Source organism: Pseudomonas sp. Lb2C2 (assembly GCF_052112205.1).
GTDB lineage: Bacteria > Pseudomonadota > Gammaproteobacteria > Pseudomonadales > Pseudomonadaceae > Aquipseudomonas > Aquipseudomonas kilonensis.
Genome location: NZ_JAUTYW010000001.1, coordinates 57,672 through 172,419, shown reverse-complemented (window position 1 = coordinate 172,419; position 114,748 = coordinate 57,672). Strand labels below are relative to the sequence as shown.

The 114,748-nt window shown below is 61.7% G+C and carries 97 protein-coding genes and 1 pseudogene (1 of these 98 running past the window's edge); 45 read left to right on the top strand and 53 right to left on the bottom strand.

What is annotated here, in order from left to right; translation table 11 throughout:
* From Q7F16_RS00730 to gspG, 10 genes are all read right to left on the bottom strand, one after another.
* Positions 1-288, bottom strand: the start of a protein-coding gene (locus Q7F16_RS00730; RefSeq protein WP_409555402.1) for a filamentous haemagglutinin family protein. The gene continues 12,279 nt to the left of window position 1, outside the view; 288 of the gene's 12,567 nt are visible here — the first part of the coding sequence; it begins with the start codon at positions 286-288; its stop codon lies off the left edge, out of view.
* A 212-nt stretch (positions 289-500) separates the two neighbouring features.
* Complete coding sequence (locus Q7F16_RS00725; protein WP_409555401.1) at positions 501-1,670, bottom strand: substrate-binding domain-containing protein; 1,170 nt, start codon at positions 1,668-1,670, stop codon at positions 501-503.
* Between the two features lie 155 nt (positions 1,671-1,825).
* Positions 1,826-3,007 carry a substrate-binding domain-containing protein gene (locus tag Q7F16_RS00720; protein ID WP_409555400.1) on the bottom strand — a complete coding sequence of 394 codons (1,182 nt, stop codon included), beginning with the start codon at positions 3,005-3,007 and terminating at the stop codon, positions 1,826-1,828.
* Positions 3,008-3,527: 520 nt separating this feature from the next.
* Positions 3,528-4,739 carry a type II secretion system inner membrane protein GspF gene (gene gspF / locus Q7F16_RS00715; RefSeq protein WP_409555399.1) on the bottom strand — a complete coding sequence of 404 codons (1,212 nt, stop codon included), beginning with the start codon at positions 4,737-4,739 and terminating at the stop codon, positions 3,528-3,530.
* The gene (gspE, locus tag Q7F16_RS00710; RefSeq protein ID WP_409555398.1) at positions 4,739-6,157 is read right to left on the bottom strand and encodes a type II secretion system ATPase GspE; all 1,419 of its coding nucleotides are present in this window, start codon (positions 6,155-6,157) and stop codon (positions 4,739-4,741) included. Before gspE ends, gspF begins: the two co-directional genes overlap by 1 nt.
* Positions 6,158-6,296: 139 nt before the next feature.
* Positions 6,297-8,657 carry a type II secretion system secretin GspD gene (gene gspD / locus Q7F16_RS00705; protein ID WP_409555397.1) on the bottom strand — a complete coding sequence of 787 codons (2,361 nt, stop codon included), beginning with the start codon at positions 8,655-8,657 and terminating at the stop codon, positions 6,297-6,299.
* Positions 8,654-9,220, bottom strand: a complete 567-nt coding sequence (gene gspM, locus Q7F16_RS00700) for a type II secretion system protein GspM (RefSeq protein ID WP_046062733.1) — start codon at positions 9,218-9,220, stop codon at positions 8,654-8,656. The genes gspD and gspM overlap by 4 nt, the downstream gene beginning before the upstream one ends.
* Positions 9,213-10,385 carry a type II secretion system protein GspL gene (gene gspL / locus Q7F16_RS00695; protein ID WP_409555396.1) on the bottom strand — a complete coding sequence of 391 codons (1,173 nt, stop codon included), beginning with the start codon at positions 10,383-10,385 and terminating at the stop codon, positions 9,213-9,215. Before gspL ends, gspM begins: the two co-directional genes overlap by 8 nt.
* Positions 10,382-11,368 carry a type II secretion system minor pseudopilin GspK gene (gene gspK, locus Q7F16_RS00690; RefSeq protein WP_409555395.1) on the bottom strand — a complete coding sequence of 329 codons (987 nt, stop codon included), beginning with the start codon at positions 11,366-11,368 and terminating at the stop codon, positions 10,382-10,384. Before gspK ends, gspL begins: the two co-directional genes overlap by 4 nt.
* 8 nt (positions 11,369-11,376) lie before the next feature.
* Positions 11,377-11,826 (bottom strand): type II secretion system major pseudopilin GspG, encoded by a 450-nt coding sequence (gene gspG, locus Q7F16_RS00685; protein ID WP_046062736.1) that lies wholly within the window; start codon positions 11,824-11,826, stop codon positions 11,377-11,379.
* Positions 11,827-11,974: 148 nt separating this feature from the next.
* Between gspG and gspI the strand changes: the two genes are divergently transcribed.
* A complete protein-coding gene (gene gspI, locus Q7F16_RS00680; protein ID WP_046062737.1) occupies positions 11,975-12,349 on the top strand; it encodes a type II secretion system minor pseudopilin GspI in 375 nt (124 codons plus the stop codon).
* Between the two features lie 116 nt (positions 12,350-12,465).
* Here the strand turns inward: gspI and Q7F16_RS00675 are convergent, their stop codons facing one another.
* Positions 12,466-12,909, bottom strand: a complete 444-nt coding sequence (locus Q7F16_RS00675; RefSeq protein WP_079305563.1) for a general secretion pathway protein GspC — start codon at positions 12,907-12,909, stop codon at positions 12,466-12,468.
* Between the two features lie 117 nt (positions 12,910-13,026).
* Between Q7F16_RS00675 and gspH the strand changes: the two genes are divergently transcribed.
* Together gspH and Q7F16_RS00665 are read left to right on the top strand one after the other, a co-directional pair.
* Positions 13,027-13,479 (top strand): type II secretion system minor pseudopilin GspH, encoded by a 453-nt coding sequence (gene gspH / locus Q7F16_RS00670; protein WP_046062739.1) that lies wholly within the window; start codon positions 13,027-13,029, stop codon positions 13,477-13,479.
* Positions 13,476-14,087 carry a type II secretion system protein GspJ gene (locus Q7F16_RS00665; protein WP_409555394.1) on the top strand — a complete coding sequence of 204 codons (612 nt, stop codon included), beginning with the start codon at positions 13,476-13,478 and terminating at the stop codon, positions 14,085-14,087. Before gspH ends, Q7F16_RS00665 begins: the two co-directional genes overlap by 4 nt.
* A gap of 234 nt (positions 14,088-14,321) precedes the next feature.
* Here Q7F16_RS00665 and Q7F16_RS00660 read toward each other — a convergent pair whose 3' ends face one another.
* The 3 genes from Q7F16_RS00660 to Q7F16_RS00650 are packed head-to-tail and all read right to left on the bottom strand — an operon-like array spanning position 14,322 to position 16,475.
* Complete coding sequence (locus tag Q7F16_RS00660) at positions 14,322-15,263, bottom strand: FecR family protein (RefSeq protein ID WP_409555610.1); 942 nt, start codon at positions 15,261-15,263, stop codon at positions 14,322-14,324.
* Between the two features lie 37 nt (positions 15,264-15,300).
* Entirely contained in the window at positions 15,301-15,846 is a 546-nt protein-coding gene (locus Q7F16_RS00655) for a sigma-70 family RNA polymerase sigma factor (protein WP_079305559.1), read from the bottom strand.
* Positions 15,843-16,475 carry a secretin and TonB N-terminal domain-containing protein gene (locus tag Q7F16_RS00650; protein ID WP_046062742.1) on the bottom strand — a complete coding sequence of 211 codons (633 nt, stop codon included), beginning with the start codon at positions 16,473-16,475 and terminating at the stop codon, positions 15,843-15,845. Before Q7F16_RS00650 ends, Q7F16_RS00655 begins: the two co-directional genes overlap by 4 nt.
* A 204-nt stretch (positions 16,476-16,679) precedes the next feature.
* Between Q7F16_RS00650 and Q7F16_RS00645 the strand changes: the two genes are divergently transcribed.
* Complete coding sequence (locus Q7F16_RS00645; protein ID WP_079305555.1) at positions 16,680-17,021, top strand: hypothetical protein; 342 nt, start codon at positions 16,680-16,682, stop codon at positions 17,019-17,021.
* A gap of 126 nt (positions 17,022-17,147) precedes the next feature.
* Here Q7F16_RS00645 and Q7F16_RS00640 read toward each other — a convergent pair whose 3' ends face one another.
* The gene (locus tag Q7F16_RS00640) at positions 17,148-17,588 is read right to left on the bottom strand and encodes a carboxymuconolactone decarboxylase family protein (RefSeq protein ID WP_003202631.1); all 441 of its coding nucleotides are present in this window, start codon (positions 17,586-17,588) and stop codon (positions 17,148-17,150) included.
* Positions 17,589-17,782: 194 nt separating this feature from the next.
* Here Q7F16_RS00640 and pdxR point away from each other — a divergent pair, with 194 nt between their 5' ends.
* The 3 genes from pdxR (at position 17,783) to Q7F16_RS00625 (ending at position 20,225) form a co-directional block, all read left to right on the top strand.
* Positions 17,783-19,216, top strand: a complete 1,434-nt coding sequence (pdxR, locus tag Q7F16_RS00635; RefSeq protein WP_024618596.1) for a MocR-like pyridoxine biosynthesis transcription factor PdxR — start codon at positions 17,783-17,785, stop codon at positions 19,214-19,216.
* A gap of 120 nt (positions 19,217-19,336) precedes the next feature.
* On the top strand, positions 19,337-19,630 hold the full coding sequence (locus tag Q7F16_RS00630) for an antibiotic biosynthesis monooxygenase family protein (protein WP_409555393.1): 294 nt from the start codon (positions 19,337-19,339) through the stop codon (positions 19,628-19,630).
* A gap of 190 nt (positions 19,631-19,820) precedes the next feature.
* Positions 19,821-20,225 carry a cupin domain-containing protein gene (locus tag Q7F16_RS00625; protein ID WP_409555392.1) on the top strand — a complete coding sequence of 135 codons (405 nt, stop codon included), beginning with the start codon at positions 19,821-19,823 and terminating at the stop codon, positions 20,223-20,225.
* Between the two features lie 198 nt (positions 20,226-20,423).
* On the opposite strand, the gene Q7F16_RS00620 is transcribed toward Q7F16_RS00625, so the two are convergent.
* The gene (locus tag Q7F16_RS00620; RefSeq protein WP_046062746.1) at positions 20,424-25,292 is read right to left on the bottom strand and encodes an NAD-glutamate dehydrogenase; all 4,869 of its coding nucleotides are present in this window, start codon (positions 25,290-25,292) and stop codon (positions 20,424-20,426) included.
* Between the two features lie 426 nt (positions 25,293-25,718).
* Between Q7F16_RS00620 and Q7F16_RS00615 the strand changes: the two genes are divergently transcribed.
* On the top strand, positions 25,719-26,072 hold the full coding sequence (locus Q7F16_RS00615; RefSeq protein WP_409555391.1) for a hypothetical protein: 354 nt from the start codon (positions 25,719-25,721) through the stop codon (positions 26,070-26,072).
* A 206-nt stretch (positions 26,073-26,278) separates the two neighbouring features.
* On the opposite strand, the gene Q7F16_RS00610 is transcribed toward Q7F16_RS00615, so the two are convergent.
* Positions 26,279-28,432: a WG repeat-containing protein gene (locus tag Q7F16_RS00610; protein WP_409555390.1), complete on the bottom strand. Its 2,154-nt coding sequence runs from the start codon at positions 28,430-28,432 to the stop codon at positions 26,279-26,281.
* Between the two features lie 255 nt (positions 28,433-28,687).
* Between Q7F16_RS00610 and Q7F16_RS00605 the strand changes: the two genes are divergently transcribed.
* From Q7F16_RS00605 to Q7F16_RS00575, 7 genes are all read left to right on the top strand, one after another.
* Positions 28,688-29,713, top strand: a complete 1,026-nt coding sequence (locus Q7F16_RS00605) for a LacI family DNA-binding transcriptional regulator (protein WP_014339088.1) — start codon at positions 28,688-28,690, stop codon at positions 29,711-29,713.
* 152 nt (positions 29,714-29,865) lie between these two features.
* Positions 29,866-30,648: a sugar phosphate isomerase/epimerase family protein gene (locus tag Q7F16_RS00600; RefSeq protein ID WP_046062750.1), complete on the top strand. Its 783-nt coding sequence runs from the start codon at positions 29,866-29,868 to the stop codon at positions 30,646-30,648.
* Positions 30,641-31,621: a sugar kinase gene (locus Q7F16_RS00595; RefSeq protein ID WP_046062751.1), complete on the top strand. Its 981-nt coding sequence runs from the start codon at positions 30,641-30,643 to the stop codon at positions 31,619-31,621. Before Q7F16_RS00600 ends, Q7F16_RS00595 begins: the two co-directional genes overlap by 8 nt.
* Before the next feature lie 86 nt (positions 31,622-31,707).
* Positions 31,708-33,006 carry an MFS transporter gene (locus Q7F16_RS00590; protein WP_046062752.1) on the top strand — a complete coding sequence of 433 codons (1,299 nt, stop codon included), beginning with the start codon at positions 31,708-31,710 and terminating at the stop codon, positions 33,004-33,006.
* A gap of 15 nt (positions 33,007-33,021) precedes the next feature.
* Positions 33,022-33,999, top strand: a complete 978-nt coding sequence (locus Q7F16_RS00585) for a 2-hydroxyacid dehydrogenase (RefSeq protein WP_046062753.1) — start codon at positions 33,022-33,024, stop codon at positions 33,997-33,999.
* Positions 34,000-34,574: 575 nt separating this feature from the next.
* A complete protein-coding gene (locus tag Q7F16_RS00580) occupies positions 34,575-35,747 on the top strand; it encodes a YcaO-like family protein (RefSeq protein ID WP_235399587.1) in 1,173 nt (390 codons plus the stop codon).
* 33 nt (positions 35,748-35,780) lie between these two features.
* Positions 35,781-37,496 (top strand): ATP-binding cassette domain-containing protein, encoded by a 1,716-nt coding sequence (locus Q7F16_RS00575; protein ID WP_046062754.1) that lies wholly within the window; start codon positions 35,781-35,783, stop codon positions 37,494-37,496.
* A gap of 909 nt (positions 37,497-38,405) precedes the next feature.
* Here Q7F16_RS00575 and Q7F16_RS00570 read toward each other — a convergent pair.
* Positions 38,406-38,774, bottom strand: a complete 369-nt coding sequence (locus tag Q7F16_RS00570) for a DUF6124 family protein (protein ID WP_079305541.1) — start codon at positions 38,772-38,774, stop codon at positions 38,406-38,408.
* Positions 38,775-39,359: 585 nt separating this feature from the next.
* On the opposite strand from Q7F16_RS00570, the gene Q7F16_RS00565 reads away from it, so the two are divergent.
* The 9 genes from Q7F16_RS00565 (at position 39,360) to Q7F16_RS00525 (ending at position 51,925) form a co-directional block, all read left to right on the top strand.
* Complete coding sequence (locus Q7F16_RS00565; protein ID WP_003202654.1) at positions 39,360-40,319, top strand: AAA family ATPase; 960 nt, start codon at positions 39,360-39,362, stop codon at positions 40,317-40,319.
* Positions 40,320-40,328: 9 nt separating this feature from the next.
* Positions 40,329-41,273, top strand: coding sequence for a DUF58 domain-containing protein (locus Q7F16_RS00560; RefSeq protein ID WP_014339082.1), 945 nt, complete (start codon positions 40,329-40,331; stop codon positions 41,271-41,273).
* Positions 41,270-41,764, top strand: a complete 495-nt coding sequence (locus tag Q7F16_RS00555; RefSeq protein ID WP_046062756.1) for a DUF4381 domain-containing protein — start codon at positions 41,270-41,272, stop codon at positions 41,762-41,764. The genes Q7F16_RS00560 and Q7F16_RS00555 overlap by 4 nt, the downstream gene beginning before the upstream one ends.
* On the top strand, positions 41,757-42,836 hold the full coding sequence (locus tag Q7F16_RS00550; RefSeq protein WP_046062757.1) for a vWA domain-containing protein: 1,080 nt from the start codon (positions 41,757-41,759) through the stop codon (positions 42,834-42,836). Before Q7F16_RS00555 ends, Q7F16_RS00550 begins: the two co-directional genes overlap by 8 nt.
* On the top strand, positions 42,833-44,569 hold the full coding sequence (locus tag Q7F16_RS00545) for a tetratricopeptide repeat protein (RefSeq protein WP_046062758.1): 1,737 nt from the start codon (positions 42,833-42,835) through the stop codon (positions 44,567-44,569). Before Q7F16_RS00550 ends, Q7F16_RS00545 begins: the two co-directional genes overlap by 4 nt.
* A complete protein-coding gene (locus Q7F16_RS00540) occupies positions 44,566-46,203 on the top strand; it encodes a BatD family protein (protein WP_079305537.1) in 1,638 nt (545 codons plus the stop codon). The genes Q7F16_RS00545 and Q7F16_RS00540 overlap by 4 nt, the downstream gene beginning before the upstream one ends.
* Before the next feature lie 240 nt (positions 46,204-46,443).
* On the top strand, positions 46,444-47,688 hold the full coding sequence (locus Q7F16_RS00535) for an exonuclease SbcCD subunit D C-terminal domain-containing protein (RefSeq protein WP_409555389.1): 1,245 nt from the start codon (positions 46,444-46,446) through the stop codon (positions 47,686-47,688).
* Entirely contained in the window at positions 47,685-51,326 is a 3,642-nt protein-coding gene (locus Q7F16_RS00530; protein ID WP_409555388.1) for an AAA family ATPase, read from the top strand. Before Q7F16_RS00535 ends, Q7F16_RS00530 begins: the two co-directional genes overlap by 4 nt.
* Complete coding sequence (locus Q7F16_RS00525) at positions 51,323-51,925, top strand: glutathione S-transferase (protein WP_046062762.1); 603 nt, start codon at positions 51,323-51,325, stop codon at positions 51,923-51,925. The genes Q7F16_RS00530 and Q7F16_RS00525 overlap by 4 nt, the downstream gene beginning before the upstream one ends.
* A 170-nt stretch (positions 51,926-52,095) precedes the next feature.
* Here Q7F16_RS00525 and Q7F16_RS00520 read toward each other — a convergent pair whose 3' ends face one another.
* The 7 genes from Q7F16_RS00520 to Q7F16_RS00490 all read right to left on the bottom strand — a co-directional run bounded on the left by Q7F16_RS00520 (position 52,096) and on the right by Q7F16_RS00490 (position 58,543).
* A complete protein-coding gene (locus Q7F16_RS00520; RefSeq protein ID WP_003180680.1) occupies positions 52,096-52,221 on the bottom strand; it encodes a hypothetical protein in 126 nt (41 codons plus the stop codon).
* Positions 52,222-52,395: 174 nt separating this feature from the next.
* Entirely contained in the window at positions 52,396-52,575 is a 180-nt protein-coding gene (locus tag Q7F16_RS00515; protein WP_018611529.1) for a hypothetical protein, read from the bottom strand.
* Positions 52,576-52,731: 156 nt separating this feature from the next.
* Complete coding sequence (locus tag Q7F16_RS00510; protein ID WP_409555387.1) at positions 52,732-53,907, bottom strand: lactonase family protein; 1,176 nt, start codon at positions 53,905-53,907, stop codon at positions 52,732-52,734.
* Positions 53,894-54,193, bottom strand: a complete 300-nt coding sequence (locus Q7F16_RS00505; RefSeq protein WP_409555386.1) for a DUF5629 family protein — start codon at positions 54,191-54,193, stop codon at positions 53,894-53,896. Before Q7F16_RS00505 ends, Q7F16_RS00510 begins: the two co-directional genes overlap by 14 nt.
* A gap of 238 nt (positions 54,194-54,431) precedes the next feature.
* Complete coding sequence (locus Q7F16_RS00500; RefSeq protein ID WP_409555385.1) at positions 54,432-56,012, bottom strand: aldehyde dehydrogenase (NADP(+)); 1,581 nt, start codon at positions 56,010-56,012, stop codon at positions 54,432-54,434.
* Between the two features lie 12 nt (positions 56,013-56,024).
* A complete protein-coding gene (araD1, locus tag Q7F16_RS00495) occupies positions 56,025-57,017 on the bottom strand; it encodes an AraD1 family protein (protein ID WP_079305527.1) in 993 nt (330 codons plus the stop codon).
* A 203-nt stretch (positions 57,018-57,220) separates the two neighbouring features.
* Positions 57,221-58,543 (bottom strand): MFS transporter, encoded by a 1,323-nt coding sequence (locus Q7F16_RS00490; protein WP_046062765.1) that lies wholly within the window; start codon positions 58,541-58,543, stop codon positions 57,221-57,223.
* 193 nt (positions 58,544-58,736) lie between these two features.
* On the opposite strand from Q7F16_RS00490, the gene Q7F16_RS00485 reads away from it, so the two are divergent.
* From Q7F16_RS00485 to Q7F16_RS00470, 4 genes are all read left to right on the top strand, one after another.
* Positions 58,737-60,473, top strand: coding sequence for an IlvD/Edd family dehydratase (locus Q7F16_RS00485; protein ID WP_014339057.1), 1,737 nt, complete (start codon positions 58,737-58,739; stop codon positions 60,471-60,473).
* A gap of 240 nt (positions 60,474-60,713) precedes the next feature.
* The gene (locus tag Q7F16_RS00480) at positions 60,714-61,433 is read left to right on the top strand and encodes a FadR/GntR family transcriptional regulator (protein ID WP_003202686.1); all 720 of its coding nucleotides are present in this window, start codon (positions 60,714-60,716) and stop codon (positions 61,431-61,433) included.
* 219 nt (positions 61,434-61,652) lie between these two features.
* On the top strand, positions 61,653-64,961 hold the full coding sequence (locus Q7F16_RS00475; RefSeq protein WP_409555384.1) for a dermonecrotic toxin domain-containing protein: 3,309 nt from the start codon (positions 61,653-61,655) through the stop codon (positions 64,959-64,961).
* Entirely contained in the window at positions 64,958-66,328 is a 1,371-nt protein-coding gene (locus tag Q7F16_RS00470; protein WP_409555383.1) for a hypothetical protein, read from the top strand. The genes Q7F16_RS00475 and Q7F16_RS00470 overlap by 4 nt, the downstream gene beginning before the upstream one ends.
* A gap of 327 nt (positions 66,329-66,655) precedes the next feature.
* Here the strand turns inward: Q7F16_RS00470 and Q7F16_RS00465 are convergent, their stop codons facing one another.
* The 8 genes from Q7F16_RS00465 to Q7F16_RS00430 form a co-directional block, all read right to left on the bottom strand.
* Entirely contained in the window at positions 66,656-69,031 is a 2,376-nt protein-coding gene (locus Q7F16_RS00465; RefSeq protein ID WP_409555382.1) for an efflux RND transporter permease subunit, read from the bottom strand.
* A gap of 43 nt (positions 69,032-69,074) precedes the next feature.
* Positions 69,075-70,127: a WD40/YVTN/BNR-like repeat-containing protein gene (locus Q7F16_RS00460; RefSeq protein ID WP_409555381.1), complete on the bottom strand. Its 1,053-nt coding sequence runs from the start codon at positions 70,125-70,127 to the stop codon at positions 69,075-69,077.
* Positions 70,128-70,484: 357 nt separating this feature from the next.
* Positions 70,485-73,142, bottom strand: a complete 2,658-nt coding sequence (pepN, locus tag Q7F16_RS00455; RefSeq protein WP_409555380.1) for an aminopeptidase N — start codon at positions 73,140-73,142, stop codon at positions 70,485-70,487.
* 13 nt (positions 73,143-73,155) lie between these two features.
* On the bottom strand, positions 73,156-73,986 hold the full coding sequence (locus Q7F16_RS00450) for a DUF2797 domain-containing protein (RefSeq protein ID WP_046062769.1): 831 nt from the start codon (positions 73,984-73,986) through the stop codon (positions 73,156-73,158).
* Complete coding sequence (locus Q7F16_RS00445) at positions 73,983-74,243, bottom strand: YeaC family protein (protein WP_046062770.1); 261 nt, start codon at positions 74,241-74,243, stop codon at positions 73,983-73,985. The genes Q7F16_RS00450 and Q7F16_RS00445 overlap by 4 nt, the downstream gene beginning before the upstream one ends.
* A 45-nt stretch (positions 74,244-74,288) precedes the next feature.
* Positions 74,289-75,161 (bottom strand): rhomboid family intramembrane serine protease, encoded by an 873-nt coding sequence (locus Q7F16_RS00440; protein ID WP_409555379.1) that lies wholly within the window; start codon positions 75,159-75,161, stop codon positions 74,289-74,291.
* Positions 75,158-76,132 carry a metallophosphoesterase gene (locus tag Q7F16_RS00435; RefSeq protein ID WP_172436021.1) on the bottom strand — a complete coding sequence of 325 codons (975 nt, stop codon included), beginning with the start codon at positions 76,130-76,132 and terminating at the stop codon, positions 75,158-75,160. Before Q7F16_RS00435 ends, Q7F16_RS00440 begins: the two co-directional genes overlap by 4 nt.
* A complete protein-coding gene (locus tag Q7F16_RS00430) occupies positions 76,129-77,019 on the bottom strand; it encodes an NAD(+) kinase (RefSeq protein WP_003202709.1) in 891 nt (296 codons plus the stop codon). The genes Q7F16_RS00435 and Q7F16_RS00430 overlap by 4 nt, the downstream gene beginning before the upstream one ends.
* A 105-nt stretch (positions 77,020-77,124) precedes the next feature.
* Between Q7F16_RS00430 and Q7F16_RS00425 the strand changes: the two genes are divergently transcribed.
* Positions 77,125-78,093: a DUF1853 family protein gene (locus tag Q7F16_RS00425; RefSeq protein ID WP_409555378.1), complete on the top strand. Its 969-nt coding sequence runs from the start codon at positions 77,125-77,127 to the stop codon at positions 78,091-78,093.
* A 121-nt stretch (positions 78,094-78,214) separates the two neighbouring features.
* Here Q7F16_RS00425 and Q7F16_RS00420 read toward each other — a convergent pair whose 3' ends face one another.
* Entirely contained in the window at positions 78,215-79,498 is a 1,284-nt protein-coding gene (locus tag Q7F16_RS00420) for an arsenic transporter (RefSeq protein WP_046062773.1), read from the bottom strand.
* A gap of 325 nt (positions 79,499-79,823) precedes the next feature.
* The gene (locus Q7F16_RS00415) at positions 79,824-80,381 is read right to left on the bottom strand and encodes an NADPH-dependent FMN reductase (protein WP_041476018.1); all 558 of its coding nucleotides are present in this window, start codon (positions 80,379-80,381) and stop codon (positions 79,824-79,826) included.
* A 185-nt stretch (positions 80,382-80,566) separates the two neighbouring features.
* Here Q7F16_RS00415 and Q7F16_RS00410 point away from each other — a divergent pair, with 185 nt between their 5' ends.
* Together Q7F16_RS00410 and Q7F16_RS00405 are read left to right on the top strand one after the other, a co-directional pair.
* Positions 80,567-80,800 (top strand): hypothetical protein, encoded by a 234-nt coding sequence (locus Q7F16_RS00410; protein ID WP_014339045.1) that lies wholly within the window; start codon positions 80,567-80,569, stop codon positions 80,798-80,800.
* An 87-nt stretch (positions 80,801-80,887) separates the two neighbouring features.
* Positions 80,888-81,781, top strand: a complete 894-nt coding sequence (locus Q7F16_RS00405) for a LysR family transcriptional regulator (protein WP_046062774.1) — start codon at positions 80,888-80,890, stop codon at positions 81,779-81,781.
* Here Q7F16_RS00405 and Q7F16_RS00400 read toward each other — a convergent pair.
* The 4 genes from Q7F16_RS00400 to Q7F16_RS00385 all read right to left on the bottom strand — a co-directional run bounded on the left by Q7F16_RS00400 (position 81,747) and on the right by Q7F16_RS00385 (position 84,855).
* Positions 81,747-82,361, bottom strand: a complete 615-nt coding sequence (locus tag Q7F16_RS00400) for a GNAT family N-acetyltransferase (protein ID WP_046062775.1) — start codon at positions 82,359-82,361, stop codon at positions 81,747-81,749. The genes Q7F16_RS00405 and Q7F16_RS00400 overlap by 35 nt on opposite strands.
* Positions 82,362-82,554: 193 nt before the next feature.
* Positions 82,555-83,316: a DNA polymerase III subunit epsilon gene (dnaQ, locus tag Q7F16_RS00395; RefSeq protein WP_409555377.1), complete on the bottom strand. Its 762-nt coding sequence runs from the start codon at positions 83,314-83,316 to the stop codon at positions 82,555-82,557.
* A 239-nt stretch (positions 83,317-83,555) separates the two neighbouring features.
* Positions 83,556-84,008 (bottom strand): ribonuclease HI, encoded by a 453-nt coding sequence (gene rnhA, locus Q7F16_RS00390; RefSeq protein WP_003180633.1) that lies wholly within the window; start codon positions 84,006-84,008, stop codon positions 83,556-83,558.
* Between the two features lie 88 nt (positions 84,009-84,096).
* Positions 84,097-84,855 (bottom strand): class I SAM-dependent methyltransferase, encoded by a 759-nt coding sequence (locus Q7F16_RS00385; protein ID WP_046062777.1) that lies wholly within the window; start codon positions 84,853-84,855, stop codon positions 84,097-84,099.
* Positions 84,856-84,920: 65 nt separating this feature from the next.
* On the opposite strand from Q7F16_RS00385, the gene gloB reads away from it, so the two are divergent.
* The 8 genes from gloB (at position 84,921) to fabI (ending at position 95,722) form a co-directional block, all read left to right on the top strand.
* Positions 84,921-85,688: a hydroxyacylglutathione hydrolase gene (gloB, locus tag Q7F16_RS00380; RefSeq protein WP_046062778.1), complete on the top strand. Its 768-nt coding sequence runs from the start codon at positions 84,921-84,923 to the stop codon at positions 85,686-85,688.
* A gap of 99 nt (positions 85,689-85,787) precedes the next feature.
* Positions 85,788-87,236, top strand: coding sequence for a transglycosylase SLT domain-containing protein (locus Q7F16_RS00375; RefSeq protein WP_046062779.1), 1,449 nt, complete (start codon positions 85,788-85,790; stop codon positions 87,234-87,236).
* 278 nt (positions 87,237-87,514) lie between these two features.
* Positions 87,515-89,347 carry an extracellular solute-binding protein gene (locus Q7F16_RS00370; protein WP_046062780.1) on the top strand — a complete coding sequence of 611 codons (1,833 nt, stop codon included), beginning with the start codon at positions 87,515-87,517 and terminating at the stop codon, positions 89,345-89,347.
* A complete protein-coding gene (locus tag Q7F16_RS00365) occupies positions 89,344-91,197 on the top strand; it encodes an extracellular solute-binding protein (protein ID WP_014339036.1) in 1,854 nt (617 codons plus the stop codon). Before Q7F16_RS00370 ends, Q7F16_RS00365 begins: the two co-directional genes overlap by 4 nt.
* A gap of 4 nt (positions 91,198-91,201) precedes the next feature.
* A complete protein-coding gene (locus Q7F16_RS00360; RefSeq protein ID WP_014339035.1) occupies positions 91,202-92,275 on the top strand; it encodes a microcin C ABC transporter permease YejB in 1,074 nt (357 codons plus the stop codon).
* A gap of 1 nt (position 92,276) precedes the next feature.
* Positions 92,277-93,296 carry an ABC transporter permease gene (locus Q7F16_RS00355; RefSeq protein WP_014339034.1) on the top strand — a complete coding sequence of 340 codons (1,020 nt, stop codon included), beginning with the start codon at positions 92,277-92,279 and terminating at the stop codon, positions 93,294-93,296.
* 1 nt (position 93,297) lies between these two features.
* A complete protein-coding gene (locus Q7F16_RS00350) occupies positions 93,298-94,908 on the top strand; it encodes an ABC transporter ATP-binding protein (RefSeq protein WP_014339033.1) in 1,611 nt (536 codons plus the stop codon).
* Positions 94,909-94,927: 19 nt separating this feature from the next.
* The gene (gene fabI / locus Q7F16_RS00345) at positions 94,928-95,722 is read left to right on the top strand and encodes an enoyl-ACP reductase FabI (protein ID WP_014339032.1); all 795 of its coding nucleotides are present in this window, start codon (positions 94,928-94,930) and stop codon (positions 95,720-95,722) included.
* Positions 95,723-95,988: 266 nt separating this feature from the next.
* On the opposite strand, the gene Q7F16_RS00340 is transcribed toward fabI, so the two are convergent.
* From Q7F16_RS00340 to Q7F16_RS00325, 4 genes are all read right to left on the bottom strand, one after another.
* Positions 95,989-97,245, bottom strand: a complete 1,257-nt coding sequence (locus tag Q7F16_RS00340) for an MFS transporter (protein WP_046062900.1) — start codon at positions 97,243-97,245, stop codon at positions 95,989-95,991.
* 263 nt (positions 97,246-97,508) lie between these two features.
* On the bottom strand, positions 97,509-98,762 hold the full coding sequence (locus tag Q7F16_RS00335; protein WP_409555376.1) for an OprD family porin: 1,254 nt from the start codon (positions 98,760-98,762) through the stop codon (positions 97,509-97,511).
* Positions 98,763-98,857: 95 nt separating this feature from the next.
* Positions 98,858-100,162, bottom strand: a complete 1,305-nt coding sequence (locus Q7F16_RS00330) for a CitMHS family transporter (protein WP_018600453.1) — start codon at positions 100,160-100,162, stop codon at positions 98,858-98,860.
* A 56-nt stretch (positions 100,163-100,218) separates the two neighbouring features.
* Positions 100,219-101,301, bottom strand: coding sequence for a 4-oxalomesaconate tautomerase (locus tag Q7F16_RS00325; protein WP_046062784.1), 1,083 nt, complete (start codon positions 101,299-101,301; stop codon positions 100,219-100,221).
* Between the two features lie 169 nt (positions 101,302-101,470).
* On the opposite strand from Q7F16_RS00325, the gene Q7F16_RS00320 reads away from it, so the two are divergent.
* Positions 101,471-102,361: a LysR family transcriptional regulator gene (locus Q7F16_RS00320; RefSeq protein ID WP_003200706.1), complete on the top strand. Its 891-nt coding sequence runs from the start codon at positions 101,471-101,473 to the stop codon at positions 102,359-102,361.
* Here Q7F16_RS00320 and Q7F16_RS00315 read toward each other — a convergent pair.
* Complete coding sequence (locus Q7F16_RS00315) at positions 102,286-103,572, bottom strand: MFS transporter (RefSeq protein ID WP_409555375.1); 1,287 nt, start codon at positions 103,570-103,572, stop codon at positions 102,286-102,288. The two genes, Q7F16_RS00320 and Q7F16_RS00315, sit on opposite strands and share 76 nt — an antisense overlap.
* Positions 103,573-103,697: 125 nt before the next feature.
* On the opposite strand from Q7F16_RS00315, the gene Q7F16_RS00310 reads away from it, so the two are divergent.
* Entirely contained in the window at positions 103,698-104,156 is a 459-nt protein-coding gene (locus Q7F16_RS00310; protein WP_046062786.1) for a winged helix-turn-helix transcriptional regulator, read from the top strand.
* 12 nt (positions 104,157-104,168) lie between these two features.
* Here the strand turns inward: Q7F16_RS00310 and Q7F16_RS00305 are convergent, their stop codons facing one another.
* Complete coding sequence (locus Q7F16_RS00305; RefSeq protein WP_046062787.1) at positions 104,169-105,044, bottom strand: LysR family transcriptional regulator; 876 nt, start codon at positions 105,042-105,044, stop codon at positions 104,169-104,171.
* 142 nt (positions 105,045-105,186) lie between these two features.
* On the opposite strand from Q7F16_RS00305, the gene Q7F16_RS00300 reads away from it, so the two are divergent.
* Positions 105,187-106,056: an NmrA family NAD(P)-binding protein gene (locus Q7F16_RS00300; RefSeq protein ID WP_409555374.1), complete on the top strand. Its 870-nt coding sequence runs from the start codon at positions 105,187-105,189 to the stop codon at positions 106,054-106,056.
* 109 nt (positions 106,057-106,165) lie between these two features.
* Here Q7F16_RS00300 and Q7F16_RS00295 read toward each other — a convergent pair.
* The 3 genes and pseudogenes from Q7F16_RS00295 to Q7F16_RS00285 all read right to left on the bottom strand — a co-directional run.
* A pseudogene (locus tag Q7F16_RS00295) lies at positions 106,166-106,384 on the bottom strand (LysE family translocator); the annotation flags it as partial.
* Positions 106,385-106,551: 167 nt separating this feature from the next.
* Complete coding sequence (locus Q7F16_RS00290; protein ID WP_409555373.1) at positions 106,552-106,821, bottom strand: YceK/YidQ family lipoprotein; 270 nt, start codon at positions 106,819-106,821, stop codon at positions 106,552-106,554.
* Between the two features lie 55 nt (positions 106,822-106,876).
* Positions 106,877-107,005, bottom strand: coding sequence for a hypothetical protein (locus Q7F16_RS00285; RefSeq protein WP_264084030.1), 129 nt, complete (start codon positions 107,003-107,005; stop codon positions 106,877-106,879).
* Between the two features lie 27 nt (positions 107,006-107,032).
* On the opposite strand from Q7F16_RS00285, the gene Q7F16_RS00280 reads away from it, so the two are divergent.
* Positions 107,033-107,674 (top strand): LysE family translocator, encoded by a 642-nt coding sequence (locus Q7F16_RS00280; protein ID WP_046062789.1) that lies wholly within the window; start codon positions 107,033-107,035, stop codon positions 107,672-107,674.
* Positions 107,675-107,792: 118 nt separating this feature from the next.
* Here the strand turns inward: Q7F16_RS00280 and Q7F16_RS00275 are convergent, their stop codons facing one another.
* The 3 genes from Q7F16_RS00275 to Q7F16_RS00265 form a co-directional block, all read right to left on the bottom strand.
* Entirely contained in the window at positions 107,793-108,581 is a 789-nt protein-coding gene (locus tag Q7F16_RS00275) for a creatininase (protein WP_014339023.1), read from the bottom strand.
* Between the two features lie 85 nt (positions 108,582-108,666).
* Positions 108,667-109,218, bottom strand: coding sequence for a VOC family protein (locus tag Q7F16_RS00270; protein WP_041476369.1), 552 nt, complete (start codon positions 109,216-109,218; stop codon positions 108,667-108,669).
* A 38-nt stretch (positions 109,219-109,256) separates the two neighbouring features.
* Positions 109,257-110,687: a purine-cytosine permease family protein gene (locus Q7F16_RS00265; RefSeq protein ID WP_409555372.1), complete on the bottom strand. Its 1,431-nt coding sequence runs from the start codon at positions 110,685-110,687 to the stop codon at positions 109,257-109,259.
* A 333-nt stretch (positions 110,688-111,020) separates the two neighbouring features.
* Here Q7F16_RS00265 and Q7F16_RS00260 point away from each other — a divergent pair, with 333 nt between their 5' ends.
* Positions 111,021-111,689, top strand: coding sequence for an FMN-dependent NADH-azoreductase (locus Q7F16_RS00260; RefSeq protein ID WP_014339020.1), 669 nt, complete (start codon positions 111,021-111,023; stop codon positions 111,687-111,689).
* Positions 111,690-111,726: 37 nt separating this feature from the next.
* Positions 111,727-113,082 (top strand): amidase family protein, encoded by a 1,356-nt coding sequence (locus Q7F16_RS00255; protein WP_409555371.1) that lies wholly within the window; start codon positions 111,727-111,729, stop codon positions 113,080-113,082.
* On the opposite strand, the gene Q7F16_RS00250 is transcribed toward Q7F16_RS00255, so the two are convergent.
* Together Q7F16_RS00250 and Q7F16_RS00245 are read right to left on the bottom strand one after the other, a co-directional pair.
* The gene (locus Q7F16_RS00250) at positions 113,072-114,013 is read right to left on the bottom strand and encodes a LysR substrate-binding domain-containing protein (RefSeq protein WP_041476013.1); all 942 of its coding nucleotides are present in this window, start codon (positions 114,011-114,013) and stop codon (positions 113,072-113,074) included. The two genes, Q7F16_RS00255 and Q7F16_RS00250, sit on opposite strands and share 11 nt — an antisense overlap.
* Before the next feature lie 82 nt (positions 114,014-114,095).
* Positions 114,096-114,710, bottom strand: coding sequence for a DUF1989 domain-containing protein (locus Q7F16_RS00245; RefSeq protein WP_204127733.1), 615 nt, complete (start codon positions 114,708-114,710; stop codon positions 114,096-114,098).
* Between the last annotated feature and the right edge of the window lie 38 nt (positions 114,711-114,748).

The following is a 114,748-nucleotide window of genomic DNA, read 5'->3' as shown; positions in this document are numbered from 1 at the left end:
GGTGTTATTCAGGTTGGTCAGCGAACGCTGCAACTGCGCATTGGCCCTTTGCTGCTGCGCCAGGGGCGGCGGCATGCCTGGCTGCGCCGTCGTGGGCCGCCCCGCGCCACCGGCCTGGGACGCGCCCTTGGCGGCAAACCAGGCCGAACTGAACGCCGTCGCTGCGTGAGCATTGCCGGCCATCATCAGCAGGGCAATGGCCTGGGCCAGCGGCTTGAGCCGCAACATCGACGACTCGCCATCGCGACGTGGAGCATTCAGGTTCGTCTGGGGTTTGCAGCGCAGCATCCTACTCATCCTTTCGGGTTCGCTCTAAGGGGGCGCAACGCAGTGCAATCAAGCTGCCAGCGTTGGTTATAGGGGATAGGCGGTTACAGCCGCTCGGGACCGAACGGATGTCATGAAAATTTCATGTAGCTGTGTCGGTACGGGTGTTGGGCAAAGATCAGCAACGACTTGCGCCATTGCTGATCGACGGTGTGGGTTGCTCCAACATGGCTTTACAGCGGACGACCTATGCCATTGCATACGTTAGGGTTACCGATGCTTAAGGTGTTGGCAGCCGTCAGGAAAGAGGTGCGAATTGCGGTTTTCCAGGCGGCTGGTAACGGCACCAGACGGTTGGCGGTGATAGCCGCGTCGTTATTGACGGTAAGGAAAGCGTTGTAGTGACGGGTAAAGAAGTTACGCACTTGCGTGGATTGGGTAGCGTCGGCATAGCACTGGCTGAAGATCAGGTTGGTGAAGCCAAGAATGGGGTAGCCGGTGGTTGGGAAAGGCACCACGCTCGGGTCATTTGGGTTGGAAGTCGCGGCGAATACCGGCACCCAGACGTTTGGATTCGAGCGATTAGCGGTGGGAGGAACAGCGACTGCAGCTATCGCTGCCGAAATATTCGCTGGCGCAGGAGACACACCGGCAACCCGGGCCACCTTTGTGGCGTCATCCAGGCCAGCCAAGGTCGATGCTGCATACGCCGGGCTCATATAAGTGATAGCACCTTGAGTCGCGTTCACTGCATACATGGCTCCTTCACTATGAACGGCCGATAGAGCACCGGCCGGCGGCCCACCGCTGTAACTGGAGGCAAAGTTGGTGGTGACGGAGAAGGTGCCTGTTTCCGCGCACTTGGCGTTCAAGAAGCGGGTGAACAGCTCCGTGGTTCCGCTGCTCTCGGCACGGTAAACCACAGTGATTGGACCGGTACGGCCAGAGCCGGTGATCTGGTTCCAATCGGTCAGACGACCGGAGAATACACCGCACAACTGGTTGACACTCAAGTCGATGCCAGCCGTGCCGGCCTTGTTGAACGGAATGGCGATTGAAGTGGCAGCCGAAGGCACCTGGATCAATGGACCCCAGGCCGCGCCATGAGCGAAGGCGTAAGTGTCCAACTCGATGAGTCTGAGCTTTGAGTCACTGGCGACCCAATGCACGCTCTTGGTGGTAATGCCACCCACGAGCTTGCTGTAATCGTTATTCAGAAAAGCGATCTTGCCCGCACCGCTGCCCACACCGATGTAGGGAGCGAAACCGGCGGTCAACACTCCGGCTGTCTGGTAAAGCGGCTGAGGCAAGGTAGTGCCACCGCCATTGATATCCGCCATTGCCAACGGCGCGCATAGGCCGCTGCACAACAATGCAACCGTTCGGGAAAGATGCTTGAACATGACAAGACTCCTGTCTTGAAATGCTGCGCCCTATCCGAATCGTTCGGGCTGTAGCGCAGCTGAAGGGGGCGAAACGACCACCATTAACTACGAGGAAATCAGCAACGGCTTGCGCCGTTGCTGATGGGTATTGCGTGTCGCTCAGGTGTGGTGTGTTACAGCGGACGACCGATACCGTTGCAGACGTTTGTGTTACCGATGCTTTGCGCGCTGGAAGTAGTCAGGAAGCTGCCACGGATGGCGGATTTCCAGGCACCTGGCAGTGGCACAAAGCGGTTAGCGGTGATAGCTGCGTCGTTGCTGCTGGCCGCAGTGGCGTTGTAGTGACGGGTGAAGAAGTCACGCACCTGCGTGGATTGGGTAGCGTCGGCATAGCACTGGCTGAAGATCACGTTGGTGAAGCCCAGGATTGGATAGCCGGTGGTTGGGTAGGCCACGACGCTCGGATCGTTAGGGTTGGTGGTTGCGGCGAACACCGGCACCCAGGCGTTCGGGTTGGCGCGGTTGACGGCGGCGGGTACTGGAACAGCAGCGATGGCGGTCGAAACGTTGGCTGGGGCTGGGGAAACACCGGCAACGCGAGCGACCTTGGTGGCGTCATCCAGACCCGCCAGGGTGGTTGCAGCGTAATCCGGGCTCATGTAGGTGATACGCCCCTGAGCAGCGTTCACAGCGGTCATCACAGCCTGGCTGCCAGTGGCGGCAACGGCACCGGATGGCAGACCGCCGCTGAAGCTGGAGGCGAAGTTGGTGGTGATTGCGAACTTGGCGCTGTTAGGTTCAGCGCACTTGGCGTTCAGGAAACGAGTGAACAGCTCAGTGGTACCGCTGCTCTCAGCACGATAAACCACGGTAATTGCGCCGGTACGGCCCGAACCGGTGATCTGGCTCCAGTCGTTCAGACGGCCGGAGAACACGCCACACAACTGATCAACGCTCAAGTTGACGTTCGCAGTGCCGGTCTTGTTGAAGGGAATGGCAACTGAAGTGGCGACCGAAGGCACCTGGATCAACGGACCCCAGGCGGTACCATGGTTGGCAACGTAGCCATCCAATTCAGCCTGGCTGAGCTTCGAGTCGCTACCGGCCCAGTGCACTTTCTTGCCGCTGGTGTCGCCAGGCACCAACTTGGTGTAGTCGTTGTTCAGGAAAGCCAGTTTGCCGTTACCGCTGCCCACACCGATGTAAGGGGCAAAACCGGTGGTGAGTACACCAGCAGTCTGGTACAGCGGCTGAGGCAAGGTAGCACCACCGCCATTGACATCAGCCATGGCGGCCTGAGCGGCGCAGAGGCCGGCGAGGGTCAGGGATACCGCGAGAACGTTGCGCTTAAACATGAAGAATCTCCTTTCATCGTGTTCGTACGTAGGTTGGGTGACGCGTGCTTGCCGTCATGGCGCTCGGTCCTGTGCCGATGGCGATGGGGTGAGGCCATGGGTTAGAAATTCGCAGTTTCCGGTGACAGATAAAGGAAAAAACCTCGGGAGCTGAGGGCTGTTTTTCGAGTTTTTCCTCGGGTGTTCGAGGGCTCTGGGTTGGGGTTTCGAGCGGGTTTCACGGCCGTACCATGTGGGGGCGCGGTGGAGAGGACGGCGGGTGGTTGCCGGGCGCGGAAAAATGACAGAACGAGGAACCCGAGTTTGATGCTGGCAAGGCTCGGGAGGTGTCTCAAGCTTTGAAAAAAATTCCGCTAGATCAGCTTTTTTTGTGGCGAGGGCGCTTGCTCCCGCTGGGTTGCGAAGCGACCCCAAACAGGTCGAACGCGATCCATCTGATGCACCGGGGTGTCAGGTTTTGGGGCTGCTGCGCAGCCCAGCGGGAGCAAGCTCCCTCGCCACTTTTTTTTGCGAGGAGGGTTTATTGAACCAACTGATTGATCTCGATGATCGGCAACAGCACCGCCATGACAATGACCAACACCACGCCACCCATGACCACGATCATCAACGGCTCCAGCAGCGCGGTCATGCCCATGGCGCGGCGTTCGATGTCTCGGGACAGGGTTTGCGCGGCGCGTTCGAGCATCGGCGGCAGGCAGCCGGTTTTCTCGCCGCTGGCGATCAGGTGGATCAGCACCGGCGGGAAGACTTTTTCCACCCGCAGCGCCGCCGCCAGGTTGACCCCTTCGCGAACCTTGGCCGTGGCCTCGCTGACGCTCTGGCTCAGGCGGTCGTTGGACAAGGTTTGGCGCGCGGCCTCGAGGGCTCGCAGCAACGGCACCCCGGCTCCACCGAGAATTGCCAGGGTCGAGGCAAACCGTGCGGTGTTGAGGCCCAGTACAAAACGCCCGATCAGCGGCAGGCGCAACACCCGCGCGTGCCAGTTCAACCGTGCCGCCGGTTTGCGCAAGTACATGCGCCAACTCCAGAACCCACCGGCCAGTACGCCAAAACACAACCAGCCCCAGGCACGAATGAAATCACTGGCGGTGAGCATCGCCACGGTCAGCGCGGGTAGGTCTTGCCGGGCCTGGGAGAACGCGCTGACCACCTGCGGCACGACATAGCTGAGCAGGAAAATCACGATGGCGATCGACACCAACCCCACCACCCCGGGGTAGATGAACGCCGTGAGGATCTTGCCCCGCAGGTTGTTGCGCTCCTCGATGTAGTCGGCCAAGCGTTCCATGACCTGGGCCAGGTCGCCGGACTCTTCACCGGCGGCAATCAACGCCCGATAGATTTCCGGAAAGTCCCGTGGCCGCGCCGCCAGGGCTTCGGCCAGGCGCATGCCGCTGCGCACATCGGCGCGCACCGCGCTCAGGGTCTGGGCGATGTGCTTGCGCTCGGCCTGTTCCACCGTGGCGCTCAACGCGGCTTCCAACGGCAGGCTTGCGCCCAGCAGGCTCGCCAGTTGCCGGGTGGCCCAGGCCAGGTCGTTGTCCGAAAGCTTGGCGCTGAACAAGCCACCGCCGTTGGCTGGCGGCGTATTGCGCTCAACCTGCACCTGCAATGCCGTCAGCCCACGGCTGCGCAACAGGTTGAAGGCCGCCCCCTGGCTGTCGGCTTCCAAGTGTCCGGATTCGATCTTGCCCTGGGCGTCGGCGGCCTCGAAACGATAGCGATTCATCAGACGTCCCGTGTTACGCGCAGGATTTCTTCAGGGGCCGTGGTGCCACTGCGCACCCAGCGCTCGCCGTCCTCGCGCATGCTGAACATCCCCGCTCGGCGAGCGGCGGCGCGCAATGCCTGCTCCCCTGCCCCCTGGTGGATCAGCGTGCGGATGTCATCGTCGATGCAGAACAATTCATGGATGCCGGTGCGGCCGCTGTAGCCGGTCTGGTTACAGCTCGGGCAGCCCACCGGGCGCCAGGTGCCGGGCGTGGCCGGATCAGGCTGTTTGCACTGCGGGCACAACCTGCGCACCAGTCGCTGGGCGAGCACGCCGAGCATCGATGAGGCCAGCAGGAACGGCTCGACGCCCATGTCGATCAAGCGGTTGATGGCTGACACCGCGTCGTTGGTGTGCAGCGTCGCCAGCACCAAGTGACCGGTGAGGGAGGCCTGCACGGCGATTTGCGCAGTCTCCAGGTCACGGATTTCGCCGATCATGATGATGTCCGGGTCCTGGCGCAGGATCGCCCGCAGGGCCAGGGCGAAGGTCATGTCGATCTTGGCGTTGACCTGGATCTGGCTGATGCCTGGCAGGTCGTATTCCACCGGGTCTTCCACGGTGAGGATGTTATGCACGCTGGCGTCCAGCCGGGCCAGGGCGGCGTAGAGACTGGTGGTCTTGCCGCTGCCCGTGGGGCCGGTGACCAGGACGATGCCGTGGGGCTGGCGAATCAAGTGATCGAGCTTGCCCAGCACGTCAGTGTCCATCCCCAACGTTTCCAGTTGCAGGCGTCCGGCCTGCTTGTCCAGCAACCGCATCACCACCCGTTCGCCGTGGCCGGTGGGCACCGTCGAGACGCGAATATCGATCGGTCGCCCGGCGACGCGCAGGGCGATGCGGCCGTCCTGGGGCAGGCGTTTTTCGGCGATGTCGAGCTGGGCCATGATCTTGATCCGTGACACCAGCGCACCGTGCAGGGCCTTGCGCGGCGAAACCACATCGCGCAGGGTGCCGTCGACGCGGTAGCGCACCACCGAATGGCTCTCGTAGGGTTCGATGTGGATGTCGCTGGCCTCGTCCCGTGCGGCCTGGGTCAGCAAGGCGTTGATCATGCGAATCACCGGCGCACCGTCCTGGGTGTCCAGCAGGTCGGTGATCTCGGGGATGTCCTGCATCAACCGGTCGAGGTCGACTTCGTTTTCCGCCGCGCCCACGACCGCCGCGGCGCTGCCGGTGTCGGCATAGGCACTGTTGAGCAGCCCGTCGAGTTCCTCGTCGCGCACCCGCTCCAGCCGTACCTCGCCAAACTGGCGGCGCACTTCACTGATGGACCAGCCCGGCGTGGACGGACACACCATCAGCACCGCGCCCTCTTCGGACTGGCGCAGCACCAGGCGTTGGGCCTTGGCCCAGGCGTATGGGAGGGTGTTCATGTTGACACCCCAGGCCCACGAAACACACAAGCCTCTTGTGGGAGCGAGCCTGCTCGCGATAGCGGTGTGACAGCTTGCATGGATATCGATCGGGTCGCCGTCATCGCGAGCAGGCTCGCTCCCACAGGATGGGTGTTCATCAAGGAGTGCCCCCCTCGATAGGCACCGCCTTGATCACCGCCCTGGGTGTCTGCAAGCTCACCGGCGCAGCGCCCGGGATCGCCCGGGCCGAGGCCGGCAGTTGCGGGGCTTGCATGTCTGGCAGGGCCCAACTGCGTTCCGGTTGCAACAGGCCCTGGGCGCGGCGCATGAAGTCGTAGCGGTTGAGGGTGATGCCGCGGCCCGCCGCCGTGTCGCGGATGATGTAGGGCCGCAGGAACACCATCAGGTTGGTCTTGGTGATCTGCCGCCGTTCGTTGCGAAACAGCGCGCCGATCCCCGGAATGGTCGACAACCATGGCACCGCGTCATTGCTCTGGCTGTAGCCATCCTGCAGCAACCCACCCAGAACCATGATCTGCCCGTCGTCGAGCAGGATGCTGGTGTCGATGGCGCGCTTGTTGGTGACGATGCCGGTGGTGCTCGAAGCGCGATTGTCGACGCTGCTGACCTCCTGATAGATGTCGAGCTTGACCGTCCCGCCTTCGGAAATCTGCGGCCGGACATTGAGCTTCAAACCCACCTCCTCGCGGGTCACGGTCTGGAACGGGTTGTTGCTGGTACCACCGCCGCCGGTGACGTAGCTACCGCTGACAAAGGGAATGGTCTGGCCGACAAAAATGCTCGCCGCTTCGTTGTCCAGGGTCAGCAGGTTCGGCGTCGACAGTACATTGGTGCCACCCTTGCTCTTCAAGGCCCGGGCCAGGACCTTGAGGTCGAGGATCTTGCCAATACCGGGAATGTCCACAGTGCCGTTGACCAGGCCAAGGTTCAGGCCTTGAGGCAATACATCGATGCTGGTCTTGCCATTGAGGTTGAGCCCTGTGCCGCCAAGATTGACCCCGCCGATCACGCCGCTGCCTCCGAGGTTGCCGGTCTGCCATTGCACACCGAACTCGCTGGCGTCGTCCTCGCCGACCTCGACGATCAGGCTCTCGATCACCACCTGGGCCCGACGCTGGTCCAGCAGGTCGATGACTTCCCGCAGGTTGCGGTACAGCGGGTCCGGCGCGGAGATCAGCAAGGTGTTGGTGGTGGCGTCGGCCTGGATGGTCACGCCACCAGCGCTGAAGGCAGTGCTCTGTTCGTTTTTCGTCGAAGCGGAAGTCGTGCCGTTGCTGCCCTGGGCGTAGCCATTGCCGCTGGTCGAAGCACTGCCGCTGGTGGTGCTGCTGGTGCCATCGCCACTGCTGCTCTGCCCGCTCTGGCCGTTGGTGCTGGCGCCCATGCCACTGAGCACCGAGCGCGAATTGTCGCTGCCCTCGCCTTCGCTTTCCCCGGTGAGCAAGCCGCGCAGGGCCTGGGCCAGTTTGCCGGCCTGGGCGTTGCGCAGGTACACCACATGCAAGTTGCTCGGGTTGTTCTGGGCGTTGTCGAGCTTGTAGATCAGATTGCGCGCCAGCTCCGTGCGCTCGGGGCTGCCGGCGCGAATGATGATGGAATTGGAGCGCGGGTCGCCGATCACGTTGATCTTCTGGGTCTGGTCGCCGCCCTGGGTTTCCAGCAGGTCAGCGACCATCTGCGCGATATCGACCGCGATGCCGTTGTGGATCGGCACCACGTCGGTGTCGATGGCGCTGGGGGTGTCGATGCCTTCGATGAGCTGCGCCACCCGCGACAGGTTTTCGGCGTAATCGGTGACGACAATGGTGTTGTTGCCCGGGTAGGCATTGATCGGATTGTTCGGCGATACGATCGGGCGCAGCACCGGGATCAGGTTCACCGCGTTCTCATATTGCAGGCGAAAGGTGCGGGTCAGCATGCCGTTGCCGGCCGGTTTGTCGGCGCTGTAGATCGGCCCCCCAAGCAGCTTGGCATCGGCCTCCGGCACCACCTGGGCCACGCCGCCGACGTCCACCACGCTGAAGCCTTGCATGCGCAACGCGGCCAGCAGCATGTCGTAGGCTTGGTGGGCTGGGACCTGGCCTTCGGATACCAGCGTCAGGTTGCCCTTGACCCGCGGGTCCACCAGAAACTGTTGGCCGGTGGAACGGGACAAGGCCCGCACCACCGCCTGGATATCCGCTTCGACGAAATTCAGCGTCACCGGTTGATCGCCCAAGGGCGTGCGCGCCGGCACATTGCTGCGCGGCTCACGGGCACGGGTGGTGAGGTCGACCTGATGCCGCACCGCGGGCTTATGTTCACGCAGGTCCTGGGCCCGTTGGCGATCGAGCAATGCATCGCCGCTGCGCTGGGTGCTTCCCAACGGAATGCCCAGCTCGCTGTCCACCAGCAACGGTGGCTGCGACGCCGGTGGCGTGCTGTTGCACGCGCTCAACGCCAGCACCAACAGCGGTGCAGCCTTGCGCCAATGACGTGGGTATCTGGCCCCTTTCATGAAGCTTCCTTAGCGCTTTGCGCCTGATCCATGCGAACGGTTCCGGACAGTGTGCCGGCGCTGTTGTCGAGGTTGTCGGGATTGGCAAGGGCGGTGCGCTGCAAACGAGCCTCGATCACTTCCAGGGAGAGTTGCCGTGGGTTACCCAGCAGCCAGCCGATCACTGCCTCTGCAGGGGCCTGGTCGAACGTGAGCTGCCAAGTGGTGGGGCGTTCGGCGCCGGGCGTTTGCAACTGGTAATGTTGGCTCAAGCCGCTAGCGTCCAGGCTCTGGCGCAAGGCGGCTTCGAGGGGCTGGCCTTGTGCAGGCCCAGCGATGTCACGCAACAGCACTTCAAGGGCTTCAGTCTGTGAACGCAGCTTCGGGGTTTCGGCTTGCCAGTAGGCGATGGTCTTGAGCGGCGGCTGGATCAGCGCGAGCCAGACCATACAGCCGCCCAACACCAGCGCAGCCAGGGCCACGGCAGCTTGCTCACGCACCGCCAACCCCTGCCAGAACGTGCGTAAACGCGTGCGAAAGGCTTGCCAGCGCACCCACGCCAGTGCCAGGGATTGCTTATTCATCATCGGCGTCCGGGGTTTCGTCGGGGCTGCCCTGGCCGGCCGGGGCGACACGCAGGGTCCAGCCCTGATCGATGGCGGCGACGTCAATGCCGGCCTGGGCCAGGGGGATTTTCCAAGCCTCTTCGGCGGAGGGTTTCTGCGCCTCGGCCACGACACTCAGGCGCAACTCACCGTTCTCGAACACCAGCGCCTGCACATTGCCGCTCATGAACGGCATGGCGCTGCCCGCCTGCTGCACCAGGCTGGCAAAGCGTTGCGCCGGGTCGGTCGCCGTACCGCTCTGGCGCGCAGCGATTTGCTGACGCGCCTGTTGCAGCGGGTTGAGGATCACCGGCAACTCGGGAAACGCCTGCTTCACCCGCTGGCTCATCTGCGCCTTGAGCCGTTGACCCTGGGCCGCTTCGCGGGCGGCGTAGAGGTTCAGCCCGATCACCCACACCGCCAGCGCTGTCGCACAGATCGCCGCCGCCCGGCCCCAACCGCCGCGCTCGGCCGCGTTGCGTGCAAGGCCGGCATGCAGCCCCCAACCTGGCGCAGCACCCATCCAGCGTTGGGTTTCGGCCAAGGTGCTTATCGAAGGTTGCGGCGGCGCCTCGCCCACCCAGTGCAACCCGGGCCCTGTTTCCAGCAACCACTCGTCCAGCGCCTCCTCCTGCAACGGTTGCACTACGGCGTGCTGCAGGCCGTGGCGCACCAGCAGATGGTCGTCCTCGATGCAGGCCACCGGCCCCGACAACACCGGCAAGGCGTAGGCCGCCGGGTAGAGGCCGCGCAGCTTCATGCCGGCCTGGTGCACAAGCCGGCCCAGGTTGGCGAGGGATTCACGGTCCAGCCAGGCGATCTGCACCTGCCCGTCAAGGTCGCGCGGGCTGTGGGCCACCTGCATGTGTTCGCTGGCACCGAGCATCAGGGCCTGGGCCGCGCATGTCACCGCTGCAGTAATCTTGGCCGCTGGCAACAACGGCAACTCCAGGCGGGTCAGCAAACTGTCGCGGGGATGAAGGAAGCATTCCACCGAAATATTCTTACCGCCTTGGCCCAATGCCCGCAGGCTGCTGCGGCCTTGCTCGCGAACCTGGCCCTGGCGATCCAGCCAGGCAAATGCCACCTCACTGTCGAGATCCAGCCTGCCCAGCGGCGCCAGGGCGATGCGCAAGCGCGTCATACGCCCACCCTTGACCAAATCACCTGGGGCAAGCGGTCCTCGGTGCGTTGCAGCAACGCCTCCAGTTCGACCCGCCGCTGTCCGCTGCGTGCCTGGCCTCGCAGGCGGAACCAGTCGCTGGTGATGCCAACCTTGACGCTGGCGGTGTCCAGCTCCGGCATGCGCAGGCGATTGACGAAATCCCCACGATTGATAAACCAATGACCACCGTCACGCTCCCTGACCAGTGCCTCGGCCCGCTGCAGCGACAGCCCCGGCACATAGGCGGCCAGCACCGGGGCGCTGGCGGTGTTGCCATTGAGCCAGGTATTGGTCGGCAGGATCGTCACGTATGGCGCCAGTGTTTGCAGCAACCGCGCATTGACGCCTTTGACGCTGCGCAGGTCTTGCAAGGTGCGCAGCATCGGGCGTGTCGGGGCCAGCGGCGTGTTGTCGGCCTGTGGCGAGGTTTCGCGGCCGCTGTCGAAGGTATTGGCCTTTGGCGCCTGGTCCACCCGCTGCGGGTTCAACAGGCGCGGATAGGCCTCGACCACCCTTTCGACGATGCGCGTACGGACCGTCGCGGCCACGCCCAACTGCTGGCACAAGCGTTCGAAGGCGCGCAGTTGTTCTTCATCTACACGCTCATTGGCGACAAGGTTGCGCAGGTTGAACTTGCCTTGCTCGTCTTCCAGCTGGCCTTCGAACGGCGTGTCGACCTGGTCCGAACCCGGCATCACGATGGGTTTGGCCCAGGGTTGGCCGAAGCGCGTCAGCGGATCACGTTGGCGGGCCTCCCAGAGCAACTGGCGACTCAGTTGCAGGCCACCCTGCAACCGCGCCGAGCCCTGGACGCGCAACTGCTCGGCCTCCAGGCTGCGGGTGAACAGGGTCTGGCGGGTCAGCATGCCGCCGGCGATGACTGCCACCACGGCGGCGATCAGCAAGGCACTGATCACCGCCATGCCGCGCTGCTTCGCCGCGAGGGGCGAATCCGTCTGCATCACGGCCCTTACAACTGCCAGGAGCCAATGTCGGCATTCACGCCGTCGCCGTCAGGCTGACCGTCGGCCCCCAGGGAAAAGATATCGACTTCGCCGTTGGCACCGGGGTTGAGGTAGTTATAAGGACGGCCCCATGGGTCGTTGGGCAGGCGCTCCAGGTAAGAGCGCCAGGTGCTGTTTTTCGCATCGGCCGGCTTTTCCACCAGCACCTTGAGACCCTGGTTCATGCTCGGGTAACTGCCGTGGTCCAGGCGATACAGCTTAAGGGCTTGCATCAGGCCGCCAATGTCCTGTTTCGCCGCCGTTGCCCGCGCCTGGTCAGGGCGGTCGAGGACCTTGGGCACCACCATCGCCGCCAGGATGCCAAGGATCACCACCACGACCATGATTTCGATCAGGGTGAAACCGCGCTGCCCGCGAGGGCCTTGGGAACGGGCGTTGTAACGGGCGATCTGCATCTCGACGGTCCTTCGCTGGATTCGATTCGAGGCGCAGTGTTGCAAGAAAATATGTCAGTGATATTGAAATTGCTCAGGAGCTTGCGTCGTCAATTGGTCATGAACGGCGGCTAGCCTTGAAGGCTGCCCTCGCCGCCGAGCCCGCACCATGTCACGCCCTGCGCCGCAAGCCGGCTTCACCCTGATCGAAGTACTGGTGGCCCTGGCGATCATCGCCGTGGCCATGTCGGCCGCCGTGCGCGTGGCTGCGGTGATGACCCAGAGCAACGGCCTGCTGCGCGACAAATCCATCGCCCTGCTGGCCGCCCGCAGTCAGTTGGCGCAGTTGCATCTGGAAGGCCGTTTTACCCAGGGCTCGAAAGTGTTCGAATGCGACCAGGGACGACTGTTGCTGCGTTGCGAACAGACCCTGCGCCCGGCGGAGAACGGTCGGTTGCTGCGGGTTGAACTGAGCGTGTCGGATCGCAGTCGCGAAGCACCGCCGTTGGCTCGGCTGGAGACGTTGGTCAGCCGGGAAAAATAAAGGCAGACACAACCCCCTGTGGCGAGGGAGCTTGCTCCCGCTGGGTCGCGAAGCGGCCCCAACATCTTGCGGTTGCTGCGCAACCGAGCGGGAGCAAGCTCCCTCGCCACAGGGGTTCAGCGCTGATTTTCGGTGTGTGTCAGGGACGGCAAACTCACCGAATCCGGCAACCGAGCCAGGACCAGTCGGGTCTGCTCGCTGCCACGTTCGATGACCACCGCCTGCGCCTCGATCGCCACCAGCCGTACCCCTTGGGCCACCCGCTCACCCACCAGGAAACTGCGCGGCGGTCCGTCGTTGAGGCTGAGGATCGCCACGGGCGCGCGGGTGCCGGCCATCACGCCGCTGACCTTGATGTCCACCGCTGCCGGCTGGTTGGAGAACCATTGCAGCGCCGGGTTATCGGAACGCTCGGCCATGCGTTGCGGGGCGACGTTCGGCGTGCGGGACTCGGCCGACGTGAGCAGCAGCGAAGACCAGGTCGCCACCCCGGCCAACGCCGCCAACAAGCCCACGGCCTGGACGATTTGCGCCGGGGACACACGCTCGATGAACGCCATGGCCTGAATCTCCTTTTTTTGGTTCCAGCGTCCAGCGTACGCGTCAATTCTCTCCGTTTTATTTCACATCCTTATCATCTTCACCGTGCAGGATGGCTTTCACGCAAAGGAGCGCGCATGAACCTCGGCAAGCAACGCGGTTTCACCCTGATCGAATTGATGGTGGTGCTGGTGATCATCGGCATTGCCAGCGCCGCCGTGAGCCTGAGCATCAAGCCGGATCCGTTGAAGTTGCTGCGCCAGGACGGCGAGCGGCTGGTGCAACTGTTGCAACTGGCCCAGACCGAGGCCCGCACCGACGGGCGACCGATTACCTGGCGCTGGGACGCCAAGGGTTTTGGCTTCAGTCGTCGCGCCGATCAAGGCACCGGACTGGATCGTTTCAAGGACGACCCGCAATTGCACCCGCGTCGTTGGCAGAGCCCGTCGATGGAGGTTCGCGTGGAACCCAGGCAGCGGATCGTGCTCAATGCCGAATGGCTCGGCGAGCCCTTGCAGATCCGCTTGTCGGACGGCCTGAACAGTCTCACGGTGCAACGCAGTGCCGCCGGGCGGGTGCAACTTCAATGAGCGCCCGGCAGACAGGCTTCACCTTGCTGGAAGTGATGGTGGCGATCCTGCTGATGGCGGTGGTCAGCCTGATCGCCTGGCGCGGGCTGGACAGCGTGACCCGTGCCGACAGCCACTTGCAGGCCAGTACCGAACAGACCGAAGCCTTGTTGCGGGTATTGAACCAACTGGAGCGCGACGTGGCCCTGCGCGCCAGCATCGAGCTGAGTGAGCCGGTCAAACCCGGCGTCGACGACGAGCCCTCGACCGCCCCGCCGGCCCTCACCGTGCGCAGCACCGAAGGCCGAGGGTTCCGCCTGGATGTGATTCGCGTGGCGGCGACCCAGGAGGGCGAGTTGCAACGGGTGCGCTGGTGGCTCAAGGGCGACACGCTTTACCGCGCCCAAGGCCAGGCCCGCAGTCGCTACCCACTGCCCGCACCCGGCCCGGGCGTGGCGGTGCTCAGTGAGGTCAGCGACGCCGGACTGCGGTTCTGGGACAAGGAAAAAGGCTGGCGCAAGCTCAGCGGCAACCGCCAGGAAAACCCGATGGGCATCGAAATCAGCTTGACCCGCCAGACGCCTCAGGGCGTAGAGAAATATCGACAGGTGCTGGGGCCATTGGAATAGCCCCCCCAGATTATTGGGTGACCTTCATGGTTTGGCACAGCACAGGTCCCATTGTGGGAGCGAGCTTGCTCGCGATGGCGGTGTATCAGTCAAGTTCAATGTCGCTGACCCATCGCTATCGCGAGCAAGCTCGCTCCCACAGGGATATTGGGTGAACTCTAGATTTGGGCCAAGCACCGGGCCTTTGTGGGAGCGAGCCTGCTCGCGATGAGGCCCGCCCAGGCGCCACTGGCCTCAGCTCAGCACCACCACCCCACCCGGCAATTCAGTGCATTTGGCACCATAGGCATCGCGGATCAACAGTGCCACGCCCGCCAGTTGGTCGAGGCGAAACCGCGCCTGGACCTTGCGCTGCCCCAGTTCGCGGTTGAGCAGCAGCAACATGCCAGGCCGATAGCGGTTTATCTCATCGATGACGCTGGCCAGGGTCGCGTCGTTGAACACCAGGACCTGCTCACGCCAGGCAATCGCTGCCGACACATCGGCACGCTTGGGAGCGTCCACCCGGCCAGGGTCGTACGTCAGTTGCATGCCCGGCTCCAGGCGGAACCGCTGGCCTTGCACCTCGACCTGCACCACGCCCTCCAGGCAAGTCGCGCAGACGCTGTGGTCGGTGTAGCGGATGTTGAAGCGTGCCCGGGCAGCGCTGATCCAGCCGGCGCCGGCCTGGATGCTGACCACCTGGGCACTGCGCCCCTGCACTTCAATCTCGCCGCTGAGCAATTCCAGTCCTTGTCCGCCATCGGCCAGCGCGCGGCGACTGAGGCGGGTCTGGGTATTGAGTTCCAGGCTGACGCCCTCGGCCAGTTCCACTCGGCGCTGTTCGCCGACATCGGTGACGTAGTCGGCTCCCAGCCCGGAAACACCACCGGGCACCGTGGCGCGGATCAACAGGAACGCCGCCGACGCCGCGATGGCGCCACCCAGCAACGCCCGACGGCCGAAATGCCGGGGCGCCTGCACCGCTGCGGCGGCAGGTTGCAGCCCCTGCCACAGCGCCTTGGCCTGTTCGAAGGCCCGGGCATGTTCGGGGCTTTGCCCGCACCACAGGCGCAAGGCCCGGGCATCGGCCACGGTGGCGCGCCCCGAGGTCAGCAGGATCAGCCAGTCTCGGGCCTCGCTGGCCAATCGGGCCTGGGACGTGGCGTCAGGGGAAGCGATGCTGAAGATGTTCAAGCGCACACACACTCACGAAAGGGTCGGGTCTCTACTCTCAAGACGGTTTTCCCGCGCCGGGACCGAACCGCTGAATGACTTTTCTTTCCAGGCGCTGGGCGCAGTGCCCCAACGCAGCCTTGATTTCCTTCTCCACCATGCGCGTGGAAATACCGAAGCGTTGGGAGATTTCCAGGTGCGGCGCTTCCTCCAGGCGTGCGGCGATGAAAATCCTGCGACGGCGCGCCGGCAGTTCGTACAAGGCCTTGAGCAGGGTCTGCAGCTCCTTCTGCCCACCCACCACCCGCGCCGGATCCAGCGCTTCATCCGAGACCTGCAGCAATTCCTCGATTTCATCGCCGGTGAGCAGGCGCGCATCGGCCTGTCGGCGGTCGGCGGCGATGTTCAGGGCCATGCGATACAAATAAGCGTTGGGCTGGGCAATCTCCTGGGTATCGACCATGCGATCGACCCGAAGGTAGGTTTCATGCAACACATCGTTGGCCAGCTCCTCAGAGCCCAGGCGTCTGCGCAGGCGCACCTTGAAATCCTCATACGAGGTGAGGAACAACTTCACCAACGGGCTGCGACCGGAGTCTTTCATCGCCCGGACACCCCTTCCCCTGCTATGCATTCCATGCTTCTTCCTGATGAGTCGGGTAACAAAAGCAGGGTCACCGGCTGGCGCAACGAGCTGGGCGCCGGGCGGTCGATCCTGAGGTTTTGCAAACTGTTGACCAAGGCCTTGTCCCGCATCAGGTCGCCCGTGGAACTGACCAGGCGGCTGTGCTGGACCACGCCGTCCCGGCCGATCCACACTTGCAGCACCGCCCGGAAACTGCCTGGGCGGGTCAACGGTGAACGACACAAATTGCGTTGGATGACCGTCTGGATCGCTGCCGCGTAGTTGCTGTCACTCAAGCCTGGGGTGACGCCGGGAGGCAGCGGCACCTCGCGGACCTGCACCGGCTGCAACGTGAATGCATCCTCCCGGGCATAGTGCGCCGCCAGCCCGGTGCCGCTGAGCAACACCCTCAACCCTTCGGAAGGTGTGAATTGCCCCTGGACACCCAGCGTATGGCGCTGGCTCGACAACTGGTGGTCCACCAGCACCGCCATGCCCGTCGCCCGGCTGAACTGCTCCAGCGCCGTGGTCAGTTCCTGGGGCGCGATGTCCAGGTCCACCAGGCCGACCGCCTGGATCGGCCCGGCCAGCAGACACAGCACCACCATCAGCCACCGCAAGGGCGCCCTGGTCAATCCACGCCCGCGTCCGCCCCCGGCTCTGCCCTGCTGCACGACTGACGTATCCGTTGAAAACCGTCATCCTGAGGGGTGTTTATGAATGTCGTATGACATCTGATACAAATCCTCCGGGCCGCACTAGACTGGTGCCCAGACAACGAACCGTCGGGTGTGACGGGCAGGAGGTCGGTGATGAAACAGTGGACGAAAATGATGGCAGGCCTCGGGCTGCTCATGGCCCTGCCTTGGGCCCAGGGTGAAGAAGCCCCGGCGTGTATCGAGGTGACGGTCGGTGGCTACAAGACCCCCGACTACAACTGCCTGAGCCGGCAGATGGGCAACGACCCGCAGGCTGCAACAGCTGCGCAACGGGCCCAGGACGCCATGAATGTGCCGGTCAACGAACGCGCACCGAACAGCATCGGCCTGGCAACCCCGGCGGCCACAGGTGTGCGCATGGGCAATACGTTTGGCACTTCGGTCAAGCCCCAGCGGCCGCCGGTTCCGACCAGCAATTCGCCGCTGCCCAAGTGAACGACACTGCTTTTGTGGCGAGGGAGCTTGCTCCCGCTGGGCTGCGAAGCGGCCCCAGGATTTTGCGGTCGCTGCGCAACCGAGCGGGAGCAAGCTCCCTCGCCACAAAGGACTAGACCCAAGCGATCAGCCACCCGGACTCTGGCGAAAACTCACCGCCAGCCGATTCCAACTGTTAATGGTGCTGATCGCCAGGGTCAGGTCCACCAGTTCCTCCTCGCTGAAGCAGGCCCGGGCCTGGGCATAGACGTCGTCCGGCACCTGGCTCTCAGCCAACAGCGTCACCGCCTCGGTCCAGGCCAGGGCGGCGCGTTCGCGGGCCGTGAAAAAGCCGCTGTCGCGCCACACCGCCACCGCGTAGAGCCGTCGCTCGGTCTCGCCCTGGCGTCGCGCCTCCACCGAATGCATGTCAGTGCAGAAGGCGCAGCCATTGAGTTGTGAAGCGCGGATCTTGATCAGGTGCAGCAACGCCGGTTCGATACTCAGGCGACTGGTCAGGGCTTCCAGGCCGATCATGGCTTTCATCGCCCCAGGCGATGCAGTGTAGTAATCCAGACGCGGGCTCATGGCGGGCTCCGTGGCGTTCGAGACCTTCACGGTAGGCCCAGGGACCGCTCAATGACAGGTCCAATTCGGCGAAAAACCCGGAGGCAAGTCCAATGGGCGGGATTTTCCCCACGCAACTTCTATGCAGTCGCACAATGCGGGTAATCTTGCGCCTTTGACGCTGGCCGCCAACAATCGCCCAGGAGCTTGCGGGTATGGAACTTCATGTTGTCATCAACGGCCGCAAGGACCTGTCGAGCCAGTTGTATCAACAATTGCGCAGCGCCATCGAAAGCGGTCGCCTGGCGGCCGGCACGCAACTGCCGCCCAGCCGCCTGCTGGCCGAACAACTGGGGGTCTCGCGCAAGACCGTCTCCGACACCTACGCCCAACTGACCTACGAAAACCTGCTCACCGGTATCATCGGCAAAGGCACCTACGTCAACGCGCGGCCGGCCAGGATCGTACGCAAGCAGAGCCACCGCGAGCTGGCCGGCGCCGACGTCGTCGAAGCCTGGCGCACCATGCCCGACCTGATGCGCCATCCCACCCTAGAAGGTGCGTTGCGCTACGACTTCATCGGCGGCGCCACGGGCAAGGGCCAGTTTCCACTGGACGACTGGCGGCGCTGCACGGCCCACGCACTGCGCCAGATCGCCAGTGCCAAGGGCTTCTACAGCCAGCCCGAAGGCCTGCCGTCGCTGCGCAATGCCATTGCCCGGCACATTGCGTTTTCCCGCGGGGTCAATTGCCAGGATGAAGACGTGGTGGTGTGCAACGGCGCGCAGCAGGCCCTGGACCTGATCTCGCGGGTGTTGACCCGTCCCGGCAGCCTGGTGGCCATGGAAGACCCGGGCTATCCGCCGGCGCGGTTGCTGTTCGGCTCCCAGGGCGCCACGGTGGCCGGGGTGCCAGTGGACGAGCAAGGCATGCGGGTCGACCTGATCCCCGACGGCACGCGGTTGATTTATGTGACGCCCTCCCACCAGTTCCCCTTGGGCATGCCCATGAGCCAGGCCCGCCGCGAGGCCCTGCTGGCGCGAGCCTATGAGCTGGGGGCGATCATCATCGAAGACGACTACGACAGCGAATTCCGCTACGAAGGCCGGCCCGCCGATTCGTTGCAGAGCCTGGATGAGCGCGGGATCGTGGCGTACGTCGGCACCTTCTCCAAGACCTTGTTGCCGGAACTGCGGCTCGGCTATGCGATCCTGCCGCCAGCGATTCTTGAAGCGGTGATCCTGGCCAAGCGCCTCACCGACCAGCACACCTCCACCCTGCCCCAGTGGGCGCTGGCGAAGTTCATCGCCGAGGGTTGCCTGCTCAAGCACATCCGCCGCTGCCACACCTTGTATGCCGGCCGCCGCGAGCGAATCCTGGCCCGCATGGCCGGGGACTTGTCGCCCTGGTTCGAGGCCGTGCCCACCACCGCGGGTTTTCATATGGCGGTGTTGTGCAAGGTCCCCATGGACCTGGCGCTGGTGATCGAGCTGGCGAAAAAAGCCGAAGTCGGGCTCTACAGCCTCGATGGCTTTTTCAACGAGGCACCGGTGCGGCCGGGCCTGTTCTTTGGTTTCGGCGCGATCGAAACCCTGGACATCGACATCGCCCTGGACCGCTTGCGCGACATCCTCCAGCAAGTGGCCTGAGGGATTGGACTGGGCATTTATCCGCCCATTGGCTGTTTGAGCCTTGCTCCGACGGGCCTATCCTGCACGGGTGTCATTGAGTGAACACCCCCGTCCGACTTGATTCAGGAGCCTGAAACAATGTCTCGCCAAGTGATCAATACCGTCCAGGTGCAAGCCGCCGCCGGTCGCTCGGAAGAGCTGGGCCGGCAATTGCAGCAAATCGTCGAGACCCTGCGTGCCCAGCCGGGCTGCGATGCCTACCTGGTCGACCGTTGCCCGGACGATGGCGACCGCTGGAGCGTCAGTGCCCGCTGGCAGTCGGAAGCGGCCATGCAAGCCCACTTCAACTGCCCGGAGGTGCGAGGCTTCATCAGCCTGATCGACAACCGCCTGGCGCGCAGCGTGGATTTCAATAGTTTTCCGATTGTCTGAGCCCGCAGCTCTATTCCTGCCAAGCTCCCTCTCCACAAAAGCCCCATCAGCCAATGGCTGCATCGGGCCAGCCAATTGGTCTACCCACCTTCCGAAAGATTGGACGTTTGTTTGCCCCACCGTGGGGCTTAGGGTGAATCCATCGCCGCGACAGCGCGAAATCACTCGAAACCACACAGGCCATACCTTCATGAAAACACTCTGTCTGATCGCCGCCCTCAGCCTGCTGCCCATGACCCAGGCCTACGCCCACGAAGCCGCGCCTTCGGAAAAGGTCACGGTGCTGCAGGAGCAATTGCTGAAAAACGTTCCAGGTAAAAAAACCATGATGCTTTCCGTCGACTATGCCCCCGGCCAAGCGTCCATTGCCCATAAACATGAGGGCACAGCGATGGCCTACGTGCTGGAAGGCGCCATCACTTCCCAGGTCAAGGGTGAGCCGGCGAAGACTTACAAGGCTGGGGAGTTCTGGTATGAAGCGGCAGGTTCCGAGCACCAGGTGTCGAAAAACGCCAGCGCGAGCCAATCGGCGAAACTGCTGGTGTTCATGGTGATGGGTGAGGATGAGGCGGTGTTGATACCGCTGAAGAACTAACTTAACCGCACTTCATTTCTCTGTGGGAGCGAGCCTGCTCGCGATAGCGGTGGGTCAGCTACATTGAACTTGGCTGATACACCGCTATCGCGAGCAGGCTCGCTCCCACAGGAACTCTCTGTTGCTCATGAACTAGATTCCAAAAGACAAAAAAAGCCCCGCATCTCTCAATGCGGGGCTTTTTCATTCAACGCCGGATCAGTTGGCCGTCACGACCGCCTGACCACTCAACGCCAGGTCCAGCAATTCGCGGTTGGCGACCGCGTACATGGCGTAGTCGGTGCCGCTGGCGGCACGGATGTCCACCAGCATGGCGCGCCAGCGCTCGACCATTTCGTGATGCTGCTCAAGCCACATCGCCAGGCGGGTTTCCACGTCCTGGGTCGCGTCGCCGTCCTGCAGGACCGAGATGGTGATCGCCCGTTGCTGCCAGTCGATATCATCGCGGAACGCTTCACGGGCCAGTGCCTGCCAGTTGTTTTCCACCGGCAGTGCGCTGATCTGTTGCAGGTACCAGGTGATGTCCAGGGCGCTGCCCACGGCGAAGTAAGCCTTGGCCACATCGGCGGCGTTCTGGCCAGTGACGTCGGACGCCTCGATGATCGGCAACAAGGTGTACAGGTGCGTGGTGCCGGCAACCATGCGCGCCAGCAGCTCCGGCACACCGGCGGCCACATAGGCCTGGTAGCGGGTCTGCCAGCCTTCGCGGGTCGGACCTTCCAGCAGTTCGTCGAGCTTGAGGCCCAACGCGGCCAGGTGCGGACCGAAGTGCGCGACGTCACGGGCAGCGTTCTGCTCGTTGCGGCGGCTGCGCAGGAACCAGCGCGTGGCGCGACGACCCAGGCGCATCAACTCGTCCATCAGCTCCAGTTGCACGTCGGCCGAGACCTGGTGGTCCAGGGCTTCGATCTGACGGAACCAGTGCGGGAGGTGGAAGATATCCCGAACAATGACATACGCACCCGCAACGTTAGCCGGGCTCATGCCCGTAGACTCCTTGAGCCGCTGAACGAAGGTGATGCCCATGTGGTTGACCAGGTCGTTGGCGATCTGGGTGCTGACGATCTCGCGCTTGAGGCGATGGCGACGCATGGCCTCGGAGAACTGGTTCACCAGCGTCGGCGGGAAAGCCGTCTCCATGTCACGGGTCAGGTAATCGTCGTCCGGTACCAGGGAGTTGAGCAGCGCTTCCTTGAGGTCGATCTTGCTGTAGGAGATCAGCACCGACAGTTCGGCACGGGTCAGGCCATGGCCCGCCGCGACGCGCTCGTTGATCGCCTCTTCAGACGGCAGGAACTCGATGGCGCGATCCAGCTTGCCGCGGCCTTCCAGATCGTTCATCAGACGCTTGTATTCGGCGATCCGCACGAAGGCACGGCGCGCCGCCAGGGACAGGGCCTGGGTCTGCTTGTAGTTGTTGCCCAACACCAGGCCACCGACTTCGTCGGTCATGCTCGCCAGCAACTGGTTGCGTTGCTTGTCGGTCATGTCGCCGGCCTGCACCACTTCGTTGAGCAGGATCTTGATGTTCACTTCGTGGTCGGAGCAGTCCACGCCACCCGCGTTGTCGATGAAGTCGGTGTTGGAACCGCCGCCATTGAGGCCGAACTCGACGCGACCCAGTTGGGTCATGCCCAGGTTGCCGCCCTCGCCCACGACCTTGCAGCGCAGTTCGTTGCCGTTCACGCGCAGTGCATCGTTGGCCTTGTCGCCGACATCGGCGTGGCTTTCAGTGCTGGCCTTGACGTAAGTGCCGATACCGCCGTTCCACAACAGGTCCACCGGTGCCTTGAGCAAGGCATTGAGCAGCTCGGTCGGGGTCAGCTTGTCAGCCTTGATGTCGAAGCGTTCTTTCATCTGTGGCGAGATGGCGATGCTCTTCGCGCTGCGCGAGAAGATACCGCCGCCTTCGGACATGATGCTGGTGTCGTAGTCGCTCCAGGCCGAACGCGGCAGGTCGAACAGGCGCTTGCGCTCGGCAAAGCTGCTGGCCGGCTCCGGGTTCGGGTCGATGAAGATGTGCAGGTGGTTGAAGGCCGCGACCAGTTGCAGCTTGTCGGACATCAACAAGCCGTTGCCGAACACGTCGCCGGCCATGTCGCCGACGCCCACCACAGTGATGCTGTCTTGCTGGACATTGATGCCGCGCTCGCGGAAGTGGCGCTGCACGCCGACCCACGCGCCCTTGGCGGTGATGCCCATTTTCTTGTGGTCGTAGCCAGCCGAACCGCCGGAGGCGAACGCATCGCCCAGCCAGAAGCCATAGTCGATGGCGATGCCGTTGGCGATGTCGGAGAAGGTCGCAGTGCCCTTGTCCGCCGCCACCACCAGGTACGGGTCATCGTCGTCATGACGCACGACGTTGGCCGGCGGTACCAGCGCGCCGTCCTTCAGGTTGTCGGTGATGTCCAACAGGCCCGAGATGAAGATGCGGTAGCAGGCGATGCCCTCGGCCGCGATCTCGTCCCGGCTGCCGCCCAATGGCAGGCGACGAGGCAGGAAACCACCCTTGGCGCCCACCGGCACGATCACCGAGTTCTTCACTTGCTGGGCTTTTACCAGGCCCAGCACTTCGGTGCGGTAGTCTTCTTCACGGTCGGACCAGCGCAGGCCGCCGCGGGCAACGTTGCCGAAGCGCAGGTGCACGCCTTCGACCCGTGGCGAGTAGACGAATATCTCGAACTTGGGCACCGGTTTCGGCAGTTCCGGGATCAGGTGCGGGTTGAACTTGAAGCTGAAGTAGGACTTGTTCTGGCCGTTGGCGTCGGTCTGGTAGAAGTTGGTCCGCAGGGTGGCCTTGATCAGGTCCAGGTAGCGACGCAGGATGCGGTCTTCGTTGAGCACCTGGACGTCGTCCAGGGCCGAGAGAATCGCTTGCTCCAGGCGCAGCTGCTTGTCTTCCAGGTCATCGCCACTGAGTTTGCGCGCCAGGTAGAAGCGGGTCTTGAACAACCGGGTCAGCTCGCGAGCGATGTCGGTGTGGTTGTTCAGGGTGCTGGCGATGTAACCCAGGTCGAAGCCCAGGCGGATCTGCTTCAGGTAACGGGCGTAGGCACGCAGCAGCGCCACGTCGCGCCATGGCAGGCCGGCGGTCAGCACCAGGCGGTTGAACGCATCGTTCTCGGCATCGCCACGCACGATGTGGACGAAGGCGTCCTGCAAGGTGTCGTTGAGTTGCTGGATATCCAGGTCCAGGCCTTCGGCGGCGGTGAACGCGAAATCATGAATCCAGAACTCGCGGCCGTTGGTGTGGCGCAGGCGGTACGGGAACTCGCCCAGCACACGCAGACCGAGGTTTTCCAGGATCGGCAGCACGTCGGACAACGCCAGCGGCGTGTCGGCGTGATACAGCTTGCAGTGCAGCTCACGCTGGCCGGAGACCTGGCCCAGCGGCTGGTAGAAGCTCATGACCAGCGGGTTCTTTTCGTTCAGGCTCAGCAGGTGTTGCATGTCGACCACGGCCGAGTGCGCGGCAAAACGCTCGCGGTAGCCGGCCGGGAAGCCTTTCGGGAAATCCGACAGCACGTTGGTGCCCTGGGCTTCGCCGAAGCTTTCGACCACCAGGCTGGCGTAGTCGTCCTTCCAGCTGCGGCAGGCCTGCACGACTTCTTTTTCCAGCAAGACCGGATCGATGTCGAGACGGTTCTTCGGGTCCACTCGCAGGATCAACTGCACGCGGGCCAACACGGATTCGGAGAAGAAGGTCCAGAACTCGCAGTCCGAGGCCTTCAGGCGATCCATCAGCACCTGCTGGATCTTCTGGCGCACTTCGGTGGAGTAGATGTCGCGTGGCACGTAGGCCAGGCAGTAGCAGAAACGACCATACGGGTCTTTGCGCAGGAACACGCGGATCTTGTTGCGTTCCTGGATCTGCACGATGGACATGACGGTGCTGAACAGCTCGTCCACCGGGGTCTGGAACAAGTCGTCACGGGGCAGCACTTCGACCACCTGGGCCAGTTCCTTGCCCAGGTGCGCCTTGGCCTGGAAGCCCGAGCGACGCTCGATTTCCGCGACCTTGCGGCGGATGTACGGGATGACCCGCACGCTCTCGCCATACACCGAAGAGGTGTACAGGCCCATGAAGCGGCATTCCTTGATGACCTTGCCGTCGGCGTCGATTTCACGGATCGACACGTAGTCCGGGTAGGCCGGACGGTGTACGCGGCTCGGGTGCGCGGCCTTGGCGAACGACAGCGGCGTCGGTTCGCGCAGGTAATTGACGGCGTAGTCTTCGATGCGCAGGTCTTCGGCGGTCAGGCCGGCGCGCAGCAATTTGGTCAGGCCGAGGAACGAATCAGGGTTGTATTCGATGTGGCCGCCATCGGCCTCATCGCGAACCACGAATTCTTCGTAGCCCAGGAAGGTGAAGTGGTTACCCACCAGCCATTCCAGGAAGCTCTTGATCTCGCTCTTTTCATCAGCGTCGATGGCGTAGGCGCTGCTGTCCAGGCTGTCGAGGATTTCCTGGACCTTGGCTTTCATCGGTTCGAAGTCAGCCACGGCCACGCGCACTTCGCCCAGCACTTGCTCAAGTTCCTTGCTCAGGACATTGAGTTCGGCGGCGTTGGCGCAGCGGTCGATCTCCAGGTACATCAACGACTCTTGCAGGATGTCGTCGCCCTGGGTGCCTTTTGGCAGGATTTCCAGCAACTCGCCCTTGCTGCCGCGACGCACGCTCAGCACGGTGGTTTGCAGGGTATGGATGCTGTAGCCGCGACGGTTCAGCTCGGTACGGACCGAATCCACCAGGAACGGCAGGTCGTGGTGCAGCACTTCCACGGCCGTGTGGGTCGACTGCCAGCCGTGGCGTTCGTAATCGGGGTTGTAGACGCGCACCTGCGGTTGCGTGTGATCGAAGCGCTCAAGCAGGCGCCAGGCAGACAGGGTGCAGCCGGCCAGGTCGGACAACCGGCGTTGGGTAAGTTCATCGAGGGAAATGATGCCGAAAAATTGTTCAGCGAACAGCGCCACTTGTGGCAGTGCCTGTTCACTGATGTGCTGCGCCAGTGCCGCCTGCAGTTGGTGCTGGAAGTCGGCTTTGCTGGCTGCGGTGAAGAACGCCATCTGTGGTACTCCGCTTGGGCTTGTTATTGATTGAAGCGTCGCGTGCAACCCCTGCGGGGCTGTCGGCCATCCCGTTCCTGATTCTCGGGCAGAGGAAACAGGATGACAGGTGGGTGAAGCTGGACAGGACCGGCAGGTCACATCCTTTTCCATGTAATTTCATGTCATGGACACCTGCAAAAACCACCCAGGGGTGGCCTTTGCAGGTGCACATCCGTTGCGCAGCTTAACGAGTGCGACAATGTGCCTGCTTGCAGCGCTGCGACATATTCGGTCATCGGCAAGCTAAACAGCCGTTGCGCACCGAACAACCCTAGCAGGCTGGGGACCAAACGGCACCCCAAGGCGGTAAACCTGCAGAAAATCCTTCAGGCTGGCAGAATCCACTTTTTGCCCAGCACATGCATCCGGCCAGGAGCCATCACCATGCTAATGACTACCGCCCTTCTGATCGCCAACCCGTGCGACGACGAAGAAGACAACATGGCCATGCTCTGCTGCCACAGCGCCCAGGGCGAAATGTTCCTGATGACGCGCTACCCCGACGAAGACGAACTGGAAATCGCCCTCGATGGCGAGCCTTCGACGCTGGACGGCGTGAAGGTCACGCTCAGCCCTACCCGCTTGCTGATTGAAATTGCCCCGGCGGATGCCGATGCACTGAATGGCGACGACGTGCTGGAAATCATCCACGACACCGATGCGGCGGACCTGGCGGAAGTGGAACTGACGTTGCAGAACATCCTCAAGGGGACGGGTACCTATATAAGCCAGCTCTGAGATCCGGACACGAACACGTTCCTGTGGCATCAGCCACCCCTGATCCAAAGGCACCCCGTGGCGAGGGAGCTTGCTCCCGCTGGGTTGCGCAGCAACCCCAAAACCAGGCGCTGCGATGTGATGGGCAAGCTGCATAGGCCGCCTTGCGACTGCTGCGCAGTCGAGCGGGAGCAAGCTCCCTCGCCACGGGTTCAGCGTAGTTGCCGCTATTGCTCTTTCTTCACAAGATTGCCATCGGCGTCATAGACCAGGTACTCGTCATCGTTATTCGGATCCCTCACGTAGTAACGGGCCTCATTGCCGTTATCCGGCACCTTCATGCTGGTGTAGGAGCCCAGTTCCTTGATCACCTTGTTGTTCTGACTGATCAAGACCAGCCCGGAACCACCACCGGCCCGGATGGCCGCGGCGTAACGGGTCTGGAACGCGTTGATCTGGTTGTAATCCAGCGGCACCTGCAACCTGCCCGCCAGGTCGATGGCGCCATAGCTGCCATCGCGTCCGACCACCGCCATGCCGTTGGAGAACGGCGTCACTTCGTCATACGGCAATTTGATGGCTAGCCGCGCGCCCTGGCGATCGATAAAAGCGAATTTCCGGCTTTTAGTGTCCTGCACCAGCAGTGGTTGCTGGCCCACAAACCGGCCTATCGCGTTGTCACCCTGCAGGTTGATCCGTTTACCGTCCAGGTCGAAAACGTCCTGACGACTCCGGTCGGCAGAGCTGGCGTAGAGCAAACCCTCACTGTGCTCGATGCCTGAGAACTGCGCCGGCAGGATTTCCTTGCCGCCCAGGGTATAGGCGCCGTAGAGGCCTTCCATGACATCGGTTCGTTTGCCGAGACGGGCGATGAATACGTTGCCAGTCACGGTGGGGTTGACGAATTTCATCGGCAATACGAAACGATGCCCCTTGGCATCGTAGAGCCCATAAGGTCCGTTGGTTTCCCGCTCCACCAACAGCAGGCCATTGCTCAACGCCTCGGCGATATTTTCGAACGGCAGGTCCACGAGCTTGTTGCTACCGGCAGGAAAATAGGCGAGCTGGCTGCGCAACGGCTGCCAGTCCGAGTCCGGGTCGCTGGACTTTTCCGGGGAAAACAACGTGTAGGTATCGGCCATCTGGCTATCTTGTACCTGCACCCAACGGGGTTTGATCAACCACTGGCCGGCCTGGTCGATGAAGCCGTAGCGCTCGGCCCTCCGGTCCAGGGCGATGTAGCGCGCTTGGGCTGCCAGGACGTTGTCGACCTGGGTGAACTCCACGGAGTTGTCTTCCATCGGATCGAGCACATGGATGACGATGCGTTGCGGGGTGGCCTCGAATTGGTAGTCGACCTCGGTGTTTTGCAACGGCCCCGCCTGAGCGGCCAGCGCCTCGGTCAAGCGCTCCAATTGCTGTTGCACCGCCTGGCCGGTCTTGAGCTGCTTGAGATCGTCCTTGGTCTGCAGCAGCGCCTTGTAATAATCATGCAACGCCGCGATATCGCCTTCGGAGGGGAACGCGCGGGAGTTGTTGCCGTTGCTGTAGAGCGCCTTGCCCGCGTCGTCCAGCCCCTGCACCACGAAAGTCGACATCTTTGGCGTACTCAGGCGCACAGAGGCGCTGGCGTCACCCAGGGCGGTGAGCTGGAAGGACTGGCCGTCGTCCAGGGTCACCTTCGGATGATCCTTGTCCAGGACCACTTTCCTGAACGCCGGATAGCTGCGGTAAGCGACCGTCAGGCCGAGACTCGCCAGAGGTTTGTTCACCGTAAGTGCGAAGGCGTCATGGGACGCGATCATGTCGTCGGGCTCGACCTTGGGCGGCGCCTTGAGCTCGGCGAAGGTTTTCTCGCTGCCATCGCGAAACCGCAGGCGCTGCGGCAGGTACTGCTCTGCCGCCGGCTCATCCGGCGTCGCTGCACGCTTCCAGAGCGGATCAAGATTGCTGGTGTCGAGCCTCACTTCGGAACCGTCGGCGAATAGCCTCTGGGCAAAACGCAGGCCCTGGATCGACGCCAGTTCAGCCTTCAGTTGTGCGCTGGTGAACGGCACAAACAGCGGCTCGTATTGCAACGGCTGCTCCTGGGCAGGCTCGGTCGTCTCAATACTCAGGCTCAATTGCGCGTCACTGAGCAGTTCCAGGGACCTGAGGGTTTCACCGGTGTCTTGAATCAAGTAATTGAGGCGTTTCTCCACCTCGGGCAACGCCAGCGTGCCGATGTCTTCCATGCCCCCTTCGTTCAGTTGCTCGGCGGCGAAACCTTCATCCACCGGCGCGCCGCTGTGGCGAAACAGGGCGTAGGACGCACCGCCCACCACCAACAAGGTCACACTCAGTATCGACAGCAATCTCAAACGAGGCTGGGTAAAGTTCATGGAGGCTTCGGTCGTCAAAGGGCTGAGGAAAGGCAGGCAGCTAACCACACGGTCTTGCGCGCTGCAAATCGCCTGGAGGGGCCGGTTCTGTTACTTCGGCCTGCAGACCTGCCTGGATCGTCGCCATTGTCCGCCTGAAGTGAACCACCGTCGGTCGTACCTCTGACACGTCGCCCTTGACGTCCGATTGGGTTCTGGTGTTTCCTGAAACCGGTTTCAGAACCGCTAATAAATCCAATAAGCAGGTTTCAATCCGTGAATTCTTTCTCCGCCGCCCAGCGCAGCCGCGTGACCATGCTTGACGTCGCCGAACGCGCCGGGGTCTCCAAGGCCAGTGTCTCGCGCTTCATTGGCGAAGACCGCGCCCTGCTCTCCGAGGCCATTGCCCGGCGTATCGAGCAAGCCATCAGCGAGCTGGGCTACCGGCCGAACCAGATGGCCCGCGGCCTCAAGCGCGGGCGCACACGCCTGATCGGCATGCTGGTGGCCGATATCCGCAACCCTTATTCGATTGCCGTGATGCATGGCGTGGAAACCGCCTGTCGTCGCCATGGCTACAGCCTGGTGGTGTGCAACACCGACCGTGATGACGAGCAGGAGCGCCAGCACCTGGCGCTGTTGCGCGCCTACAACATCGAAGGGTTGATCGTGAACACCCTGGGTCATCACCGCGACGAACTGTTTGAACTGCGCAGCGAAATGCCCTTGGTGCTGGTGGATCGCAAGGTCGATCAACTCGACAGCGACCTGGTCGGGCTGGACAACCCAAAGGCCGTCGAGATGGCCCTCGATCACCTCGAACAACGGGGCTACCGCGATCTGTTGCTGGTGACTGAACCGTTCGACGGCACCAGTTCACGAATCGAACGGGTCGAGAGTTTCAAGGCTGGCATCATGCGACGCCCTGCCCTGACCGGCGCCGTGTTGGAAACCTGCGACCAATTGAGCGCGCGCATCAAGGCTTTCCTGGCCCAACCGGGGCAAGGCCCCAAGGCGCTGTTCTGTGCCAATGGCATTGCCGCGCTGGCCGCCACGACGGTGTTGCGCGAGCTCGGTTGTCACTTGTTCGACGACGTGGGCCTGATTGCCCTCGACGACCTGGATTGGTACCCCTTGGTGGGCAGTGGCATCACCGCCCTGGCCCAACCGACGGCCGAGATCGGCGCCAGTGCGTTCGAATGTCTGCTCAAGCGTTTGCGCGGGGACAGCGGGCCGGTGCGGACCCTGGATTTTGCGGCGCGGTTGATTGAGCGTGGGTCGACACGTGGGGTTTCTCGATGATCGGGCCGACCTTATCGCGAGCAAGCTCGCTCCCACAATGGATCTGCATCGTACTCGAAATCCCTGTGGGAGCGAGCTTGCTCGCGATGAGGCCCTGAAGCACACCACTTTTTTTGCACAAAACTGAAACCGGTTTCAGAGGTATAAAAACAATGCACAACCCTCCCGTCTCCATCAGTCTTTCCAGCTACGGCGCCGACCTGGTACGGCAACAAGGCCAAGGCAGTTTCATCGATCTGCTGGCAGCCGCCGGCGCCTCGCGCATTGAATGGCGCGAAGAATTGCTCACCACCGAACAGCCCGCCGAGCTGGCCGCTCGCGCTCGCGCCCAGGGGCTGCAAAGTATTTTCTCGTCGCCACTGGAGCTGTGGCTCGTCGGGCAGTCCAGGCCTAACCCGGCCCTGGCGCTGACCCTGCAACGGTCCGAGGCATTCGGCTCGGCATGGCTGAAAGTCTCCCTCGGGCATTTCACCGACTCCCATGATCTGTCGGCGCTGGCGGATGTGCTCGGCGCAAGCCTGGTGCAGTTGCTGGTGGAAAACGACCAGACCTTGCAAGGCGGACGGATCGAACCGTTGCAACGTTTCTTCACCGCAGCAGAAGCGCACGCATTACCCGTCGGCATGACCTTCGACATCGGCAACTGGCAATGGCAGGACCAATCGGCCGCCGTCGCCGCCCGGCAGCTCGGACGGTATGTGGCTTACGTGCATTGCAAAGCAGTGGCCCAGCGCGCCGACGGCAAACTGGTCGCCGTGCCTCCGGCCATGACCGACCTGCACCTGTGGGAGCAACTGCTCAAGCACATGCCCGTCGGTGTGATGCGCGCCGCCGAATACCCGCTACAAGGCGAAGACTTGCTGCAATTGACCACTGAACATGTCGCCACGCTGTCCCGTCTCGGACAATCGCGCCGGGAGCCTGCCCATGCCTGAGTTCGATGTGTTGTCGTTCGGCGAAACCATGGCGATGCTGGTGGCTGACCAGCGCGGTGACCTGGCCAGCGTCGACCGGTTCCACAAGCGCATCGCCGGGGCCGACAGCAACGTGGCCATCGGCCTGTCGCGGCTGGGCGTCAAGGTGGCGTGGCTGAGCCGGGTCGGCGCCGACTCCCTGGGACGCTTCGTCGTGCAGACGCTGGAAAACGAAGGCCTGGATTGTCGTCACGTGGCTGTCGATCCAACGCACCCCACCGGATTTCAGTTCAAGTCCCGTACCGACGATGGCAGCGACCCGCAAGTCGAGTATTTCCGTCGTGGCTCGGCGGCCAGTCATCTGTCGATCGATTCCATCGCGCCAGCGCTGCTTGAAGCCCGTCACTTGCATGCCACCGGCATCGTCCCGGCGCTGTCGGTCACGGCCCGTGAGATGTCTTTTGAATTGATGAGCCGTATGCGCGAGGCCGGCCGCAGCCTGTCGTTCGACCCCAACCTGAGGCCAAGCCTGTGGACCAGCGAGTCGACGATGATTACGCAAATCAATCGCCTCGCAGCCCTCGCCCACTGGGTCCTGCCAGGGCTCGGCGAAGGTCGCTTGCTGACCGGTTTCGACGACCCGGCCGACATCGCCGCGTTCTACCTGGACCAAGGCGCCGAAATCGTCGTGATCAAGCTCGGCGCGGACGGCGCCTATTACCGCACGCATCTGGACCAGGGCGTTATCGCCGGCATGCCGGTGGCCCGGGTGGTGGACACCGTGGGCGCCGGCGATGGCTTCGCCGTCGGCCTGATCAGTGCGTTGCTCGAAGGCCGCGCCATCACCGAAGCCGTGCAGCGCGCCAACTGGATCGGCAGCCGCGCAGTGCAGAGCCGTGGGGACATGGAAGGGTTGCCGACCCGCCTTGAGTTATTGGCTGAATTTGAAACCGCCCATCGCGAGCAAGCTCGCTCCCACAGGGGATCGAGTTAACCCCTGTGGGAGCGAGCTTGCTCGCGATAGAGCCACCACAAAACGCACCTGCTGCAACAAAAACAACAAGCTCAGGAGTCAACGACATGCAAACGCTCAACCTCGCCACCCGCCGCTGGTGGTACATCATGCCCATCGTGTTCATCACCTACAGCCTGGCCTACCTGGACCGGGCCAACTATGGATTTGCCGCCGCCTCGGGCATGGCCGAAGACCTGATGATCACTCCGGGGCTCTCATCTCTGCTCGGCGCACTGTTCTTCCTCGGCTACTTTTTCTTCCAGGTACCGGGGGCGATCTACGCGCAAAAGCACAGCGTGAAGAAACTGATCTTCGTCAGCCTGATCCTCTGGGGCTCGCTGGCCACCCTGACGGGCGTGGTCTCCAATGCCTACTGGTTGATCGTGATCCGCTTCATGCTCGGGGTGGTCGAGGCCGCCGTGATGCCGGCGATGCTGGTGTACCTGTGCCACTGGTTCACCCGGGCCGAACGCTCGCGTGCCAATACCTTCCTGATCCTTGGCAACCCGGTGACCATGCTCTGGATGTCGGTGGTGTCGGGTTACCTGGTGCAGCAGTTCGACTGGCGCTGGATGTTCATCATCGAAGGCCTGCCGGCGGTGCTCTGGGCCTTTGTCTGGTGGCGCCTGGCCGATGATCGCCCGGCCCAGGCCAAGTGGCTCAGCGACCAGGAGAAACACGATCTGGAAAGCGCCTTGGCGGCCGAACAGGTCGGCATCAAGGCAGTGAAGAACTACGCCGAGGCCTTTCGCTCGCCCAAGGTAATCATCCTGGCGCTGCAGTTTTTCTGCTGGAGCATCGGGGTCTACGGGTTCGTGCTGTGGTTGCCGTCGATCCTCAAGGCCGGCCTGCAGATGAACATGGTCGAGGCCGGGTGGTTATCGTCCTTGCCTTACCTGGCGGCGGTGATCGGCATGCTGGTGGTGTCCTGGGCGTCGGACAAGGCGCAGAAGCGCAAGCGTTTTGTCTGGCCGCCTCTGCTGATCGCCTCCGTCGCGTTCTACGCCTCCTACCTGCTGGGGGCCGAGCATTTCTGGTGGTCCTATGGTTTGCTGGTGGTCGCCGGCGCTTGCATGTACGCCCCGTACGGTCCGTTCTTTGCCATCGTTCCGGAAATCCTCCCAGCCAACGTCGCCGGCGGCGCCATGGCGTTGATCAACAGCATGGGCGCGCTGGGGTCGTTCGGCGGCTCGTACCTGGTGGGCTACCTCAACGGCACCACCGGCTCCCCCGGCATGTCCTTCCTGCTGATGAGCGGCGCGTTGCTGCTGTCGGTGGTACTGACCCTCGCCCTCAAGCCCGGCGCCAGCGACCGGGAAGTCTCCAATACCGCGACGCCACACCCGGCGCCCGCCCGTTCCTGAATCGAGGCCCATCCCATGAAAAAACACGTGGTGTTGTACAAAGCGCTGTCCCCTCAATTGATGGCCCGTCTGCAAAACCAGGCCCACGTCACGCTCATCGAGCGCCTCGACGCCCAGGGCCTGGCGCAACTGCGCGATGCCCTCCCCGCCGCCCACGGCCTGCTCGGCGCCAGCCTCAAGCTGGATGCGGCACTGCTGGACCTGGCGCCGAACCTACAAGCCATCGCCAGCGTCTCGGTGGGGGTCGACAACTACGACATCGACTACCTGACCGAACGCCGGATCCTGCTCAGCAACACCCCGGACGTGCTGACCGAAACCACCGCCGACACTGGGTTCGCCCTGATCCTGGCGACCGCCCGACGCGTGGTGGAACTGGCCAACCTGGTTCGCGCAGGCGGATGGCAACAGAGCATCGGCCCGCGGCATTTCGGCACCGACGTCCATGGCAAGACCCTGGGCATCATCGGCATGGGCCGCATTGGCGAAGCCTTGGCCCAGCGCGGGCACTTCGGCTTCGGCATGCCGGTGCTCTACCACAGCCAATCGCCCAAGCCCGCGGTCGAGCAGCGGTTCGGCGCGCGCTATTGCAGCCTCGACACACTGTTGCAGCAGGCGGACTTCATTTGCCTGACCCTGCCTTTGACCGCTGAGACCCAAGGACTGATCGATGCACAAGCGTTCGCGCAGATGCGTCCCGAGAGCATCTTCATCAATATCTCCCGGGGAAAAGTGGTGGATGAAGCCGCACTGATCGACGCCCTGCGCAACAAGCAGATCCGAGGCGCGGGGCTGGATGTGTTCGAGCGCGAACCCTTGAGTGCGGATTCGCCGCTATTGCAGATGGACAACGTGGTCGCGACGCCGCACATGGGCTCGGCCACCTACGAGACACGGGAAGCGATGGCGCGTTGTGCCGTGGACAATTTGCTGATTGCATTGGCGGGGGAGCGGCCGGTGAATCTGGTGAATGCGGGGGCGTGGGTAGGCTGACCTATTGCCACCTTCGAATATGCCATCGCAAGCAGGGTCGCGATGGCAACGGTGTTCATCTAGATGTGCATGCAACACAGCCTTTCCGAGCACGCCCGCCTTAGAACACCGCTGTAACCTTGCCAGATTACCCTTTTGTTCCTTTCCTAAAATAATATAAACATCCCAAACGACGAAAACAGTAGAGAGAAACCACACTTTCAACAGAGCAGCTACATTCCTACACCCCCCTCCTACTCAACGGCAAGAACGAACCTACGTCAGCCTCGGAAGTCGCGCAATAGCCTTCACCTCACCCCAATGTTATTAATTAATCACTTGCGAACAAACGCAAGTTGGACGCTCGCGTCGCGACGCCCATTAACTACATTGGAGTAAATCGACATGGGTAGGAAACGCTCTGAAATAAATCATACCTTTTTTGGCCTGCCGCAGGCATTAGGCCTTTCTAAAGACCTCCTCGCAACGGAAGCCGATTTTTTTGCGTCGCTGACCAATTAAGCCAGTGACCGATTAAATATCGGCGAACAGATGCCGAAAGGATCTCCTTTCGGCATCCTTTAACGGAGATCCATATGTCAGAACGAGAACTATCACCCACCGAAGCGCTATTCAATATCATGTCTACGCTCCACACACTGGACCTCAGTGCAGTAACACGGTATACGACACCATCCAAGCTAGTAGCGACGGCCGAATTATTTGATGGCAACGACAACCTCGTTGAATCGGGGGCTGGCAAGGGACCAGACTCACTAATAGGCGCACTGGCAGAAAGCATTGAACACTTCAGCACGTTCCAGCCTCTTGCTGATGCTCCCATACGATACCGCTCCGACAAGATAGCTACTCAAAAAGCAGTTACAGAAGATGGGATTTTTACCAGCCTGCCTTACACCGAAAAATTAATCGAATGTTTCAGGCTTACCTCGCTCAATAACAATGAAGAGCTATTCGCTCCGTGCGTCCTTCTACGCCCTGAAACGACGCAAAACATCCACGAAGATTCGAATTCTGCACTGCGCTTTTTATCTCGCTACTCATCAAACTCAGGAATTGCTTTTGGCTGCACAGAGAACGAAGCACTGTTACATGGTGCCCACGAAACAATCGAAAGGCATATCCTCTCTCTTTTCTACATGGCTGTCTGTGGCCTCGGTCCGGCAATGGAACTATACACACCTTCTGCGGCGTTGCTTCGAACAGCGCTGAGGAGCCACCCCGCTGCCTTGGCGTCAGCGAACAGACTGCAAGTGATCATTATCAAGGATGTGCTGTCAGTTTACTTTGCAGTGGCTTTTCCCAAAGCGGGCCCTGGAGCTCACCATCTTTCACCCATTGGCTCCGGATGCTCGCTTGAGATCCATACTGCAATCCAAAGGGCAGTTACTGAACAATTCCAGTCCGAGGACTTATACGATGCCGCTGAAGAATCTATAGATAGAGAAACTTTTGATCTACTATCTAAATCAAGACGCCTGAAACACTTGATTGACTTCGCACCCGTCACAACAGCGACACTTCCTACAATTGACGCCCCTGCACATATCAACTCCACGACAGTTTCCGCACAACTGGAAAAACTGCAAAAAAACCTATCAAACACAGGAATGAAAATATTCCGCCGAACCGTAGCCCGCTTTTCAAGCAACAGCATCGTCACTCAAATTTATATTCCAGGACTTGAGCGATTCAATATCATTAGAAACGGTCGTTTGGTGGTACCACAGTACGTGTTACGCGGTTGAATTATCGAACACAAAGCAACCAGGAGCGAGTACATGCATAGCATCCGGGCAATGATAAAAAACGCCTATAAAAAACACACCAAACTTCTAGCAATGACGATAGTCACAATCATCGCACTCAAGCTCATCACACTTGCCCCTCCACTGTTACTCGGAACCATCATCGACACCCTGCAAGGCGACAGAAACCCAGCATCCAGCACCCTGCTCGCACTGACGACAGGCCTGATTGTCGCGGGATGCATTCATGCCATCATCACTCCTCTGCAGCTCCATGCGCTGTCCAAGCTGGTACAGAGTATTATCATGAAGGCTTCCATTGAGTGGATCACCGAACTCATAGGCAAAGAGTTTTCGTTATTCAACTCTTGGAGAATCGGCCATTTCATAAAATCGGTCGAGCGCGGAATTACTGCGCACGAACAACTACTCACTTTCATTGTGACCATCGCACTTCCCGTACTCTTGGAATTCATAATTGTTGGGGCTGCTTTTATTTACATAGGGGACAGTGAAATTTTTTTGAGCATGACGGCGTTCGGAATTATCTATCTGGCTGTTACCCATCAAATTATCAAATGGCGGAGAAGGCACATTGATGCAGTCAATGAGCAGGAAGATGAGTTAAGTGCCCACCTCTACAACACCCTCAACGCGGGAAAAACCATAAAACTGGAAAGTGCCATACCCACTGCCCTGCACCCGTTGAACGCGGCGTTCGGACGTTATGCCGACGCTGCTGTGACTACGGCATCCTCTGGCGGCCTGCTGAGCGCCGCCAAGATACTGTTCGTAAGCCTTTCCACTGGGGGATTGCTCTATTGGGGCGTCCTGGACCAGCTTTCGGGGCATCCCAGTATCAGTGTCGGGCAGCTGGTTGCCATTTTTTCAATCGCGGGGAGTTATCTGCTCAGTATTTCAACCTTGACTGAAGGGTATCGTGTTCTTGATCAGTTCCTTGCAGACCAGCGTCAATTTCAGGGTCTGCTATCACTTCCGGATTTCGATCGCAGCAATCGGCTGGCCTGGGTTGATTTCCAGCGGTCCTCAGTTCTGGAACTCGGCCCCTGCGAAGTCGCAGGAACGGGACCGCTTCGCCTGTCGATCAAGCGCCCCCTGGCATTTGCTCAAGGGCAGTCAGTGGCCGTTACGGGGCCTAGCGGCGCAGGCAAAACCACTTTTCTGGAAGTCCTCGCCGGGCTTAATGCCTCAGAGCGAGACCAACTGAGTATCGACTCGGTACCGGTCTCACTTTTGTCCGGTCAAGCTCACTTGGACGCCTTGAGATATTGCCCCCAACAACCGCGGTTTCTGGAAGGCTCTTTTGAACAATCGGTTCTGTTCGGAGGCTGCGCATCGCCGATTTTGTCTAGAGCCATACGGCAATTGGAACTGGATGAGATCGTGACAACACGGCAGGTCAGCGAAAATGCATCGAATATCTCCGGAGGCGAAGCCAAACGCCTATCACTGCTGCGCCTGATCAACAAGCCCGGGAAATTCAATATGTTCGACGAGCCAAGCGCATCCATCGAACCTAGGCTGACCACGCCTCTTTGGGACCTGTTATTCGACGTTTTTGCCGGGCAGGGGTTGATATGTGTCACCCATGACGTTGACCACCTGCATCGGTTTGACCGGGTCATTGTGATGCATGACGGGGCAATCGTAGACGATGGTCCGTGGCGGGAGCTGGTCGACAGGCCAGCAGTCAAGCTTCTGGTGGATGAGATTCGGACGCAGAACTAGCGAAATATAGTGCTGGATCTGCTGCCGTCATCGTCGGATCGCCGCCGGAGCAGGCTCGCTCCCAAGGTTTTGCCGTTTGCCCAGAATTTAAGGAATGACACAAGTCCCTTGTGGCGAGGGAGCCCCCGCCGCGTCTTCGACGCCGCGCTGTCGCGCAGCAAACAATTATTCGGCCTAAGATAGGAGCTTTCGCCACCGTGTAACCTGCGCCTTGGAGTCTATTTAGAAGATCAGATACCTGAGTTTTTGGGTAGGAGCTTGCTCGCGAAGTCAGTCTGACAGCTGGCCAGGATTATGGCCGAGTACATATCCATTGCTGCGGTAACGGCGGCTTAGGGTTCCGCCCTGACGGCGGCTCACTTTTGAAAAGCGCAAAAGTAAGCAAAACGCTATATGCCCCACCACTCGGCACCTCGCTTAGGCTCGGTGTGCCCGAACGCAGGCATTGCTCCGTGGGCCGCCGCGAAGGGCCATCCATGGCCCAGCGCGGCTATCCCGGCATCCATGCCGGGATGCCCACTCCACAATGCCTGCGTTCGGCCATCGTGGTTAACGGGGCGCCGAGATCAACGTCCGTCGCGAGGCGGCCTCATAGCCGACCTGGCTCTTCCGGTCGTACTCCGGTCCAATTGTGGGAGCGAGCCTGCTCGCGAAGGCGGTCTGATAGTTGGCCATAGATTCTGGGCAACCACATTTTCAGTGGAAATTGAACCTTCTCGCTACCGTGCAGCCTTGACCTAGAATTTGTTATAGAAAATCAAATGCTTGCGTTTTGTTTGATAGGAGCTTGCTCCCGTTCGGCTGCGTAGCAGTCGCAGGCCCGGCGGGCGCGGTGTGTATGGGGAACCGCGCCGGCTCGGTTTGGGGCTGCTGCGCAGCCCAGCGGGAGCAAGCTCCCTCGCCACGGGGTTATGTCGGCTGACGGGTTTCGATGTTGTCCAGTGCACGGTTCGCCAGCAGGCTGCCCAGTTCGATCAGTTGCTGAATGCCCAGGAGGAAATGCCGGCGTGAACCGTCCAGGTCGAAAGCCAGGTCATTGGCCATGGCATTGGCTGAAGCCAGGGTTTCGCTGAGGTAGGCAAGCAAGCTTTCGGTGTCGATGTCTTTGTTGACGGTGAAGAGTTGGCCGGGGGCAGGTTCTGCTTCGGGTTTGTCCGGTTTGGGGTTTAGGTAATGGTCGAGGACTCGGTCGGTGACTTCGTCGTGTTTTTGGGACTTGGTTTTTGGGCGCGGTGAGGACGAATCGGTGTTCGGTGGGTTGGGGGTTACTTTGAACATAGATGAAACTCCAGATTAGAAAATTGGAGCCATCTCTCTCGCTACCAAACGAAGGGGAGGTGGCCATACGAAGGTTGGTAGACCGGTTACCTGGCAACCCGGCGCGTCCAAGGACGCCCTGCGCATGACCACCATAAAACAGAGGACGAAAAGCCCCCTATATCAGGCTGCACCTGCGCCAGAAAACCGGGCTACCAAACCCGATCGCTGATTCATCAGCGACCCGGAAACGATAGAACCTGCCTCCCAAGCGCACAAGCCGGCGGATTCTGGCGCAGTCGTAGGCAATGGCGCAAGACCACGTAGCCTGTTCCAGAGCACTCCTACGTCCGGATAAACACCCCTTCATTTTGTGAGCGCTTTGCACTCAAGCGGGAGCAAGCTCCCTCGCCACGGGGTAAGTGCGCCTGTCCGGGTGGGATTCATGGCAAGCAAACCCACCCCACAATGTTTCCAAGCCGATCACAATTCACACGGCCGATCAAAATCCCGTTAGTCGCCACCCCCCGCCATGCATTAAAGTAACGCCCCCAGCCCCGGCGTTATCCGAACGCCTGGGGCCACCCTTTCCAGGAACAGTCACCGATGGAACATCGTGAAGCGCTGCTGGCGCTGCGAACCTTTCTTTCAACGCAGATTCTCGGCCAGGAAAAACTCATCGAGCGCCTGCTCATCGCCCTGCTTGCCGACGGCCACATGCTGGTGGAAGGCGCGCCGGGGCTGGCCAAGACCAAGGCCATCAAGGAACTGGCCGAAGGCGTCGAAGCGCAATTCCATCGCATCCAGTTCACCCCCGACCTGCTGCCCGCCGACATCACCGGTACGGAAATCTACCGTCCGGAAACCGGCAGTTTCGTGTTCCAGCAAGGGCCGATTTTCCATAACCTGGTGCTGGCGGACGAAATCAACCGCGCCCCAGCCAAGGTCCAGTCGGCCTTGCTCGAAGCCATGGCCGAGCGCCAGGTCAGCGTCGGACGCAGCACCTATGAACTGTCGCCGCTGTTCCTGGTGATGGCCACGCAAAACCCGATCGAGCAGGAAGGCACCTACCCGCTGCCCGAAGCCCAGCTCGACCGTTTCCTGATGCACGTCAAGATCGGCTTTCCCGATGCTGCGGTGGAACGCCGCATCCTCCAGCAGGCCCGGGGTGAAGCGCTCAACGGCGAGACCAAGCCCGAACGCCGCGTGAGCCAGCAGGCGATCTTCTCCGCACGCAAGGAAATCCTCGGGTTGTACATGGCCGACGCCGTGGAGGAATACCTGGTGCAACTGATCATGGCCACCCGTAACCCGGCCAAGTTCGACCCGGAAATGGCCGAGTGGATCGCCTACGGCGCCAGCCCACGGGGCTCCATCGCCCTGGACCGCTGCGCCCGTGCCCACGCCTGGCTGGCCGGACGCGACTTTGTCAGCCCGGAAGATATCCAGGCCGTGCTGTTCGACGTGCTGCGCCATCGCATCATTCTGTCGTTCGAAGCCGAGGCCGCCGGCATCGACCAGGACCGGGTCGTGCAGCGGATTCTCGACGTCGTCGCTGTCGCTTGAGCATGCACCATGAATAACCCTCTGGCGCCCGCACCGGGCATCCGCGTCAGCCTTTCGGAGCTGATCGAGATGCGCCATCGCGTGCGCGAGGTGCAGTTGTTCTCGACACCGGGACAGCGCAGTCCGCTGATCGGCCTGCATCACTCCAAGTTGCGCGGACGCGGGGTGGATTTCGACCAGGTGCGGGTCTACCAGGCCGGCGACGACGTACGCACCATCGACTGGCGCGTTACCGCCCGGACCCAGGAGCCCCACACCAAACTGTTCCACGAAGAACGCGAGCGACCGATCTTCATCATGATCGAGCAAAGCCACCGGCTGTTCTTCGGCTCGGGGCTGGTGTTCAAGTCAGTGCTCGCCGCCCAGGCCGCCAGCCTGATCGGCTGGGCCGCACTGGGGCACAACGACCGGGTCGGCGGCCTGGTGTTCGGCAACAACACCCACTACGAGGTCAAGCCGCGACGCAGCAAACAGAGCCTGCTGCAATTGCTCAACCGGCTGGTGCGGGTCAACCAATCGCTGCACACCGAGGCCGAGCCGGACCGCGACTCGTTTGGCATCGCCCTGCGTCGGGCCCGGGAAGTGCTAAGACCCGGCAGCCTGGTGATCGTGATTTGCGACGAGCGTGCGTTGTCCGACAGCGCCGAGCAGCAACTGAGCCTGCTGTCGCGCCATTGCGACCTGTTGCTGCTGCCGCTGTCCGACCCGTTGGATCACGCCTTGCCCGCCGCTGGCTTGCTGCGCTTCGCCCAGCGTGGCGCCCAACTGGAACTCGACACCCTGAATTTCGAACTGCGCCAGGCCTATCGCGCCCAGGCCGAGGCGCGCCAGGAGCGCTGGGAATTGCTGGCGCAGAAACTGCGGATCCTGATGATGCCCCTGAGCACCCAGGGCGATATGGTCGAGCAACTGCGCGAATACCTGAACCCCAAGCGCGCCGGAAAAAGCCGATGAGCAGCCTCGATCAATTACAGCCACTGATGGCCCCGCCTCCCATCGGCTTCTGGCCGCCCGCACCGGGCTGGTGGTTGCTGCTGGTCTTGATCCCCTTGCTGGGCCTGGGGCTGTGGCAATTGCGCCGGTTCATTCCCATCCAGCGCACCACCGCCCGCAGCGAACAACCCCTGGACCCGGTGCGCCTGGCCGCCCTGGCCGAACTCGCCCGGCTGCCCAAGCCCTACGACGGTGCACCGGCCGGTGCCTGGCTGCAACAGCTCAACGGGCTGCTCAAGCGCCTGTGCCGCAACCACTATCCTTACAGCCAGAGTCACACCCTCAACGGGCGCAAATGGCTGGCCTTCCTGGATAACCGTTGCCCGGCCGCCGGCCTGACGCGCTGGATGATATTGGTGGAAGGCGCCTACAAACCCGAATGCAAGCTCGATGACAAAGCCATCGCCGGCCTGACCCAGGCGGTCGAAATCTGGATTCGCAAACATGTTTGAGTTCGCCTGGCCGTGGGTTTTTGCCCTGTTGCCGCTGCCCTGGCTGATGCGCCTGGTGCTGCCGGCGGCCGACAGCGGCGAGCCGGCGCTCAAGGTCAGTTTCCTCGGGGACCTGGAAGGCCTGGTGGGCCGGCGAGCCCGGGCCAATCTGCCAACCTGGCGGCAACAGTCGCCCTTCATCCTGCTCTGGCTGCTGTTACTGATCGCCGCTGCCCGACCGCAGTGGTTGGGGGAACCGTTGCCCATCGCCGCCAGCGGCCGCGACCTGTTGGTGGCGGTGGATGTCTCGGGCTCCATGGACTTTCCCGACATGCACTGGAAGGACGAAGACGTCAGTCGCCTCGCGCTGGTCCAGCATATGCTCGGGGATTTTCTCGAAGGCCGCGAAGGTGACCGGGTCGGCCTGATCCTGTTCGGCAGCCAGGCCTACTTGCAGGCACCACTGACCTTCGACCGCCGCACCGTGCGCCATTGGCTCGATGAGGCACGCATCGGCATCGCCGGCAAGAATACTGCCATCGGCGACGCCATCGGCCTGGCCCTCAAGCGCCTGCGCCAGCGGCCGGCCCACAGCCGCGTGTTGATCCTGGTCACCGACGGCGCCAACAATGGCGGCGAAATCGACCCACTGACCGCCGCGCGACTGGCCGCCGACGAAGGTGTGAAAATCTACCCGATCGGCATCGGTGCCGACCCGGAACAGAGCGGCACGGCGGGCTTTCTCGGAGTCAACCCGAGCCTGGACCTGGACGAGGCGACCCTCAAGGACATTGCCCAGGCCACGGGCGGTCGTTATTTTCGTGCCCAGGATGGTGAGCAATTGCTGGCGATCAAGACCACCCTCGACCAGCTCGAACCGGTGACCCAGCAACCGACCCAGGCGCGCCCTGCCCAGGCGCTGTATCACTGGCCCCTGGCCGTTGCGCTGCTGTTGAGCATGTTGCTGGTGGCCCGTGCCCGCTGGCCGGACAATCCGTTGCAGCGCCTGTTCAACCAGCCGCTGTTCCAGCCGGCCCAACACACCGAGTGGCGCCAGCGCCTCAAGCGCCTGCGCTTGCGGAGGCGTCGATGATCGCCCTCTGGCCACACTGGCTGCGCCCCTGGTTCGTGTTGCTGCTGCCGTTGCTGGGCTGGTTGCTCTGGCAACTGTGGCATCGACAGAAACGCGTGGGCCGCTGGCAGATGATCTTGCCGCCCGCCTTCCATGCCGTGCTGCTCAGCGGCGGCAGCGGGCGGGAAAGCCGGTTGCCGTGGATTGCCCTGGGCCTGGGTTGGCTGTTGATCGTGCTGGCGTTGCTGGGACCGAGCTGGGCGCGGGTCGAACAGACCAGCCAGAAACCCGCCGACCCGCTGGTGGTGGTGCTGGAACTGACCCCGGAAATGCTCGCCACCGATGTTCCGCCCACGCGCCTGGAACAAGCCCGGCGCAAGGTACTGGACCTGTTGCAGAACCGCAGCGATGCCCAGACTGCGATCGTCGTCTATGCCGGCAGCGCCCATACGCTGGTGCCGCTGTCCGACGATCTGGCCACCAGCGCCAACCTGCTCGAAGCCCTCGCGCCGTCGATCATGCCCCAAGGCGGCCATCGCGCCGACCTGGCCGTCCACAAGGCCATGGCCCTGCTGGATCAAGGCGAACTCGGCCACGGTCGGATCCTGCTGATCGGTTCGTCGTTGAATGAACAGGAACGCCAAGGCATCCGCCAGATCCTCGACGGATCCGCCACGCAATGGCTGATGCTGGGTATCGGAACCCGCGAAGGCGCCCCGGTTGCCCAGGAAGATGGCAGTTACCTCAAGGATGCCCAGGGCGCGATCCTGGTGCCACGCCTGGACAGCCCGGGCCTCAAGGCCTTCGCCAATGAGTTGGATGGCCGCTACCGGCCCGCGCGGCTGGACGACAGCGACCTGCGCGGCCTGGGCCTGCTGGCCGGCCCTCGCCACTTGCGCAGCGACGGACAAACCTTGCGCCTGGACACTTGGGCCGACCAGGGCTATTGGCTGCTCCTGCCGCTGTTGCTGCTGGCCGCCTGCGCCGGGCGGCGAGGCTGGCTGTTTTGCCTGCCGCTGCTGTTCGTGTTGCCGCAAACCGGCCATGCCTTCGAGTTCCAGGACCTGTGGTTGCGCGCCGACCAACAGGGCCAGCACTTGCTCAAGCAGAAGCGTCCAGCCGAGGCGGCCACCCATTTCGAGGACAGCCAGTGGCAAGGCGTTGCCCTGTACGAAGCCGGCCAATACAGCGAAGCTGCCCGGCGCTTCGCCGAAGGCAACGACGCCCGCGCGCACTACAATCGTGGCAATGCCCTGGCCCGCAGCGGTGAGCTGGAAGCCGCACTGGATGCCTACGAACAAGCCCTGGAGTTACAGCCCGACCTGCGCCCTGCCCAAACCAACAAGGCCTTGGTACAGAGCCTGTTGAACGAACAGACACCACCGGCGCAGGAGCCCAAGCCCACCGAAAGCGAGGAACCGGGCCCTACTGAACAAGCACCGGATGCCGATTCACCCAGCCAGTCTTCCGAACCGGGCCAGCCATCCGCCGAGGCAACCGCGACGCCGGACCAATCCCAGCCACCGCGAACGGCCCAGCCACCCACCGCCCAGGATGTGCCGGGCAGCGAGCTGCCGGACGAGCAGACCACCACTCCGCCGCTGCGTCCCGCCGCCGGCCAGCGCAATGAAGAAGAACAGCGCCAGGCAACGGAACAATGGCTGCGCCAGATCCCGGATAATCCGGGCGAGTTGCTCAGGCGTAAATTCTGGTATGAACAGCAAAGCCATCAGGCCCAGGGAAAAACCCAATGACCCGCTTCACCGCCTACCTCCTCGTCTTGCTGCTCTGGGCCTCTGGGACCCAGGCTGTACAGCTGACTGCCAGTGTGGATCGCAGCCGCCTGAACTCTGGAGAAACGGTGGAACTGACCCTGGAATCCAACGACGCCACCTTGTTCGGCAAACCTGACCTCGGCCCGCTCCAGGCCTTGTTCGATGTGCGTGGCACCCGCCAGGTCAACCAGTTGACGACCCTCGACGGTGAGAACCGCGCCACCACCCGCTGGATCGTGACCCTGCTGCCACGCCGAAGCGGCACCGTGGTCATTCCGTCGCTGCAACTGGGCGAAGTGACCAGCCAGCCGATCACCCTGCAAGTGATCGAAAGCGAAACCCGCAACGCCTCGGGGACCCTGGCGCCGGTGTTCATCGAGGCCAGCCTCGACCAGCGCGACGTATACGTGCAGGCCCAGGCGATCCTGACCCTGCGTATCTACCATTCGGTGTCGCTGTACGACGACAGCAGCCTGACGCCGCTGCACATCCCCGATGCCCGAACCGAACAGCTGGGCGAATCGCGTACCTATGAAAAAGTCATCAACGATGTGCGCCATGGGGTAATCGAACTGCGGTATGGCATCTACCCACAGCGCAGTGGCGAGCTGACGATTCCAGCCCAGGCATTCAGCGCCACCCTGGTCGAACCGGTGGCCCAGGACGCCGCCCCTTCGGGCCCCAAACCCGGCCAATTGATGCGGGTCAGCTCCGAGCAACTGCTGCTGAGCGTCAAACCCAAGCCTGCCAGCTACCCGGCCGACGTACCCTGGCTGCCCGCACGCAGCCTGTCCTTGAGCGAAAGCTGGAGCCCGGAACCGACCCACAGCCAGGTCGGCGATTCCCTGACCCGCAGCCTGACCCTGGAAGCCGAAGGCCTGGCCAGCGCCCAGTTGCCACCGCTGCCGGCCACCGAGATCAATGGCCTGCGGCGCTACCCGGACCAACCGGTCCTCAGCAGCCGCAGCAGTGAGCGCGGGCTGGTGGGCAGCCGCGAAGACCGCGAGGCGCTGGTGCCAAACCGCAGCGGGACCATCGAGCTGCCACCGGTGGAAGTGGTCTGGTGGAACACCCTGGAAGATCACCTGGACCGCACCAGCCTTCCGGCGCGGACCCTGCAGGTGGCGAACAATCCGAGCCTGATGGTAGACACGCCGGCCAGTACGACGCAGATCGTCACGACGGTCGACAGCGACACCCTGTGGTATTGGCAATTGAGCAGCCTGATCCTGGCCTGCACCACGCTGCTCGGCTTCGGCTTGTGGTGGCGGGCCCGCTCGCAGCCCGCCGTCCTGCGCGCGACCCAGGCCGGGCCCAGCCCGCGCACCCTACTGGACGACCTCAAGCGCGCCTGCCTGGCCAACGACTCCCACGCCACCCGCCAGGCCCTCGACGCCTGGGCCCGCCAGCAGCCGGAAACCCTGGCCGACATGGCGGCGCGCTTCGTGCCGCTGTCCGACGCCCTGGACGGCCTCAACGGCGCGCTCTACAGCGAGACCGGCCAGCACTGGCAAGGCGAAGACCTGTGGCGGGCCATCCGTACCATCCCGCCCACCGAAGGGGGGGTGGACTCGGCGGGTGATTCGGGGTTGCCGCCGCTGTACCCCAAATAAACCCGCTTTTTTTCGTAACCTTTGTGGCGAGGGGATTTATGTGGGAGCACGGTCCCTCAGAAATCGAGTCGCCTTCATCGCGGGCAAGCCTTGCTCCCACATAAATCTCCTTGCCACAGGATCGGTGTTCATGGATCCAGCGAAGTTGAACAAGTCCTAGCCCCGGTTTCCCAGTAAACTCTGCTTCTTTTAGCCGCCCTTCTCTTCACCGCGGCCATCATCTGTTTTCTGGAGTTCACCTTGCGTCTGTTTCACACCTCCGACTGGCACCTGGGGCAAAACCTGCACGGCCAGGAACGCGATTTCGAACACGCCTGTTTCCTCGACTGGCTGCTGCGTCAGCTGACCCAAGAAAAACCCGACGTGCTGCTGATCGCCGGCGACATCTTCGACACCGTCAACCCGCCGGTCAAAGCCCAGGAACGGCTGTACGATTTCATCGTCAGCGCCCATGAACAAAACGCCAACCTGACCATCGTGATGATCGCCGGCAACCACGACTCCGGTTCGCGGATCGAGCTGCCTGCGCCACTGATGCGGCGCTTGCGCACCCATGCCCTGGGCCGGGTGCTGTGGCTGGACGACGGCCAACTGGATGTCGAGCGCCTGCTGCTGCCGTTGCCCGATGCCAAGGGCAAGGTCAAGGCGTGGTGCCTGGCGCTGCCGTTCCTGCGCCCCGCCGAAGTCACCGGTGCGCAACTGGGTGACGACTACCTGCGAGGCATCGGCCAGGTGCATGAGTGGCTGATCGCCGCGGCCAACAGCAAGCGCAAGAAAGGCCAGGCGCTGATCGCCATCAGTCATGCGCACATGGCCGGCGGTTCGGTGTCCGAGGACTCCGAGCGCAGCCTGATCATCGGCAACGCCGAGGCCCTGCCCGCCAACCTGTTCGGCCCGAGCATCAGCTACGTCGCCCTCGGCCACTTGCACAAGCCGCAGAAGGTCAACGGTGAAGAGCGTATCCGCTACAGCGGTTCGCCGATCCCGCTGTCATTTTCGGAGATCGGCTATCAGCATCAGATCCTCGACATCACCCTGGACGGCGAAACCCTGGTCAAGGTCGAGCCGCGCCTGATCCCACGGGCCGTCAACCTGCAACGCCTGGGCCCGGTGCCGCTGGCCGATCTCCTGGTGCAACTCAAGGAACTGCCCGACATCGACCTGTTGGCCGATGTCCAGCGCCAACCCTGGCTGGAAGTGCGCGTGCGCCTCGACGAACCGCAGCCGGACCTGCGTCACCAGGTGGAAACCGCACTGCAAGGCAAGGCCGTACGCCTGGTGCGGATCGGCGCCGAGTACGCCGGCAATGGCGGCGCCGGCAGTGCCGATGACAGCAGCGCGCTGGTGGAGCTGGATCAACTCAGCCCGCAGGAGTTGTTCAGCCGCGCCTGGCAGGACACCTACGGCAACGAAGTGGACGAACAGACCCTCAAGGACTTTGCCGTGCTGTTGCAAGACGTGCAGATGGAGAGCGAGCAGCCATGAAGATCCTCGCGATCCGCCTCAAGAACCTGGCGTCCCTGGCCGGGCCTTTTGAAATCGATTTCACCACCGAACCCTTGGCCAGCGCCGGCCTGTTCGCCATTACCGGCCCCACGGGCGCCGGCAAGAGCACGTTGCTCGACGCCTTGTGCCTGGCGCTGTTCGGCGCCGTGCCGCGTCTCAACAACACCGGCCGCGACGCCAAGGTGCCAGACGTCGATGGCGACATTGCCACGGGCGACCCACGCACGCTGTTGCGCCGTGGCACCGGCGATGGCTTTGCCGAAGTGGATTTTCGCGGCATCGACGGGCGCCGCTATCGGGCCCGCTGGGAAGCCAATCGCGCCCGGGAAAAGGCCGGCGGCAAGTTGCAAGCCAGCCGCCAGAGCCTGCGAGACCTGGACAACGATCAACTGCTGGCAAGCCAGAAAGGCGAATACAAGACCCAGCTCGAAGCGGCCCTGGGCCTTAACTTCGAACAGTTCACCCGTGCCGTGCTGCTGGCCCAGAGCGAGTTCAGCGCGTTCCTCAAGGCCGATGACAATGATCGCAGCGAACTCCTTGAGAAACTCACCGACACCGCCCTGTATACCCGCCTCGGTCGCCGCGCCTTCGACAAGGCCAAGCAAGCCAAGGACAGCCACCGCCAACTGCAAGACCAGGCCACCGGTGTCACGCCGTTGGCCCCCGAGGCCCGGGCCGAGCTGGACCAGCGCTTCAACGACGCCCAGCAACTACTCAAGGCCCAACAGGCGCAACTCAAGCAACTGGAGCAGCAGCACACCTGGCTGCGCGACCTGGGCCTATTGCAAGATGAACACGCCAGCGCCGCCGAACAGCTGCAACAGGCCCAGGCCGATTGGAACGCCCTGGCCGACGAACGCCTGAAACTGGTCCGCCTGGAACAACTGGCACCCCAACGCCATCAGTTCATCCGCCAGGCCGAACTGAGCCAACAGCTCGACCCCTTGGCCTTGCAGATCCAGCAGCTTACCCAGCAGCAGCTCAATCTCCATGACCAGCAGGCCGAACTGGAAAAAAGCCTGGGCGCCGCGCAACTGGCGCTGGCTGCGGCCCGGCAACACAGCAGCGACAGCGCGCCGTTGCTGCGCCAGGCCTTTGAAGAGCAAAGTACCCTGGCCCGTCTCGCCAGGGACGCCAGCCAGGGCGCCGAGCGCCAGGAACAGGCGCAACAGGCCTGCACCGAAGGCCAGCGCACCATCGACACCTTGCTCGAACAGCAACGGCAGGTGGCCGAGCGCTTGCAGCGCATCGCCGGCGCGTTGGAACAAAGCACACACCTGGCCCCGCTGAGCGATGCCTGGAACGCCTATCGCGATCGCCTCCAACAACTGATGCTGATCGGCAATCGCCTGAACCAGGGCCAGGCCGAACTCGCCACACTGGAACAAGGCGCCACCCGCGCCGCCGAGGAATTGGCCAGCCGTCGGCAAGACCTTGAAGTGCTCTACAAGGAAGCCGGCGCCGAGCCGGAGGCAGTGGCCGAACAGATCCAGTTACTCGGCACCCTGCTGCAAGACAACCGCAAGCAATTGCGTGCCTTCGAAGACCTGACCCGGCTGTGGGCCAGCCAGCAAGAGCTGGACAAACGTGGCGCCGAGCTTGAACAACGCCAGCAACGAGCGTTGCAGGAACGTGACCGGCTGGTGCGTGAAGGCGGCGAAGCCAAGGCCGAACTGACCATTGCCGAACAGACCCTGACCGTCACCCGCGAGCTGCTGGAGCGCCAGCGCCTGGCCCGCAGCGAAAGCGTCGAGCAACTGCGCGCACAGTTGCAGGATGAACAGCCCTGCCCCGTGTGTGGCAGTGTCGAGCATCCTTATCATCAGCCCGAAGCCCTGCTGGAAAACCTCGGGCGCTTTGATGAAACCGAAGAGGCTAACGCTCGCAAAGCCGTCGACCTGCTCAATGAAAAAGTCATCGACCTGCGGGCGCAATACAGCGGGGTCATCGCCCAGCTCAAGGAACTCAAACAGCAGCAGGAACAGCTCGCCAGCCAGCAACAGAGCCTGGCGCCCAGCCTTGAAGCCCACCCGTTGTCGGCGCAACTGCTGGCCCAGGAGGCGAACAAGCGCGACGCCTGGCTGACCCAGCAGAACAGCCAACTGAACCTGCGCATCAGCCAGGACGAACAGCGGCAAACCGCCCTGCTGACCTTGCAGCAGGACGCCGCGCGCATGGCGCAGCGGCTGCGTGAAGCCGAGGCAGCCAGCCAACAGGCGTCACAGCACCTGGGCAACCAGCAGCAGGAGCTGGCCCGCGATCGCCAGCGCCTGGACGAGGAGCTGAGCCACTTCAGCACCCTGCTACCCGCTGACACCCTGCAGGCCTTGCGCAGCGAGCCCGCCGCAACCTTCCTGCAACTGGACCGGCAGATCGCCCAGCGCCTGGAGCAACTGGAACAGCAACGCGACGAACTGGGCGAACAGCTCCAGCGCCAGCAGACCGTGGAGAAAGAGCAGGACCGCCAGCAGACCCGCCTCCAGCAACTGGAAGCGGCCCGCCTGCAATTCAGCGCCCTGAGCGAGCAACAACAAGCCTGTCAGGAGAAACTCACGCAACTGCTCGGCGAGCACACCAGCGCCGAACAGTGGCAGCAACAACTCGACCAGCGCCTGGAACAGACGCGGGATGCCGAGGCGACGGCCAATCAGCAGTTGCAGCAATTGCGCAACGACCTGGTGCAACTGGCCGCCGAACTCAAGGCTCGGCAGGAACAGGCGCAATCCCTGGACCACGAACGCCAGGCACTGGCCGCCGGTATCGCGCAATGGCGCACCACCCACCCGGAACTGGACGATGCCGCCCTCGAGGCCCTGCTCGGCCTGGACGACCATCACGTCAGCCAGTTGCGCCAGCGCTTGCTCAACAGCGAAAAAGCCATCGAGCAAGCCCGCGTCCTGCTCACCGAACGCGAGCAGCGCCTGCAAAACCACCAGGCCCAGCACAACGGCAACCTGGCGCCCGAACAACTTGCCGAAGCCCTCACCGAGCTGCAAACCCAATTTGCCGCCAGCGAACAGCGCTGCGCCGAACTGCGCGCCGAACAGGCCGAGGACCAGCGCCGGCAGAACGCCAACCAGGCCCTGGCCCAGCAGATCGAACAGGCCTACACCGAATACCAGCGCTGGGCACGCCTCGATGCCCTGATCGGTTCGGCCACCGGCGACCGCTTCCGCAAGCTGGCCCAGGCCTACAACCTCGACTTGCTGGTGCACCACGCCAATGCCCAACTGCGGCAACTGGTGCGCCGCTACCGGCTCAAGCGTGGCGGCAGCATGCTCGGACTGCTGGTGATGGACACGGAAATGGGCGATGAACTGCGCTCGGTGCATTCGTTGTCCGGCGGCGAAACCTTCCTGGTCTCCCTCGCCCTGGCATTGGGCCTGGCCTCGATGGCGTCCAGCACACTGAAGATCGAATCGCTGTTCATCGACGAAGGCTTCGGCAGCCTCGACCCCGAGTCGCTGCAACTGGCGATGGACGCCCTCGACGGACTGCAGGCCCAGGGCCGCAAGGTCGCGGTGATTTCCCACGTACAGGAAATGCACGAGCGGATTCCGGTACAGATCCAGGTGCGTCGCCAGGGCAACGGCTTGAGCACAGTGGAGGTGAAATGAGCCACGCCACGCTCTATTCCTTCCGTCGCTGCCCCTATGCGATGCGGGCGCGCATGGCCCTGCGCTACAGCGCGGTCGAGGTGGCGATTGTCGAAGTCAGCCTGAAGGCCAAGCCAGCCGAGATGCTCGCACTCTCCAGCAAAGGCACGGTGCCGGTGCTGCAGGTCGATGGCCGGGTGATCGATGAAAGCCTGGAGATCATGCGCTGGGCCTTGGCCCAGCACGATCCGCAAGACTGGAGGCTACGGGACGATGCCGAAGGCCAGGCGTTGACGGCAGCGCTGATCGAAGAAAACGACCAGGTGTTCAAGCTGCACTTGAATCGCTACAAATACCCCGAACGCCATCCCGAATGCCCGAAGGAACATTACCGTAGCGAGGGTGAAAGCTTTCTGCGCAGGCTGGAGGCACTGCTTGCAACCCGGCCGTTCCTGGCGGCGAATCACCCGAGCCTGGCCGACGTGGCAGTGATGCCCTTCATACGGCAGTTCGCCCACGTCGACCGTGAGTGGTTTGCCCAGGCGCCCTACCCTCGGCTACAGGACTGGTTGCAAAGGTTGCTGGATTGCGAACTGTTCGTGGCGATCATGGCCAAGTAACCATTTGCCCGGCGAGCGCCCTTTTATAGCTAAAGAAGCTTTTGTGGCGAGGGAGCTTGCTCCCGCTGGGCCGAGCAGCGGCCCCCTTTTTGCGATTGCTGCGCAATCGAGCGGGAGCAAGCTCCCTCGCCACAAAGGCAATCATGCAACCCCATTGTTGCCTGATCCGATCAGTCACTCAGCAAGCTCAACAATCGCTCACGCGCCACTTCCAGCTCGCCGGAATCCGGCTGGGCGGCGGAGACAATCGGGGTGGAATAGAGGAACAGCAGCATCACTGCCAGACGCATCGCCATGGTGTCGATCCTTATCGGTAAAGGAGTCAATTTGTCAGCGTCAAATTTAAACACATGGCCAAGTGATATTACAGCAGGATTTCTCTGGAAACGGCGAAGCCTGCGATCTTTTCTCTTTCACCTGATGTTCAGTGAAGATGAAAAGATCGCAGGCTTCAGTCGTTGCGCGATCGTTCAGTGTTGGGTCTTGTGGTCCAACGCTGCATAGAAGTTGGCGCTTTGTTGCAGGTATTTTTCGGTGTAGCTCTGGGTGCGGTTTTTCTTGTCGCTGATCTCGATGCTGGCACTGGCTGGCAATGCCACGGTGGCGGAGATGGCGGAAGCGGCGATCACGGAGAAGAGATTCAGGTTCATGGCGGTAGACCTCGGATTCAGTTGGCTGACTTGCCCGGTGGGGCCGTGAAGCAAACTTACGCGCCGAGGCGTCCTGCGTTGAAATGCTTTGCATCACTTGCGAATATCAGTCTCGTTGATACAACGGCGCAGGCCCCGAAAAACGGGGCCTGCGGTCTATTGACGGACCATGAACTTCAAATCGCTGGGCGCATCCATCGGCATTTTCTGCACGGTTTTACCCAGCAGGCCGGTCTTCGGATCGCGCTCTAGTACCACGATCTGGTTGCTCTTCTGGTTGGCAATCAGCAGGAATTTCCCGCTCGGGTCGAGGCTGAATTCCCGTGGATGATCGCCTTCGACCGAGCGCCGCTGCAGCTCTTTGAGCGTGCCGGCAGCCGGGTCGACGGCGAACACCAGCACTTCGTTGGTGGTGCCACGGTTGCTGACGTAGAGGAACTTGCCATCCCTGGAAACATGCAGCGCAGCCGCCGCCCTGCCCGGTTGCGGCTTGCCGGCGGCCAGGTCGACCAGTTGACGCTGGGTCAAGCGACCGTCCTGATAGTCGAACACCGCCACTTGCGCGCTCATTTCCATGGTCAGCCAGGCGTGCTTACCGTCAGCGCTGAACAGCAGGTGACGCGGGCCGCTGCCGGGTGGCAACTGCACGAAGGCTGGATCGGCAGCGGTCAACGGCAACTCGGGATTGGCCTTGGGGTCGTAGCGGTAGATGAACACCTTGTCCGCCCCCAGGTCGTTGGCGAACACGTATTTGCCATCGGGCGAGGACACTGCGGCGTGCACGTGGGCCGACATCTGCCGCTCGGGGTTGACCTTGCTCGGCTGATGGCTGCTCAACTGCACCACGGGCGACAGCTTGCCGTCAGCGCCCACCGGCAATACCGCCAGGGTGCCGCCCGGGTCTTCCACCACCGAATAGTTGCTGACCAGCAAATGCCGGCCATCACCGCTGAGGCTGGAATGGGTCGGCTCGTTGCCCAGGGACTGCACCTGGTTGATCAGGCTCAGTTCATGGGTCTTCGGGTCAATGGCGTAGCTGCTGACCTTACCCACTGGATCTTTCTGGCCCGGCCCGTTTTCGTTGACCACGAACAGCCGGCTCATGTCCTTGGTAAGGGTCAGCCATGAAGGGTTTTCAGTCTTGATCACTTGCAACGGGTTGGCATCGAGCTGGCCGGTGCGGCTGTCGAACTGCAATCGGTAGATACCCTGGCTCTGCCCGGCGGTGTAGGAGCCCACCAGCAGTTGATGACGTTCTTCAGTGTCCGCCTGGACGCCCATGGCGCCCATGCTGCCGGCCATCAGCAACGGCCAGAGACTACGCATTTTCATCTTTTTCGTCGTCCTCATCGTCGTGGCCGCTGGTGGCTTCCACGCACTCCAAGTGGTGATCGCCCGAATCGCTGGTGATGATCCAGTGGTTCGTGGCTTTATCGAAGGTCGCCGCCTGCATCTGCGCCGGCGTGAAACGCCAGTACTCGAGGGTGCGACCGTTCATGCACTCGACGTGCAATTGGTCCTGCTCGTCGAGGTAAAAATCGAATGCATGCAGCTCGTCGATAATCAGCATGTCGCAGGATTCGAGGGCGTGCAGCAGGGTGTCGGTTACGGCAGTCATGGTGATCAGTCGGTCATTGGGAAAGTCGTCATGATAACCCAATGTGGGCGTGGGCCTTGGGCCATAAGGTTCGAAAGCGCTTTCGACTGGAAGATCGCCATCGCGAGCAAGCTCGCTCCCACAGTTGGATTTTCAGCGAACACAAATTTTGTCTTCACCAAAGCCCCCCTGTGGGAGCGAGCTTGCTCGCGATGAGGCCGGCACATTCAACTTGAATGTAACGGCCTCACCGCAACCCTCAGAGCGCCTCGCGCCCCGGCACGCCATCCACCAACCGCAGGATCCCCAGCGGGTTGGCATTCTTCAGCGGCTCGGGCAACAGGCTGTCAGGATAGTTCTGGAAGCACACCGGACGCAGGAAACGATCGATCGCCAGGGTGCCCACCGACGTACCGCGGGCATCGGACGTGGCCGGGTAAGGCCCGCCGTGCACCATCGAATCACACACCTCCACCCCGGTCGGATAACCGTTGAGCAGGATGCGGCCGACCTTCTGTTCCAGCAGCGGCGTCAGTTCGCTGAACCGTTCGAAGTCCGCCGGCTCGCCGATCATCGTTGCCGTCAGTTGACCGTGCAGGCCGTTCAACGCGGCGGTCAGTTGCGCCTGGTCCGCGACTTCGACAAACACCGTGGTCGGGCCAAACACTTCTTCCTGCAGCGCCTCGTCACCGTTGATCAGCAGGCTGGCGTCAGCCTTGAACAACTGCGGCTGGGCCTGGTTGCCCTGCTGCGCGCGCCCGGCCAAATGCTCGATGCCCGGGTGAGCCAGCAACTTCTGCAGGCCCTTGCCGTAGCTTTGCAGCGTGCCGGCGTTGAGCATGGTCTGGGGCGCCTGGTCGCCGATCAGCGCGGCTACCTGCTGGGTGAAGGCAGTGAACTGCGGCGAACGAATGCCGATCACCAGGCCCGGGTTGGTACAGAACTGACCGCAGCCCTGCACCACCGAGGCGGTCAGGTCACGCGCGACGCTCTCGGCGCGGGTTTCCAGTGCCTGCGGCAACACGATTACCGGGTTGATGCTCGACATTTCGGCAAACACCGGAATCGGCTGCGGCCGTGCGGCCGCCATGTCGCACAGGGCACGCCCGCCCTTGAGGGAGCCGGTGAAACCCACGGCCTGGATCGCCGGATGCTTGACCAGCCATTCGCCAACGCCACCGCCGTAGATCATGTTGAACACACCCGCCGGCATCGCGGTCTTTTCAGCCGCGCGGATGATCGCATCGGCCACGTGCTCGGCGGTCGCCATGTGGCCGCTGTGGGCCTTGAACACCACCGGGCAACCGGCCGCCAGGGCCGCTGCCGTGTCACCACCGGCGGTGGAAAACGCCAGGGGGAAGTTACTGGCGCCGAACACCGCCACCGGACCGAGGCCAATGCGATATTGACGCAGGTCCGTGCGTGGCAACGGCGTACGCTCAGGCAACGCCCGGTCGATGCGCGCACCGTAGAAATCGCCACGACGCAGGACCTTGGCGAACAGGCGCATCTGGCCGCTGGTGCGACCGCGCTCGCCCTGGATCCGTGCCGCCGGCAACGCGGTTTCACGGCAGACCACGGCCACGAACGCATCGCCCAAGGCGTCCAGCTCATCGGCAATGGCCTCGAGGAACTCGGCCCGGCGCACCGCACTCAGGCTGCGGTAGGCGGGATAAGCCGCCGCGGCAGCCTTGGCGGCGGCGTCGACTTCTTCTGCCGTGGCCTGGACAAAGTCATGGGGCAAGGCCTCGCCGGTGCTGGCGTCAACGCTCTGCAGGCGAGTCTGGCCGGCTGCGCTGCGCGCCCCGCCGATGTAGTTGTGGCCAAGGATCTGGTTCATCGCAAGTCTCCTTTAAAGTGTGCCGATAGTACCCGGGTTGAACACCGCGTCCACCGGGGCAATGCCGTTGACCAGCGGCGCGCCGAATTCAGCCTGGCTGATTTCGAACACATCCCCCGGCTGCGTGCGGATGCCATCGGCGAACGACAGGGTCGCGGTGCCGAAGAAGTGAACGTGGACATCCCCCGGACGCAGGAACTGACTGTACTTGAAATGGTGGAATTCCAGGTTTTCGAGGCTGTGGCACATGTTCGCCTCGCCGCTGAGGAATTCGTTCTGCCACAGCACTTCGCCGTTACGCAGGATACGACTGGTCCCGGACAGATGTTGAGGCAGTTCACCCACGCGAAGTTCCGGGCCAAAACTGCAACTGCGCAATTTCGAATGGGCCAGGTACAGGTAATTCTTGCGCTCCATCACGTGGTCGGAAAACTCGTTGCCCACGGCAAAGCCCAGGCGATAGGGCTTGCCGTCGTGGCCGATGACATACAGGCCGCTGATTTCCGGTTCTTCGCCGGCATCTTCGGCAAAGGGCGGCAGCGGGAACGGATGGCCCGGACGGACCACAATGCTGCCGTCGCCCTTGTAGAACCATTCCGGTTGCACACCAGCCTGCCCGGCCTGGGGCTTGCCGCCCTCCACACCCCACTTGAAGATGCGCATGGTGTCGGTCATGGCCGCTTCGTCGCCAGCCTGCTGGTGCATCTTGTCCCGGGCCGAGGCGCTGCCCAGGTGGGTCAGGCCGGTGCCGCTGACCAACAGGTGCGCCGGGTCCGGGTGGTCCAGCGGCGGCAGGATGCGCAGGTCACTGAGCAACCGGGCGTAGTCATGGCTCGCCCCCAGGCCCAGGCCGTTGACCTGCTGCTCAAGCTTCACGCCCGCTTCGATAGCCGCCAGCGCCAGGTCGCGCACGGTGCGAGCGCCCTGCACTTCGCGCACCTGATCGCCCTCGACCACACCGACGCGACGTTCACCGTTACTCAATTCGAACTGAACTAAACGCATATCTTTCTCCTTGTAAGCAAAACTTGAATAGGCGTAGCAGGCTTTTGTGGCGAGGGGATTTATCCCCGCTGGACTGCGAAGCAGCCCCCAAACCGCAACTCGGTGTGCCAGGAAGATTGAGTTCGCTGTTTTAGGGCTGCTGCGCAGCCCAGCGGGGATAAATCCCCTCGCCACAAAAGCTCTCTTCCACAATTGCAATAAGTTCAGGTACGCGTCGCCCCGCGGGCGCTGGCGGCAAACTGGTCCGCCGGCAGCACATGCTTGCGCTCCAGCAGGCGATAGACCACGCCGGTCAAGACCAGGCCGAACACCATCACACACGACAGGAAATACAGCCCCGAGGCCAGGTTGCCGGTGTACTCCTTCAGCGCACCGATCACGAACGGGCCGATGTAGCCGCCCAGGTTGCCCACCGAGTTGATCAACGCAATGCCCGCCGCCGCACTGGCACCGGCAAAGAAACGCCCCGGCAAGGTCCAGAACACCGCTGTGCAGGAAAACAGTGCGAACGCTACCAGGCACAGCGCCGCCAATTGCAACACCGGCACCGACAACCAGGCGCTGAGGAACAGGCCGATGGCGCCCAGCACGTACAACACGGCCAGGTGACCGTAGCGGTCGTTCAAGCGGTCGGAGCTGCGGGGAATGATCAGCAAACCGATGATGCCGAAGATGTAAGGCACCGACGACACGAAGCCGGTCACCAGGTCGCTGCCGCCGAACTGCTTGATCAGCGTCGGCAACCACAGGCCCAGGCCGTAGATGCTCAAGGTCACCGGCAGGTAGAACAGCGCCAGCAGCAAGACACGCTTGTCCTTGAGGGCATGCAGCGGGTTGCCGTGGCGGGTCTGGCCGTATTCCTGCAGGTCTTTTTTCAGTTCACCGGTCAGCCAGTCCTTCTCGGCCTGGTCCATCCATTTCACCTGTTGCGGGCCATCCGGCAGGTAGCGCAGCACCGGCCAGGTCAACAGCACCGCCGGCAGGCCGATGACGATGAACAGCCACTGCCAGCCGTGCAGGCCAAGGATGCCGTCCATGCCCAACAAGCCACCGGACACGGGGCCGGTGATCATCATCGCGATGGGTTGGGAGAGAATGAACAAGCCCAGGATCTTGCCGCGATGGCGCACCGGAAACCACTGGGTGATGTAGTACAGCACGCCCGGGAAGAACCCGGCTTCGGCCGCGCCCAGCAGAAAGCGCATCACATAGAAGCTATGCGGGCCTTGTACGAACGCCATGCCGATGGTGATGGCGCCCCAGGTGATCATGATCCGCGCGAACCAGCGCCGGGCACCGAAGCGCTCCAGCATCAGGTTGCTGGGGATCTCCAGCAGGAAATAACCGATGAAAAACAGCCCTGCACCCAGGCCGTAGGCGGCGTCGCCAATACCGAGGTCGGCACCCATGTGCAGCTTGGCAAAGCCCACCGCAGAGCGATCCACATAGGCGATCAGGTACAGCAGGATCAGGAAGGGAATCAGTTTCAGCGTGATGCGACGTATAAGCCGCAATTCCTGGCTCATGGGACCGGTCTCCGATTGTTGTTGTTATGGAACCTCGGGGGATTTCTCTCGCAAATGACCGCCAGGACAATCCCTCCATTGAATCGGACTATATAGTAATACTATTTACCCAACAACACTTCCAAACCGCACAAATTGCGCTTATGTTACGCTTCAGCTAGAACAATATAGTCATACAATAAGAGAATCGATCATGTCTGATAAGAAACCCTCCCTGCGCTCGGCCCAATGGTTTGGCACCGCCGACAAGAACGGCTTCATGTACCGCAGCTGGATGAAAAATCAGGGCATCGCCGACCATCAGTTCCATGGCAAGCCGATCATCGGCATCTGCAACACCTGGTCGGAGCTGACGCCGTGCAACGCGCACTTCCGGCAAATCGCCGAACACGTCAAGCGCGGTGTGATCGAGGCCGGGGGCTTCCCGGTGGAATTCCCGGTGTTCTCCAACGGCGAGTCGAACCTGCGTCCCACCGCCATGCTGACCCGCAACCTGGCGAGCATGGACGTGGAAGAGGCGATTCGCGGCAACCCGATTGACGGCGTGGTGCTGCTCACCGGCTGCGACAAGACCACCCCCGCCCTGCTGATGGGCGCCGCCAGTTGTGACGTACCGGCCATCGTCGTTACCGGCGGGCCGATGCTCAACGGCAAGCACAAAGGCCAGGACATCGGCTCGGGCACCGTGGTCTGGCAATTGAGCGAACAGGTCAAGGCCGGCACCATCACCATCGACGATTTCCTTGCGGCCGAGGGCGGCATGTCCCGCTCGGCCGGCACCTGCAACACCATGGGCACCGCCTCGACCATGGCCTGCATGGCCGAAGCCCTCGGTACTTCCCTGCCGCACAACGCGGCGATTCCGGCCGTGGATGCACGGCGTTATGTGCTGGCCCATATGTCCGGCATGCGCGCCGTGGAAATGGTCCGTGAAGACCTGAAACTGTCGAAGATCCTGACCAAGGAAGCTTTCGAAAACGCCATCCGCGTCAATGCGGCCATCGGCGGTTCGACCAACGCGGTAATCCACCTCAAGGCCATTGCCGGCCGCATCGGCGTGCAACTGGACCTGGACGACTGGACCCGCATCGGTCGCGGCATGCCGACCATCGTCGACCTGCAGCCGTCCGGACGCTTTCTGATGGAAGAGTTCTACTACGCCGGCGGCCTGCCCGCCGTGCTGCGTCGCCTCGGCGAAGCCAACCTGATTCCCCATCCGAACGCCTTGACCGTCAACGGCAAGAGCCTCGGCGAGAACACCAAGGACGCGCCGATCTATGGCCAGGACGAAGTCATTCGCACCCTGGATAACCCGATCCGCGCCGACGGCGGTATCTGCGTGCTGCGTGGCAACCTGGCGCCACTGGGCGCGGTGCTCAAACCGTCCGCCGCCACCGCCGAACTGATGCAGCATCGCGGTCGCGCGGTGGTGTTCGAGAATTTCGACGAGTACAAGGCACGAATCAACGACCCGGAACTGGACGTCGACGCCAGCTCGATCCTGGTGATGAAAAACTGCGGACCGAAGGGTTATCCGGGCATGGCCGAAGTGGGCAACATGGGCTTGCCCGCCAAGCTGCTGGCCCAGGGCGTGACGGACATGGTGCGGATTTCCGATGCCCGCATGAGCGGCACCGCCTACGGCACGGTGGTGCTGCACGTGGCACCGGAAGCCGCCGCCGGCGGACCTCTGGCGGCGGTGAAGGAAGGCGACTGGATCGAACTCGATTGCGCCAGCGGCCGCCTGCACCTGGACATCCCGGACGCCGAACTCGCGGCGCGCCTGGCCGACCTGCCGCCACCGCAGAACCTGTTGGTGGGCGGTTACCGGCAGTTGTACATCGACCACGTGCTGCAAGCGGACCAGGGCTGTGACTTCGACTTCCTGGTCGGCTGCCGCGGCGCCGAGGTGCCACGCCACTCCCACTGACCCCAAGTCTCCCCCTGTAGGAGCGAGCTTTTTGTGGGAGCTGAGCTTGCTCGCGATGAGGCCCTTCCAGTCAACATCTCTGTTGTCTGTGACACCGCTATCGCGAGCAAGCTCAGCTCCCACAAAAGCTCGCTCCCACAATGGGTCTGTATCTAAATCAAAAATCGCATTAGCGACCCGCCATCGCCGCGCCTGCTATCATGCGCAGCACTCCCCTCGCACAGGATCGCGCCGCATCCCATGGATTACCGTAAACCCTCCGACCGCAAAAGCATGCACGCGCGCATCGTCCAGGAACTGGGCATGCAGATCGTCTCCGGGCGCTTCAAACCGGACGACAAACTGCCCGCCGAAGCCTTGTTGTGCGAAGAGTATGCGGTCAGCCGCCCGGTGCTGCGTGAAGCCACGCGGGTGCTGGTTGCCAAGGGCCTGGTGTATTCGCGCCCGCGGGTGGGCACGGTGGTCAAGGCCCGGCGGGAGTGGCACATGCTCGACCCGGATGTACTGCATTGGCTGATGCAGAGCAGCCCGCAGAATGAATTCTTCAACCTGCTGACCAGCGTGCGCAGCATCATCGAACCAGCCGCCGCCGCCCTCGCCGCACAGTTCGCCAACGAGGACGACATCGCGTCCATCCGCGAGGCCTACCAGCGCATGGAAGCAGCCCCGACCCCCGAGGCCGTGCTGCAACCGGACCTGGACTTCCACAGCCGCATCGCCGACGCCACCCACAACGACCTGCTCGCCAACCTCTGCAACATGTTGTCGGTCGCCATCGCCGAAGCGCTCAAGCATTCCAACCAGCGGCCCAACCTGCATGAGCTGGCGATGCCACGCCACAAGGCGATCCTCACCGCCATCGAGAACCGCGACGCCCTCGGTGCCCGCCATGCCACGCTGGTGCAACTGGACGATGCCCGCAGCGCGCTGAATGTGGTGCTGGGCAACGATCCCGCCTGACATCGCCCCGTAGGCGCTGCCGAGTGCAACGAGGCTGCGATCTTTCCTCTGCCCATTGAATCCCAAGCGAACAGACCGCAGCTTACGGTAGCGACTACCAGGCCTGGCACAACTCGTACTCGACAGGGCGGTAGTTATATACCGCACGCCGGAAAACAAGAGGTCGATACTTGACTCGTCGTCATCCCGACGGCCATGAGCTCAGGAAAAGGACTTCTTATGACCTCGCCCTCCCCGGCTGACAGCCCCTCTGCCCTTGCGCAAACCGTCAGCCAGTCATTTGCCGACCGCCCGACCTTCGAGCATGTCGCGCAACAAATGCTCGAACAGGCCATCAAGGCCAGATACCCCTCGCTGGCCATCGACCTCGCCAAGACCCAATTGGCAACACCGGCTGCGATCACCCGTGGCTGGCGCTTTCAACCGTTCATGCCGTTGGTGCTCGAGTACCTGGCCCTCGGCACCCCCGTGGATTTCAGCCCCCGGGGAAATCTTGACTGCTACCTCTGCGACGCGCCACCGCAACGCCTTTGGCCACGCGATGAAAAACTCGACATGAAGGTCATCGAAAAGCTGGTGCTTGAACTGTCCTCCACCGTACCGATCGGACTGGAAGACGCACTGACCCGGTATTGGAACACCGACATCGGCAACCGCCCCCAAACCGCCACCGCTATTCGCACCAGCCGCTGGCAATGGCTCAGCGACACACTCAAGAACATGCTGCATATCCGGGGGCTGCAACAGCCAGGACTGACTGAACCGGTACGCGAGGCCCTGGCCCAGATCGTTCGCTGGCCGGACCGTGAACAACGCTTTAGTCACAATATCCCGCCCGTCTACGCCTACAGCCTGGAAAGCACCGTCACCCAAGGCGCCTCCAGCAGCGTGCTGCCCGGCAACGAGATCCTGCTGCTTCATTACACTCGCTACGGCCTCGTCATTGTGCTTTGCAGCCCTGGCAGCGCCGTGCAGGCCTTCGAGTCGATGGAAGCCTTCAACCGGTATTGGGGCGAACGGATCGCCAGTCGCTATGTCGTCGACACCGTGACCTGTCAACGCTACGAAATCGACGGCCATGCCTTCGACACCCAGGCCGCCATGATCTTGGAGCAACAACTGGCCGACTTGCAGGCGGTACAATTGCCCTCCCGAATAGGCCTGCCAGACCTCAAGACGCTCTACAGCGAGCTGAGCGATCCCGCTCGCTATCTGCACGACGCGCCGCGCCTCACGCCTGAAACATCGGCACGCCTCGAGCCGCTGCTGCCCGAATGGCTGAAAAAAGCCTCCGTCGTCGACCGAACAACGTTCCAGCGATGCAGCCTGGCGCTGGCCAGCATCAAGCAGCGCACTCAAGGACGTCCCGCACTCAGTGACATCAAGGCTTTTACCGCAGACGCATTGCTCACGCAGATGGGAAAGACCAACGACAGCAGCCCCACCAAGGTGCAACCCAGTCACTATCAACCCGACGATGTGGTACTGACGTTCACCGTCTCGGCGGGATACCCCGGGACCGTTGGCATCAGCGAGAAAAGAACGATGAGCCTGACGCAGCTGGCCATCGACAACCTCGTCGCACGCCCCAGCGGCAACCTGCAACTCAGTCATCGCAGGGGGCTGGCGTTGCCTGCCTGGTTGACGCCGGACTTCATTACCCGCACGGGCGGGCTGATCGAACAGGTCGACATCGGCACGGCGTATCCGCGCTACCTGCAACAAGCCCTGTTGAGCGACTCGCCTCAAGCGCAGGCATTTCAACGGACGTTCGCCGAACAACTCCCGGCGCAGTTGCCGCTTGAAGCACTGCAACAAATGCTCGACAACGAAAACGGCATGACCCGCCAAGGACTGCATCTGATCGAGGCCCTGCTGCAACCCGATGCTGATGGCCGACAAGTTGACGGTCGCCCCGTGGTCATTCGACACCTGGCCTTCCTGCGCAAGCCCCAGGCCCGGCCCGACATCGTGAGCAACATGTTCATCGTCGAGACGCAGGACGCCAAAACGGGCCCGCACCTGTTGTATCGACCGCTGTACGCGCCCGTGCTGTTGGAGTTCCCGACGCGCCAGGCACTGTTGCAGTCCGTCGTGACCAGCGCAGACTTGCAGAACAGCGTCCTGACCTGGATGTCCGACGACGCACGCCCGGTGTATGCCAATGGCGGCTTCCTTGAGCCGCACATCGTGCGCTTCCTTCAGGGCGACGAGTTCAGTGTTCCCGAAAAGCCCGCTCCGGCAACGCTCGCCGTCGACGCCGGCAACGATGAACTGCTGCAATACCTGCGCAACGGCAAATTGACGCAGTACCTGTACGGCTGCAACGCCCGAGCCCTGGTCACCCAGGCCGACCGCAACTCGGTCTCCAACAGCGAAAGCCGCTGGGCAGTGTTACTCAAGGGCGGCAGCCTGCTGTTCAATACACTGCTGTTTCCGTTGCTGCGTGGTCCGGCCATGGCCACTGTCTGGCTATGGAGCCTGATGGCCAGTGCCAGTCAAGATATCCCGGCCTTGAGCAGTGACGATCCGGCGACGCGGGAACTGGCCGCCGTCGATCTGCTGGTCAACCTGGCCATGCTGGTGAGCCAGTTTCCCACCGTCCGTGCGCCTGCTCGCGCCTCCTTGCCGGTAGCAGTCGAGCACCAGGCAATGCGTGCTCCCGCACCGCGCATCGTTGCCCAGCAGTGGCCCGCGCCAGACTTGCCGAGCATTCTGGAAGGATCCGTGGCCTTGCCTGGCGAACCACCCGGCAGGTCTCTGGATTTTGGTTTCAGCAGCACGCGCCACACCCTGACCCAGGAACAACGCACCCGCCTACGGCGCATGCAGGTGCCGCGTCCGACGGCATTGCCAGAGCCGATTGGAAATGGCCCATTCAAGGGTTTGTACGTAATTGGCAACAAATGGCACGTATTGATGGAGGACGGCCTGTATCGAGTCAACCCGGACCCGAACGGCACCACCATTGTCGACCCGCAAGACCCGACACAGACGGGGCCTGCGCTGCAATCGGACCTGGACGGCCACTGGTCCCTGGACCTGCGTTTGCGCCTGCGTGGAGGTGCGCCGCCCAAGCGCCTGGCGGACCAGCGTCGCCTCAATGCCCACAAAGCCGTCGAGCTGACCGCTGAAATGAACAACTACCTCGCCCAGGAGAACGAACGGCAACGATCCCTGGACATTGCCCAACAAGTGATGACCCGGCTCGAGGAAGGAAGCGCCTTTACCGAGGAGCAGCGCGCACCAAAACGAAAAGTGTTTTATGACCTGCTCAACGAGCAGACCGACATCTATTTGAAACTGCTGGACAGTGCGCCCGAGCGCGCAAGGCTAGGCATTGGCTTGCCTTCTGGAAGCATCCGCGGGCTGATGGAGAATGTGGTCAACAATGCCCGCAAGGCCTTCCTGGTGGTGGAAATGGATCAACAGGCCCTCAATGCCGCTCACCCGCAGTTCTCCGGAACGTTTGTGGAAGAAGCCGTGGCTCGCGACATGCAGGGCTACGTGATGTTCCTGAAGCCATGAGCGACATCAACGATCGCGCCATCCATTGGCTGCAACTCAAGGATGAGTACCTGGAGAAGCTATTGAACCTGGATTCGGTGGGGGCCCAAGCCTTCGACCGCCTGACCCGCGGCCGTCCACAGAACGAACGGAATGTCATAGGCACCAAGGCCCTGCAATTGGCCGCCCTGCCGATGCTGGCTATCAAACACCCCGAAACCGGCTTGCCCGATAGCTTGTATCGCATCGTCAGGCCATTGGCCGAGCAAGTGCGCTCTCATGCCGACCTGCAACTGTACGACCTGAGCGCCTCGGAACAGCTTGAGGTCCTGACCAGCCTGACAGAGCATTATGGCGAGGCCTTGGACGCCTTGCAGGGCATGAAAGCCCTGTATGCCGACGACATCAATGACGCCTATTTCGAGAGGCTGACCACGCTGCTTGACAGCCTGTACCAGGATGCCTCCGGGAAACTGGCGGCAGAAGTCAAACCCGAACCGACACCGCGCAAGCGTGCGCCCAAACGCCCCAAGACGTACTCCGGACGTCTTCAGAAAAAGGTGATCAAGACTCGCAGGAGCGGCGTGCTGATCGGTGACCTGAAACCTGCCGGCACCTCCTTGCCGATTGAAGTCGTCGAGTTGCGCTCCGAAGTCGACGATCAGGTGCTGGCCACCTATTCGCGTCACGACGACGTCTGGGACGTTGTCGACGTACACCGACCGGCTCGAGCCCCCAGGACCCGATCGGTCAACGCGATCAAGGACGATGCACGAACACTGCTGGAGGAGCTGGAAAAACGTCTTCGCCGCGCTGAAAGCTATAAAAAGCGCTGCCGTCATCCCCAGGAAATCGAGGAGATCATGAACAATGAGGCGAGTCGCTTCCGCGCGATCTCGGAAGAGCTCGACAGGGCCTTCTCAGCCTCACAAACACCACGCACTCCGGCTGATCAAGCGCTGGGCAGGCAGTTGGCCGAGGCTATTTCCACCCTGACGTCCAGGGGCAGCGCCCTGCGTGTCGAACTGAGCCTGCACCTGCCGCCCACCGACGGCAACCTTCAGTACCTGTTCGAAAAGGACCTGATACAAGTCGCGCGGCTGGGTGAACGCAAAGCGTTGAAAGGAGCCCGCAAGGACTTCCTCCAGGAATATGCCATCAACAACCGGGACGGCTTCCCCCTCTGGTACGCGCATTTTCACTACGAAAAAATCGATACGCCGAAAGCCGATTACAGCGTCGCCCACCTGAAAACCAAGGCACAACGCCGGGAAGACTATCACTCGCTGCTCGCCAAGGCCGATAGCCCCTACGCGGTGGTGAATGTGCATCGAGGAAAAATCGGCAAGCTCATGGCGCAGAGCAAGTTCTTGCCGTTGGCGACCTGATTACAACGCAAGCGTAAGGGTTGTGATACCGCTCACCCAAGGCGGGTGTCATTTATTGTGGCGAGGGAGCTTGCTCCCGCTCGGTTGCGCAGCGACCGCCCAAGGGGCCTGCTTCGCAGTCCAGCGGGAGCAAGCTCCCTCGCCACAGAGACTGTGTTTGGACTGGAATGATCAGTGTCTGAGCGACAAAAAAACTGTGGGAGCGAGCTTGCTCGCGATAGCGGTGTAACAGTCAATGAGGTATTGAATGTCAGTGCGCAATCGCGAGCAAGCTCGCTCCCACATTGGATCGCCACGGGGGCTATGCCGCGCAGGTTCTACCGTCGATCAATGCGCAAACAACGAATTGCCCTTCTGCCCCGCCAGTTTCTCAGGCTTGATCAGGAAGCGCGCCAGCGCCGGCAGCAGCCACAGCGCGCCGAACATGTTCCACAGCAACATGAACGTCAGCATCAACCCCATGTCCGCCTGGAACTTGATGGCCGAGAAGATCCAGGTGCACACGCCGATCGCCAGGCACAAACCGGTGAACAGCACCGCCTTGCCGGTGGATTTCAATGTCTGGTAGTAAGCCTCCTGCAACGGCAACCCGGCGCGCAGGAAACTCTCCAGGCGGCTGTAGATGTAGATGCCGTAGTCCACGCCAATCCCCACGCCCAGTGCCACCACTGGCAAGGTCGCGACCTTCACGCCAATGCCCATGAACGCCATCAGGGCGTTGCCCAGCACCGAGGTCAGCACCAGCGGAAGCACGATGCACAGCGTCGCCGCCCAGGAACGGAAGGTGATCATGCACATGGTTGCCACGCAGATGTACACCAGGATCAGGATGGTCAGTTCCGATTCCTTGATCACTTCATTGGTGGCCGCCTCGATGCCTGCGTTACCGGCGGCCAGGATGAACTCCAGGCCATCGCGGTTGTTTTCCTTGGCAAAGTCCTGCACCGCCTTCACCGCGCGGTCCAGGGTCTCGGCCTTGTGGTCATTGAGGAACACCAGCACCGGTGCCAGGGAGCAACTGTTGTTATACAGGCCATCGGCCCGGGCAATGGAGTTGTTCAACACGTCAGGGTTACGCGACAGGGTCTCCCATTTCAGATTACCCTCGTTCATGCCCTTGATCATTTGCTTGGACACAGTCACCAGGGAAATCGCCGACTGCACGCCCTCGGTGTTCTGCATCTTCCACATCAGCTCGTCGATGGGGGCCATGGCTTCATAGCGCGAGCAGCCTTCGGTCTTGGTCTTGACCATCACCACCAGTACATCGGAGCTGGTGGAATAATTGCTGATGATGAAATTGTTGTCCTGGTTGTAGCGCGAGTCCGGACGCAATTCCGGCGCGCCCTGGTCCAGGTCGCCGATCTTCAGGTTCTGGCTGTACCAGAGGCCACCGCCAAAGGCGACCACCGCCAGGGCAACGGACACCGGCGCGACCTTGGCGCTGGCGAAGTTCGACAGCAGGCGCCAGAACGGATGTTCGCGGGTCGCGTCTTTCTTGCTGCGCTCAACCGCACGCTTGCTGATGCCGGCGTAGGAGATCGCCACCGGCAGCAGGATCAGGTTGGTGAACACGATCACCGCCACGCCGATGGAGGCGCCGATGGCCAGTTCGCGGATCACGCCGATGTCGATGATCAGCAAGGTGATGAAGCCCACGGCGTCCGCCAGGATCGCGATCATCCCCGGCAGGAACAACTGCCGGAAGGTACGCCGTGCCGCCGTCAGGGCATTGTCCGCCTCGCTGGACTGCAAGGCGATGCCGTTGATTTTCTGCACCCCATGGGAAATGCCGATGGCGAAGATCAGGAACGGCACCAGCATCGAGTACGGATCCAGGCCGAAACCGGCCGCATGCATCAACCCCAGTTGCCAGACCACGGCCACCAGGGTGGTGGTCAACACCGCCACGGTGCTGCGCATGCAGTTGGTGAACCAGTACAGCAAAATCAGGGTGATGACAAAGGCCACGCCGAAGAACAGCACCACCATGACCAGGCCGTCGATCAGGTCGCCGACCTTCTTGGCGAAACCGACGATGTGGATCTGCACGTTGGGGTTCTGGGCTTCGAACTTGTTGCGGATTTTGTCTTCAAGCTCGTGGGAGAACTTCTGGTAGTCCAGGGCGAGCAACTTGCCCTGGTCCTGCGGGTCCGGGTAGGACTCCAGCAGCGGGATGTCGACGATGCTCGACTTGAAGTCGTTGGCTACCAGGCGCCCGACCTGGCCGGACTTGAGCACGTTATTGCGCAGCAGGTCGAGGCTGTCGGCCGAGCCGTTATAGCTCTGGGGGATCACCTCGCCACCGGCGAAGCCCTCCTCCGTCACTTCGGTCCAGCGTACACTTGGGCTCCACAACGACTTGAGCCCGGAACGGTCGACACCGGAGATGTAGAAGACCTCGTCGTGGATCTGGCGCAGGGTCTCCATGTATTCCTTGGAGAAGATGTCGCCATTGGTGGCTTCCACGGAAATACGCACCGTGTTGCCCAGGTTCGCCAGGTCGTTGCGGTGCTCGAGCATCTTCTGGATGAAGGGGTGCTCGAGGGGGATCATTTTTTCGAAACTGGTGGACGGCCGGATCAGCGTCGCCTGCCAGAACAGGAAAATGCTGACCAGCAGGCAAATGATGATCACTGCCGGGCGGTTGTTGAAAATCAGGCGCTCGAGGAACGTCGCCTTGTCTTGGTGATGACTGCTCATGGGTTCCGCCTTCTTGTTTTTGTGCCCGTCTTGCAGGACTGACTCATTTGCTCAGTTCGGCGCCGGTGGACGTGGTGGCACGCACGCCGCCTTGCCCCGCCAGGATCAGGTTGCCGTTGCCTGCCGCCGTGACGGCTGCCACGGAAATCCGGTCCGGGCGGTTGAACACGCTGAAGGTCTCGCCGTCGTCGGTACTGCGCACCACGCTGCCGCCGTTGCCGACAATCACGATGGAACCGTCCGCCAGCAGCGTGGCGCCAGACAAGCCGAACTCCAGGGCGCCTCGGTTGGCCTTGAGCTCGACCTGCTCCCACGTGCCGCCGAAGTCAGTGGAACGATACAGGTTGCCGCGCAAGCCGTAGGCCAGCAGCGTCGATGGCTGGGCGGTGCCAATGACCCCGAACAGCGAGCCTTCGTACGGGCCTTCGACCTTTTCCCAGGTCTGGCCCCAGTCGGCGGAGCGGAACATGCTGCCGGCCTCGCCGACAATGAACAGCCCGGCGTCTTTCACGGCGGCTATCGCATTGAGGTGGAACTGGTCTTCGTTATCGAGGCGGTCGCTGGCGTCTTCCCAGTGCTTGCCGCCGTCAGTGGTTTGCAGCAGCGCGCCGTAGGCGCCCACGGCGAAACCGTTGCCGGGGTCTTTGAACCAGACGTCCAGCAGGGGTGATTCGCGGGTAAGGTCTTCGAATTGCTTGGTCCAGGTGCTGCCGCCGTCATCGCTGGCGAGGATCTGCGCGTCGTGCCCTACGGCCCAGCCGTGTTTGTCGTCGACGAAAAATACCGCCGTGAGCAGTTGGCGAGTCGGCACCTTGGCCTGGGTCCAGGACGTGCCCTGGTCATCGGAATAGACAATGTGCCCACGGTCACCGACCGCCACCAGGCGCTGGCCGGCGTGGACCACATCGAGCATCAGGGTTTTGCTGGCCTTGGCCGATTCCACGGAATAGATGACATCGGACGTCGACGCCGCAACAGCCATCACCGGTGCCGACAACACCGCAGAGCCCAGCAGCGAGAGCGCCGCAGCCAGCAACGCGACTCTGCGCAGCATCGGCGGCCGGCTGCGGCCCACAGCCATGACAGGCTCATTCATAGACCTTTCCCCCATTATTATTGTTATGGCTTGGTACGTTGCCAGTCCTGGAGCATAGTCCTGAAACCTGCAATCTAGAGCCACTTCGGAAGCAGACCTATCCTATCGGGCTTTCGAAAGGTCTGACAATCGACGCCACGTTATCTTTTGTTAACCACGGGGCTATCGGCCAAGGGTGAATCAGAAGACATTCGTGAGGGTGATGAATGTGGCGAGGGAGCTTGCTCCCGCTGGAGGCCGAAGGACTCCCTGATCTTGGTTCACACGCCTTCTCTGGCGAAATGAATCAAGATCGGGCCTGCTTCGCAGGCCAGCGGGAGCAAGCTCCCTCGCCACAAAAGGCAGCGCCAAGCCCGGTCACGCCAGGCTCTTGCTCACCACCTCGAACACATCGGCGGAAAGCGCGCCGGATGCCAGGATGCGCTCCAGTTCGGCTTTCATCAGCGCCTGGCGGGCGCTGTCGTATTTGCGCCAGCGGGTCAGCGGGGCCAGTTGCCGGGAGGCGATCTGCGGGTTGAAGCCATTGAGCTGGATGACCAGGTCCGCCAGGAAGCGATAACCCGAACCGTCGGCGGCGTGGAAGTTGATCAGGTTCTGCCCGGCAAACGCTCCCACCAGCGCGCGCACCTTGTTCGGGTTCTTGATATTGAACGCCGGGTGCTCCATCAATGTCTTGACCCGCGCCAGGCCACCCGGCAACGGGCTGCCCGCCTGGACGCTGAACCATTGGTCCATGACCAGCGGGTTGCCCTTGAAGTTTTCCGCAAACACTTCCAGAGCCTTGGCCTTCTCGGCTTCGAATGGCGAGTTGACCAGCACCGCCAGCGCGGTCAGGCGCTCGGTCATGTTGTCGGCGGTGTCGAACTGCTCAAGCGTCGCGCTCAGCACCTCAGGCTTGCCGGTGAGCATCAGGTACGACAGCGCGATGTTCTGCAACGCGCGGCGGGCGAAATGCTCGGCCTCGGCCACGTAAGGCGTTTTCTTCGACAGGTCGCGGTTGGCTGCATAGCGCAGCCAAAGGGCTTCGAACAGGTTCTCGGCCAACTGCTGACGGGCGAAGTCACGGGCGACATGGATCGCCTCGACATCGGCCACTTCGCTGATTTCCGTCAGGTAGGCTTCGCTTGGCAGCGAAAGCATTTCGGCGACCATGGCCTGGTCCAGGGACTCGTCCGACAGCACGCTGCGCAGCGCACTGACCAGGCGCGGGTCCAGCGTCAGGCTGGCGCCCTGCTGATGCTGGGCGATCAGTTCCTGCAGCACCTGCACCGACAGTTGCTGGCCGGCATCCCAGCGGTTGAAGCCGTCGCTGTCGTGTTGCATCAGGAACATCAACTGGTCGCGGTTGTACGGGAAGCTCAGCTTCACCGGCGCCGAGAAACCCCGCAGCAACGAAGGCAGGGGCTGTTCGGCGATGTCGACAAAGGTGAAGGTCTGCTCGGCTTCGGTCACCGAGATCACCCGGGACGTGCCGTCTGCCGCGGCTTCACCGACCAGGCGCAGAGGGATTTCAGCACCCTTGCTGTCCAGCAGGCCCAGTTCCACGGGAATCACGAACGGCAGCTTTTCCAGCTTGTCCGGGGTCGGCGGGCAACTCTGGCTGAAGGTCAGGCTGTAGGTCTTGGCGGCGGCATCATAAGACTCGCTCACCGCCAGCCGTGGTGTACCGGCCTGGCTGTACCAGCGCTTGAACTGGACCAGGTCGACGCCGTTGGCATCTTCCATGGCCTTGATGAAGTCGTCGCAGGTCACGGCCTGGCCGTCGTGGCGTTCGAAGTACAGGTCACTGCCCTTGCGGAAACCCTCAGGCCCCAGCAGGGTATGGATCATGCCAACCACTTCCGAGCCCTTTTCGTACACGGTCAGGGTGTAGAAGTTGGAGATCTCGATAAAGCTGTCCGGACGCACCGGGTGCGCCATCGGGCCGGCGTCTTCGGCGAACTGGTGGGTACGCAGGTACGCCACGTCCTGGATGCGCTTGACCGTGGCAGAGTTCATGTCGGCCGAGAACCCGGCGTCGCGGAACACCGTGAAACCTTCCTTGAGCGACAGTTGGAACCAGTCGCGACAGGTCACGCGGTTGCCCGACCAATTATGGAAATACTCGTGGGCAACGATCGCCTCGACCCGCTGGTGCGCGGCATCGGTGGCGGTCTCGGCGCGGGCCAGCACGGCGCTGGAGTTGAAGATATTGAGGCCCTTGTTCTCCATGGCACCCATGTTGAAGTCGTTGACCGCAACAATCATGAAGATGTCCAGGTCGTACTCGCGCCCGTATACCTCTTCGTCCCAGCGCATCGACTTCTTCAGGCTGGTCATGGCGTGCTGGCATTTGTCGATGTTTTCCGGCTCGACATAGATGCGCAGCGCCACGGTGCGCTCGCTCAGGGTGGTGAAGGTGTCTTCGACGCACCACAGGTCGCCGGCCACCAGGGCAAACAGGTAGGCAGGCTTCTTGAATGGGTCTTCCCAGGTTGCCCAGTGCCGGCCGTCTTCGCCGGGGCCGCTGGCAATCGGGTTGCCGTTGGACAGCAGCACCGGATAGCTGTGCTGCTCGGCCACCACGGTGGTGGTGAACTTGCTCATCACATCCGGGCGGTCGAGGTAATAGGTGATCTTGCGGAAACCCTCGGCCTCGCACTGGGTGCAGAACATGCTGCCGGATTTGTACAAACCTTCCAGGGCGGTGTTGGTTTCCGGGTGGATCCGGACGGTGGTGTCGATCGTGAAGGCCTGGGCCTTGGGGTGAACGGTCAGGTGGCTGTCGTCCAACTGATAGTCGCCCTGCCCCAGGTCGGCGTCGTCGAGCTTGAGCGAGAGCAGTTCCAGGTGCTGGCCATCGAGCACCAGCGGCGGCAGCCCGGCACCGCGCTCGGGGTTGCGGCGCATCACCAGTTGCGCATGGACCAGGCTGTGGTCCTCGAACAACTCGAAGGTCAGGTGTGTTTCGTCGATCAGGTACTCGGGCGCCTGATAGTCCTTGAGGTAAATCATCTTCGGTTGTTCGGTGCGCATGGGTCGAATCCTTCTACTGATGCACGGCGAGCTGGTAGGCCGTGTATTTACGAATATTGATCACGCCGGTGTCAAAAATCAGGTACTGGCCCTTGATCCCCAGCAGCGTGCCTTCGGCGATCGGGTTCTTGTCCAGGTTGAAGCTGACGATCTTGGCCGGGTACTGCTCCACCGGATAACGGATCTCGATGGGTTCGACGTCCGCTATGGTCTGGATCGCTTGCAGGCCGAATCGTTCCTGCAAGCCCTGCAATCCCTCGGCACAGCTTTCGAACAGCGAGTCGCGGATCGCCGGCAGGTCCACCGCCACGGCGTCGCCCTTGAGCAAGGCGCGCCAGTTGGTCTTGTCCGCCACCTGGCTGCGGAACAGGTCTTCGACAAACCCCGACTGCTGGCGGGTGGCGACCCGCAGGATCGGCAGCGCCTGGCTGGCGCCCTGGTCCAGCCAACGGGTCGGCAACTGCGTGGCGCGAGTGATGCCGACTTTCACACCCGAGGAGTTGGCCAGGTAGACCACATGATCGGTCATGCAGAACTGCTCGCCCCAGGCCGGATCGCGACAGGTGCCGGCGTCGAAATGGCAACGCTCGGGGCTCATGATGCACAGGTCGCACTGAGCCAGCTTGGTCATGCACGGGTAGCAATAACCCTGGCTGAAGCTGGTCTTGGTCCGGCGTCCGCAATGGGTGCAGTGGATCGCACCGAGGTATTCCAGGCGTATCGTGCTGCCGATCAACGGGTTGACCGGCACCTCGACGTCGCCCAGGCGAAAGGCGTATTGAACAGTCGGCCCGTCAAGGCGCGCCGACATCTTGCTGATTGCACCGCGGCCAATCTCGATCAATGGATGGCATCCGACTTGAACAGGATATTTGGCACTTCGGTCGATTTCGAATGGCATTCCTGCGCGCCCATGTAACCGGTGCGCTCGTCTTCGGGCAGGTTCTGGATTTCCCAGGCGATCATCGCCTGCAGCGACAACTCGCGCTGCTCGGCGGTGAGCTTGTTGCCATCGGCCCATTTACCGATCTCCACCGCCAGTTTCAGGCTCTGGTAGATGTCGGGGGTGATGTTCTGGATCATTTCGTTGAAGGAAGACATGGGTTCTCCGCGCAATTGCGCATTCTCAAAAGGCACAGGTGCCGGTCAAAGGGCCATTTTACGGCGAGCGAACAGCCCACCCAACAACCCCGTGAAGCAGCCGACGAGCAGCCCGCCGACGTGAGCCGCATTGGCGATCTCACCGAAACCGATCAGCGAAACCAGCCCGGACAGGCACAGCAGCAACCACACCAGCATCATCACCAGCACCCCACGGGGCAAGTGATAGGCCGGGTTCGGTGCGAGCAGTTGGTAGATCCAGCAATGGCCCAGCAGGCCGTACAGCACCCCCGACAAGCCGCCGAACAACGTCGGGCCGCTGAAAAAGTACTGGGCGAAATTGGAGACGAGGCTGAACAGCAGCGTCAGCCCCAACAAGTTGATACCCCCCTGGCGCGCTTCGATCCGTCGTCCCAGTTCCCAGTACCACATGCCGTTCATGGCGATATGCAGGAAGCCAAAGTGAATCAGCATCGGCGTTACCAGGCGCCACCACTGCCCAGCCGCCAGGCTATCGGCCAACGGAGTGAACTGGATGTAGTCGCCAACGATGCGAAATTCGAGGAAGGTCAACCAGCGCAGGGTCTCAAGATTATCCCCCAGCAGGGTGACCGCGCTGACGACCAGGCTCAGCAACAGCACCAGGGCCGTCACTGGACTGTGGGTCAGTTGCTGGACGAACCCCGCTCGCCGGGAAGTGCCGCCCGTGTCCGGCAGTTCCAACTGCTGATCGGGATCGCCGGCGGGAAAACGTGCGTACAACGAACGCACGTCCTCACTGATTTCATCCGGTACCCAGAGCACCTGCTCGCCCGCCTCTTCGCTGACACGATGGGGTACCTGCATGCGTTGCAGCAGCTTGACGAAGCCGCTCAGGTCGACTGCCAGGGGCAGGCGCAAAACCGCGACAGCACTCATTGCACCACCTCCGGCCGCTCGACATCGACCCAGACAAACTTGTGCGGATCCAGGCGGGTTTCCTGGTCCAGGCGATAGGCGACCAGCTTGCCGTAGAGCACCGCACTGTAATCCAGGCAAGCCAGGTTCGGGCGGATAGGCGCGGGCTTGCCGCTGCGCCAATAGTGGCCGACGAACAGCAACGGTTCATGGACGCCATAGCGCAGCAGGTTGTTTTTTTCATCCGGCGACAGCGGCGTACGGGCCACCGGTTCCGGCAAGGCGTCGGGCTGGAACACGATGTCGCCGTAGGTCTGCGGGTTGTCTTCCCAGAACTTGGTGCGGAAAAACGACCGAGTCAGGCCATCGCCACCGGTCAGCGTCAGGCCATGGGGCAGGCGCATGTCCGTGCCACGCAGCAAGCGATCGAACACCGTGCAGGCAAAACTGCCCGGTTGCGCCGAGGCCTGGAGAAAATGTTCGTCGACACAACCATCCGGGAACAGGCCACGCAGCGGTTCGATCAGGCCCGCATCCCAACAGGCATGCACCACCCGGAAACGGCCGGCGTCGACAAACAGCGGCAGCTCATAGAACCACTTGAGAAAGTCATGCCAGTCGCCGGGATGCTGCTCGAACTGGGTCAGGGTTTCGTTGAGCAGGCGGGCGTGGCGTGGCGTGTGTTCGCGCACGTAGCGCTGACCGCTGCCCGGCAATGCCGGTGTGCTCCAGCCCAGGGCGTTGAACTCGTGGTTGCCCATGATGCACAGCGCCTGGCCGGCCACGACCATGTCGTGGACAATGTGCAGCGCCTCGCGAATCCGCGGGCCACGGTCGATGATGTCCCCCAGGAACACAGCCATGCGCGACGGATGCCGCCAGACCCCGCCCTGCTTGTGGTAACCGAGTCGGTCCAGCAGGTGTTCCAGGGTCAGGGCGCATCCGTGCACGTCACCGATCAAATCGTAACTGCGCGCAGGATCGAGCATCAGTCGCCTCCACCCCCCAACCGACTGCCCCAGCCGAGCTTGGTCCGGCAGACTTCGTAGTAATTGTGATCCAGCGGATGGATCAGGCGCAGCTTCTGCGCTTTTTTGCTGACGGTGATGGTGTCACCCGGCGCGCAGGTGAAATGGTTCTGGCCGTCACAGGACACTTGCGGGTAGATCTGCATATCCTTGGACACGACGATTTTCAGCTCACTGTTGCCATCGACCACAATCGGTCGCCCAGACAAGGTATGGGGGTACATGGGCACAATCACAATAGCGTCGAGCTTGGGGTGCATGATCGGGCCGCCGGCCGACAGCGCGTAGGCCGTGGAACCGGTCGGGGTCGCGACGATCAGGCCGTCGGCCTTCTGGCTGCAGACGAACTGGCCGTCGATGTACAGCTCGAACTCGATCATGCGCGTGGATTTGCCAGGGTGCAGCACCACGTCATTGAGGGCATCGCCCTGGCCGATGGCCTCGGCGTGACGACGAACCTCGGCTTGCAGCAGGAAGCGGTTTTCCACCAGGTAGTGGCCGTCCAGCACCTCGGCGACCTTGGTTTCCAGCTCGTCAGGGCGGATATCGGTGAGGAACCCCAGGCTGCCCCGGTTGATCCCCAGCACCGGGATATTGTGCCGCGCCAAGGCCCGGGCGGCCCCCAGCAGACTGCCGTCGCCGCCGACCACGATGACCATGTCGCAGACCTCGCCCAACATCTTGCGCGACGACGTCTGCAGGCCATGGCCCGGTAGCACTTCGGCGATGGTATCTTCGAGGATCACATGCAGGTGCCGCTCCAGGAGGAAACGTTTGAGACGGCGAACAGTGTCCAACACCTGCGAACTGCCCAGGCGACCGATGATGCCGATATTGCGAAATTGCTCCATGGGGCTCCTGCGAAGGTCTGCGTCGGGCGAAAACCACGATTATGGGCGAAAGCGCTCCATAGACAAAATCCTTTAAGCCTTCGCAGCAGCAGCTATGCTCGCAAAATGATCCTGTTCCCTGAATTGCTGGACTTGCCCCGCCGCCTTCGCCATCCCGAAGTGCGCGACCTCGCGTGGGCGATCATCGCCCCGCCGATGCTCATCGACACGCCCTGGCCCCAGCGCCATCCCCTGGCCGGCAGTGACTGGGTACAGGAGCCGGGTCAGCTGGAGCACTGGCTGCGACAACTGGACCGCGACAGCTACCCACTGCTGCACTGCCTGTCCCAAGGGCGGACACGCCGCCTGGGCCTGTATTACGAAAGGCTGTGGCAGTTTGCCGTGCAGCAGGCCCCGGGCATCGAGTTGATCGCCGCGAACCTGCTGATCCGGCGCGAAGGCCATACCCTAGGTGAATTGGACCTGCTGCTGCGTGACCGCGACGGCATCCATCACCTGGAGCTGGCCATCAAGCTGTACCTCGGCCCCCAGCACGGTAACGGCCTGGACACCGCGCAATGGCTGGGCCCGGGTTGCCATGACCGGCTCGACCGCAAGCTGGCGCATCTGCGCGAACACCAATTGCCGATCTCCGCTCGCCCGGAAAGCCGCGAGGCCCTGGCGGCACTGGGTATCGAGCCCTCAGGCATCGAACTGTTTCGCTCCGAACTCTGGCTGGGCGGTTATTTGCTGTACCCCTGGCCGGGCGAGGCCGAACCGCCGGCCGGCGCCCACCCCAGGCATTTGCGCGGTCGCTGGCTGCACCAGCGGGACTGGCCGGCGTTTATCGCTCAACGTCCGCCGGGGCGCTGGCAACCCCTGCCCCGCGCCGCCTGGTTGGCCCCGGCGCATTATCCGGCCGAGCAGACCTGGAACAACGCGCAACTGGACGCCTGGCGACTGGACCTCGACCCGATGGCGCCGGCACAACTGATGGTGCGCCTGACTGAAAATACCGAGGGGGAGTGGGAAGAAGCTGAGCGGCTATTCCTGGTGGCCGATCTCTGGCCGAATGTGCCGGGCCAAAACAGCTGAGTTTTGGAGTGTCTGCCAGGGCCTCATCGCGAGCAAGCTCGCTCCCACAGGGGAGCACATTCATAGAGGAGAATGCATTCCAATGTGGAAGCGAGCTTGCTCGCGATGAAGCCAACTCGGTCTAGAGCGACAACCGCACCGCCAGCGCCGCCAAGGTCACCAGCAACACCGGCAGCGTCAGCACAATCCCGACCTTGAAGTAATACCCCCAGCCGATCTGGATGTTCTTGCGCGCCAGCACATGCAGCCACAGCAAGGTCGCCAGGCTGCCGATCGGTGTGATTTTCGGGCCCAGGTCGCTGCCGATGACGTTGGCGTAGATCATCGCCTCCTTCACCACCCCGGTGGCCTGGCTGGCGTCGATGGACAGGGCGCCGATCAGCACCGTTGGCAAATTGTTCATGACCGACGAGAGCAACGCCGTCAGCAGCCCGGTCCCCATGGCCGCACCCCACACGCCATATTCGGCGAAACCGTCGAGCCATTGGGCCAGGTAGCCAGTCAGCCCGGCATTGCGCAAGCCATAGACCACCAGGTACATGCCGAGGGAGAAGATCACGATCTGCCAAGGCGCCTCCTTCATCGCCTTGCGGGTGGAAATCTTGTGGCCACGGGCCGCGACGGCCAGCAGCAGCGCAGCGCAGACCGCCGAGATCGCGCTGATGGGAATCCCCAGTGGCTCCAGGGCAAAGCAGCCCAGCAGCAGGATCACCAGCACCACCCAGCCGGCATAAAACGTTGCCTTGTCGTGGATCGCCGTCGCCGGATCGTCCAGTTGATCGGGGTCGTAGTCGCGCGGGATGTCGCGACGAAAAAACCACAGCAAGATCGCCAGGCTGGCGGCCACGCTGACCAGGTTCACCGGCACCATGACCGCCGCATAGCGGTTGAACCCAATGCCGAAGAAGTCCGCCGAGACGATGTTCACCAGGTTCGACACCACCAGCGGCAGGCTCGCGCTGTCGGCAATGAAACCGGCCCCCATCACGAATGCCAGGGTTGCCGCCGGGGAAAAACGCAACGCCAGCAGCATCGAAATCACGATGGGCGTCAGGATCAACGCCGCCCCGTCATTGGCAAACAGGGCCGACACCAGCGCCCCCAACAGCACCATGAATGCAAACAGCTTGCGCCCGCTGCCCTTTCCCCAACGGGCCACGTGCAAGGCCGCCCAGGCGAAGAAGCCAGCCTCGTCCAGCAGCAGGCTGATAATGATCAGCGCGACAAACGTACCGGTGGCGTTCCAGATGATCTGCCAGACCAGCGCAATGTCGCCGACCTGCACCACCCCGCTCAACAACGCCAGCAGCGCGCCGAGCGTCGCGCTCCAGCCGACGCCAAGCCCCTTGGGCTGCCAGATCACCAGCGTAATGGTCAGCAGGAAAATCAATGACGCGATCAGCATGCACAACAGCCTTGGAAGGTGGATTGAAAAGAGGAAATCAGCAGCGACATGTCAGCGGACAATCAGCCATGGCGTTCGAACTGAAAGCATCGACGCGATTGGGGGAATTGGACATGACGAAGGATGACCTGAAGGTGCGAAGGGGCGAATATATGGACAATTCGAATACCCCGTAAAGCGCGGATTGAATTGCCGATGCAGATGCATTTGTGGCGAGGGAGCTTGCTCCCGCTCGGTTGCGCAGCGACCGCCGAGGGGGGCCTGCTTCGCAGTCCAGCGGGAGCAAGCTCCCTCGCCACAGGGTTTACCTGGAATCTCGGGGGTATCAAGCCTTCTTGTGTTGCTCGACCCACTTGCCGTAGGCATCGATGAACTTCTGCAGGAAAGGCCGTACCGACTCCGACAGGTTGCCCGCCTCGTCAAACGCCGTCCCGGCACCGCTCAGGTAGGCTTCCGGCTGTTGCATGCAGGGCACGTCAAGGAATACCAGCGACTGGCGCAAATGATGGTTTGCACCAAAACCACCGATGGCGCCTGGCGAAGCACTGATCACCGCGCCCGGCTTGCCGCTCAGGCAACTCTGGCCGTAAGGGCGCGAGCCGACGTCGATGGCGTTTTTCAACGGTGCCGGCACCGAGCGGTTGTATTCAGGCGTGACGAACAACAAAGCATCAGCCGCACCCACCTGCTGGCGGAATGTGGTGTAGGCTGCCGGCGGTGTTACATCAATGTCTTCGTTATAAAGTGGCAACTCGCCGATCTCGACGATGTTCAGCTTGAGGTTGGCTGGCGCCAGGTCAGCCAGTGCCAGCGCGACCTTGCGGTTGATCGATGCCTTGCGCAGGCTGCCCACCAAAACGGCCACTGTGTAGACATTACTCATGAGAGGCTTCTCGACTATCGGCTCAAAGGAGCCTGTAGTTATAGATGATCGGGGTGACAATTGGACCAGTGGAGCGACAAAAACCTGTCGGCTCGACTATTTTTTTCATGTAGGAAAACTTACCGCGCTTGACCAAGGTCTACAGAACCGCAAATCGAGTGATTTATTTCCAGAGGTTCTAAGCAATGGCAGCAGTACTTGTCGGACAATTTCATGCGCGGGACGCCGAAGGTCGCGTCTATTCGGTGCATGAGTTCCAGGAATCGACCCCGTCGCCCGACGGAAACGGCAAGGAGCCTGTCACCACTTACAAGCTGGCGATCGGTGATCGAGTCAAGAAACTCAACGAGGACGAGTTTGAATTGGTGCAGACCGGCATCAAGTTGACGCGCGAACCCGAAACGCAAATAGCGCTATAACCTGTTGGTTATTAGCAGAAGTCATGCCCGGACTTGGGTTAGGATTCAGCCACTCAATGGCTCACCCGCCGAACATGGACTTCTTGCATGCGTTTACGCCACATCGAAGTGATCCAGGCGCTGCTGCAGACCGGTCACCTCGGCACGGCGGCCGAATGGCTGCAATTGCCGGTGACGGAGGTCGAGGCGATCCTGCGCGATGCCGAGGCCCAGCTGGGCTTCATGCTGTTTGCCAGCGTGCGTGGGCGCCTGCAGGCCACCCGGGAAACCCTTGAACTGCGCGACGGCATCACGCGGGTGTACGACACCCTCGAACCGGTGCAGCGCCTGGCCAGCAGCCTGAAACACTATCAGGCACCACCCTTGCGCATTATCTGCACCCCGCCACTGGCCCAGCAGTTGTTGCCCCAGAGCATCGCCGCCTTGCGTCGCCGCCATCCGGATGCGCCTTGCACCCTGCTCAGCCAACCGACCCGCGAGATCGTCCACAGCCTGCTGTTGCGTGAAAGCGACCTGGGCCTGAGCTTGCACGACCCTGAACACCCCGACATCCATTGCCAGATGATCGCCCAGGGCAAATTGCAATTGCTGGCACCTCACGGCTGGCTGCAACCACGACAGAAATACATTTCGCTCCAGGACCTGGCGGGCCAGCCGTTGGTGGGCCTGGATGGCCATGACCCGCTGAGCCCTGCGTTCGAGCATAAACTGGCGGCGCTGCGTCCGGCGCCAATGATCCAGATCCGCGTCCAGACCCATCAGATGATGCGCGCCATGGTCGAGGCCGGCGAAGGCCTTGCCATCGTCGACCCGTTCACCGCCTCGGGGGCCAAGGGCGGCGGCCTGGATGTCTGCCCGGTATCGCCCGCCATTGCGATTGGCCTCTATGCCCTGAGCCTGAACGGTACGCTGCCCTCACCCACTCTCCAATCGCTACTGGAACGGGTTACGGAACAAGCCGAGGCGTTGTTGAGCCACTGATCGACATGCCCAGCGGATCATCGAACAGTCGGTACCAGAACAGCGCCACTTCGTCGGTATGCCGGTCAATGCCGCGATAGCGCAGGTGATCGATACCGCCGAGCACGTAACCGCAACGCTCATAGAGTCGGCAAGCACCCAGATTGTTGTTCTGGGTCTCGAGCATGATGCCCGGCAGTTTTTTCTTGCGACTCCAGAACTGGGCGACATCGAGCAATGCCTTGGCTACTCCGTGGCGACGGGCCGGGGCGTGTACCGCCAACTCGTCGATGTGGGCATAGCCGTTCCAGTTGGTACTGACCACCAGATGCCCCACGGGCTGATCATCGAGATAAGCCATGAAGATCTCGCTGTCCGGGGCATCGCGGAAGCTGCTGAACTCCTCGGGATCGATGCCGTAGCACTTGCGATAGGGAACAATAGCTGTCACCGGCCACTGGCTGACGGGGCGGCCGATCTGTGCCGTCCCGTAGTCGCTGACTTCGAAACTGAAGTCACTGCCCCAGATATAGGCGGCAAAGCCGTCATCGACGACGCGCACCGACAACCCGGGGTGCTTGGGATTCATGACCGGTTGCATACTGGGGAAGGTCCTCATTCCTTGAGGCAACCAACGGCGTGGTGCCATCCATTGCCCTTGCCTTTCAAATCTTCACACATCAAGCGGGATCCGTAGCCTGCCCGTTACCTCAGGGTAGAAGGTCGTGGCGATTGTGGCGAGAAATGAACGATGGATAACCTTGTGGGAGCTCGCTCCCACAGGAAGGGTTTCATCAGTGCGAAGCGGCCTGCGACTCGGCCAACTGCGTCCACAATGCCGGAGCACCCGCGGACTTGGCGATGGCTTCCAGACGCGCGGCATGTTCGGCCAGGTCGCTTTCGCTGGCGCGGATGATCCGCGAGGGCTGGCGGTCAGTGGGCAAACGGCGAATCTCCGAAGCCTGGTTACCAGAGCCTTCGCCAGTACCGTTGCCGTCCGAGGCGTTGCCGGCCAGGGACAGACTGGTCTGGCCGCCGGTCATGGTCAGGTAGACGTCGGCCAGGATCTCGGAGTCGAGCAAGGCGCCGTGAAGCTCACGGCCGGAGTTGTCGACGCCATAGCGTTTGCACAAGGCGTCGAGGCTGTTGCGCTGCCCAGGGTGGCGTTCCCGGGCCATCATCAGGGTATCGAGGATAGTGCAATGCTGGGTAATGTCGGCCCGGTCGTACTGGCCCATCAGGGCGAATTCATTGTTGATGAACCCGACGTCGAACGCCGCGTTGTGGATGATCAACTGCGCGCCCTGGATGAATTCGAAGAACTCATCGGCCACTTCGGCGAAACGCGGCTTGCCCACCAGGAATTCGTTGGTGATGCCGTGGACGCCGATGGCGCCCTCGTCGCTTTCGCGGTCCGGTTGCAGGTACACATGGAAATGGCGACCTGTCAGGCGCCGGCCGATCAGCTCGACACAACCGATTTCAATAATCCGGTGACCATCGGTCACCGGCATGCCGGTGGTTTCGGTATCCAGTACTACAGATCTGTTGGCCATCAGTGTTCAGCTCTCAGCGGGCAGTCTTGCAAAAGCGCGGATCTTAGCACGCTCACGCCAATGCATCCGCAATGTCCTGTGAGCAGGCTTTTATGGCTTGGAGCTCTTGTGGCGAGGGAGCTTGCTCCCGCTCGGTTGCGCAGCGACCGCCCCTGGGGCCTGCTCCGCAGTCCAGCGGGAGCAAGCTCCCTCGCCACAGGTGTGAATTCATGCCTTCCGACAGGGGACACCCAGCCAGATCAAGCCTGCTTATAGCCCCGCACCTCATCCACCCCGCGATTGGCCAACTGATCGGCGCGCTCGTTGCCGTGGTGGCCGATGTGGCCGCGCACCCATTTCCAGGTGACGTTGTGGCGGTTGACCTGTTCATCCAGCAGCTTCCAGAGGTCGGCGTTTTTTACCGGCTCCTTCGCCGCCGTCTTCCAGCCACGTTTCTTCCAGTTGGCCATCCACTCGTTGATGCCTTTCATGACGTACTGCGAGTCGGTCACCAACAACACATCGCAGGACCGCTTGAGCTCCTCCAGGCCTCGGATGGCGCCCATCAGCTCCATGCGATTGTTGGTGGTATTGGCTTCGCCGCCCCAGAGTTCCTTCTCCACGCCCTTGCACACCAGCAACGCGCCCCAGCCGCCCGGACCGGGATTGCCCTTGCAGGCGCCATCAGTGAAGAGTTCTACGCTATCGCTCATGCCAATCTATCCAGGAAAAAATGCAAAGGCCCGCCGATCGGGCCCGACAACACCCGCAGCCCAATACGACAAGAACCATCAAAAAAGGTTACGGCTCGATGTGGCGACGATTGACCTTGGCCATTGGCAAGGGAATCAGCTTGCCCATCGGCTCGCGTCGCGCCTGACGAACCGGGCGCAGTCCGACCGCGATCTTGCGCGCCACCAGCAGGTAGAAACCGCCGCCGGACAGCTGCCAGTCACCGGCCTTGCGCTCCCAGCCGGCCAGGCGCGCCTGCCACTTGGGCGACGCAAGCGGCGGACGATAGCACCCGAAGCGGCGTTTCTCCAGCGCAAAGCCCAGCAGGTTGAGCCAGTCACCGACCCTGGACGCCGAGATGCAGCGGGCCTGGCGCAAGGCGTCGTGGGCAAACACATGACGCAACCCCCAAGTGCTCCAGGGGTTGATGCCGATGATCAACAGATGCCCGCCGGGGCGCACGCTGCTGGCGGCTTCACGCAACAAGCCGTGGGGCGACAGGCAGAAATCCAGGCCGTGCTGCATGACCACCACATCGGCGGCATGTTCGCTCAACGGCCAGGCCTGCTCCTCGCAGACGATTTCCACCCCCGGCAACGGCGCTCCCAGGCGTACATTGCGCTGGACTTGCGGTGCCGACGGCGGGGTTTGCGCCGAGGGCCCGTAGTGCACCAGGTAGCCGCCGAAGAACCGGCCCAACTCGTCTTCGAGCATGCGCCGTTCTTCATCCAGCAAAAATTGCCCAACAGGGCCGGACAGCCATTCACGGGCGGCGCTGATCAACGCCAGCCAGTCAGGATCAGCCTGAGCGAACGCTTCATCGGTCATTGCATTCTCCAACGCGTCAGGAAGTTCTAAGATGCGCCTTTGTTTTCCGCTTGGCGAATTCCACGATGATACAGATCAGTGCCCTGCCCGCATTCACCGATAACTACATCTGGTTGTTACAGGACCACGCCACCCAGCGCTGCGCCGTGGTCGACCCGGGTGACGCCGCACCGGTGCAGGCCTGGCTCGAGGCCCATCCGGGCTGGGTCCTGAGCGACATCTTGATCACCCACCATCACCATGATCATGTCGGCGGCGTCCAGGCGCTGAAGAATGCGACGAACGCCACCGTTTACGGTCCGGCCAGCGAAAACATTCCGGCGCGGGACCAGGCCCTGCATGACAACGACCAGGTCAGCGTGCTCGGCTGGGACTTCGATGTCTACGCCGTGCCAGGCCATACGCTGGGGCACATCGCCTATTACCACCATGGCCTGCTGTTTTGTGGCGACACCCTGTTCGCCGCCGGTTGCGGCCGACTCTTCGAAGGCACGCCTGCGCAAATGCACCACTCGCTCAGTCGCCTCGCCGCCCTGCCTGAAGATACGCTGGTCTACTGCACCCATGAATATACCCTCAGCAACCTGAAGTTCGCTGCCGCCGTGGAGCCAGGCAATCCGGACGTCGCCGCCCGCCTGGAAAAAGTCAGCCGGCAACGCAGCGAAGGCATCATGACGCTGCCCTCGACCCTGGCCCTGGAAAAACTCACCAATCCGTTCCTGCGTACGACTGAAACATCCGTTAAACAAAAAGCAGACGAACGGAACGGCCAGCGAAACCAGACGCCGAGTGAGGTTTTTGCGGCCTTGAGGGCTTGGAAAGATACGTTCTAAGGCAGCTATCGATTGATACAAAAATTCTGAAAGGTTGACCTGTTGGGGTGCGCTTCCTAGAATCGGCCGACATTTTTGCCCGGAACTTACTTCCAGCCAATGTCGTCATCTATACGCAGGTCCGTCCAGTCAGACACATTGACCCGCTTGGCTCAAGCCATCGCGGTGGCTGTGTCCGCTACCTTGGCGGGCTGCCAGAGCACGAGCCAGCTGCCGCAGACCGACGCGGCGCACACGCCGAATATCGCTGCTCGCGCCAAACAGAAGCCGGTATGGCTCGCTGAGAAACCCAGCCCCCAAGTACCCCAGGACGTCTGGGAGCGTATGCGCCAGGGTTTCCAGCTGCAGGAAACGGCCGGTGTCAACCCACGCATCGAGCAACAGCGCCTGTGGTTCGCCAGCAATCCCTCCTTCCTGGAAAACGCCGGTGAGCGCGGCAGCCTGTACATCCATTACATCGTCGAACGCCTCGAAGAGCGCAACATGCCGCTGGAGCTGGCGCTGCTGCCGGTGATCGAGAGTGCCTACAACCCCATGGCCTATTCCCGGGCCAACGCCGTGGGCCTGTGGCAATTCATCCCGTCCACGGGGCGCTACTTCAACCTGCGCCAGACCCGCTTCTATGACGGGCGTCGCGATATCACCGCCTCCACCACGGCCGCCATGGACTACCTGACGCGCCTGCACGACATGTTCAACGGCGACTGGTTGCTGGCGCTGGCGGCCTACAACGCCGGCGAAGGCACGGTCAGTCGCGCCATCGAGCGCAACGAGAAGCTTGGCCTGCCCACCGACTACTGGAACCTGCCGCTGCCCAGCGAGACCCAGGCCTATGTGCCGAAGTTGCTGGCACTGTCACAGGTGGTGCTCTCGCCCGATGCCTATGGCGTGAACCTCAACCCGATCGCCAACGAACCCTATTTCCAGGTCGTCGAGATCAACCAGCGCATGGACCTGTCCAAGGTCGCGGCGGTGGCCAACATCGATGAAGACGAGCTGTTCCAGCTCAACCCGGCCTTCAAGCAGCGCACCACCATCGACGGCCCCCAGCACCTGCTGGTGCCAACGTCCAAGGCCCAGTTGCTGACCGCCAGCCTGTCGACCATGCGCCCGGAAGAGCTGATCAGCCAGCGCTCGCTCAAGCCGGTCTTTGAATCGGCCGACGACAGTGACGTGGCAGGCGCAAGGCGCACCTACCGCGTCAAGCGCGGCGACAACCTCGCCCAGATCGCCAAGGCCAACAACGTCCAGACCAAGGACCTGCAACGCTGGAACAAACTCAGCGGCAACAAGCTCAAGGTCGGCCAGACCCTGGTGATGCAGGATGCCAAGGCGAGCAAAACCACCGGCAAGCGCATCAGCACCGTGGTGGCCGCCAATACCAAGGACCAGAAGAAACAGACCCAGTACAAGGTCAAGCAGGGTGATTCGTTGTACGTCGTCGCCAAGCGCTTCAACGTGGAAATGCAGCACCTCAAGCGCTGGAACCCGCGGATGGGCAAGGCACTCAAGCCTGGGCAGATGCTGACGGTCTACTCCCCGCACTAAGCCCATTAATGGCTGAAGGGCTTTTTGTGGCGAGGGAGCTTGCTCCCGCTGGGCTGCGAAGCGGCCCCAAAAGCAACGACTCAATCCACCTGTCACACCGAGGTGGCAGGTTCAGGGTTGCTTCGCACCCCAGCGGGAGCAAGCTCCCTCGCCACAAAAGCATTCTCGCTCCGGTTTCGAGTAATCTGAGACGCTTTGGCCCACCGCCTTTTTCCTGCCGATACAAGCTGTTACTGTACAGGCCATAAAGCCCAAGCCGCCTGGATCGGATCTCAGACTTGATACGTCCCCTCCTCCTGCTCCTGATCAGCCTGGCCTTGAGCTCTCCCGCCAGCGCAGCCATCAGCGAAAGCCATGGCTATGCGCAGTTCGGCACGCTCAAGTACCCGGCCAGATTCACCCACTTCGACTGGGTCAACCCGCAAGCGCCCAAGGGCGGAGTCTTGCGGGTCATGGCATTCGGCACCTTCGATACGCTCAACCCCTACACGTTCAAGGGCAGCAGCCCGGTTTCCACGCCCAACTTCCTGCAGTACGGTATCAATGAGCTGAACGAACCATTGATGGTCGGCACCGGCCAGTACGCCCCCTCCGGTGACGAACCGACGTCGAGCTATGGCCTGATCGCCCAGTCGGTGGAATACAGCGAAGACCGCAGCTGGGTCGTGTTCAACCTGCGACCCGAAGCGCGGTTTCACGATGGCATACCCATCACCGCCTATGACGTGGCGTTCTCCTACAGGACGCTGCTCAAGGACGGCCACCCGCAGTACCGCACCAACCTGCAGGAAGTGCTGCGGGTCGACATTCTCAATCCGCTGAAAATCCGCTTTGTCTTCAAGCGTGCGGGCAATCCGCTGCTGATCCTGCGCCTGGGTGAACTGCCAGTGTTGCCCCAGCATTACTGGAAAAACCGCGACTTCAAGGCGACGACCTTCGAACCGCCCCTGGGCAGCGGGCCGTATCGCATCACCAAAGTGCAGCCAGGCCGCCAACTGGTGTTCGAACGGGTCAAGAACTACTGGGGCAAGGACCTGCCGGTCAATCGCGGCAAGTACAACTACGACCGCATGGACGTGGAGTTCTACCGTGACAGCGAAGTCGCCTTCGAAGCCTTCAAGGCTGGCGAGTTCGATATCTACATCGAACACCAGGCCAAGAACTGGGCCAACGGCTATCAATTCCCGGCGGTCAACCGGGGCGATGTCATCAAGGCGCAAATCCCCCACCAGATCCCGACCCAGACCCAAGGCCTGTTCATGAACACCCGGCGCAGCACGTTTGCCGAGGTCAAGGTACGTGAAGCCCTGGGGCTGATGTTCGATTTCGAGTGGACCAACCGCACCCTGTTCAGCGGCGCCTACAAGCGCACCCTCAGTTACTACCCCAACAGCGAATTCTCCGCCACCGGCCTGCCGGTGGGCCATGAATGGCTGTTGCTCAAGCCGTATCGGGAACAATTGCCGCCCACACTGCTCACCGAACCCTTCAGCTTGCCCAAGACCGACGGGCGCGGCATCCCCCGGGAAACCTTGCGCAAGGCCCTGGGCCTCTTGAAGGAGGCCGGCTGGAGCCTTAACGGCCAGCGCCTGCTCAATACCGACAGCCAGCCCCTGAGTTTCGAAATCCTGCTGGTGAACCCGAACCTTGAGCGCATCCTGCAGCCCTACGTCGAAAACCTCGCCAGTATCGGCATCCAGGCCCGGTTGCGCACAGTGGATCGCGCCCAGTACAAACAGCGCCTGGACCAGTTCGATTTCGACATGATCCTGCTGACCTTGGGCCAGACCCTCAGCCCGGGCCTTGAGCAATGGCAGTACTTCCACTCCAGCCAGGTCGGGGTCAAGGGCAGCAAGAACTACGCGGGGATCGCCAACCCGGTGGTCGACCACCTGCTGGAAAAACTGCTCGCCGCCCAGACCCGCGACGAACAGGTCGCCGCCGGCAAAGCCCTGGATCGCGTGCTGTTGTGGCAGCATTACTGCATTCCCAACTGGTATCTCAATTATCATCGCCTGGCGTACCGCAACCGGTTCGCCTTCGTCACCACGCCGCCCTACACCCTGGGCCTGAGCGCATGGTGGCTGAAATCTTCGGAGAAAGATCAATGAAGCCTCTACGTGCCCTGCTCCTGCAGGCCAGCAGCCTGTTATTCGCCGGGTTGGCCTGCGCCGCGCCACAGCACGCCTTGACCTTGTACAACGAGCCGCCCAAATACCCCGCGAACTTCAAGCATTTCGACTACGTCAACCCGGACGCGCCCAAGGGCGGCATCTTCCGCCAGGGTGGCTTTGGGGGTTTCGACAGCCTCAACCCATTCATCAGCAAAGGCGTGCCGGCCGATGACATCGGCCTGATCTACGACACCCTGGCCAAGCAGGGCCTGGACGAACCTTTCACCGAATATGGCCTGATCGCCGAAAAAATCGAGAAAGCCCCGGACAATGCCTGGGTGCGCTTCTACCTGCGCCCCGAAGCCCGTTTCAACGACGGCCACCCGGTACGGGCAGAAGACGTGGTCTTCAGCTTCCAGACCCTGACCAGGGACGGCGCGCCGATGTTTCGCGGCTATTACAACGATGTTGCCGACGTCATTGCCGAAGACCCGCTCAAGGTCCTGTTCAAGTTCAAGCACACCAACAATCGCGAACTGCCGTTGATCCTCGGCCAACTGCCGGTATTGCCGAAGCACTGGTGGGCCGAGCGCGACTTCAGCAAGGGCAACCTGGAAATCCCCCTGGGCAGCGGCCCCTACAAGGTCGCCGAAGTGAAGGCCGGTCGCTCGATCCGCTATGAGCGGGTGAAGGACTATTGGGGCAAGGACCTGCCGGTCAATCGCGGCTTCTACAATTTCGACGTACTGGTCACCGACTACTACCGCGACAACACCGTCGCGGTCGAAGCGCTCAAGGCCGGTCAATTCGATTTCTGGCTGGAAATGACCGCCAAGAACTGGGCCAATGCCTACAACATCCCGGCCGTGACCGAGGGCCGGCTGATCAAGGAACAGATCCCCAACGGCAACCCCACCGGTATGCAGGGTTTTATCTACAACCTGCGCCGGCCGATCTTCCAGGATGTCCGGGTACGCAAGGCCTTGAGCCTGCTCCTGGATTTCGAGTGGACCAACAAACAACTGTTCAACGGCGCCTACGCTCGCACCCGCAGCTACTTCGAGAATTCGGAAATGGCCGCCACCGGCCTGCCCGGCGAAGACGAACTGAAGATTCTCGAGCCCCTGCGCGGCAAGATTCCCGAGCAAGTCTTCACCGACGCGTTCCAGCCTTCAATGTGCGACGGCAGCGGCATGATCCGCGACCAGCAGCGCAAGGCCTACCAATTGCTGCAGGAAGCCGGCTGGCGCATCGTCGACGACAAGATGGTCGATGCCCAGGGCAAACCGGTAGTGCTGGAGTTCCTGCTGGCCCAGACCGAGTTCGAACGGATACTGCTGCCGTTCAAGCGCAACCTGAGCGACCTGGGCATCGAGCTGATCATCCGCCGGGTCGACGTCTCCCAGTTCGTCAACCGCGTACGCTCCCGAGACTTCGACCTGGTGGTGGGCAGCTTCCCGCAATCCAGCTCTCCGGGTAACGAACAGCGCGAGTTCTGGATGTCGGCCGCCGCCGACAAGCCCGGCAGCCGCAACACCATGGGTCTGAAGGATCCGGCCGTGGACCAACTGGTGGAACAACTGATCAACGCCGATTCGCGCAAGAGCCTGGTGGCCCACGCCCGAGCACTGGACCGGGTTTTGCAGTGGGGCTACTACGTGATTCCCAACTGGCACATCAAGACCTGGCGCGTGGCCTACTGGAATCACATCGGCCATCCGAAAATCACCCCAACCTATGACATCGGCACCACCACCTGGTGGGTCAAGCCGGAGGTCAAGCCGGCCGATGAAGTAGAAAAGCAGGTCATCGAGCAGCAAATCGCCGCCCCTGCGAGCGTGGAGTAACAAGATGCTGGCTTATATTTTTCGGCGACTGCTGCTGATCATCCCGACCCTGTTCGGCATTCTGCTGATCAACTTCGTCATCATCCAGGCCGCGCCCGGCGGGCCGGTGGAACAAATGATCGCCAAGCTCGAGGGCTTCGAAGGCGCCACCAGCCGCATTGCCGGCGGCGGTGCCGAAGTGGCGGTGGCCGGTTCCTCGTACCGCGGTGCCCAGGGCCTGGACCCGGCGCTGGTCAAGGAAATCGAGCACATGTACGGCTTCGACAAGTCGGCCCCCGAACGCCTGTGGATCATGATCAAGAACTACGCCCACCTGGACTTCGGCGACAGTTTTTTCCGCGATGCCAAGGTCATCGACCTGATCAAGGAGAAGATGCCGGTGTCCATCTCCCTCGGGCTGTGGAGCACGCTGATCATGTACCTGGTGTCGATCCCGCTGGGGATCGCCAAGGCCACGCGCCACGGCAGCCATTTCGACGTCTGGACCAGTTCGGCAATCATCATCGGCTACGCGATACCGTCGTTCCTGTTCGCCATCCTGCTGATCGTGGTGTTTGCCGGCGGCAGTTATTTCGACTGGTTCCCGTTGCGCGGGCTGACCTCCAACAACTTCGACGAATTGAGCATGGGCGGCAAGATCCTCGATTACTTCTGGCACCTGGCCTTGCCCGTGACCGCCCTGGTGATCGGCAACTTCGCGACCATGACCCTGCTGACCAAGAACAGCTTCCTCGACGAAATCAACAAGCAATACGTGGTCACCGCCAAGGCCAAGGGCCTGACCCGCCATCGGGTGCTCTACGGCCACGTATTCCGCAACGCCATGCTGCTGGTGATCGCCGGCTTCCCTTCGGCCTTCATCGGAATCTTCTTTACCGGCTCCCTGCTGGTGGAAGTGATCTTCTCCCTCGACGGCCTGGGCCTGATGAGTTTCGAAGCGGCCATCAACCGCGACTATCCGGTGGTGTTCGGCACCCTGTTCATCTTCACCTTGCTGGGGCTGGTGGTGAAACTGATCGGCGACTTGACCTACACCTTTGTCGATCCGCGCATCGACTTCGAAAGCCGGGAGCATTGAGATGAACCTGTCCCCTCTCAATCGCCGCCGCTTCGAACTGTTCAAGGCCAACAAGCGTGGCTGGTGGTCGCTGTGGCTGTTCCTGATCCTGTTCGGACTGAGCCTGGGCGCCGAGTTGATCGCCAACGACAAGCCGCTGGTGGTGCATTACGACGACGGCTGGTACTTCCCGGCGCTCAAGCGCTACCCGGAAACCACGTTCGGCGGCGAGTTCCCGCTGGAAGCCAACTACAAGAGCCCCTACATCCGCGAACTGCTGGCAGCCAAGGACGCCTGGGTGCTGTGGGCACCGATTCCGTTCAGCTACCAGAGCATCAACTACGACCTGAAGGTCCCGGCCCCGGCGCCGCCCTCTTCCGTGAACTGGCTGGGCACTGACGACCAGGGTCGCGATGTCCTGGCCCGGGTCATCTATGGCTTCCGCATCTCGGTACTGTTTGCCCTGACGCTGACCGTGCTCAGCTCGATCATCGGCGTGATCGCCGGCGCCCTGCAGGGTTTCTATGGCGGCTGGGTGGACCTGGCCGGCCAACGTTTCCTGGAAATCTGGTCCGGGTTGCCGGTGCTGTACCTGCTGATCATCCTGGCCAGTTTCGTGCAGCCCAACTTCTGGTGGCTGCTGGGCATCATGTTGCTGTTTTCCTGGATGAGCCTGGTGGACGTGGTCCGTGCCGAGTTCCTGCGCGGGCGCAACCTGGAATACGTGCGCGCCGCCCGGGCCCTGGGCATGCAGAACGGCGCGATCATGTTCCGCCACATCCTGCCCAACGCCATGGTCTCGACCATGACGTTCATGCCGTTCATCCTCACCGGCGCCATCGGCACCCTCACCGCCCTGGATTTCCTCGGCTTCGGCCTGCCGCCGGGGGCGCCATCCCTGGGCGAGCTGGTGGCCCAGGGCAAATCCAACCTCCAGGCGCCGTGGCTGGGCATCAGCGCGTTCGCCGTGCTGGCCGTGATGCTGAGCCTGTTGGTGTTCATCGGCGAGTCCGCTCGCGATGCCTTCGATCCGAGGAAGTGATATGAACCAGGATAATCTGATCGAAGTGCGCGACCTGGCGGTGGAGTTCATTGTCGGCGAGCGCCGCCAGCGCGTGGTCGAGGGGGTCAGCTTCGATATCAAGCGCGGCGAAACCCTGGCCCTGGTGGGTGAAAGCGGCTCGGGCAAATCGGTCACCGCCCACTCGATCCTGCGGTTGCTGCCCTACCCGCTGGCCCATCACCCCACCGGCACCATCCAGTACGCCGGCCAGAATTTGCTGGGCCTGAAGGAAAAAACCATCCGGCATATCCGTGGCAATCGGATCGCGATGATCTTCCAGGAGCCGATGACCTCCCTCAACCCGCTGCACTCCATTGAAAAACAGATCAATGAAGTGCTCGGCATTCACAAGGGCCTGAGCGGCAAGGTCGCGACCCGCCGGACCCTTGAGTTGCTGGAGCTGGTTGGCATTCCCGAGCCCCACAAGCGCCTCAAGGCCCTGCCCCACGAGCTGTCCGGCGGCCAGCGCCAGCGGGTGATGATCGCCATGGCCCTGGCCAATGAGCCGGAACTGCTGATCGCCGACGAGCCGACCACCGCGCTGGACGTCACCGTCCAGCTGAAAATCCTCCAATTGCTCAAGGAACTGCAGGCGCGATTGGGCATGTCGCTGCTGCTGATCAGCCACGATTTGAACCTTGTGCGAAGAATTGCGCATCGCGTATGTGTCATGCAGCGCGGTTGCATCGTCGAACAGGCATCGTGCGAAGAGTTGTTCCGCGCACCGCAGCATCCGTACACTCGGGAACTGCTGGGCGCCGAGCCCAGCGGCACCCCGGCGAACAACGTTGTCGGCCCGCCGCTATTGCAGGTCGAGGACCTGAAAGTCTGGTTCCCGATCAAGAAAGGCCTGTTCAAACGCACGGTAGACTACATCAAGGCCGTGGACGGTATCCGCTTCAGCCTGCCCCAGGGGCAGACCCTGGGCATCGTCGGCGAAAGCGGCTCCGGCAAATCCACCCTGGGGTTGGCAATCCTGCGGTTGATCGGCAGTCAGGGCGGGATCCGTTTCGAAGGCAAGCAGCTGGACAGCCTGACGCAGCAACAAGTCCGGCCGCTGCGCCGGGAGATGCAAGTGGTGTTTCAGGACCCGTTCGGCAGCCTGAGCCCACGGATGTGTGTGAGCCAGATCGTCGGCGAAGGCCTGCGGATCCACAAGATCGGCACCGAAGCCGAACAGGAACAAGCGATAATCGCAGCATTGAAGGAGGTAGGCCTGGACCCGGAAACCCGGAACCGCTACCCCCATGAATTTTCCGGAGGGCAGCGGCAGCGTATCGCCATTGCCCGGGCCCTGGTGCTCAAGCCGGCGTTGATTCTGCTGGATGAACCGACGTCGGCCCTGGACCGTACCGTGCAACGCCAAGTGGTGGAGCTGTTGCGGTCGTTGCAAACCAAGTACAACCTGACGTACCTGTTTATCAGCCATGACCTGGCTGTCGTCAAAGCGCTGAGCCACCAGTTGATGGTGGTCAAGCATGGCCAAGTGGTCGAACAAGGTGATGCCCGCAGCATATTCGCCGCGCCGCAGCACCCCTATACACAGCAGTTGCTGGAGGCCGCCTTCCTGGCCCCAACAACTGCCGAATAACCTGAAAGAGGAGCAACACATGGGTTTTCTCGCCGGTAAGCGCGTACTGATCGTCGGTGTCGCCAGCAAGCTGTCCATCGCATCCGGCATCGCCGCCGCCATGCATCGCGAGGGCGCTGAGCTTGCCTTCACTTATCAGAACGACAAACTCAAGGGTCGTGTCGAAGAGTTCGCACAGGGCTGGGGTTCGAGCCCTGAGCTGTGCTTCCCGTGCGACGTGGCCAGCGATGAAGAAATCGCCAAGGTCTTCGAACAACTGAGCAAGAAGTGGGACGGCCTGGACTGCATCGTGCATTCCGTGGGCTTCGCCCCGGGCGACCAACTGGACGGCGACTTCACCGAAGCCACCACCCGTGAAGGTTTCCGCATTGCCCACGACATCAGCGCCTACAGCTTCGTGGCCCTGGCCAAGGCCGGTCGCGAAATGATGAAAGGCCGCAACGGCAGCCTGCTGACCCTGTCGTACCTGGGCGCCGAGCGCACCATGCCGAACTACAACGTCATGGGCATGGCCAAGGCCTCCCTGGAAGCCGGCGTACGCTACCTGGCCGGTTCCCTGGGCCCGGACGGCACTCGCGTCAACTGCGTATCGGCAGGTCCGATCCGCACCCTCGCCGCTTCCGGCATCAAGAACTTCCGCAAGATGCTGGCCGCCAACGAAGCGCAAACCCCGCTGCGTCGCAACGTCACCATCGAAGAAGTCGGCAACGCCGGCGCCTTCCTGTGCTCGGACCTGGCATCGGGCATCAGCGGTGAAATCATGTACGTGGACGGCGGCTTCAACACCACCGCCATGGGCAACATCGAAGAGTAATCTTCACCCGCACCACGCGTAAAAAAACGCCGCTCGCCTGGAAAGGGCAAGCGGCGTTTTTTTATGCCCACTACAAATCCCTTGTGGGAGCTAACGTGCGATGGGCAGTGGGTCTTCTGGCATTGATGTCGGCTGTGTCGCCGTCATCGCGAGCAAGCTCGCTCCCACATTGGTTTGGGGTTGGACGCGAGCGCCATGTTCAGCACCTCAGCCCGGAAAGCGGCGTCCGGGGTTGAACATTGCAGGGTCGAACTTGATACGCGACTTCAGGCAACTCTACCGTCAGGTACCGCAATGGTACCGGCCTGGGGAACGCGGCTTGGCCGGAAAGTCTCGGGCATCGCCAGCAACAGACCAAATGCCAACGCAGCAATCGCCGCCAGGGTCAGGAACGCCACGCTGTAGCCAGCCCCTTGCACCACAAAGCCGGCCAAGCTGTTACTCAACGCCGCGCCGAACCCGAACACCGTCGACAGCACCCCGAGGCTGACATTGAAACGCCCGGTGCCCTGGGTCAGGTCCTTCACCACCAAGGGAAACAGCGCGCCAAACATTCCGGCACCGATCCCATCGAGCAACTGCACCGCCACCAACCAATAGAGGTCGTCCGAGAACACGTACAACACACCTCGAATGGGCAGGATCAGGAAGCCGGCCAGCAACAACGGCTTGCGCCCCCAGGCATCGGCCTTGACGCCGACCAGCCACGCCATAGGCACCATGACCAGTTGCGCCGCGACGATACAGGCCGACGTCAGCGGCGTGGCCAGGTGTGCATTGGCCTGGGCGAGCTTCTGGCTGACCAGCGGGAGCATCGCCGCGTTCGCCAGGTGGAACAACCCGCAGCAAATGGCGAACAACAGCAGCGTGCGGTTATCCAGCAACACGCGCAGCGCCGAGGGTACCGGGCCCTGCACCGACTGACCGGCCTCCAGGCCTCGTGCCACGTCATGGTCGATGGCCTCGGCGGACACGCAACTGACCGCCACGACGCTGGCCAATGCCATCGCGGCCATCAGGTAGAACACCGCTATGGGACCGAACAGCCAGGCGAACCCACCCGCCAGCAGCGCTGCGCAGGCATTGCCCGCGTGGTTGAATGTTTCGTTGCGCCCAGTGCGCCGCGTAAAGGCCTTGGGGCCAGTAATGCCTAGGGAAATCGCCGCAATAGCCGGCGCAAAGACCGACGCCGCCACAGCGCCGAGCGCCTGGGTCAGCGCCACCAGGCCGAAGGAAGACGTGAACGGTAGCGCCAGGCACCCCAGCGTCACCATCAAGGCGGCCACAGCCACCACGGCACGTTTGCTGCGCACCCGGTCGATCAGCGCCCCGGCGGGCGCCTGTGCAACGAGCCCGGCCATCGCCGCCACTGTCATCACCACGCCAATGCTGGCCGGGTCCCAGCGATGCACCGCCAGCAGGTAGATCGCCAGGTAAGGACCCAGCCCATCGCGTACATCCGCGAGGAAAAAATTCAGGCCATCCAGGGAAAGGTTGTTGCGTCGGTCTCGGTTGCGATCCATGGCGGCCTCGACGGGCATTGCCCCAAAGAAAATTGACGCCATGATGTCGCAAAGAATCGAACCGGGCCACCGTGATGAGCGCGGAGCCACTGAGAGAACCGTGGCGAGGGAGCTTGCTCCCGCTGGGTCGCGAAGCGGCCCCAAAACCTGCCGAACGCGTAACACAGACACACCGCACCCGCCGGTTCACGACTGCTTCGCAGCCGAGCGGGAGCAAGCTCCCTCGCCACAGGTCCATCTTTTTCTTAAGTGAACCGCATGTCCTACCAAAGAGCGATGTCGTAAGTGAAGTAGACCCGGTTGCTGTCACGGCCACGGGAAAAGTCCGAGCGATAGACATAGTTACGCAGCTTCACCCCCAGCCCCTTGAACGTACCCTGCTGCACCACATAAGCGATCTCTGCGTCTCGCTCCCACTCTTTGACCGTGGTATTGGACTTGCCGTCGTTGCCGCTCAGGTAGCGGGTGGAAAATGTCAGGCCGGGCACACCGAGACGAGCGAAGTCGTAGCCGTAACCGAGCATCCAGGTCTTTTCGTCTTCCTCGATGAACTTGCCGATCCCGACGTTGCTGAAGGAATACACCGTGGCGCCACTGATGTAAGGCAGGCCCGCCTCGCCACTGAGGGTCTGGTAGCCGGCGCTCAGTGTGTGGCCGACCACGGCGTAGGACAGCGATCCGCTGAGCATGTCGTTGTCGATCTTGCCGCCGTAGGCCGAACCCGAATCGACGCTGTTGAAGTAGCGCAGGTCACTGGTCAATACCCCAGCGCCCAAGGGCAGATCATGCTGGATGCCGGCAAAATTCTGTCGATAGAAATTCTCCAACTCGCCATAGAAGTAACTCAGGCGGATGTTTTTGCCCAACTTGTAGTCGGCACCGGCATAGCTGAAGTCACCGGACTTATCGCCGCCGTAGCCATCGGGCACGATGGGCATGCTGTCGCTCGAATCGCGCAGCTTGAAACGCTCCAGATGCCCGCCGGTGAGGGTCAGGTTGTCGATGTCAGTGCTGCTGATCTGGGTGCCCTGGTAAGTCTGGGGCAACAGCCGTGCATCGTTGTAGACCAATACCGGGGTCTTGGGCAGCAAGGTGCCGTATTTGAGCGTGGTCTTGGCCACCCTGGCCTTGGCGGTCATCCCTGCGCTGGCGAACTCGTCGGCGGCGCGACCGTCGTCATGCACCGGCAGCAGGCCGGTGCCGCTGCGACCACGCCCGGAATCGAGCTTGACCCCGAGCAGGCCCAGGGCATCGACCCCGAAGCCAATGGTGCCCGGCGTAAAGCCCGATTGGTAATCCAGCAGGAAGCCCTGGGCCCATTCGGTGCGCTCACTCTTGGCGGTCCTCGCCGCCCGTGGGCTCATACCGTGCTCATCGCGAAAATTTTCGTTGAAGTAGACGTTGCGCAATTGCAGCTTGAGCTTGCTGTCGTCGATGAAACCTTCGGCGCTGGCCGAGGCCAGGGGCAACAGCCCAAGGATTGGAAACAAAGCCCCGCGGGTAAGCAAAGTGGTCATGTCGAGCTACTCGTTGTTGTTATTTGGCGTGCAAGCCAGCGCACACCCGCTTGCGAGGGCATGTCTGGCAGGGAAGCTAAAGTGTGTCGGGTGAATCAGGAAAACAGCGTCAGCGCCCCGGTCAGCAGGGCCAGCGCGGTAATCACCAGGGAGGTGAGCACCGCCCATTTGACGGTGGCTTTCTGGAAGTCGCCCAGGTCGCGGTCGACCATGCCCACCAGCAACAAGGTCGAGGCCACCAGCGGACTCATCAGGTGCACCGGCTGGCCGAGAATGGACGCCCGGGCAATTTCGACCGGATCAATGCCATAGGCAGCCGCGGCGTTGGCCAGGATCGGCACGACACCGAAGTAGTAGGCATCGTTGGACAGCACGAAGGTCAGCGGCATGCTGGTAATCGCCACCACCAGCGGGAAAAGATGGCCCCAGGAAGGCGGAATCCAGTCGACCAGGGTTTGTGCCAACGCATCGACCATTTTCGTCCCGGAGAAAATCCCGGCGAAGATGCCCGCGGCAAACACCAGCAGGACTACGGTCATGGCGTTGCCCGAATGGGCGAGAATGCGTTCCTTCTGAATATCCAGTTGCGGATAGTTGATCATCAGCGCCAGGACGAAACCGATCAGGAACAGGATCGCCGAATGCATGAGCCCCATCACCAGTGCGACCATCACCGCGACCACCAGCAGCAGGTTGACGTAGGCCAGTTTCGGGCGTTTGTGTGGCGTGTCTTCCATGATCGCGTTGATGTAGCAATTACCGCCGCCGCTTTGCAGTTGAACGTTGCCGATGCGCTTGCGCTCGGCACGACCCAACAGGAACGCCGTGAACACCACCCATGCGGCCCCACCGATCATGGTCGGCAGCAACGGCACGAAATACTCACCGGCATCCAGGCCCAGCGCTGCGATCGCACGGGTTGCGGGGCCGCCCCAAGGGGTCATGCCGCTCATGATGCTCAAGGAGAGCATGGAAACGGTCGCCAGGATCATCGGGTTCATGCCGATGCGCTTGTACAGCGGTAGCATCGCGGCACAGGTGATCATGTACGTCGTCGTGCCGTCACCGTCCAGCGCCACCAACAGCGACAGCAGCGCCGTGCCCACGGCGATCTTCATCGGGTCGCCATTGACCCGCTTGAGGATCTTGCGGATCAGCGGGTCGAACAGACCGGCGTCGATCATCAGGCCGAAAAACAGGATCGCGAACAACAGCAGCGCCGCCGACGGCGCGACCATTTTCAGGCCGTCCAGCATCATCTTGCCGGTGGTCCCGCCAAAGCCGCCGAGCACGGCAAAGACGATGGGCACCACCGTCAGGGCGACGATCGGTGACAACCGTTTGGTCATTATCAGGAAGGTGAAGACCACCACCATGGCCAAGCCAAGTAAAGCGAGCATATGTCAGATCTCTTGTTGTTATTGAGTAGCTGATGCAATGACGAGGTCTGCCTGGGCTATCCGGCCAGGCGCTGGGAAACCGTGGCGTAGACGAAACCAGAGAAAAGTCGGCGGGCGGTGCGTACCACCGAAGCACGAATGGTCTCACCCTTTTCGCCGGTGTAGGACAACACCACATCGATACCGCCGCTGGGGTGCTCGATGCGAACTTGCTGCAAACGCGGCTCACTGACGGTACCGAGCAACTGTGCGACGACGCTGCCCTCGGTCACGCACGCGGTGGCCAGGCCGATGGAGCCGGTGATCGCCAAAGCACGATGACAGCTGTGCGGCATGAAATAACGCACCTGGATCGTCCCACCAGACTTGGCCGGAGACACCAGCACCGGTTTGGGAATGACCTTGTCACTGACATCACCCAGGCCCATGGCCAGGCCGGCTTTCAGGCGCAGGGACTCCAGGCGCTGCAGGAAGGCTTTATCAGCGTCCAGTTCGGCGGGACTTTCATCGCCGCGCTTGCCGAGCTGACTGGCATCGACGATCACCATCGGCATCGCCATGTCGATGCACGTCACCGCAATGCCGTCGATCAGGTCCTGGGTTTGCCCGGTCGGGAAGAGTTTCCCCGTCTTGCTGCCTGCGGCATCAAGGAACGTCAGTTGCACCGGAGCGGCTGTGCCGGGCACGCCGTCGATGGCGGTGTCGCCTTCATAACTGACCTTGCCTTCCGGGGTTTGCACTTCGGAATTCACGAAAGTCCCGGTATTGAGGTTGCGAATACGCACACGGGTCAGGTCGCCGGTAGGCTTGACCAGGCCCTGCTCGATAGCGAACGGGCCGACGGCGCAGAGCATGTTGCCGCAGTTGGGGGCGGTATCGACCCGACGCTGGGAAACCATGACCTGGACGAACAAATAATCGACATCCGCGTCAGGGTGCAGCGATGGGCTGACGATCGCCACTTTGCTGGTTTGTGGACTGCCGCCACCGATGCCGTCGATTTCCAGCTCGTGGCCGGAGCCCATCAGGTTGAGCAGCAGCTCATCGCGTTCAGCGATGGCGACCGGCAGATCCCAGGCGAGAAACACCGGGCCTTTGGACGTACCGCCGCGCATTAGCACACAAGGAATTCGCTGCATGATCACTAACTCTTGTTAATCAATCTGGATAATTGATGCTCTGGAAACAAGAGTGTCAGGGTTTTAAAAGTGTTTCCAATGCAAAGATCAGAGCGATTATTGCGTTTCACAAATGAATTGTTTTACGCTAATTGCCATCGCGCACTGCCCTTTCCCGGTGAGGTAGCACATGGAATATGAACTCCAGGACATACGATCTTTCGTGAAAATCGCCGAACTTGGCAGTTTCCACGAAGCCGCCGACGCACTGCATCTGTCACAACCAGCCTTGAGCCGACGGATGAAAAAACTTGAGGAAGGCCTGGGAACCGCGTTGCTCGATCGCACGACCCGCAAGGTCAGCCTGACGAGTGTCGGGCGTGATTTCCTGCCCAAGGCGCGGCGCCTGCTGGATGATTTCGACGACTCGATTCTCAACATCCGCGAGTTGGCGGAGCGACAGATCGGCCGGGTGACCTTGGCGTGCATTCCTACGGCGGCCTTCTATTTCTTGCCTTCAGTGATTCGCCTCTATAACGAGCGCTACCCGAAAATCCGCATCCGCCTGCTCGACCTCAGCGCCAACGAAGGGCTCGAAGCGGTACTGCGCGGCGAAGCCGATTTCGGCATCAACATGATGAGCGGCCAGCACCCGGACATCGAGTTCGTACCCCTGGTCAACGAACCCTTTGTGCTGGCCTGCCGGCGCGATCATGAACTGGCTGAACGCAGTGCGGTTACCTGGTCCGAACTCAGTGATTATCGGCTGATCGGCGTCGGTCGCCTGAGCGGCAACCGCATGCTGCTGGACCACGCGCTGTCGGGCCTGAGCTGGCGTCCGCAATGGTTTTACGAAGTGCAGCACTTGTCGACGTCGCTGGGATTGGTCGAGGCTGGCCTCGGCGTGTCGGCGATGCCCAGCCTGGCGATGCCGGCCGGGGATCATCCAACGCTGGTCAGCGTGCCGCTGATCGAGCCGGTGGTAAACCGCTCGCTGGGCCTGGTCTACCGCCGGGGCGCATCGCTCTCCCCGGCTGCGGAAAAGTTTGTCTCGATCCTGCTTGAACAGTGGCCGCAATGAAGCGAGAGCCTCCATACCGCCAACGCGGCGAGGCTGATCAAGGCGCCTAGCAGGCTGACCGCCATCCAGCCCCACAGCGCATAGACCTGGGTCGCGGCCACCGCGCCCAGTGCGCTGCCCACCGAGTAGAAGCACATATAAGCGCCGACCATGCGACTTTGCGCGTCGGGACGTGCAGCGAAGATCAAGCTCTGGTTGGTGACATGCACGGCTTGCACCGCAAAGTCGAGCAACACCACGCCGCACACCAGTGCGATCAGGGAGGTCTCGGTAAACGCGATGGGCAGCCAGGAAAGCGTCAGGAGCCCCAGCGACCAGCCGGTAACGCGCCGTCCAAAACCTTGATCGGCCCAACGACCGGCCCTTCTGGCTGCCAGGGCCCCGGCGACGCCAGCCAGGCCAAACAGCCCGATAGCCGTGTGTGAAAGCGACAGCGGCGCAGCGCTCAACGGCAGCACCATAGCGGTCCATAACACCGAAAACGCGGCAAAGATCAGCAAGGCCAGCAGCCCCCGGACCCGTAGCACCGGCTCGGTCATGAACAGCTTGAACAGCGACCGGATGAGTGCCAGATAAGGCTGCCGGTCAGGGGGTGACACGGCGGCAGGCACCACTGCCCAGAACACTGCAGCAATGGTCAGCATCAATCCCGCGGAAACGAAATAAACCCCGCGCCAGCCCGCCAGGTCGGCGATCATTCCAGAGGTAAACCGCGCCAGGAGAATACCCAGGACAACGCCGCTGGTGACGGTTCCCACGGCCTGCCCCCGTTGAGAGGGCGAGGACAGCACGGCGGCATAGGCCACCAGCACTTGGACAACCACCGCCAGCAAGCCCATCACGATCATCGCCCCCAGCAAAGCCAACCAATGCTGGGCTGCACCGACGGCCGCCAGCACAAGCGCGGACAACACCAATTGCGCGCAAACCAGTCGTTTACGGTTGACCCTGTCCCCCAGCGGGACGATGAACAGCAACCCCAGCGCATACCCCACTTGAGTGGCCGTGACCACAACCCCGATCAATCCTGAAGCGACGCCCAGGCTCTCGGCCATCGAGGCGAGCAAGGGCTGGGCAAAGTAGACATTGGCGACGGCCAATGCACAGGTCACCGAAAACAATAACGTGAGCGCCGGCGAAAGCCCCGCACATTGCTCGTCACTCAAATTTCCCGAAGGCTGCTGGGTGAAACAGTCGGCATCTGCTGTCATGCACGCCTCCTTGGCGCTAAACTGGTTTCAATTAAAAACCTGAATGGATTGTCACCCGATCAGGTTTCAATTTGCAACCACAGACATCGACCGGATTTGCGATCCTTTTTCAGAAGGTCAATAGAATGGAAAACGCTTCACCGCAAAACAGCGAATGCCCGGTAGCCAGGACACTGGACGTGATTGGCGATCGCTGGTCGCTCATGATCATCCGCGACGCATTCGACGACATCCGCCGATTCAGTGAATTTCAAAAGAGCTTGGGCGTGGCCAAGAACATTCTGGCTTCGCGACTCAAAGCGTTGGTCGAGGTGGGTGTGTTCGACGTTCGCCCCGCCTCAGATGGAAGTGCCTACAAGGAATACGTCCTGACGGAGAAAGGACGAGAGATCTTTCCGGTCGTGGTCAGCCTGCGACAGTGGGGCGAACGCTTCCTGTTCGAGCCGGGAGAAACGCGTTCCGTGCTGTTGGACAACACGTCCGGGCAGGCGCTCATGCAGATGGATGTTCGATCCTCAAGCGGTCAGAAACTCGGACCGTCCGATTGCCACAGGGTGAGGCTCATTGCCGACAACCCGACGTGAGATTGATCGTCCCTACCCCTTCAGTACCAACGACATGTCCGGGTACCTGGCGCACATGAAATCGACAAATGCGCGAACCTTCGGTGCGGCAAGACGCCTGGACGTGTGCAAGACCCAGAGCTCGGCTTCTTTCCCCGATACCGTGCCCCACTGGACCAACTCGCCACTGGCCAACTGGCTCCATGCGATGGACTGTGGAATGAGGGCAGCCCCACCTCCGGCGATGGCTGCATCGCGGATCATCAGGAACGAAGAGAACCGCAGCCTGGGGATCGGCTCCAGAATCAGGCTGCCGCCGTCGAGTGTCCAACGGGTCGGCTCGAAACTGGACACCACAATGCCGGGAACTGAGCGGATGGCGCCGGGGGCAGGCCGAGGTAGTCCAGGCGCGGCCACCACCACCAGCCGGTCCTTGGCGAAGCAGCGGCCGACCAAACTGCTGTCCGGGCTGGGGTTGATCCGGATGGCGACATCAAATTGTTCCTCGACGAGATCAACCACGCGATCCTCCGCAATGACCTCGATCGTGACGTCAGGATAAGCCGCACAAAACGCTGCGCCGATGCCGCCCATCGCAAGCTGCGAAAACAGGACCGGGGCAGCGACACGCAAGCGTCCGCGAGGCGTCGATACGCCCTCCTTCGCCGCCGCCATGGCTTCCGCCACCTCGGCCAACGGCCCTTCGGCCCTGCTCAGCAGCAGCTCCCCAGCCTCGGTGAGCTTCAGCCCACGCGCACTGCGCTCGATCAGCCTGACGCCCAGTTGCTCCTCAAGGTCGGCGATACGGCGCGACAAGGTTGCCTTGGATATTCCGCTCGCACGGCTTGCCTTGCCCAAGCCCTCATTCGTTGCGACGAGGGTGAAATCGATCAGCGCGTTCAAGTTCATGCTGTTCCACTTTTGAAACGGAGTGTCTACATCCTGGCGCCTTCGTTTTGTTTCTGCAACGGAATATCGTTTGAACATCGCAACGGGCCGACAAGGCCGTTGCGGACTTTTCCGGCTACCCCCCTTTTGCAGGAGATTCAACATGAGCATTCTCGTTACCGGCGCCACGGGCACCATCGGTTCACTCATCATCCAGCGCCTCGCCGACGCAGGCGCCGACGTCAAAGCCCTCGTTCGCCAGGCTGGCAAGGGAACATTCCCGGCGGGCGTGACTGAAGTCGTTGCCGACCTCACCGATGTCCCTTCGCTGCGCGAGGCGCTGGTATCGGTGCGTACGCTGTTCCTGCTCAACGCCGTGACGCCCGACGAGGTGACACAAGCCCTCATCACCTTGAACCTCGCTCGCGAGGCTGGCATCGAGCGCATCGTCTACCTGTCGGTGATTCATGCCGACAAGTTCACCCACGTGCCGCACTTCACCGGCAAGCATACGGTCGAGCGCATGATCGAAAGCCTCGACATGGCCGCAACCATCCTGCGTCCGGCTTACTTCATGCAAAACGAATTGATGGTCCAGCAGACAATTCAGAACTACTCGGTGTACCCGATGCCGATCGGCTCGAAGGGCGTCTCGATGATCGATGCCCGCGACATCGCCGACATCGCCGCTGCCGAGTTGCTGCGACGCGACAAGGCACCTTCGGCCCTGGACCGTGTAACCCTGGAGCTGGTCGGCCCACAAGCACTGACCGGTGCCGCCGCGGCGAAGATATGGAGTTCCGCCCTGGGTCGCGAGATCGCCTACGGTGGTGACGATGTGGCCGCCTTCGAAGCACAATTGGCCGCGTACGGTCCCGCCTGGCTGGCTTATGACATGCGGCTGATGATGTCCGGTATCCAGACGTTTGGCATGCAGGCTGCTGAAGGAACCGTGGAACAGCTGCAGGCGATCCTCGGGGGTCCGTTGCGCACCTACGAAGACTTCGTTCGCGAGGCCATCGCCGGGGTTTGAACCGCCGGGGCAGTACTGTCAGGTCATCCTCGTCCAGCGTTGGGCCTCGGTCAGCGGATGACCAACCTGGCGTGCAACGAGGAAGGCTTGCTCCAGCAACGGCTACTCGCTAAGCCAGCTGGCGACCCCCTAGAGACAAAATCAAACCACCACACAGTCGATCAATTGCTTTTTTTCTACCTTGATAGGCGCAAGCAATCCTGGGCTGCGAAAGCGCAATTGCGACCATTGCATACCAGGCCATTGAAACCACCACCACAACTGCCAGCATCGACAAAAACGTGCCTGGCGAAACGTGGGCGGGAGCCGCGGCTGAAAAAACAGCGGCATTGATCGTTCCCACGCTCTGCGTGGGCATGCATCCCGTGACGCTCTGCGTCACCTTCCAGAAGCGGAACGCGGAGCGTCCCTGGCGACGTTCCCACGCAGGAGCGTGGGAACGATCGATAATGCCGCATTGCTGCCCCAAGGATTCACCCCGTCAAGGCAATACCACTACTCCTCGGCAGGCCTCATATGAAAAATCGTATAAGGCAGGATCAGCGTATCGGCGACGATGCTGAAAGGAAGGTCGACGATTGCAAAAGGTGCCAGAGCACGCGCGTATACGTCGTTGTCGTTCGTCGAAGCCTTGATGATCTCGATATCGGTCGCCGCACCGCAGTAGGGATGGCGACCGCAGAGCTGGCCCATGCCAAAGGTTTCGTTGGCCGTGGCGCATCCACCCAGCAACGCCATCGCCAAAACCATTACTACGATCCGCATGACGCGCCCTCCCCCGGGAAAGGCCGGACTGTAGCATCAAAGCCGCCCCAACGACTCAGCGCTCAAGACAAGGTCCCAGCAGGGTCGCGAACCACTCGATGAACACCCCGAGCGCGGCTACACCGATAGAAACGTTGTGACGGCTGTATTCAGGCAACCCCAGGTTCTCCTGTAGGATGCGCATCCTGTCAATCAGCCGCGAATGTGAACAATGGAACTGCACTCAATTCTCGCCTTTACCCTGGTCGCGGCCATCGCCATCGCCAGTCCTGGTCCTGCCACCCTGATGGCGATCAATAACAGCCTGGCCTACGGGCCGCGCTACGCGGTGTGGTCGTCGGTGGGCAACGCCAGCGGGCTGTTCTGCTTGTCGGCCGCCGCGATGCTGGGCCTTGGCGCGTTGCTCGCCAGCTCCGAGTGGCTGTTCAACGCCGTGAAAGTCCTCGGGGCGGGTTATCTGTTCTACCTGGGTGCCAGGCAACTGTTCAAAAAGAGCCCGATACTCGCGCAGGATGTGCAAGCGGACGGCACGACCAGCAAGCCATCGCGTTCAAAGCTGTACAAGTCGGCCTTCCTGACAGCCATCACCAACCCCAAGGCGACGATGTTCTTCACCGCCCTATTCCCGCAATTCATCGACCAGAGCGCCGCACTGCTGCCGCAGTTCCTGCTCCTCACCTCGATATTCGCAGGCTTGTCGCTGGTTTCCTTGAGCCTGTATGCCGCCATTGCGGCCCAGGCCAAAGGAGTGCTGAAACGGCCCGCGTTTTCCGTGTGGATCAGCAGGCTCGTTGGCTCGACGTTCATCGGCTTCGGTGCGGCCATTCTGGCGATGCGTCGACCGGCCGTTTAGGATGGCTGGATATGTCCCCCGCTCCCTGCCTTCGGGAAAAAAAATGGAACAGTGCTCGATGCCACGCGTAGACAGGTCGGTGGACACGGCCACGAATACACCGAGGGTGATCGACGTACTAGGCAATCCGGCCGCTGGACACAGTGAGCCTGAACTCTGACTGGACAGCCTGGACGATGCCGCTGATGACATCGATCACCAACAGCTTTCCCTTGTCGGCGCTGGAACCCTTCGCCGAGGACAGAACGCCACTGGCAGGTACCCATTCGATTCGCGTGGGGTACATATCGTAGACCGGGAACTCGGCCGGCCCGTGATCAGGAATCTTGTCCAGAGCAACCATCTGAGGGTAGTAATGCAACATCATCGACGTTTCGATGACCGCCGCATGTTCCAAGGCGATTCCCGGAAAACCATCGACAAATATCTTGTCGAGCGTCTTTGGGTTGACGAACTCCCAGTGCTCCAGGCGCATGACTTCCAGCCCGCTATCCGGGCCAATGTCACGCATTGCCAGCTCAATGCCCTCGGTCACGAACCATTGGTTTTCATAGTGACCGATCACCAGTACCAACCGCTTCACACCATGGCGATGGAACTCACGTATGGCATCCCGAACCATGGCGATCAGGGTTGCGCCATCCACGCTGGTTGTTCCGCAAAAGTGCTGCCCGCCGCCACACTTGGGCTGGGATTTGTAGCCATAGGACAACGTCGGGGCGACGATGCCATCAATTGCCCTGGCCACGTCTTCGCTGATTGCGCTAGCCAGCAAGGCGTCGGTTCCCAGAGGCAGGTGAGGCCCGTGCTGCTCCGTTGCGCCGATGGGCAGAAACACCACGGCACCTGATTGCACCCGGCGCTCATAATCGACCCAACTGATGTTATCCATCCGAACATTGTTCATGAGGTTGTACTCCTGATGTCATTTCGAAGTGGCGAGCACCTCGGCGCATGACAGGTCATCAGCGCCGAGGTGATGCCGCGTGAACTTATGCGCGCGGCGGGTACCACGACTCCGGTTCCGGATAATCCCAATCGGAAGGAAATGCATAGGTTTCAAATACGGTGGTGGTCTCTGCCTCGGTGCCGAAGAACGCGAAATGATTCACGCCCATCCAGGAACCTGACTGCACGCATTTGAAGCCCCGTCGCTCCAATTCAGCGATGCGATCTTCGAACGGGATGTTGTTGCAGTCATACGCGACGTGCTGGATGCCTTCGCCATGCTTGTCGAGGAAATCAGCGAAAATCGTCGGCCCGGAGACAGGTTCCATCAGCTCCCAGACCATGTTGCCGGACTGCGCGAAGCAAACTTTCAGTACAAAGTCGGCCGGTTCACCGTGGTAAGTCTGGTTTTGGGTGTTTTCCGGGCTGAAGGTGTAGACCCGCCACGGACCGATCCCCAGCTTGAGTAAGCCATCCATGGTGCGTTTGTGGTCACGCGTCACGATCGCGATTTCCACGACGTTGCCCAGGAACGCATCAATCTCGGCACCGGCGTTCAACGCCGCCAGCACATTGTTTTGTTCAAGATGGGACATTTGCATTAACCTCTTTCAATGAATAACAAGACTATTTCTTACTTGGCCATGGCCGATGAATGAATAACTTCCGTTCGCCGTGATCGGTGCAACGCGTAATAAATACCGCCGCCCACGCTAAACCCCGCCAACCAAGACAGATCGATACCGCCCAATGCCATTGCCAGAGGGCCTTGTAGTGATTTAATGGTGCCCACCTGGAATAACCAGGCCGCCAGCACGCCAGCGGCAAGTGCAAACATGCCCTTCCAGTTCACGTCAGTGCAGGCACTTTCCAAGTGATGGCAATAAAGCGATTGAAGATCGAGCTGACCACGGCGAATCAGGAAGAAGTCAACCAGCGTGATACCTGCCCAGGGGCTGATCCACACCACGAAGAAGACCATCAGGTTTTCAAAGGCATGCACAAACTCGCCGGATTGCAGGAACAGATAGAGGATGAACAGTGCGACCACACCCGAGACGCTTGAAACCACCCAACGTGGTACTCGCAGATCCAGCGACAACGTTGCCAGTGCCGCCGAGTAAATGACCACGATATTAGTGGCCACCGGACCGTGTAACAGCACCAGAAGTACCGGCAACGCCATCGTGCCGAACACTGCAATGATGAGTTGCGCAGGGTCCGAACCTGCACCCGCAGAAGCAATGGCAGCGCCAAGAAACGCCAGCCACACCGTGGGCAGGAACATGCCGAGGAATGTCGAGCGAAATACCTGGCCATCCGAGAGTTTGCGCTGGGTGAAGCGAGTGTAATCCGAGGCGTACACCAGCCACGAAATGCCCCAGCCGATTCCGATCGCTGTCATCAGGCTGCTCATGGCCGACAGTTTGCCGATGCCCTCGGTGGTCGAGGCCTGCCACTGGATATCCACCTGGGTGAAGGCGAGCCCGGTCATCACGACCATGATCAGCAGGATCACCGGCATCGTGTAGCGCTCAAAGCACTTGATGGCATTGAAGCCCCAGGCGGCGATACCCACTTGGATGACCATGACCCCCAAAGCGATAGCGTACTTGAGCTCCATGCCTGCGCTGATACCGACTTTTTCCAAGGCGGCCATCGCAAGGTCCAGGACTATCCATGTGTTCGTGGCAACCCACCCCATCGGCATCAGTACTTGCATGATGGTTGGCAGGTAGGCACCGCGTCGGCCGAATGCCAACCGGGAAAGCACCATTTGCGGCACTCCCGTGCGGTGGCCCATGATGCAAATGGCACCGAACAAGGCGGCGCCCAACAGGTTGCCGACCACGATCACCAGCAGGGTTTCAATCAGGCTCAAACCCAACTGGATACCGATTGCACCCAACACCCAATTGATCGGCGCGACATTCGCCCCGGCCCAGATCCAGAACTGGTCCAGCGGTGTTGAAGTACGATGGCTATCGGGCACCGGCTCAATGCCCAGCGCATCGTAATTGACTTCGTTAATTAAGGTTTCTTCAGACTCGCGACGCATTGACATTATTGTTTTCCTCGCTGACCGGCGACCACGTGAATCGCCCCGAGCCATTAAAGCGAGGTCGGTACTTTTATGTAATTGACGATAACTAAACTGTTCTTTAGAAAAATTGCCGGGTTAAGTTTTTCTCAATTTCGCAAATCACTCTGGTATGAGATATCCACGCCATGCCGAAAAACAGAAGGCATTTCGATCGAGCCCGACGAATAAAAATCGCTTATTGAATTTTATTTGTCGCACCTCAAATAAATGTCAATAGCCGAAGTGCCGAAGGTCATGGCCAACTTGTTGCAATCGCTGAGGTAATTCCACCTCAGGGTTAACAGGAAAGATGAAATGACCACCCTTCTTCACATTGATGCCAGTGCACGATCCGACCGTTCGCTAAGCCGTAAACTGTCCCAGGCTTTTGTCGACGCCTGGGTCGAACGTGATGGCAAGACGCAAATCATCACCCGTGACGTTGGACATAACCCCCCTCCGTTCGTGACCGAAGCCTGGATCGCCGCGGTTTTTACACCCGAAGAACACATGACGCCGCAAAAGCGCGAGGAAATTCGCCTCTCGGATGAACTGATCGACGAGATCGACCGGGCCGACATCATCGTAATCGGCACCCCCATGTACAACTATGGGATGCCAGCTGCCCTCAAGTCGTGGTTCGACAAAGTGATTCGTATCGGCAAGACTTTCACATTCGACCTCGACCGGGGCGACTACCCTCTGGAACCCATCATGAGCGGCAAGAAGCTAGTCATCTTGTCTTCCCGGGGCGAGTTTGGATTTGGCCCGGGTGGCGTGCGTGAAGCCATGAACCATCTGGACACGCACATTCAGACCTGTGCGCACTACCTGGGCGTGAATGAGACCCATGTCATCTCCATCGACTACCAGGAGTTCGGCGACACTCGCCATGAAGCGTCCATCGCGAACGCTTTCGATGCCGTTCCCGTCCTGGTCAGGCAAATGATCGAGGAACGGCAAAGCCAGCTGTCTCCGGCTTGATGCCCTGTATCGCCGCCAAACCAACGATGGGGAAATCATGATCACCATGCTGCAAACCGCCGAGCGCCTGAGACAGGGCCTTACCACACCTGATGAATTGATCGAGTCAGCATTGATCCGGGCCAGGAACTCAAAGCACATATTCATTTCCACATTGGAACAACGCGCCATCGCTGACGCTAAGGCGTCGACCCAACGGTGGCGGGAGGGAACTCAGTTAAGCGCTCTGGACGGCATCCCCTACGCGGTCAAGGACCTGTTGGATGTTGTGGGCAGTCGAACAACCGCCGGCTCCATTACCCGGATCGACGCGCCCATGGCAGCCGTGGATGCAGCCGTCATCGCAGCCCTCACAGCGCAGGGGATGATCCCGATGGGTAAAACCAACCTCACGGAGTTTGCCTATTCCGGCCTGGGCCTGAATCCTCATTTTGGAACGCCGGTTTCCGACCTCGTGGGCGACGACAGCCGCGTGCCTGGCGGGTCATCTTCCGGCTCGGCGATTGCGGTTCAACGGGGCATCGTCAGCAGCGCCATTGGCACTGATACCGCAGGTTCGATTCGCATTCCAGCGGCGTTCAATGGCTTGGTTGGATACAAGGCTTCCACGGGCCGCTACAGCATGGCAGGTGTTCATCCGCTTGCCGTCACCCTTGATAGCTTGGGTTCTTTCGCTCGTACCGTTGCCGATTGCTCGGCGCTTGATGCGGCGATGCGTGGTTTCAGCGGCGTGGCCATTCAGGCCGCCAACCTTTCAGGCCTGCGCTTTTTGGTCGACGACGGTGTGATCGCTGACCCGGCGCTACAGCCTGCGGTACACCACAACCTTGTCTCAATGATGGAGCGGCTTCGTGAGGCCGGTGCGCAAGTTGAGTATCGGACGATTGTCACAGTCGCCCATACCCGTGAACTGATTAGTCGCTCAGGCTGGTTGGGGGCGATAGAAGCCTGGCGCCTCCTGGGCCCGGTCGTAGAGGGTCCGCTAGGCGCTCGGATGGACAGGCGTGTACAGGCTCGCCTGCGCTCGGCCAAGGAAATCGACCTGGCCACCGAAGCCAGGATTCGACATCTGCGCGAGGGGTTGATGGCTGCAATCGAGGACGAGCTCGACGGCGCCATTCTGGTGATGCCGACGGTCAAGCATGTCGCACCGCCGATGGCGCCACTGGAGAATGACGACGCGCTTTTTGCGGCCGTGAACCTTGAGACCCTGTCACTCACCATGATTGGAAGCCTGCTGGATATGCCAGGCGTGGCAATTCCGTCCGGGAAGGACAGTGTCGGGCTCGCCACCTCAACCCTGTTCTCGACGACCCGAGGCCATGATGATCAACTGCTCAGTGCAGCCCTGGCGATAGAATCGACCCTTCTCGCCGCAGGCTTCAGGACGTAAGCGCCAGTTGTTGCCCTGCCACCTCATCAAGGGTGTTTTCCCTGAACGACTTTGCCTCGCCCAGGAGCCACTCCCTGAACAACGAAAGACTGCGGCGAGGATTGCCATGGTTATCTTCTATCAGGTGGTAGGTGAACCCGGTCAACGTCGGGCCCAGCACCCGACGAATCCGACCAGAGCGAAGCTCATCGTCAATCAAGACATCACTGCACAGCAAGGGTCCCAACCCTCGTTCCAGCGCATGCAGTGCAAGGCTTTCTTCGCTGTACCACGAGATGCGCAGGTCCCGGGATGCATCGTGTTCGGTCCGGGCCAGCCAGGCAGACCACGTGGGGGCTTCGAGTGCCTGATTCTTCCATTTGAACGCCAGCAGCGGTCGATTATGAAAGTCGTCGATCGTTGCCGTGCGCTCGACCGGGCAGATGCTTTTATCCGCGACGGCGATGTACCGATCCTCGAACAGCACCGGGCCTCGCACACCGGCATCGACTGGGCCATATCGAATCGCCAGATCGACGGTCTCTGAACGCAGATCCACCAGTTTCTCCGAGGCGTGTATCGACACCACGATGCTTGGATAAATCTCGTTGAACTTCGCCAGGCGCGGCATGAGCCATCGTTCCGCAAATGCACGCGTGGTGGACACCTGGATGGCATCGCCCTCCTTTGCCCCACCCAGCAGGGCAAAGGCCTGGGCAATCTGGTCAAAACCGTCTCGCAACAACGGATAGATGGCTTTACCCGCGGGCGTGAGGGTCACCGTCCGCCCCCGTTCAAGGAGCTTTTGCCCCAACCCGTCTTCCAGTTGCCGGACCTGATGACTGACCGCGGCGACGGTCACGGAGAGCTCGTTCGCGGCCGCGGAAAAACTCTGATGGCGTGCAACGGCTTCAAACGCTCGCACGGAATTCAGAGGGGGGATCTTGCGCATGATTGTCTCCTGGCATCTGGACGGTATGCTTGCAGCGGATTCAGTGCCCTGCCGGCGGACAACGCTCGCCCGCAGGCTGGCATCAGAGGATGCAGTAGTGAACGTCCCGGGGCTCCCTTCCATTTACGGCAGTAATGTCCTGGGGACAAGCAGAGAGCACCACAATCGCGTCCATTTCCGCTGTAAGGCAAACATACTGCCCCGGCTCACTGACCGGCGCGGCGAACTCGATGCGCCCGTCCGGATGAATCGGAACGTTCATGAAAAGGTTCAAGGGACTCGGAGTTTCGATCGCCACCAGGCCGAGGGCATCCAAGGCCAAAAAGAGGTTTTCATTGCAACTGTCGTGATGGCCGACAACCCCCAGTTGCACGTAACGCGTCGGGTCGCAAGCGGCAACCAGCGTGTCATGCACGCCGGGCGAAGTGTCCTGCGTAAGCGTGAGGATTTTTCGACGTTTGTTGGTCACGAGACTGTCCCCCTTGCACGGATTGAGCTTCAACCAAAAAGGCCGACTGTGCTCCATCGACATGGCTTCGCAGAGGTCATCCGGGTTGAACGCCCAGGTATCGACGACCTGCTTGCCATGGGTGTTAATGAGCTTGAGGGTTTGCCCCCGATGCAACCGGACCGCAACACCACGCCGGGCAGGCAAGCGGACCAGTGCTGCGCTATGAATCGTATCTACTGCATTCATGTCGTTGTTCTCCTCGCAAGACGAAAGGCCGACGGGCC

What these genes read in the sequence shown, in the direction of transcription:
- Q7F16_RS00615 (WP_409555391.1), top strand. Translation starts at nt 25,719, where the DNA reads ATGCTAATGACTACCGCCCTTCTGATCGCCAACCCGTGCGACGACGAA.
- gspI (WP_046062737.1), top strand. Translation starts at nt 11,975, where the DNA reads ATGTCACGCCCTGCGCCGCAAGCCGGCTTCACCCTGATCGAAGTACTG.
- Q7F16_RS00590 (WP_046062752.1), top strand. Translation starts at nt 31,708, where the DNA reads ATGCAAACGCTCAACCTCGCCACCCGCCGCTGGTGGTACATCATGCCC.
- Q7F16_RS00465 (WP_409555382.1), bottom strand. Translation starts at nt 69,031, where the DNA reads ATGAGCAGTCATCACCAAGACAAGGCGACGTTCCTCGAGCGCCTGATT.
- Q7F16_RS00525 (WP_046062762.1), top strand. Translation starts at nt 51,323, where the DNA reads ATGAGCCACGCCACGCTCTATTCCTTCCGTCGCTGCCCCTATGCGATG.
- Q7F16_RS00340 (WP_046062900.1), bottom strand. Translation starts at nt 97,245, where the DNA reads ATGGATCGCAACCGAGACCGACGCAACAACCTTTCCCTGGATGGCCTG.
- Q7F16_RS00500 (WP_409555385.1), bottom strand. Translation starts at nt 56,012, where the DNA reads ATGAACCAGATCCTTGGCCACAACTACATCGGCGGGGCGCGCAGCGCA.
- Q7F16_RS00405 (WP_046062774.1), top strand. Translation starts at nt 80,888, where the DNA reads ATGCGTTTACGCCACATCGAAGTGATCCAGGCGCTGCTGCAGACCGGT.
- gspD (WP_409555397.1), bottom strand. Translation starts at nt 8,657, where the DNA reads ATGAAAGGGGCCAGATACCCACGTCATTGGCGCAAGGCTGCACCGCTG.
- Q7F16_RS00580 (WP_235399587.1), top strand. Translation starts at nt 34,575, where the DNA reads ATGTCAGAACGAGAACTATCACCCACCGAAGCGCTATTCAATATCATG.
- Q7F16_RS00460 (WP_409555381.1), bottom strand. Translation starts at nt 70,127, where the DNA reads ATGAATGAGCCTGTCATGGCTGTGGGCCGCAGCCGGCCGCCGATGCTG.
- Q7F16_RS00430 (WP_003202709.1), bottom strand. Translation starts at nt 77,019, where the DNA reads ATGGAGCAATTTCGCAATATCGGCATCATCGGTCGCCTGGGCAGTTCG.
- Q7F16_RS00515 (WP_018611529.1), bottom strand. Translation starts at nt 52,575, where the DNA reads ATGAACCTGAATCTCTTCTCCGTGATCGCCGCTTCCGCCATCTCCGCC.
- Q7F16_RS00400 (WP_046062775.1), bottom strand. Translation starts at nt 82,361, where the DNA reads ATGCAACCGGTCATGAATCCCAAGCACCCCGGGTTGTCGGTGCGCGTC.
- Q7F16_RS00440 (WP_409555379.1), bottom strand. Translation starts at nt 75,161, where the DNA reads ATGAGTGCTGTCGCGGTTTTGCGCCTGCCCCTGGCAGTCGACCTGAGC.
- fabI (WP_014339032.1), top strand. Translation starts at nt 94,928, where the DNA reads ATGGGTTTTCTCGCCGGTAAGCGCGTACTGATCGTCGGTGTCGCCAGC.
- Q7F16_RS00365 (WP_014339036.1), top strand. Translation starts at nt 89,344, where the DNA reads ATGAAGCCTCTACGTGCCCTGCTCCTGCAGGCCAGCAGCCTGTTATTC.
- Q7F16_RS00410 (WP_014339045.1), top strand. Translation starts at nt 80,567, where the DNA reads ATGGCAGCAGTACTTGTCGGACAATTTCATGCGCGGGACGCCGAAGGT.
- Q7F16_RS00570 (WP_079305541.1), bottom strand. Translation starts at nt 38,774, where the DNA reads ATGTTCAAAGTAACCCCCAACCCACCGAACACCGATTCGTCCTCACCG.
- Q7F16_RS00540 (WP_079305537.1), top strand. Translation starts at nt 44,566, where the DNA reads ATGACCCGCTTCACCGCCTACCTCCTCGTCTTGCTGCTCTGGGCCTCT.
- Q7F16_RS00280 (WP_046062789.1), top strand. Translation starts at nt 107,033, where the DNA reads ATGGAACTGCACTCAATTCTCGCCTTTACCCTGGTCGCGGCCATCGCC.
- Q7F16_RS00575 (WP_046062754.1), top strand. Translation starts at nt 35,781, where the DNA reads ATGCATAGCATCCGGGCAATGATAAAAAACGCCTATAAAAAACACACC.
- Q7F16_RS00655 (WP_079305559.1), bottom strand. Translation starts at nt 15,846, where the DNA reads ATGAAAGACTCCGGTCGCAGCCCGTTGGTGAAGTTGTTCCTCACCTCG.
- Q7F16_RS00630 (WP_409555393.1), top strand. Translation starts at nt 19,337, where the DNA reads ATGTCTCGCCAAGTGATCAATACCGTCCAGGTGCAAGCCGCCGCCGGT.
- Q7F16_RS00675 (WP_079305563.1), bottom strand. Translation starts at nt 12,909, where the DNA reads ATGGCGTTCATCGAGCGTGTGTCCCCGGCGCAAATCGTCCAGGCCGTG.
- Q7F16_RS00305 (WP_046062787.1), bottom strand. Translation starts at nt 105,044, where the DNA reads ATGAACTTGAACGCGCTGATCGATTTCACCCTCGTCGCAACGAATGAG.
- Q7F16_RS00375 (WP_046062779.1), top strand. Translation starts at nt 85,788, where the DNA reads ATGTCGTCATCTATACGCAGGTCCGTCCAGTCAGACACATTGACCCGC.
- Q7F16_RS00425 (WP_409555378.1), top strand. Translation starts at nt 77,125, where the DNA reads ATGATCCTGTTCCCTGAATTGCTGGACTTGCCCCGCCGCCTTCGCCAT.
- Q7F16_RS00530 (WP_409555388.1), top strand. Translation starts at nt 47,685, where the DNA reads ATGAAGATCCTCGCGATCCGCCTCAAGAACCTGGCGTCCCTGGCCGGG.
- Q7F16_RS00650 (WP_046062742.1), bottom strand. Translation starts at nt 16,475, where the DNA reads ATGGTGGTGCTGTGTCTGCTGGCCGGGCCGATCCAGGCGGTCGGCCTG.
- Q7F16_RS00720 (WP_409555400.1), bottom strand. Translation starts at nt 3,007, where the DNA reads ATGTTTAAGCGCAACGTTCTCGCGGTATCCCTGACCCTCGCCGGCCTC.
- gloB (WP_046062778.1), top strand. Translation starts at nt 84,921, where the DNA reads ATGATACAGATCAGTGCCCTGCCCGCATTCACCGATAACTACATCTGG.
- Q7F16_RS00560 (WP_014339082.1), top strand. Translation starts at nt 40,329, where the DNA reads ATGAATAACCCTCTGGCGCCCGCACCGGGCATCCGCGTCAGCCTTTCG.
- Q7F16_RS00320 (WP_003200706.1), top strand. Translation starts at nt 101,471, where the DNA reads ATGGAATATGAACTCCAGGACATACGATCTTTCGTGAAAATCGCCGAA.
- Q7F16_RS00420 (WP_046062773.1), bottom strand. Translation starts at nt 79,498, where the DNA reads ATGCTGATCGCGTCATTGATTTTCCTGCTGACCATTACGCTGGTGATC.
- Q7F16_RS00445 (WP_046062770.1), bottom strand. Translation starts at nt 74,243, where the DNA reads ATGTCTTCCTTCAACGAAATGATCCAGAACATCACCCCCGACATCTAC.
- pepN (WP_409555380.1), bottom strand. Translation starts at nt 73,142, where the DNA reads ATGCGCACCGAACAACCGAAGATGATTTACCTCAAGGACTATCAGGCG.
- Q7F16_RS00485 (WP_014339057.1), top strand. Translation starts at nt 58,737, where the DNA reads ATGTCTGATAAGAAACCCTCCCTGCGCTCGGCCCAATGGTTTGGCACC.
- Q7F16_RS00385 (WP_046062777.1), bottom strand. Translation starts at nt 84,855, where the DNA reads ATGACCGATGAAGCGTTCGCTCAGGCTGATCCTGACTGGCTGGCGTTG.
- Q7F16_RS00300 (WP_409555374.1), top strand. Translation starts at nt 105,187, where the DNA reads ATGAGCATTCTCGTTACCGGCGCCACGGGCACCATCGGTTCACTCATC.
- Q7F16_RS00555 (WP_046062756.1), top strand. Translation starts at nt 41,270, where the DNA reads ATGAGCAGCCTCGATCAATTACAGCCACTGATGGCCCCGCCTCCCATC.
- Q7F16_RS00550 (WP_046062757.1), top strand. Translation starts at nt 41,757, where the DNA reads ATGTTTGAGTTCGCCTGGCCGTGGGTTTTTGCCCTGTTGCCGCTGCCC.
- Q7F16_RS00310 (WP_046062786.1), top strand. Translation starts at nt 103,698, where the DNA reads ATGGAAAACGCTTCACCGCAAAACAGCGAATGCCCGGTAGCCAGGACA.
- gspL (WP_409555396.1), bottom strand. Translation starts at nt 10,385, where the DNA reads ATGACGCGCTTGCGCATCGCCCTGGCGCCGCTGGGCAGGCTGGATCTC.
- gspF (WP_409555399.1), bottom strand. Translation starts at nt 4,739, where the DNA reads ATGAATCGCTATCGTTTCGAGGCCGCCGACGCCCAGGGCAAGATCGAA.
- Q7F16_RS00520 (WP_003180680.1), bottom strand. Translation starts at nt 52,221, where the DNA reads ATGGCGATGCGTCTGGCAGTGATGCTGCTGTTCCTCTATTCCACCCCG.
- Q7F16_RS00725 (WP_409555401.1), bottom strand. Translation starts at nt 1,670, where the DNA reads ATGTTCAAGCATCTTTCCCGAACGGTTGCATTGTTGTGCAGCGGCCTA.
- Q7F16_RS00645 (WP_079305555.1), top strand. Translation starts at nt 16,680, where the DNA reads ATGAAACAGTGGACGAAAATGATGGCAGGCCTCGGGCTGCTCATGGCC.
- gspG (WP_046062736.1), bottom strand. Translation starts at nt 11,826, where the DNA reads ATGCAGATCGCCCGTTACAACGCCCGTTCCCAAGGCCCTCGCGGGCAG.
- Q7F16_RS00505 (WP_409555386.1), bottom strand. Translation starts at nt 54,193, where the DNA reads ATGACTGCCGTAACCGACACCCTGCTGCACGCCCTCGAATCCTGCGAC.
- Q7F16_RS00665 (WP_409555394.1), top strand. Translation starts at nt 13,476, where the DNA reads ATGAGCGCCCGGCAGACAGGCTTCACCTTGCTGGAAGTGATGGTGGCG.
- Q7F16_RS00245 (WP_204127733.1), bottom strand. Translation starts at nt 114,710, where the DNA reads ATGAATGCAGTAGATACGATTCATAGCGCAGCACTGGTCCGCTTGCCT.
- gspM (WP_046062733.1), bottom strand. Translation starts at nt 9,220, where the DNA reads ATGAATAAGCAATCCCTGGCACTGGCGTGGGTGCGCTGGCAAGCCTTT.
- Q7F16_RS00470 (WP_409555383.1), top strand. Translation starts at nt 64,958, where the DNA reads ATGAGCGACATCAACGATCGCGCCATCCATTGGCTGCAACTCAAGGAT.
- Q7F16_RS00510 (WP_409555387.1), bottom strand. Translation starts at nt 53,907, where the DNA reads ATGAAAATGCGTAGTCTCTGGCCGTTGCTGATGGCCGGCAGCATGGGC.
- Q7F16_RS00360 (WP_014339035.1), top strand. Translation starts at nt 91,202, where the DNA reads ATGCTGGCTTATATTTTTCGGCGACTGCTGCTGATCATCCCGACCCTG.
- araD1 (WP_079305527.1), bottom strand. Translation starts at nt 57,017, where the DNA reads ATGCGTTTAGTTCAGTTCGAATTGAGTAACGGTGAACGTCGCGTCGGT.
- gspE (WP_409555398.1), bottom strand. Translation starts at nt 6,157, where the DNA reads ATGAACACCCTCCCATACGCCTGGGCCAAGGCCCAACGCCTGGTGCTG.
- pdxR (WP_024618596.1), top strand. Translation starts at nt 17,783, where the DNA reads ATGGAACTTCATGTTGTCATCAACGGCCGCAAGGACCTGTCGAGCCAG.
- gspK (WP_409555395.1), bottom strand. Translation starts at nt 11,368, where the DNA reads ATGCAGACGGATTCGCCCCTCGCGGCGAAGCAGCGCGGCATGGCGGTG.
- Q7F16_RS00620 (WP_046062746.1), bottom strand. Translation starts at nt 25,292, where the DNA reads ATGGCGTTCTTCACCGCAGCCAGCAAAGCCGACTTCCAGCACCAACTG.
- Q7F16_RS00250 (WP_041476013.1), bottom strand. Translation starts at nt 114,013, where the DNA reads ATGCGCAAGATCCCCCCTCTGAATTCCGTGCGAGCGTTTGAAGCCGTT.
- Q7F16_RS00290 (WP_409555373.1), bottom strand. Translation starts at nt 106,821, where the DNA reads ATGCGGATCGTAGTAATGGTTTTGGCGATGGCGTTGCTGGGTGGATGC.
- Q7F16_RS00255 (WP_409555371.1), top strand. Translation starts at nt 111,727, where the DNA reads ATGATCACCATGCTGCAAACCGCCGAGCGCCTGAGACAGGGCCTTACC.
- Q7F16_RS00480 (WP_003202686.1), top strand. Translation starts at nt 60,714, where the DNA reads ATGGATTACCGTAAACCCTCCGACCGCAAAAGCATGCACGCGCGCATC.
- Q7F16_RS00275 (WP_014339023.1), bottom strand. Translation starts at nt 108,581, where the DNA reads ATGAACAATGTTCGGATGGATAACATCAGTTGGGTCGATTATGAGCGC.
- Q7F16_RS00330 (WP_018600453.1), bottom strand. Translation starts at nt 100,162, where the DNA reads ATGCTCGCTTTACTTGGCTTGGCCATGGTGGTGGTCTTCACCTTCCTG.
- Q7F16_RS00270 (WP_041476369.1), bottom strand. Translation starts at nt 109,218, where the DNA reads ATGTCCCATCTTGAACAAAACAATGTGCTGGCGGCGTTGAACGCCGGT.
- Q7F16_RS00350 (WP_014339033.1), top strand. Translation starts at nt 93,298, where the DNA reads ATGAACCAGGATAATCTGATCGAAGTGCGCGACCTGGCGGTGGAGTTC.
- dnaQ (WP_409555377.1), bottom strand. Translation starts at nt 83,316, where the DNA reads ATGGCCAACAGATCTGTAGTACTGGATACCGAAACCACCGGCATGCCG.
- Q7F16_RS00475 (WP_409555384.1), top strand. Translation starts at nt 61,653, where the DNA reads ATGACCTCGCCCTCCCCGGCTGACAGCCCCTCTGCCCTTGCGCAAACC.
- Q7F16_RS00355 (WP_014339034.1), top strand. Translation starts at nt 92,277, where the DNA reads ATGAACCTGTCCCCTCTCAATCGCCGCCGCTTCGAACTGTTCAAGGCC.
- Q7F16_RS00595 (WP_046062751.1), top strand. Translation starts at nt 30,641, where the DNA reads ATGCCTGAGTTCGATGTGTTGTCGTTCGGCGAAACCATGGCGATGCTG.
- Q7F16_RS00565 (WP_003202654.1), top strand. Translation starts at nt 39,360, where the DNA reads ATGGAACATCGTGAAGCGCTGCTGGCGCTGCGAACCTTTCTTTCAACG.
- Q7F16_RS00610 (WP_409555390.1), bottom strand. Translation starts at nt 28,432, where the DNA reads ATGAACTTTACCCAGCCTCGTTTGAGATTGCTGTCGATACTGAGTGTG.
- Q7F16_RS00625 (WP_409555392.1), top strand. Translation starts at nt 19,821, where the DNA reads ATGAAAACACTCTGTCTGATCGCCGCCCTCAGCCTGCTGCCCATGACC.
- Q7F16_RS00585 (WP_046062753.1), top strand. Translation starts at nt 33,022, where the DNA reads ATGAAAAAACACGTGGTGTTGTACAAAGCGCTGTCCCCTCAATTGATG.
- Q7F16_RS00315 (WP_409555375.1), bottom strand. Translation starts at nt 103,572, where the DNA reads ATGACAGCAGATGCCGACTGTTTCACCCAGCAGCCTTCGGGAAATTTG.
- Q7F16_RS00640 (WP_003202631.1), bottom strand. Translation starts at nt 17,588, where the DNA reads ATGAGCCCGCGTCTGGATTACTACACTGCATCGCCTGGGGCGATGAAA.
- Q7F16_RS00285 (WP_264084030.1), bottom strand. Translation starts at nt 107,005, where the DNA reads ATGCGCATCCTACAGGAGAACCTGGGGTTGCCTGAATACAGCCGTCAC.
- Q7F16_RS00415 (WP_041476018.1), bottom strand. Translation starts at nt 80,381, where the DNA reads ATGAGTAATGTCTACACAGTGGCCGTTTTGGTGGGCAGCCTGCGCAAG.
- Q7F16_RS00335 (WP_409555376.1), bottom strand. Translation starts at nt 98,762, where the DNA reads ATGACCACTTTGCTTACCCGCGGGGCTTTGTTTCCAATCCTTGGGCTG.
- Q7F16_RS00260 (WP_014339020.1), top strand. Translation starts at nt 111,021, where the DNA reads ATGACCACCCTTCTTCACATTGATGCCAGTGCACGATCCGACCGTTCG.
- Q7F16_RS00600 (WP_046062750.1), top strand. Translation starts at nt 29,866, where the DNA reads ATGCACAACCCTCCCGTCTCCATCAGTCTTTCCAGCTACGGCGCCGAC.
- rnhA (WP_003180633.1), bottom strand. Translation starts at nt 84,008, where the DNA reads ATGAGCGATAGCGTAGAACTCTTCACTGATGGCGCCTGCAAGGGCAAT.
- Q7F16_RS00265 (WP_409555372.1), bottom strand. Translation starts at nt 110,687, where the DNA reads ATGTCAATGCGTCGCGAGTCTGAAGAAACCTTAATTAACGAAGTCAAT.
- gspH (WP_046062739.1), top strand. Translation starts at nt 13,027, where the DNA reads ATGAACCTCGGCAAGCAACGCGGTTTCACCCTGATCGAATTGATGGTG.
- Q7F16_RS00325 (WP_046062784.1), bottom strand. Translation starts at nt 101,301, where the DNA reads ATGCAGCGAATTCCTTGTGTGCTAATGCGCGGCGGTACGTCCAAAGGC.
- Q7F16_RS00490 (WP_046062765.1), bottom strand. Translation starts at nt 58,543, where the DNA reads ATGAGCCAGGAATTGCGGCTTATACGTCGCATCACGCTGAAACTGATT.
- Q7F16_RS00545 (WP_046062758.1), top strand. Translation starts at nt 42,833, where the DNA reads ATGATCGCCCTCTGGCCACACTGGCTGCGCCCCTGGTTCGTGTTGCTG.